The sequence below is a fragment of the Rhizobium sullae genome (assembly GCF_900169785.1).
Taxonomy (GTDB): domain Bacteria; phylum Pseudomonadota; class Alphaproteobacteria; order Rhizobiales; family Rhizobiaceae; genus Rhizobium; species Rhizobium sullae.
The window spans coordinates 1-114193 of the sequence record NZ_FWER01000005.1 but is presented as its reverse complement, the minus strand read 5'-3'; the positions used below and the strand labels follow the sequence as shown (position 1 = coordinate 114193).

General features: G+C 59.6%; 105 protein-coding genes and 13 pseudogenes (1 of these 118 cut by a window edge). 46 read left to right on the top strand and 72 right to left on the bottom strand.

Annotated elements, in window-relative coordinates; translation table 11 throughout:
* From BN1800_RS07000 to pdxR, 8 genes and pseudogenes are all read right to left on the bottom strand, one after another.
* Positions 1 to 403, bottom strand: partial view of a dihydroxyacetone kinase subunit DhaK gene (locus BN1800_RS07000; protein ID WP_086995894.1) — the 5' portion only. Its footprint begins 593 nt before the window's first position; the window shows 403 of its 996 coding nt (coding positions 1–403); the start codon lies at positions 401 to 403; the stop codon falls past the left edge of the window.
* 22 nt (positions 404 to 425) lie between these two features.
* Positions 426 to 549, bottom strand: a pseudogene (locus BN1800_RS43840) (D-threitol dehydrogenase); the annotation flags it as partial.
* A 4-nt stretch (positions 550 to 553) separates the two neighbouring features.
* A pseudogene (locus BN1800_RS40180) lies at positions 554 to 679 on the bottom strand (D-threitol dehydrogenase); the annotation flags it as partial.
* A gap of 57 nt (positions 680 to 736) precedes the next feature.
* A pseudogene (locus BN1800_RS43835) lies at positions 737 to 823 on the bottom strand (substrate-binding domain-containing protein); the annotation flags it as partial.
* Between the two features lie 905 nt (positions 824 to 1728).
* A pseudogene (locus BN1800_RS43830) lies at positions 1729 to 1842 on the bottom strand (ABC transporter ATP-binding protein); the annotation flags it as partial.
* A 39-nt stretch (positions 1843 to 1881) separates the two neighbouring features.
* A pseudogene (locus tag BN1800_RS06985) lies at positions 1882 to 3230 on the bottom strand (DUF7986 domain-containing protein).
* Between the two features lie 121 nt (positions 3231 to 3351).
* Complete coding sequence (locus BN1800_RS43825) at positions 3352 to 3558, bottom strand: LysR family transcriptional regulator (RefSeq protein ID WP_086995888.1); 207 nt, start codon at positions 3556 to 3558, stop codon at positions 3352 to 3354.
* A 126-nt stretch (positions 3559 to 3684) separates the two neighbouring features.
* Entirely contained in the window at positions 3685 to 5142 is a 1458-nt protein-coding gene (gene pdxR / locus BN1800_RS06975; protein WP_086995885.1) for a MocR-like pyridoxine biosynthesis transcription factor PdxR, read from the bottom strand.
* A 74-nt stretch (positions 5143 to 5216) separates the two neighbouring features.
* Here pdxR and BN1800_RS06970 point away from each other — a divergent pair, with 74 nt between their 5' ends.
* The 4 genes from BN1800_RS06970 (at position 5217) to BN1800_RS06955 (ending at position 7350) form a co-directional block, all read left to right on the top strand.
* The gene (locus BN1800_RS06970) at positions 5217 to 5840 is read left to right on the top strand and encodes an FMN-binding negative transcriptional regulator (RefSeq protein WP_027509047.1); all 624 of its coding nucleotides are present in this window, start codon (positions 5217 to 5219) and stop codon (positions 5838 to 5840) included.
* A gap of 30 nt (positions 5841 to 5870) precedes the next feature.
* Positions 5871 to 6566 carry a B3/B4 domain-containing protein gene (locus tag BN1800_RS06965; RefSeq protein WP_027509046.1) on the top strand — a complete coding sequence of 232 codons (696 nt, stop codon included), beginning with the start codon at positions 5871 to 5873 and terminating at the stop codon, positions 6564 to 6566.
* Between the two features lie 146 nt (positions 6567 to 6712).
* A complete protein-coding gene (locus BN1800_RS06960; protein WP_027509045.1) occupies positions 6713 to 6961 on the top strand; it encodes a type II toxin-antitoxin system VapB family antitoxin in 249 nt (82 codons plus the stop codon).
* Positions 6958 to 7350 (top strand): type II toxin-antitoxin system VapC family toxin, encoded by a 393-nt coding sequence (locus tag BN1800_RS06955; RefSeq protein WP_086995882.1) that lies wholly within the window; start codon positions 6958 to 6960, stop codon positions 7348 to 7350. The genes BN1800_RS06960 and BN1800_RS06955 overlap by 4 nt, the downstream gene beginning before the upstream one ends.
* 277 nt (positions 7351 to 7627) lie before the next feature.
* Here BN1800_RS06955 and BN1800_RS06950 read toward each other — a convergent pair whose 3' ends face one another.
* The 4 genes from BN1800_RS06950 to BN1800_RS06935 form a co-directional block, all read right to left on the bottom strand.
* On the bottom strand, positions 7628 to 8317 hold the full coding sequence (locus BN1800_RS06950; RefSeq protein ID WP_027509043.1) for a formylglycine-generating enzyme family protein: 690 nt from the start codon (positions 8315 to 8317) through the stop codon (positions 7628 to 7630).
* Positions 8318 to 8346: 29 nt separating this feature from the next.
* On the bottom strand, positions 8347 to 9384 hold the full coding sequence (locus BN1800_RS06945) for an aldo/keto reductase (protein ID WP_086995879.1): 1038 nt from the start codon (positions 9382 to 9384) through the stop codon (positions 8347 to 8349).
* Positions 9385 to 9516: 132 nt separating this feature from the next.
* A complete protein-coding gene (locus BN1800_RS06940; protein ID WP_179213757.1) occupies positions 9517 to 10224 on the bottom strand; it encodes a helix-turn-helix transcriptional regulator in 708 nt (235 codons plus the stop codon).
* A 211-nt stretch (positions 10225 to 10435) separates the two neighbouring features.
* Complete coding sequence (locus BN1800_RS06935) at positions 10436 to 11314, bottom strand: LysR family transcriptional regulator (RefSeq protein ID WP_086995873.1); 879 nt, start codon at positions 11312 to 11314, stop codon at positions 10436 to 10438.
* Positions 11315 to 11415: 101 nt separating this feature from the next.
* Between BN1800_RS06935 and BN1800_RS06930 the strand changes: the two genes are divergently transcribed.
* Positions 11416 to 12873 carry an LVIVD repeat-containing protein gene (locus BN1800_RS06930; protein WP_244564457.1) on the top strand — a complete coding sequence of 486 codons (1458 nt, stop codon included), beginning with the start codon at positions 11416 to 11418 and terminating at the stop codon, positions 12871 to 12873.
* 229 nt (positions 12874 to 13102) lie between these two features.
* Here the strand turns inward: BN1800_RS06930 and BN1800_RS06925 are convergent, their stop codons facing one another.
* The gene (locus BN1800_RS06925) at positions 13103 to 14014 is read right to left on the bottom strand and encodes a LysR family transcriptional regulator (RefSeq protein WP_027509039.1); all 912 of its coding nucleotides are present in this window, start codon (positions 14012 to 14014) and stop codon (positions 13103 to 13105) included.
* 218 nt (positions 14015 to 14232) lie between these two features.
* Between BN1800_RS06925 and BN1800_RS06920 the strand changes: the two genes are divergently transcribed.
* Positions 14233 to 15420, top strand: a complete 1188-nt coding sequence (locus BN1800_RS06920) for a beta-propeller fold lactonase family protein (RefSeq protein WP_179213756.1) — start codon at positions 14233 to 14235, stop codon at positions 15418 to 15420.
* A 375-nt stretch (positions 15421 to 15795) separates the two neighbouring features.
* Positions 15796 to 17007, top strand: coding sequence for an ROK family transcriptional regulator (locus tag BN1800_RS06915; protein WP_244564456.1), 1212 nt, complete (start codon positions 15796 to 15798; stop codon positions 17005 to 17007).
* Positions 17008 to 17088: 81 nt separating this feature from the next.
* Here BN1800_RS06915 and BN1800_RS06910 read toward each other — a convergent pair whose 3' ends face one another.
* Genes BN1800_RS06910 through BN1800_RS06900 form a run of 3 tightly spaced genes read right to left on the bottom strand, consistent with a single transcriptional unit; the run spans position 17089 to position 20095 of the window.
* The gene (locus BN1800_RS06910; protein ID WP_086995868.1) at positions 17089 to 17907 is read right to left on the bottom strand and encodes a carbohydrate ABC transporter permease; all 819 of its coding nucleotides are present in this window, start codon (positions 17905 to 17907) and stop codon (positions 17089 to 17091) included.
* Positions 17904 to 18857, bottom strand: a complete 954-nt coding sequence (locus BN1800_RS06905) for a carbohydrate ABC transporter permease (RefSeq protein ID WP_244564455.1) — start codon at positions 18855 to 18857, stop codon at positions 17904 to 17906. The genes BN1800_RS06910 and BN1800_RS06905 overlap by 4 nt, the downstream gene beginning before the upstream one ends.
* Positions 18854 to 20095: an ABC transporter substrate-binding protein gene (locus BN1800_RS06900; protein ID WP_086995865.1), complete on the bottom strand. Its 1242-nt coding sequence runs from the start codon at positions 20093 to 20095 to the stop codon at positions 18854 to 18856. Before BN1800_RS06900 ends, BN1800_RS06905 begins: the two co-directional genes overlap by 4 nt.
* Before the next feature lie 304 nt (positions 20096 to 20399).
* Here BN1800_RS06900 and BN1800_RS06895 point away from each other — a divergent pair, with 304 nt between their 5' ends.
* Complete coding sequence (locus tag BN1800_RS06895) at positions 20400 to 21539, top strand: ABC transporter ATP-binding protein (RefSeq protein WP_086995862.1); 1140 nt, start codon at positions 20400 to 20402, stop codon at positions 21537 to 21539.
* Entirely contained in the window at positions 21539 to 22300 is a 762-nt protein-coding gene (gene nagB, locus BN1800_RS06890; RefSeq protein ID WP_210191273.1) for a glucosamine-6-phosphate deaminase, read from the top strand. The genes BN1800_RS06895 and nagB overlap by 1 nt, the downstream gene beginning before the upstream one ends.
* A 61-nt stretch (positions 22301 to 22361) precedes the next feature.
* Here the strand turns inward: nagB and BN1800_RS06885 are convergent, their stop codons facing one another.
* The 7 genes from BN1800_RS06885 to BN1800_RS06855 form a co-directional block, all read right to left on the bottom strand.
* Complete coding sequence (locus tag BN1800_RS06885) at positions 22362 to 24110, bottom strand: amylo-alpha-1,6-glucosidase (protein WP_425298969.1); 1749 nt, start codon at positions 24108 to 24110, stop codon at positions 22362 to 22364.
* 64 nt (positions 24111 to 24174) lie between these two features.
* Positions 24175 to 25179 (bottom strand): ROK family protein, encoded by a 1005-nt coding sequence (locus tag BN1800_RS06880; protein WP_244564454.1) that lies wholly within the window; start codon positions 25177 to 25179, stop codon positions 24175 to 24177.
* A gap of 62 nt (positions 25180 to 25241) precedes the next feature.
* Complete coding sequence (locus BN1800_RS06875; RefSeq protein ID WP_179213755.1) at positions 25242 to 26120, bottom strand: DMT family transporter; 879 nt, start codon at positions 26118 to 26120, stop codon at positions 25242 to 25244.
* A gap of 674 nt (positions 26121 to 26794) precedes the next feature.
* Positions 26795 to 27583, bottom strand: a complete 789-nt coding sequence (locus tag BN1800_RS06870; RefSeq protein ID WP_027509030.1) for a transporter substrate-binding domain-containing protein — start codon at positions 27581 to 27583, stop codon at positions 26795 to 26797.
* A 94-nt stretch (positions 27584 to 27677) separates the two neighbouring features.
* Entirely contained in the window at positions 27678 to 28337 is a 660-nt protein-coding gene (locus BN1800_RS06865; protein ID WP_027509029.1) for an amino acid ABC transporter permease, read from the bottom strand.
* Positions 28338 to 28339: 2 nt separating this feature from the next.
* Positions 28340 to 29137 carry an amino acid ABC transporter ATP-binding protein gene (locus tag BN1800_RS06860; protein WP_027509028.1) on the bottom strand — a complete coding sequence of 266 codons (798 nt, stop codon included), beginning with the start codon at positions 29135 to 29137 and terminating at the stop codon, positions 28340 to 28342.
* The gene (locus tag BN1800_RS06855) at positions 29134 to 29757 is read right to left on the bottom strand and encodes a DUF1989 domain-containing protein (protein WP_027509027.1); all 624 of its coding nucleotides are present in this window, start codon (positions 29755 to 29757) and stop codon (positions 29134 to 29136) included. The genes BN1800_RS06860 and BN1800_RS06855 overlap by 4 nt, the downstream gene beginning before the upstream one ends.
* 374 nt (positions 29758 to 30131) lie before the next feature.
* Here BN1800_RS06855 and BN1800_RS06850 point away from each other — a divergent pair, with 374 nt between their 5' ends.
* Positions 30132 to 31310 carry a M24 family metallopeptidase gene (locus tag BN1800_RS06850; RefSeq protein WP_086995856.1) on the top strand — a complete coding sequence of 393 codons (1179 nt, stop codon included), beginning with the start codon at positions 30132 to 30134 and terminating at the stop codon, positions 31308 to 31310.
* A gap of 71 nt (positions 31311 to 31381) precedes the next feature.
* On the opposite strand, the gene BN1800_RS06845 is transcribed toward BN1800_RS06850, so the two are convergent.
* The 8 genes from BN1800_RS06845 to pxpB all read right to left on the bottom strand — a co-directional run bounded on the left by BN1800_RS06845 (position 31382) and on the right by pxpB (position 38300).
* Positions 31382 to 31795 carry a VOC family protein gene (locus BN1800_RS06845; RefSeq protein ID WP_086995853.1) on the bottom strand — a complete coding sequence of 138 codons (414 nt, stop codon included), beginning with the start codon at positions 31793 to 31795 and terminating at the stop codon, positions 31382 to 31384.
* 45 nt (positions 31796 to 31840) lie between these two features.
* Positions 31841 to 33007 carry a M24 family metallopeptidase gene (locus BN1800_RS06840; RefSeq protein ID WP_086995850.1) on the bottom strand — a complete coding sequence of 389 codons (1167 nt, stop codon included), beginning with the start codon at positions 33005 to 33007 and terminating at the stop codon, positions 31841 to 31843.
* 133 nt (positions 33008 to 33140) lie between these two features.
* Positions 33141 to 33773, bottom strand: coding sequence for a GntR family transcriptional regulator (locus BN1800_RS06835; protein ID WP_086995847.1), 633 nt, complete (start codon positions 33771 to 33773; stop codon positions 33141 to 33143).
* A gap of 10 nt (positions 33774 to 33783) precedes the next feature.
* Entirely contained in the window at positions 33784 to 35025 is a 1242-nt protein-coding gene (locus tag BN1800_RS06830) for a Zn-dependent hydrolase (protein WP_086995845.1), read from the bottom strand.
* Positions 35022 to 35969: a hydroxyacid dehydrogenase gene (locus tag BN1800_RS06825; RefSeq protein WP_086995842.1), complete on the bottom strand. Its 948-nt coding sequence runs from the start codon at positions 35967 to 35969 to the stop codon at positions 35022 to 35024. Before BN1800_RS06825 ends, BN1800_RS06830 begins: the two co-directional genes overlap by 4 nt.
* Positions 35966 to 36610, bottom strand: a complete 645-nt coding sequence (locus tag BN1800_RS06820) for a GntR family transcriptional regulator (RefSeq protein ID WP_086995839.1) — start codon at positions 36608 to 36610, stop codon at positions 35966 to 35968. Before BN1800_RS06820 ends, BN1800_RS06825 begins: the two co-directional genes overlap by 4 nt.
* Positions 36607 to 37578 carry a 5-oxoprolinase subunit C family protein gene (locus tag BN1800_RS06815; RefSeq protein WP_086995836.1) on the bottom strand — a complete coding sequence of 324 codons (972 nt, stop codon included), beginning with the start codon at positions 37576 to 37578 and terminating at the stop codon, positions 36607 to 36609. Before BN1800_RS06815 ends, BN1800_RS06820 begins: the two co-directional genes overlap by 4 nt.
* The gene (gene pxpB, locus BN1800_RS06810) at positions 37575 to 38300 is read right to left on the bottom strand and encodes a 5-oxoprolinase subunit PxpB (protein ID WP_086995833.1); all 726 of its coding nucleotides are present in this window, start codon (positions 38298 to 38300) and stop codon (positions 37575 to 37577) included. Before pxpB ends, BN1800_RS06815 begins: the two co-directional genes overlap by 4 nt.
* Before the next feature lie 185 nt (positions 38301 to 38485).
* Here pxpB and BN1800_RS06805 point away from each other — a divergent pair, with 185 nt between their 5' ends.
* Together BN1800_RS06805 and BN1800_RS06800 are read left to right on the top strand one after the other, a co-directional pair.
* The gene (locus tag BN1800_RS06805) at positions 38486 to 39259 is read left to right on the top strand and encodes a LamB/YcsF family protein (protein ID WP_086995830.1); all 774 of its coding nucleotides are present in this window, start codon (positions 38486 to 38488) and stop codon (positions 39257 to 39259) included.
* Between the two features lie 11 nt (positions 39260 to 39270).
* Positions 39271 to 40125: a D-amino-acid transaminase gene (locus BN1800_RS06800; protein WP_086995827.1), complete on the top strand. Its 855-nt coding sequence runs from the start codon at positions 39271 to 39273 to the stop codon at positions 40123 to 40125.
* Positions 40126 to 40488: 363 nt separating this feature from the next.
* On the opposite strand, the gene BN1800_RS06795 is transcribed toward BN1800_RS06800, so the two are convergent.
* The 10 genes and pseudogenes from BN1800_RS06795 to BN1800_RS06750 all read right to left on the bottom strand — a co-directional run bounded on the left by BN1800_RS06795 (position 40489) and on the right by BN1800_RS06750 (position 49643).
* Positions 40489 to 41271: an ABC transporter permease gene (locus tag BN1800_RS06795; RefSeq protein WP_086995824.1), complete on the bottom strand. Its 783-nt coding sequence runs from the start codon at positions 41269 to 41271 to the stop codon at positions 40489 to 40491.
* Between the two features lie 3 nt (positions 41272 to 41274).
* Positions 41275 to 42450: an ABC transporter permease gene (locus tag BN1800_RS06790; protein WP_086995821.1), complete on the bottom strand. Its 1176-nt coding sequence runs from the start codon at positions 42448 to 42450 to the stop codon at positions 41275 to 41277.
* The gene (locus BN1800_RS06785; RefSeq protein WP_086995818.1) at positions 42447 to 43514 is read right to left on the bottom strand and encodes an ABC transporter ATP-binding protein; all 1068 of its coding nucleotides are present in this window, start codon (positions 43512 to 43514) and stop codon (positions 42447 to 42449) included. The genes BN1800_RS06790 and BN1800_RS06785 overlap by 4 nt, the downstream gene beginning before the upstream one ends.
* 125 nt (positions 43515 to 43639) lie before the next feature.
* A complete protein-coding gene (locus BN1800_RS06780) occupies positions 43640 to 44650 on the bottom strand; it encodes an ABC transporter substrate-binding protein (protein WP_244564459.1) in 1011 nt (336 codons plus the stop codon).
* Between the two features lie 102 nt (positions 44651 to 44752).
* Positions 44753 to 46138, bottom strand: coding sequence for an aspartate aminotransferase family protein (locus BN1800_RS06775; protein ID WP_086995811.1), 1386 nt, complete (start codon positions 46136 to 46138; stop codon positions 44753 to 44755).
* Between the two features lie 91 nt (positions 46139 to 46229).
* Positions 46230 to 46575, bottom strand: a pseudogene (locus tag BN1800_RS06770) (FAD-dependent oxidoreductase); the annotation flags it as partial.
* Positions 46568 to 47302, bottom strand: coding sequence for an SDR family NAD(P)-dependent oxidoreductase (locus BN1800_RS06765; protein WP_086995809.1), 735 nt, complete (start codon positions 47300 to 47302; stop codon positions 46568 to 46570). The gene BN1800_RS06765 and the pseudogene BN1800_RS06770, both read right to left, overlap by 8 nt.
* Before the next feature lie 113 nt (positions 47303 to 47415).
* Positions 47416 to 48078 carry a GntR family transcriptional regulator gene (locus tag BN1800_RS06760; protein ID WP_086995806.1) on the bottom strand — a complete coding sequence of 221 codons (663 nt, stop codon included), beginning with the start codon at positions 48076 to 48078 and terminating at the stop codon, positions 47416 to 47418.
* Between the two features lie 121 nt (positions 48079 to 48199).
* Positions 48200 to 48741 (bottom strand): annotated as a pseudogene (locus BN1800_RS06755) (AMP-binding protein); the annotation flags it as partial.
* Positions 48741 to 49643 carry a LysR family transcriptional regulator gene (locus BN1800_RS06750; protein ID WP_086995803.1) on the bottom strand — a complete coding sequence of 301 codons (903 nt, stop codon included), beginning with the start codon at positions 49641 to 49643 and terminating at the stop codon, positions 48741 to 48743. The pseudogene BN1800_RS06755 and the gene BN1800_RS06750, both read right to left, overlap by 1 nt.
* A gap of 109 nt (positions 49644 to 49752) precedes the next feature.
* Between BN1800_RS06750 and BN1800_RS06745 the strand changes: the two genes are divergently transcribed.
* From BN1800_RS06745 to rsgA, 6 genes are all read left to right on the top strand, one after another.
* Positions 49753 to 50835: a 4-oxalomesaconate tautomerase gene (locus BN1800_RS06745; protein ID WP_086995800.1), complete on the top strand. Its 1083-nt coding sequence runs from the start codon at positions 49753 to 49755 to the stop codon at positions 50833 to 50835.
* A 47-nt stretch (positions 50836 to 50882) separates the two neighbouring features.
* On the top strand, positions 50883 to 51884 hold the full coding sequence (locus BN1800_RS06740) for an ABC transporter substrate-binding protein (protein ID WP_086995797.1): 1002 nt from the start codon (positions 50883 to 50885) through the stop codon (positions 51882 to 51884).
* 15 nt (positions 51885 to 51899) lie between these two features.
* A complete protein-coding gene (locus BN1800_RS06735) occupies positions 51900 to 52730 on the top strand; it encodes an ABC transporter ATP-binding protein (protein ID WP_027509009.1) in 831 nt (276 codons plus the stop codon).
* The gene (locus BN1800_RS06730) at positions 52714 to 53490 is read left to right on the top strand and encodes an ABC transporter permease (RefSeq protein WP_086995794.1); all 777 of its coding nucleotides are present in this window, start codon (positions 52714 to 52716) and stop codon (positions 53488 to 53490) included. Before BN1800_RS06735 ends, BN1800_RS06730 begins: the two co-directional genes overlap by 17 nt.
* Positions 53491 to 53825: 335 nt before the next feature.
* Positions 53826 to 54002 carry a hypothetical protein gene (locus tag BN1800_RS41300; protein ID WP_164902139.1) on the top strand — a complete coding sequence of 59 codons (177 nt, stop codon included), beginning with the start codon at positions 53826 to 53828 and terminating at the stop codon, positions 54000 to 54002.
* 35 nt (positions 54003 to 54037) lie between these two features.
* Positions 54038 to 55090 carry a ribosome small subunit-dependent GTPase A gene (rsgA, locus tag BN1800_RS06725; RefSeq protein WP_086995792.1) on the top strand — a complete coding sequence of 351 codons (1053 nt, stop codon included), beginning with the start codon at positions 54038 to 54040 and terminating at the stop codon, positions 55088 to 55090.
* 86 nt (positions 55091 to 55176) lie between these two features.
* Here the strand turns inward: rsgA and BN1800_RS42250 are convergent, their stop codons facing one another.
* Entirely contained in the window at positions 55177 to 55425 is a 249-nt protein-coding gene (locus BN1800_RS42250; RefSeq protein ID WP_086995789.1) for a hypothetical protein, read from the bottom strand.
* A 599-nt stretch (positions 55426 to 56024) separates the two neighbouring features.
* Here BN1800_RS42250 and BN1800_RS06710 point away from each other — a divergent pair.
* A complete protein-coding gene (locus BN1800_RS06710; RefSeq protein ID WP_086995784.1) occupies positions 56025 to 56213 on the top strand; it encodes a bacteriocin in 189 nt (62 codons plus the stop codon).
* 187 nt (positions 56214 to 56400) lie between these two features.
* Here the strand turns inward: BN1800_RS06710 and BN1800_RS06705 are convergent, their stop codons facing one another.
* The 3 genes from BN1800_RS06705 to BN1800_RS06695 form a co-directional block, all read right to left on the bottom strand.
* Positions 56401 to 58521 carry a peptidase domain-containing ABC transporter gene (locus BN1800_RS06705; protein ID WP_086995780.1) on the bottom strand — a complete coding sequence of 707 codons (2121 nt, stop codon included), beginning with the start codon at positions 58519 to 58521 and terminating at the stop codon, positions 56401 to 56403.
* Positions 58518 to 59762, bottom strand: a complete 1245-nt coding sequence (locus BN1800_RS06700; RefSeq protein ID WP_086995776.1) for a beta-barrel domain-containing protein — start codon at positions 59760 to 59762, stop codon at positions 58518 to 58520. The genes BN1800_RS06705 and BN1800_RS06700 overlap by 4 nt, the downstream gene beginning before the upstream one ends.
* Before the next feature lie 146 nt (positions 59763 to 59908).
* Positions 59909 to 61075: a helix-turn-helix transcriptional regulator gene (locus tag BN1800_RS06695; protein WP_086995773.1), complete on the bottom strand. Its 1167-nt coding sequence runs from the start codon at positions 61073 to 61075 to the stop codon at positions 59909 to 59911.
* Positions 61076 to 61297: 222 nt separating this feature from the next.
* Between BN1800_RS06695 and BN1800_RS06690 the strand changes: the two genes are divergently transcribed.
* The 5 genes from BN1800_RS06690 (at position 61298) to BN1800_RS41295 (ending at position 65881) form a co-directional block, all read left to right on the top strand.
* On the top strand, positions 61298 to 62035 hold the full coding sequence (locus tag BN1800_RS06690; RefSeq protein ID WP_086995770.1) for a response regulator: 738 nt from the start codon (positions 61298 to 61300) through the stop codon (positions 62033 to 62035).
* Entirely contained in the window at positions 62032 to 64053 is a 2022-nt protein-coding gene (locus BN1800_RS06685; RefSeq protein ID WP_244564452.1) for a PAS domain S-box protein, read from the top strand. Before BN1800_RS06690 ends, BN1800_RS06685 begins: the two co-directional genes overlap by 4 nt.
* A gap of 102 nt (positions 64054 to 64155) precedes the next feature.
* On the top strand, positions 64156 to 64593 hold the full coding sequence (locus BN1800_RS06680; protein WP_086995768.1) for a globin family protein: 438 nt from the start codon (positions 64156 to 64158) through the stop codon (positions 64591 to 64593).
* A 61-nt stretch (positions 64594 to 64654) separates the two neighbouring features.
* Positions 64655 to 65512 carry an ADYC domain-containing protein gene (locus BN1800_RS06675; RefSeq protein ID WP_086995765.1) on the top strand — a complete coding sequence of 286 codons (858 nt, stop codon included), beginning with the start codon at positions 64655 to 64657 and terminating at the stop codon, positions 65510 to 65512.
* A 96-nt stretch (positions 65513 to 65608) separates the two neighbouring features.
* Positions 65609 to 65881 carry a hypothetical protein gene (locus BN1800_RS41295; protein WP_086995762.1) on the top strand — a complete coding sequence of 91 codons (273 nt, stop codon included), beginning with the start codon at positions 65609 to 65611 and terminating at the stop codon, positions 65879 to 65881.
* A 214-nt stretch (positions 65882 to 66095) separates the two neighbouring features.
* Here BN1800_RS41295 and BN1800_RS06665 read toward each other — a convergent pair whose 3' ends face one another.
* Entirely contained in the window at positions 66096 to 66713 is a 618-nt protein-coding gene (locus tag BN1800_RS06665) for an RES family NAD+ phosphorylase (RefSeq protein WP_086995759.1), read from the bottom strand.
* On the bottom strand, positions 66714 to 67382 hold the full coding sequence (locus BN1800_RS06660; protein WP_086995756.1) for an XRE family transcriptional regulator: 669 nt from the start codon (positions 67380 to 67382) through the stop codon (positions 66714 to 66716).
* A gap of 623 nt (positions 67383 to 68005) precedes the next feature.
* Here BN1800_RS06660 and BN1800_RS42245 point away from each other — a divergent pair.
* Positions 68006 to 68698 (top strand): annotated as a pseudogene (locus BN1800_RS42245) (LLM class flavin-dependent oxidoreductase); the annotation flags it as partial.
* On the opposite strand, the pseudogene BN1800_RS43390 reads toward BN1800_RS42245, so the two are convergent.
* From BN1800_RS43390 to BN1800_RS06625, 6 genes and pseudogenes are all read right to left on the bottom strand, one after another.
* Positions 68657 to 68755, bottom strand: a pseudogene (locus BN1800_RS43390) (NAD(P)-dependent oxidoreductase); the annotation flags it as partial. The pseudogenes BN1800_RS42245 and BN1800_RS43390 overlap by 42 nt on opposite strands.
* 99 nt (positions 68756 to 68854) lie before the next feature.
* Positions 68855 to 70087: an amidohydrolase family protein gene (locus BN1800_RS06645; protein WP_086995755.1), complete on the bottom strand. Its 1233-nt coding sequence runs from the start codon at positions 70085 to 70087 to the stop codon at positions 68855 to 68857.
* A gap of 9 nt (positions 70088 to 70096) precedes the next feature.
* Positions 70097 to 71446, bottom strand: coding sequence for an 8-oxoguanine deaminase (locus BN1800_RS06640; RefSeq protein WP_086995752.1), 1350 nt, complete (start codon positions 71444 to 71446; stop codon positions 70097 to 70099).
* Positions 71447 to 71483: 37 nt separating this feature from the next.
* Positions 71484 to 72680, bottom strand: a complete 1197-nt coding sequence (locus BN1800_RS06635) for an amidohydrolase (RefSeq protein ID WP_027509004.1) — start codon at positions 72678 to 72680, stop codon at positions 71484 to 71486.
* 18 nt (positions 72681 to 72698) lie between these two features.
* Entirely contained in the window at positions 72699 to 73736 is a 1038-nt protein-coding gene (locus BN1800_RS06630; protein WP_086995750.1) for a questin oxidase family protein, read from the bottom strand.
* Positions 73733 to 75184: an FAD-dependent oxidoreductase gene (locus tag BN1800_RS06625; RefSeq protein ID WP_086995748.1), complete on the bottom strand. Its 1452-nt coding sequence runs from the start codon at positions 75182 to 75184 to the stop codon at positions 73733 to 73735. The genes BN1800_RS06630 and BN1800_RS06625 overlap by 4 nt, the downstream gene beginning before the upstream one ends.
* Positions 75185 to 75403: 219 nt before the next feature.
* On the opposite strand from BN1800_RS06625, the gene BN1800_RS06620 reads away from it, so the two are divergent.
* The 3 genes from BN1800_RS06620 to BN1800_RS06610 all read left to right on the top strand — a co-directional run bounded on the left by BN1800_RS06620 (position 75404) and on the right by BN1800_RS06610 (position 78599).
* Positions 75404 to 76690: an ABC transporter substrate-binding protein gene (locus tag BN1800_RS06620; RefSeq protein ID WP_086995746.1), complete on the top strand. Its 1287-nt coding sequence runs from the start codon at positions 75404 to 75406 to the stop codon at positions 76688 to 76690.
* Positions 76691 to 76842: 152 nt separating this feature from the next.
* Entirely contained in the window at positions 76843 to 77784 is a 942-nt protein-coding gene (locus BN1800_RS06615) for a carbohydrate ABC transporter permease (RefSeq protein WP_086995744.1), read from the top strand.
* On the top strand, positions 77781 to 78599 hold the full coding sequence (locus BN1800_RS06610; RefSeq protein WP_027508999.1) for a carbohydrate ABC transporter permease: 819 nt from the start codon (positions 77781 to 77783) through the stop codon (positions 78597 to 78599). The genes BN1800_RS06615 and BN1800_RS06610 overlap by 4 nt, the downstream gene beginning before the upstream one ends.
* A gap of 12 nt (positions 78600 to 78611) precedes the next feature.
* Here the strand turns inward: BN1800_RS06610 and BN1800_RS06605 are convergent, their stop codons facing one another.
* Together BN1800_RS06605 and BN1800_RS06600 are read right to left on the bottom strand one after the other, a co-directional pair.
* Complete coding sequence (locus tag BN1800_RS06605) at positions 78612 to 79760, bottom strand: ABC transporter ATP-binding protein (RefSeq protein WP_086995741.1); 1149 nt, start codon at positions 79758 to 79760, stop codon at positions 78612 to 78614.
* 46 nt (positions 79761 to 79806) lie between these two features.
* On the bottom strand, positions 79807 to 80592 hold the full coding sequence (locus BN1800_RS06600) for an SDR family NAD(P)-dependent oxidoreductase (protein ID WP_086995738.1): 786 nt from the start codon (positions 80590 to 80592) through the stop codon (positions 79807 to 79809).
* A gap of 164 nt (positions 80593 to 80756) precedes the next feature.
* Here BN1800_RS06600 and BN1800_RS06595 point away from each other — a divergent pair, with 164 nt between their 5' ends.
* From BN1800_RS06595 to BN1800_RS06570, 6 genes are all read left to right on the top strand, one after another.
* Complete coding sequence (locus tag BN1800_RS06595) at positions 80757 to 81608, top strand: DeoR/GlpR family DNA-binding transcription regulator (protein ID WP_027508996.1); 852 nt, start codon at positions 80757 to 80759, stop codon at positions 81606 to 81608.
* Positions 81609 to 81676: 68 nt separating this feature from the next.
* Positions 81677 to 82477: a BtpA/SgcQ family protein gene (locus BN1800_RS06590; RefSeq protein ID WP_086995735.1), complete on the top strand. Its 801-nt coding sequence runs from the start codon at positions 81677 to 81679 to the stop codon at positions 82475 to 82477.
* A 15-nt stretch (positions 82478 to 82492) separates the two neighbouring features.
* The gene (locus BN1800_RS06585) at positions 82493 to 83974 is read left to right on the top strand and encodes an FGGY-family carbohydrate kinase (RefSeq protein WP_086995732.1); all 1482 of its coding nucleotides are present in this window, start codon (positions 82493 to 82495) and stop codon (positions 83972 to 83974) included.
* Between the two features lie 73 nt (positions 83975 to 84047).
* Positions 84048 to 85607 (top strand): gamma-glutamyltransferase family protein, encoded by a 1560-nt coding sequence (locus BN1800_RS06580; protein WP_086995729.1) that lies wholly within the window; start codon positions 84048 to 84050, stop codon positions 85605 to 85607.
* 255 nt (positions 85608 to 85862) lie between these two features.
* Positions 85863 to 86072: a Rossmann-fold NAD(P)-binding domain-containing protein gene (locus BN1800_RS06575; RefSeq protein WP_179213754.1), complete on the top strand. Its 210-nt coding sequence runs from the start codon at positions 85863 to 85865 to the stop codon at positions 86070 to 86072.
* A 31-nt stretch (positions 86073 to 86103) separates the two neighbouring features.
* A complete protein-coding gene (locus BN1800_RS06570) occupies positions 86104 to 86316 on the top strand; it encodes a hypothetical protein (protein WP_086995725.1) in 213 nt (70 codons plus the stop codon).
* A gap of 283 nt (positions 86317 to 86599) precedes the next feature.
* Here BN1800_RS06570 and BN1800_RS06565 read toward each other — a convergent pair whose 3' ends face one another.
* Positions 86600 to 87604, bottom strand: a complete 1005-nt coding sequence (locus tag BN1800_RS06565) for a PQQ-dependent sugar dehydrogenase (RefSeq protein ID WP_027508990.1) — start codon at positions 87602 to 87604, stop codon at positions 86600 to 86602.
* Between the two features lie 92 nt (positions 87605 to 87696).
* Positions 87697 to 88002 (bottom strand): annotated as a pseudogene (locus BN1800_RS06560) (Gfo/Idh/MocA family oxidoreductase); the annotation flags it as partial.
* 112 nt (positions 88003 to 88114) lie between these two features.
* Here BN1800_RS06560 and BN1800_RS06555 point away from each other — a divergent pair.
* Positions 88115 to 88369 (top strand): hypothetical protein, encoded by a 255-nt coding sequence (locus BN1800_RS06555; RefSeq protein ID WP_027508987.1) that lies wholly within the window; start codon positions 88115 to 88117, stop codon positions 88367 to 88369.
* A 119-nt stretch (positions 88370 to 88488) separates the two neighbouring features.
* Here the strand turns inward: BN1800_RS06555 and BN1800_RS41290 are convergent, their stop codons facing one another.
* The 5 genes and pseudogenes from BN1800_RS41290 to BN1800_RS06525 form a co-directional block, all read right to left on the bottom strand.
* Positions 88489 to 88683: a hypothetical protein gene (locus tag BN1800_RS41290; RefSeq protein ID WP_086995722.1), complete on the bottom strand. Its 195-nt coding sequence runs from the start codon at positions 88681 to 88683 to the stop codon at positions 88489 to 88491.
* Between the two features lie 66 nt (positions 88684 to 88749).
* A complete protein-coding gene (locus BN1800_RS06545) occupies positions 88750 to 89133 on the bottom strand; it encodes a type II toxin-antitoxin system VapC family toxin (protein WP_086995718.1) in 384 nt (127 codons plus the stop codon).
* A complete protein-coding gene (locus tag BN1800_RS06540; RefSeq protein ID WP_086995715.1) occupies positions 89130 to 89387 on the bottom strand; it encodes a type II toxin-antitoxin system Phd/YefM family antitoxin in 258 nt (85 codons plus the stop codon). The genes BN1800_RS06545 and BN1800_RS06540 overlap by 4 nt, the downstream gene beginning before the upstream one ends.
* A gap of 802 nt (positions 89388 to 90189) precedes the next feature.
* Positions 90190 to 90420, bottom strand: a complete 231-nt coding sequence (locus tag BN1800_RS42235) for a hypothetical protein (protein ID WP_244564451.1) — start codon at positions 90418 to 90420, stop codon at positions 90190 to 90192.
* Positions 90421 to 91096: 676 nt separating this feature from the next.
* Positions 91097 to 92148, bottom strand: a pseudogene (locus BN1800_RS06525) (acetoacetate--CoA ligase); the annotation flags it as partial.
* 4 nt (positions 92149 to 92152) lie between these two features.
* Between BN1800_RS06525 and BN1800_RS42230 the strand changes: the two are divergent.
* A pseudogene (locus BN1800_RS42230) lies at positions 92153 to 92309 on the top strand (Ku protein); the annotation flags it as partial.
* 22 nt (positions 92310 to 92331) lie between these two features.
* Here the strand turns inward: BN1800_RS42230 and BN1800_RS06515 are convergent.
* From BN1800_RS06515 to BN1800_RS06500, 4 genes are all read right to left on the bottom strand, one after another.
* A complete protein-coding gene (locus BN1800_RS06515; RefSeq protein WP_027508977.1) occupies positions 92332 to 93531 on the bottom strand; it encodes a mandelate racemase/muconate lactonizing enzyme family protein in 1200 nt (399 codons plus the stop codon).
* Positions 93532 to 93548: 17 nt separating this feature from the next.
* Positions 93549 to 94910: a mandelate racemase/muconate lactonizing enzyme family protein gene (locus tag BN1800_RS06510; RefSeq protein WP_086995706.1), complete on the bottom strand. Its 1362-nt coding sequence runs from the start codon at positions 94908 to 94910 to the stop codon at positions 93549 to 93551.
* 64 nt (positions 94911 to 94974) lie between these two features.
* The gene (locus BN1800_RS06505; protein ID WP_086995703.1) at positions 94975 to 96141 is read right to left on the bottom strand and encodes a mandelate racemase/muconate lactonizing enzyme family protein; all 1167 of its coding nucleotides are present in this window, start codon (positions 96139 to 96141) and stop codon (positions 94975 to 94977) included.
* Between the two features lie 50 nt (positions 96142 to 96191).
* Positions 96192 to 96902 (bottom strand): GntR family transcriptional regulator, encoded by a 711-nt coding sequence (locus BN1800_RS06500; RefSeq protein ID WP_027508974.1) that lies wholly within the window; start codon positions 96900 to 96902, stop codon positions 96192 to 96194.
* 208 nt (positions 96903 to 97110) lie between these two features.
* Here BN1800_RS06500 and BN1800_RS06495 point away from each other — a divergent pair, with 208 nt between their 5' ends.
* From BN1800_RS06495 to BN1800_RS06470, 6 genes are all read left to right on the top strand, one after another.
* Positions 97111 to 98589 (top strand): ABC transporter substrate-binding protein, encoded by a 1479-nt coding sequence (locus tag BN1800_RS06495; protein WP_086995700.1) that lies wholly within the window; start codon positions 97111 to 97113, stop codon positions 98587 to 98589.
* Between the two features lie 74 nt (positions 98590 to 98663).
* Complete coding sequence (locus BN1800_RS06490; RefSeq protein ID WP_027508972.1) at positions 98664 to 99620, top strand: carbohydrate ABC transporter permease; 957 nt, start codon at positions 98664 to 98666, stop codon at positions 99618 to 99620.
* Entirely contained in the window at positions 99617 to 100507 is an 891-nt protein-coding gene (locus BN1800_RS06485; protein WP_086995697.1) for a carbohydrate ABC transporter permease, read from the top strand. Before BN1800_RS06490 ends, BN1800_RS06485 begins: the two co-directional genes overlap by 4 nt.
* Positions 100508 to 100517: 10 nt before the next feature.
* On the top strand, positions 100518 to 101615 hold the full coding sequence (locus BN1800_RS06480) for an ABC transporter ATP-binding protein (RefSeq protein WP_086995694.1): 1098 nt from the start codon (positions 100518 to 100520) through the stop codon (positions 101613 to 101615).
* Positions 101616 to 101648: 33 nt separating this feature from the next.
* Positions 101649 to 102812: a mandelate racemase/muconate lactonizing enzyme family protein gene (locus BN1800_RS06475; protein WP_086995691.1), complete on the top strand. Its 1164-nt coding sequence runs from the start codon at positions 101649 to 101651 to the stop codon at positions 102810 to 102812.
* A gap of 21 nt (positions 102813 to 102833) precedes the next feature.
* Complete coding sequence (locus tag BN1800_RS06470) at positions 102834 to 103580, top strand: ribonuclease activity regulator RraA (RefSeq protein ID WP_086995688.1); 747 nt, start codon at positions 102834 to 102836, stop codon at positions 103578 to 103580.
* A 784-nt stretch (positions 103581 to 104364) separates the two neighbouring features.
* On the opposite strand, the gene BN1800_RS06465 is transcribed toward BN1800_RS06470, so the two are convergent.
* The 3 genes from BN1800_RS06465 to BN1800_RS06455 are packed head-to-tail and all read right to left on the bottom strand — an operon-like array spanning position 104365 to position 106370.
* On the bottom strand, positions 104365 to 105207 hold the full coding sequence (locus BN1800_RS06465; protein WP_086995685.1) for a type 1 glutamine amidotransferase domain-containing protein: 843 nt from the start codon (positions 105205 to 105207) through the stop codon (positions 104365 to 104367).
* 54 nt (positions 105208 to 105261) lie between these two features.
* Positions 105262 to 105564 (bottom strand): putative quinol monooxygenase, encoded by a 303-nt coding sequence (locus BN1800_RS06460; protein ID WP_086995682.1) that lies wholly within the window; start codon positions 105562 to 105564, stop codon positions 105262 to 105264.
* A 14-nt stretch (positions 105565 to 105578) separates the two neighbouring features.
* Positions 105579 to 106370, bottom strand: a complete 792-nt coding sequence (locus BN1800_RS06455; protein WP_086995679.1) for an SDR family NAD(P)-dependent oxidoreductase — start codon at positions 106368 to 106370, stop codon at positions 105579 to 105581.
* A gap of 97 nt (positions 106371 to 106467) precedes the next feature.
* On the opposite strand from BN1800_RS06455, the gene BN1800_RS06450 reads away from it, so the two are divergent.
* On the top strand, positions 106468 to 107388 hold the full coding sequence (locus tag BN1800_RS06450; protein WP_027508964.1) for a LysR family transcriptional regulator: 921 nt from the start codon (positions 106468 to 106470) through the stop codon (positions 107386 to 107388).
* Between the two features lie 61 nt (positions 107389 to 107449).
* On the opposite strand, the gene BN1800_RS06445 is transcribed toward BN1800_RS06450, so the two are convergent.
* Entirely contained in the window at positions 107450 to 108007 is a 558-nt protein-coding gene (locus BN1800_RS06445) for a TetR/AcrR family transcriptional regulator (protein WP_280173943.1), read from the bottom strand.
* 170 nt (positions 108008 to 108177) lie between these two features.
* Between BN1800_RS06445 and BN1800_RS06440 the strand changes: the two genes are divergently transcribed.
* Positions 108178 to 109212 (top strand): aldo/keto reductase, encoded by a 1035-nt coding sequence (locus BN1800_RS06440; RefSeq protein ID WP_086995676.1) that lies wholly within the window; start codon positions 108178 to 108180, stop codon positions 109210 to 109212.
* 328 nt (positions 109213 to 109540) lie between these two features.
* Here the strand turns inward: BN1800_RS06440 and BN1800_RS06435 are convergent, their stop codons facing one another.
* Complete coding sequence (locus BN1800_RS06435; RefSeq protein ID WP_086995673.1) at positions 109541 to 111322, bottom strand: peroxidase family protein; 1782 nt, start codon at positions 111320 to 111322, stop codon at positions 109541 to 109543.
* Positions 111323 to 112149: 827 nt separating this feature from the next.
* Here BN1800_RS06435 and BN1800_RS06430 point away from each other — a divergent pair.
* Positions 112150 to 113505, top strand: a complete 1356-nt coding sequence (locus BN1800_RS06430) for a S8 family peptidase (protein ID WP_086995670.1) — start codon at positions 112150 to 112152, stop codon at positions 113503 to 113505.
* Positions 113502 to 113732 (top strand): hypothetical protein, encoded by a 231-nt coding sequence (locus tag BN1800_RS06425; protein WP_027508959.1) that lies wholly within the window; start codon positions 113502 to 113504, stop codon positions 113730 to 113732. Before BN1800_RS06430 ends, BN1800_RS06425 begins: the two co-directional genes overlap by 4 nt.
* 159 nt (positions 113733 to 113891) lie before the next feature.
* Here BN1800_RS06425 and BN1800_RS06420 read toward each other — a convergent pair.
* A pseudogene (locus tag BN1800_RS06420) lies at positions 113892 to 114193 on the bottom strand (hypothetical protein); the annotation flags it as partial.

The window sequence follows — 114193 nt, the reverse complement described above, 5'->3', positions numbered from 1 at the left end:
TGGCGACGACGGTCGTGATGGTGATGCCTTCCTTCGCCGCAAGCTTGATTGCCATTTTGACGTTCATGTTGTCGCCGGCATAGTTACCGTAGAGGCAGACGACGCCATTGCCGCCATTCACTTCCCGCGCCGCGTCAAGGAAACTCTTGGCGGTCGGCGACGAAAACAATTCACCCACCGCGACGGCATCCAGCATGTTGCGGCCGGTATAACCGATAAACGCTGGCTCGTGGCCCGATCCGCCGCCGGTGATGACGCCGACCTTGCCGCTGACCGGCGCATGGCGGGAGACGATAACGCGCGGATTGCTACTTGCGAGCCTGACGATATCGGCATGCGCCTTGACGAAGCCCTTAACCGTATCCTCGACGACTTCGTCAGGATTATTGATGAACCGCTGCATTGTAACTCCTGTTCTCCGCTCGTCAGACAATCGTGTAGCCGCCGTCGATCAAAAGGTCCGCGCCGTTGAAACACGGCGGCGGCGGCTATTTCTTCCGGGAAGGCGAAACGGCCGGTTGGGATGCGCTGCTTCAGCGCCTCACCACGCGCCGACGACAGCACCCTTCGCCGCCAACGCCGAGGCGATGGCGCTGCCGATTCCGGACGCGCCGCCGGTGACCAGGGCGACCTTACAACTCAGCGAAAAGTTCAGATCAACCTGTATTGGATCAGTCATGGTTCTTTTCCCGACCTGTCGGAATGAGGGGTGAAAACCCACCCCTGGATGGAATTGCTTGCGCGTGGACAGAAGCGGGTCGACGTTCCCGGCCGTCACCAGCGTCCATGGTACATTGTAATTCTTGTCCTTGCCGTCGTTCCACCCTTATATTTTCGGGTGTCTCTCGGCCGCGTGCTGGAAAGATGGCAATCGCCGCGGACGGTATCTGTTTCACAATATCGAACAGCGCGGCTATTCAGGCAGCTTCTCAAATCTCGAACGACCTCTCAAAAGCTGGCGCCGCGCCACGGTCCTCTGCATGAAGCCACGAGGCCTCCTGAGATCAAACACGCGAGAAAGGTGGTGAGGCTGCTGCCAATCATGAGGAAGTTGCACAGGCCACGTCGCGATGGTTCGGCAAAGCCAAAATGTGGGGAAGGCTCGGTTGCGCGGCATCGCGCGGTTTTCCTGCAGGTGAGCAGAGCAGTTTTCCGGTGGAAAAGAGAGGCTTCGAACGACAAAGCTTGGCCGTAGACGCAGCTTGAAGCCTTAGTTCGTGCATCTTGAAGATGCGACCTATGAGGCGTAATTTCCGACGTCGCCCGCTCTAGGGCGCTGCTCATCATTTCTTGAGCCCCGTACCCTTGCGGGGCTTCTTTTCCCAGCGCGTCATCACCAGGCATCGTCCGGGAGAACACGCGAACTTGTTTCGCGCGCCACGAAAACGCGCTCGCTGTCGTTGCGACCGTGAAAAAGCTCTAAAACTCTCACGGACATCATAATGGTCGCTCAACCACTTGCTACTTAGAAGCATGGCCGGTGAGATCCTCGACTGTATCAGAGTGTCGATATCGTCCGTTGCCTTCGATTTCGACGTCCATCGGGCTGATAAAATTGGGGACCTCACCGAGCCATGCGCCTAAACTCCATTGCGTTTATTAGAATTCAGTAAATGGCGCCTTGAAATAATTTTCTTCCTCGCCGGCATCGAAGCTTGCGGCTTGTATCACAACGTGCCCCAACACTGTCGGCCGACGAGCCTCACTCTACCGTCACTGAAATGTCCTGCGGCGGCGCCGTGCGATCTCCGAGCGCATATGGACGCGCAATTCAGTGTCGAGATTCGACAGCGGTTCGTCGAACAGGAAAACATCCGGATTACCTGCAGTGGCGCGGCCGATAGTCTCGGTGCAGTATTAGGACACAGACCGACGGTAGGGTTACTGGCGCAGATCGATGACGCCGAGTTCGTGCCACATCCACTCGAAACTGTATGTCGCCATGGGGTCTGCGGAGTTTGGCCGTTTTGCGGATTGATTTTCGAGATATTTCAGCCACTCGGCAACCTGCTGGCGACCGGATGCTGATTTTGCGGCCTGGCGCGGCGTCTTGTTGCCGAGCATGCCGACCGGCTGGTCGAGGGTTTCACGATACTGGCGGTCCATGAACTGATGGACGATCTGCTCTGCGATTTCGGGCGGAATGTCGGATCTCGCTTCTGTCTGATCGGGAGAAGAACGTTCGGCCATCATCTGCTCAGCGGTGCGGATTTCCGTGAGCGGAGTGAGCACGAGATCGCCGAGGATCTTCTGGATCAGGGCCGTTCCTTTTTCCGCACGCTCAGTTGAGTTGGTCGCCAGATGCGGAAGCGACTCTTGAGCTCAACATTTCCCAGCACGCGCAAGCCGCTGTCCATGGTGGTGTCGAGAGAAAGCCCGGCGTTCTTCTTGTTCTTGCTTTGCGGTGGGTCCTCTAACCAGTTCCAGAACTTTGCGCTCTCCTGCGACATGCCGGGAATGCTGTTCACGCGAGGAGCAATGTCCTTCTGGGTTGTGCCGGATGCTAGCGGAAATCTCACATCGTGGAAGACGAGATCGTCCCCGTCGGCATTCTGGAGCCGCGGCATGTCCATTGTCCGCTCAAGCGTGTCGATCAGCCATGAGTGGGTGAACATGGGGGCTGCGGCCTGCAGGTCTTCATCCTTGATGGCCGGCAGTTTCTTTGCGTTTTTTTTGCCGAACACCTGCCGCAGGCCATCGAGCAGTGCGTCGGTAGCTTGCGGCGTGAACGGCAAAAGTCCGCCGGCAAAGACATCTTTTCCCATGACGGAGACAATGCGGGCAGCAATCCTGTCCCACTGCTTCAGCGTTTTCGTGGCCGTTCCCTCGCTGACGGCGAGCGGCTCGCCACCCCGAATGAGGTCACGCGCCATGAGAGACTTGCCCGGAACGACCTCACTGACCTCGTACAAGCTCATGACGGAGGTTCGCAGCGCCGTCATATAGGCTTTTGCCTGGGCATTTTCCTTCCAGCCGCGGCGTTTGAGATATTCATCGACGATGTTACCGCCCTCGACTTCAAAATCCTGAGTGAGGAAATCCTCGAAGGCGCAACCCGAGAGTGTCATGGACCAAACTTCACCGAGGATTTCGGCAATGTCCTCGAAGTCTATGCCGCTGGCATCGAGGACCGGCCCGAAATGGTCGTAAAACACCTCGTCGAAGCATTCACTCCATTCGTCCCGGGCGAGGAATTTCATGAGCCCCTTGAGGTCAGGGCTGGTTGGCATAGAAAAATCTCCAGGTTCTTGCGATGCTCGGCCGCGATGCGTGAAACGGTCGGCACGCTGATATCGTAGAGTCTCGCCGTTTCGGTGCCGCTCTTTTGACCGATGCGAACTTCGGCTTCCCCTAGTTCGCCAAGAGTTCTTGCCCGGCGTTAGTAGGTGGCAGCCCGCGAGAGGTTCTGCTGAGAAATTGCGTCCCGAAATGAGCCTCAAGCCCCGCGATTTGTTTGTTCGCGGCAGGCGGTCCGATACCAAGTTCACGACCGACATGGGTGAAGCTGCCATGATCTACGACCCGGACGAACAACTGCAGTGACGAAAATCGATCCACGGAACCATTCCCTATTGGCGTATCGTTGGTACGACCTCTTCAGAACCTCAAGTGACTTTGACCGGCAGCCTTTGCCAGAAAACGGCTGTACAGCCGCAGCACCATGTCCGCTCGGGCTCAAACCGGTCATGCCGACCATAACTTGGATCGGTAGACTCGTGCTAGGTTATCTATCCCCTTTGCAATCAGCGCAACAGCGATTGACGCGTATCCGAATATGAAGCCCGCGCGTTGATCAGTTGGAGCCTCGAACAAGCGCGAGATTGGATAGATGCCGACACCATCCTTCCTGGCACGGGCGGCGAAACTCTCTTCATCGCTTGCCGCCATGCGGTTGAACCACACGACGACATGAAGACCCGCCGACGTTCCTACGATATCAACCTCGCCGCCAAACGCGTCCGCCATTGCTTTTAAGAAAACGGCACGTCTTTCCGCGTTCAGTCGCCTCATCTTCCGAACATGGCTCTCATATGCTCCCGATTCGATCATTGCGGCGAGCGCCTCTTGCTCGAAGCTCGAGCTGTGGCGATCCGTGATCTGCTTGCAACGTACGAAGGGGTCGACAAGCTTGCCAGGCAGCACTATGTAACCAAGTCGAAGTGTCGGCGACAGGGTCTTGGATACGGTGCCGACATAGATGACCCGACCCTGACCGGTAATCGACAGCGGGGGGATCGGACGTACGTCATAGCGATACTCGCCGTCGTAATCGTCCTCGATGATGTAAGTGTTCCCGGCGTTCGCCCATTCAATAAGGGCCTGGCGACGATGAGAGGGTAGGACGCCACCCAACGGAAACTGATGACTGGGCGTCACAAATGCCAGGGCGACACCCTTCGGATCGGGAAGCTGAGTGGTATCCATTCCGTCCCTGTCGCAATATACTGGAATGGACTTTGCCCCTGTAGCAAGCATCACGTTCCGGGCCATCGCGTAGCAAGGCTCCTCGAGGACAACTAAGCCTCCAGGATCGACAAGTACCCGCGCACACAGGTCCAACGCCTGCTGGGAACCGCTGACGATGATCATCTGCGAGACATCGCATTCAATGCCACGGGCTCGCCAGAGATAACCTTGCAAGGCATGGCGAAGTGCCAGATTCCCGGCTGGGTGCTCATAGCCAAGCCGTTCTTTGTGAGCCAGAACTGCGGAGTTCAAGGCACGCCGCCAGGCAAGCTTGGGAAAGTCAGATGAAGCGATGTCTCCGTACCGAAAGTCGTATTGCAAGGCTTCCTGTTCGGCGCTGATGTTCTTCGGCAACGCCATTACGCGCGAGGCATACTCAGACACCTGAGGCGCGGTTTCCCGCCCCTGCGGTGCTTCTCCAGTATCGGCAGGTCGCCCACTAGAGGTGACCGTCGGCCGCGTACCCTGCCGCACCTGAATGTATCCCTCAGAGATCAACTGGTCGTAGGCAGCCGTTACGGTGGTCCTGGAGACACCGAGTTGGTCCGCAAGCGCGCGGCTCGAAGGCAATCTGTCGCCCGGCGCGTAAACGCCAGACATGACTTGGTCACGCAAGGAAAGGTAGATGCGGCGGGTCGCGCCGGTTTTTCTTGAGCCTTTTCGAGACTGGACCAACAAAACATTCCCTAACTGGCGGTGTATTTTGGGCCACCTGATGTGAATAATGCGCTCACGTCAAGGAGATGCTTATGTACACCCCGCCAGCCTTTGCCGTGGAAGACGCGGCCGAACTCTATGCAATGATGCGGCAATGTCGCCTCGCCGATTTCGTAACGGCTACACCCGATGGCCCGATGGCCACACCCTTACCGATGTTCCTCGATGAGACTGAGGCAGAAAAGGGCGTCCTCTATGCGCATCTCGCTCGACCGAACCCGCAGTGGCAGGCCAATGTCATTGGACATGGACTTGCAGTCTTCATGGGACCCGACGCCTATGTGACCCCCTCTTGGTATGCCTCAAAAGCCGAGCACGGGAAGGTCGTCCCGACGTGGAACTACACAGCAATCCATGCGAGTGGGCCGGTGGAGTTCTTCACGGAGGCCGATCGACTGCTTGAGGTCGTGTCGCGCCTTACGGGCATTCACGAGGCGTCACGCCCGCTGCCGTGGGCCGTCACGGATGCCCCCGAAGCCTACATCAAGGCTCAGCTACGCGGCATTGTCGGCATTCGCATGCCGATCGTTTCGCTGCAGGGGAAGCGGAAGATGAGCCAAAATCGGCCTGAGGCTGATCGAAAAGGGGTAAAGCAAGGGCTCGGCGATAGCCCCAGCCATACCGCCCAGATCGTTTCGGACATGATCCCGGTCTAAGGTGAGCAATTGGGTTTGAGTGGAAGTCTGATGTTAGCAATAGATGGTGAGTCACCCGTGATCGACGAACGGATCAAGGAAATCGCGCCTGGATTTAGGGCGATGAGCATTCATGTCGACGCGACAAACGCTGGGCAAGGGAGCCTCTCACCAAAACTTCTGACAGATGCCTGCAATTATGTATTGCAGGGCGGCCCGACCTGGGCTGAGGCCCATTTGGCGAGTTGGGCCGACGCCTATGTCCGATTTGGATCAAAGCCTAAACGGACGCCATGTTCGGCGCAGGCGCTGAGAAGGCGGGTGTTAAAAGACGGATCAATCCCTTCTATCAATCCCATCGTCGATCTCTACAACGCTGTCAGTCTCAAATATGCCATTCCCGTTGGCGGCGAGAATTACGATGCCTATCTCGGACGTCCGCTTTTGACTGTGGCCGACGGAAGCGAGACATTCGAAACGGTCATGAACGGCGAAGCGGTGATCGAAAATCCCCTCCCTGGAGAGGTCATCTGGCGAGACGACGCAGGCGCAACATGTCGGCGATGGAACTGGCGGCAGGGCACCCGCACTCGACTGGATGCTGCGGCTGGACGAATGTGGTTTGTATTGGAAAGCCTTGAGACGATGCCAGACGATGCTCTTGCAGAAGCGTCGGACATGCTCGTCGATGGGCTAGAGACGTTGATGCCCGGTTGCTCGGTGTTCGCTCAGAGAATTGCTGTCTGAAGATGACTTGTCCGCTACGGCGCGAAGGAGACTGGACTGTTTTCAGCTTCGGCCCACCGGACGTTATTTTGCAGGCTTGAAATCGGCGCGGTTTTTATGTAGAAAGCTAGAAATAATGCTGTTTTTCTAGACAAAGGTTGGCGCTGATGAGCCTCAGCATCAAGGATCCGGAAGCCCATCGCTTGGCACAGGCAATCTCCCACGCCACGGGAGAAAGCATGACTCGTGTCGTGACTGAGGCGTTGCGCGAGCGCCTTGCGACAATCGAACGCCGAAAGGGCCGAGCGAGCGTCGAGGAACTTCTGGCGATTGCTGACCGCGCCGCCGCGCACGTGAAACACCCCTATGTCGATCACGCTGATCTTCTCTATGACGAACACGGCATTCCGAAATGATTGTCGATACCTCAGCACTGGTCGCAATCCTTTACCGCGAGCCCGAAGCTGCAAGCTTTGTAAAATCTGTCCACGACGCCGAAACCGCCAGGATGAGCGTCGCGAATTATGTTGAGTTGTCCATGGTGGTGGAAAGCCAGCTCGGGCCTGACGGTATGCGCCAGGCTGAAGCTTTCTTCCGGCGTGCCGGCATTATCGTCGAGCCCGTCACCGTCGAGCATGGAGAACTGGCACGACAGGCTTTTCTCGATTTCGGCAAAGGCCGCCACAAAGCCGGTCTCAATTTCGGCGACTGCTTTGCCTATGCTTTGGCCAAGGCATCTGGCGAACCGCTGCTGTTCAAGGGCGACGACTTTTCTCAAACCGATATCCAGGCGGCCTGGTCATAGCCGACGATGCGCGGTTAACCGGACACAGCCCCACATCGTTCCTGCTCCGAGCGAACCCCCTCCCTGCCAGCGCATCTGCTGGATCTGACGGAGCGCGCCCACGCTTATGTCGAAGCCACCAGTTCCGCCAACACCCGCCGCGCTTACACCCATGGTGTTGGATTTCATTGGTGGCCGAGCCTGAGAATGCCGTAGCCGGTCGTCGCCCTCACCGTGCACTCAAGGCAGCGAAGGCCGAGCGCGAGACCCCGCCATGACTGGTTTGAAACAGCCAGAATCACGAGGGCGACGGATACGCACAACGAAATCCGACATAGACTGCGTAAAAGTCGAACCGCTTCCACTGCATGGCGTCAGCTGTCGTCTGTTCACTGCCATACCACCACGAGCCGCCCGCCGTGAGCGCCTCTCCGCCGCGCCGATCCGCAATCCACTCCCAGACATTGCCTCCCATATCGTAGAGACCGTTGACGCCCGGGGGCGTCGATCCGACGCTCGCATGGCGAGGCCAGGGATCGCCATCTCGCGTGTTCATCCCGTCGGCTGTCTCGCCGGAAGGAAAGCGGTAGACACGCCCAGCTTCGAAGCCGGCTGATGATGCCCGCGTTTCGGTGTAGGCGGCACGACGCCACTCCTGTGCGGTTGGCAGTCGCCCGTTGCGCCAGCGGCAAAATGCGGACGCCTCGTCCCAGCTCACATGTACGGCCGGCTCGTCAAGGGACGCTGGTTCAACGCCGAACGGGCGATAGACGGTCCAACCGGCGCGACGCTCCCAGCCAGAACCCCACTCGAAGCCGCCGCCCGATTTCTCGGCGGCGGTCTTAAGACCGGTCGCTTCCGCGAATTCACGAAACTGCCCGATGGTGACCTCGCTGGCATCGATCACGAAATCTCCGATCGCGAGACGCCCTCCGACTTCGGCGCCCGCTGCAGACGCAAAACCGACAGTGAGTCCGATGAAAAGCAAGGCCTTCTTTCCGCACCCAATTCCCACGCTCAGCTCCTCCTGAACGGCCAGGTGACAACCCCACCATAGTTCTTGCCCGGATAGGGCGGCTGGCGCAGCGTATTGGCGAAGCCCTTGATACTTTCCATCTGCCGGAACATCCTCGCCCGCATGGCTTCATCCGGGAGATTGCCGTAGAGAGCGCCCACGTTGTCGGTCAGGTGGTCGGGATTGCTCGTCGCAGGTATCACATTCGTGACGGCCGGGTGGGCGATTATGAATTTCAGGAAGAACTGCGCCCAGCTCTTTGCGCCGAACTCTGCGGCGAATTCGGGAAGCGGCCTGCCCTCGACGCAGGTGAAGAGCCGCGCCTTCTCGAACGGGATGTTGACTTGGACGGCAACGCCATTGTCCGCGCAAGCTGGCAGGATGCGCGCCTCCGCCTGGCGCGAGAAAATCGTGTAGTTGACCTGAACGAAGTCGAGATCACCACTGCGGATCAGCCGCTCCATGGTATCGTAATATTCGGGGCTCCACTGCGTAACGCCGATATATCGGACGCGCCCCTCGCTCTTCCATCGCCGAAGCGTATGCAGGACTTGATCGACATTTTCCAGACTGTGAACCTGCTGGACGTCCATCCTGCTGCGCCACAGCCGCTCCATCGAACGGCGGAACTGTGCTTCCGAATGGCTTTCATCGGAAAGCCATTCTCCGGTCGTCCACGTCTTGTTGGTGATGAAGAGATCGTCGGCGATACCAAGTTCGGTCGCGAAGTCGCCGACGCTCACCTCCGACATGCCATACAGCGGCGACGTATCGACCACCCGTCCGCCAGCCTCATGAAAGCGGCGCATAATCTCACGGATGTGCGCGCGGGGTTCGCCCGGGAGCACGTCGAACGTCTCGAATGTGCCGAGGCCGACGACCGGAATCTCCTCCCGGGTCTTCGGGATCGCCCGCCGGATGATGGACCGATCGGCTGTCGCCTGGGCAAATGCGTGGCCGCCACCAATGGACCCGACTGCCATCGCGCCGATCGCCGCGCCCGCAGCCTGCAAGATTGTCCGCCTGTGAACTCGTCGCATCTCAGTCTCCGTGCCTTGTTTACCAGACTCGAGGATTAGAGTTTTCGCAGCGGAAGGTCGCTCACGATCCTGATCGGGAGCGCGGAAAACTGATATTTTTTGGAAAATGTCGCCAGACCGTTCAAACACATTTCAGTGAGATCGATATTCTGACGGAAGGCATCCCACTACTCTGCGAAATACCCGCGCGAAGTGCGTTGGACTTGAGAATCCGACCGAAAACGCGAGTTCTGCAATATTGGTCGGGTGTCGCGCGAGCATTTGAACAGCCCTCTGCACCCGCAACTCGTTTACGAATTGAAGAGGAGTTCGTCCGGTTGATGCGCGGAAGGCGCGATGAAAGTGACCGTCCGACAGGTCAATCAACCTCGCTAATGTCGCGACGCGGATTTCTCCAGGCAGCTGAGCCTCAATGTAGTCGGCGATGCGGCGGAGCATCCGTGGTGGCAGCTTCAGGGGGCGCTGCGCAGCCGGCCGGTTTCCCGGTCCGTAGCGGATCTTCAGATGCTGGGCGAGCGCCATCAACATCCCATCGAGGTATGCGGGATCAAGATGACCATCCTGGTCTTGGTGCCAAGCGAGTTCGCTCAGCAAAGCGGCCAAAAACCGGTCATCCCTAGTGCTGAACGCGCGAATTTTGGCGCCGTCAGTCAAGTCTCGGAACCGGCCGGGCGAGATCGCGACACCTGCCCAGCGCCATGACACGGCTTCAAGCCTGAGGCGACGCTGGGAATTTGCCGGCAAGACGGAGACGGAGCCGGGCGTATCGATGCCATCGTAGCGGTATCCGCAATCGGTCACGTAGCGGTGGCGAGCGGCACCGCCTTCCAAGGTGCCCATAACAAGGTGGCTGGTCGAAAGGATCGAGCCCTCTACAAGATCAGTATAGCCCCGACGCGCCACATCGAATTGTCCATCCGAAAAGGCAAAGGTGCTGTGTTCGCTGGCGCGAGAACTGAGATTCTGAAGGTAGTTGGCATGTCCGGCGACACTCATTGCGCCCTCCCTCTATGACTTCCCCTGATAACGCATCATTGCGGCCTTGTTTCCTTCACAACGTCTCGCGCACGATTTCGAGGAAAGCCTTCAGCACCGGCGAGGGCTGTTCACGCCGGTAGATGATCGACGTGTCGATAGACAAGCTTCGGCCCTGAATAGGGCGATAGACGACGCCGCTCCGGCGCAGGTTTTGCAGGCAGGCGGGTAGCAGCGAGACGCCCAGCCCGACCGATACAAGTCCGATGATCGTCTGCTTGGGCGTTGCTTCGCGCACGATCCTCGGGCTGAAGCCGGATGAACGGCACAGCCCGATGATCTCGTCATAGAGGGACGGATTGATGCTGCGTGGGAATTGAATCAGCGCTTCGGAGGCCAGGTCGGCTAGCGGGACCTCTGCTTCGGAGGCCAGCCGATGCGTTTCCGGCAGGGCCACGATCAGCGGTTCGACCAGTATGCTTTCGACCTTCAATGCCTTGTGAACGACGGGAGGATGAATAAAACCTATATCGAGCTGGCGTTCGACCACGGCCCTGACCTGATTGGGAATGCGCAGATCGGTCAGGCTCAACTCGACCTCAGGATAGTGCTCGGTGAAGCGCCGAACGACAGAAGGCACCACGCTGTAGATAGCCGCGTCGATGAACCCGACGGCCAGATGGCCGGTTTCACCGCGATCGGCTTTGCGTGCAAGCTCCACCGCTTGCTCTGTCTGATGAAGCACGGCCCTCGCTTCATCAAGGAACACGCGCCCCGCCGGAGTCAGCTCGACCTTACGTTTGGTGCGCTCCAGCAGGCGCACACCCATGAACTGTTCCAGTTGCTGGATCTGCTTTGTCAGAGGCGGCTGCGAGATATGCAGGCGCGCCGCAGCACGCCCGAAATGCAGCTCTTCCGCAACAGCCACGAAGGACTGCATCAGCTTGTAGTCCATCCTTTAATTCCCAAATCGAATTACTGATTGCTCAAACGATATTGGACGCAAAATATCGAGCATGCAAAATCAGCAAAGTTGCAAGACCGGGAGACATGCTTTTGAACGATTCCGAGATTTCACGCCGCCAGATGCTGAAGGCGCCCCTAATTGCAACGATTGCCGCGGCGTCTCAATCAAGTCTTGCCTGCGAGGCGCTTGCCCAGCCCATTCCTGCTGCCTCGCCAGCGCCCGTTGGCGCATTTGCCCACAATGTCGAAGCGGTGGGCTATACCGATTTGGAACATCGTCCAGCCTTCAAGATGGCGATCAGGCATGTTGGCGGACGCTGGTATCTTTACACCGGCCACTTCTGGCACTCGGGCTGGAGCATCGTCGATGTGACCGATCCGGCGAAGCCCGAGGTCGTCAAGTTCATGCCTTATCCCAATACGAATACTTGGACTCTGCAGATGGACTTGTCCGGCGACACAATGGTGACCGCTCTTGAGAGACCCTTTGCAAATTTCGGGGGTGACCCCGCCGCGCCTTTCGATGAAGGCGTTCTGATCTGGGATATCGCTGATCCCATCAATCCGAAACAACTCGGTCACTACCAGACCGGCAGTAGTGGCACGCATCGCAATCTCTATCCCGGCGGGCGTTATGTCCACCTTGCTGCTGGCATGCCTGGGTACAAGGGCAACATCTACGTCATGCTCGATATTTCGGATCGCGCGAATCCCCGCGAAGCCGGACGCTGGTGGGTTCCAGGCCAGCACGAGGCGGGAGGCGAGGCAATCGGATCGACGGACTCCGTCGCTGAATCCGGTGAGGCGACTGACCGCTATCGGTTGCAGCTTCGAGCGCAATGCATGTGCGGCGCTTTCTGTGCGAGTGCGGGCGAAGACGTGTCGCTGCACGGCCCTCCCTATGTCGTGGGAGATCATGCCTATTTGCCTTATGGCGCGGCGGGCATTGTCGTGCTTGACATCAGAAACGTCTCGCAGCCGAGGCGGATCGGCGGTCTGAGCTTCAGCCCGCCCTTCCACTCGCGCTTCGGCGTGCACGGCGTGCTGCCGATCCAAGAACGTGGCATCGCTTTCGCCAACTCGGAGAACGTCACCTACGGACGCGGCCCGATGCACCACGCGTCGATCATCGATATCTCCGATCCGAAGGAACCATTCCTGCTGTCGCTTCTGCCCGAGCCCATACCGCCCGAAGGAGCTTCCTATACCGACTTCACGACTCGTGGCGGCTGGCGCGGGCCGCACAACATCAATCATCACCAGCATCACCCCGACGTGCAGAAACAGGGCGATCTCTTTTACATCGCACATTTCAATGCGGGGCTGAGGGTCTACGACGTCTCAAATACTCGGCTTCCTCGCGAGGTCGGCTACTTCATTCCGCCGGAGCCAAACCGACGCTACGGCCCCATGCCGGAAGATAAGCTGGTTGTTCAGACCGAGGACGTGGTCGTGGATCGGCGCGGCTTCATTTATATAAGTGACAAGAACCAGGGGCTCTGGATACTCCGCTATACCGGCCCGCAGCCGGGAACGGATCGAACGTGATTGTTACATTCACCCTGGAAAGACTGTTCGGGTACCGCCTTCGCAAACCTGAGACGCGGCCCTGGCGGCCCTCCAAAACGCGCAGACACAGCTGGTGGCCGACTGTGAATAGGCATTGTGCAATAACCCCGTCACCTCAGCAAAAACAATTATCTAACCTGCCGATCGGCACCGGGACCGCGATGCCGATTCACAAACTGGAAGCCACCGTGACAATCCTAAGGCGCCATTAGGAGGGATTCAAAGTCGCGCTTACGCCAGCGACTAAGCGCCGGAGCCAAGCTTGACCGGGGTCACTATCATTTCGCCTATGCCAAAGCATGGTTTCCGTGTAACCGCTATATTCGAGAGGCACAGGAAAGGACCTTACATCCGGCCAGTCCGCCAAATCGAGCACGCCGGATGACAGGGTGCAAATCATGTCCGTACGAGAAATGATGGCTGGCACCGCCAGAGCGTAGGGCAAGCTCATCGCGACCGTCCGCTTGAGGCCACGGTCGTCCAGCATCCGATCGATGTAACCTTTCAAGTCACCCACGTGGGTGACCAGCAAGTGCGGATATTTCAAGAACAACTCCAGGGTCAGTTCATCACGGACTTCGGGATGGTTCACTGAAACAATCGAAAGCCACTTCACATGAAAAAGAGGAGCGCGTTTGATGCTCGTCGGCGCGTCGGGCAAGATAGTAATGGCAAGATCAACAGATCCCTTCTCAAGGCTATCAACGACGTCCTGCCGATGAAGATTTCGAATGATGATCGCAATCCTCGGCGCGATTGATCGCAGAGACGCCATCAAACTCGGCATCAAAGTCGCTGCAAGGTGATCTGTCGTCGCAATCCTGAAAACCCGACCAGACCGTGTTGGCGAGAATTGCCCGAAGCCGCCCAACGCTTCTTCAATCTGGCGCAGCGCCGAGCGGATGGGATCGGCAAGGTCCAGCGCCTTTTCTGTTGGGCGCACTCCATCTGCATGCCGGATAAAAAGATCATCAGCGAAAAGCTGCCGCAAATGAGCCAACCGTTTGCTCATTGCCGGCTGGCTCAGGCCGATGCGGTGCGCCGCGGCACTGACGCTCCCCTCGCCCAGCAGGGCGTCAAAAGCGACAAGCAGATTCAAGTCGATTGCAGCCAAGTTCATGACGCCATCCTACATCGATATATAGCTGCGAGGAATATACAGATTCCCAATATCGATTGGACGATTGAGCCGAAAACTGGAAGACAAAGCCAGTCGTATCATCAGGAGCCACAATCATGCGAATATGCTCAGGCCTCTTGGCTTTAACGATATTGCTGTCGCATTCCGAGGCTTCCAGCAGCGAAGCCGAGGCTGTTTACGTGTTGTCAGATACAGATATGGTCCCGACTGTCTACGAAACCGGCGAACTCGGTCCTCCAGACATGAACAGCAAGGACACGCTGTCTGTTATCACGTCGCCATTGAGCCCGGTGCCTTCGGTAACAGGGATGGAAATCTCGAACTCGACCTATGGGCCGCCAGGAGCTCTCGATCTCTCGCCGGACGGCGGCTTCGCTTTTGTTGCGGAGACATACCTCCAGCGGCCCACAGGAGCGACCCGTCTCGATGAACTGCCACCAGGCAATACGATCCGCTCCCTAAATCTCAACAGTGACCGCGCAGTTGTCGACAGCGTAAAAATCGGGAGCCGGCCGCAGGCGATCGAGGTGAGCCCATTGGGGGATCTTATCGCCGCGGTTACGGTCGAAAACAATCGCGAGCTTGCCTTTGTTTCGGTCGATGGCGGTCGTTTCGGCAAGGTTGCGAGCTTCGACCTTGGCCTGGAGCCACCAACCGGCTTCATCCCGCTGAAGTCGACCTGGGTGCAGTGGCATCCAAGCGGCCGCTATGTCGCGGTGAATTTGGTGGACCGCAATCAGGTCGCCTTCTATGAGGTAATTCGCGATCAGTCTGGTCACGTCGCAAACATCCATCCGTGGGGCAATCGTGTCCAGACAAACAAATTCCCGTTCGTCGGCCGTTTTTCACCGGACGGGCGCTATTACATCACCTCTGACCTTCAGTGGGGAATTGATACAGATGGCTTTTACGGGGTACAGGAGGGGATTCTGACATCCATCAGGCTCGCGGATGTCGGCTCTTCCGGTGACGCTGCGCGGCACAGGGTTCCCCACATTGCTCTTGGCGGCTGGGGATCGGAGACGATGGCCTTCAGCCCCGACGGCCGCTTCTTGGTCACGTCCAATCTCCGAGGAACTGGAAAGCCGGACGGTTCGCGTGACTGGACGGAGCGGGCCTCCCTCAGCCTCTACGAATTGAATGCCGAAACCGGCCGATTGACGCTTCACGGTGAGTGGCCGATCTCGTCCGTGCTTCCACAGGGCCTCGCCTTCGATCGCAGCGGGCGGAATGTTTTCGTCGGTGTCAACCGATACAGAAACGAAAGTTCTCCGCTCGGAGCAGTCGAGATCTGGCGGATTGTCACCGAAGGTCGTCCATCGCTCGTCGCAACAAAGGGCCGCATCCGGCTGCCACCGGGCGTACACACGATCGTCTCGCGCTGATCCCCGGTGGTTCATTGGTATCGGTTGAAGGCCCTCTTTCGATCACAGAGGGCGCACATAAATGGCGAACCTTTAGACTATAGCTCGGCATCGTTAGCCTCGGGCGCTGCGACTACCCGTTGGACGAATGCGTGGCTTGCCCCCCAGCTTCGCTTTCTATGTCGGATCGAGCGACAGGTAGGGATGCCGGCGCTCTTCCGGTATCCGACGTGAATGCGAACCGGCCAAAGCTACCGCATTGTTTCTCCGCTATCTTTCCGTATTATTCGTCAGTCTAACGAACGATTTGCACGGTCACCCTGCATGCGATATTTTGGCTGCCAAGATTAGGGTCTGACGCGTCAAATTTGAGTCAGACCCAAGATTACGTGCCGAATGAAAGTGAGAACAATGAACGTCTGGACCAATGCCCCTCCCATGCTTCGCCAGATTTCAGTTCGCGCTGCTATGGAAATCCTCTTGCACGAGGGACCAACCTCACGCGCCGAACTTGCGAAGAAGACCGGGCTTTCGAAGCAGACCATGTCCGAGGTCATACGCACGCTCGAGGAATCCGGTTGGGTGCGCGTCAAAGGTGTCGTCTCAGGAAAGGTCGGACGAAGTGCCGTCACCTACGAGGTGGCTCCGGATGCGGGGTATGTGATTGGCATCGATCTTGGCTCCACGACCGTCCGTGTCGGCGTGGTCGATATTGCCGGAAGGATCCTGCAGGAGATCGAAGCCCCGGTGGATGGCCACACCGGAAAAGCCCTTGTTCTCCATTTGAACAAGCTTGTCGAAGCAAGCCTGAAGAAAGCAAAAGCTCCCCGCAACAAGGTACTGCTCGCCGCAGTAGCGACGCCGGGTGTCGTCGATCCGGAGAGGGGCACGCTGTCGCTTGCCCCCAACATGGCAGATTTCGGCGGCCTGGACGTTGCAAAAACCTTGAGGGAGATTCTGCGCTGCGATGTCATTATCGAAAACGACATCAATGCAGCGGTCATTGGCGAGAGCTGGAAGGGTAGCAGTATAGGGCTCGATTCCTTGGCCTTCATCTCGCTCGGCACCGGGATCGGCCTTGGAACGCTGGTGAACGGGAAGCTGATGAGGGGCGCAAAAGGCGCCGCCGGCGAAATCTCCTACCTCCCCTTCGGTGCGGATCCGTATGAACCGGAAAGCCTTGAACGGGGTGCACTGGAATGCGCAATCAGCGCACGCGGCATTGTCGAACGCCATCGCCCATATGAAAGCAACCTGACGGCTCGCGATGTACTCGAGCAGGCAGAGGATGGCGATGTCCAGGCTCTTACGACCGTCGAGGAAACGGCACGGCTGGCGGCCCTTCTGGTCGTCTCCGTCGATGCCATGCTCGACCCGCAGAAGATCATTCTGGGTGGCAATGTCGGGCGGCACCCCTTGATGGTGCGTCTCATCCAAGAGGCGCTGCCTGCTTGCACCAAGCGTATGATTTCCGTCGAGGCCAGCGCGCTCGGCTCGCGCGCCACGTTGATGGGTGCGGTCGCCATCGCACTCAACCAGTTGCACAACGCCCTGTTTTCGCCGCAGGACCTGCCCAGCGAAATGCGCCTGCCGACACTCACGACATAAACATGCGGCCATTCTGAACGCGCCACAAAGCCCGCGGAGGATCTCTCATCCGCGGGCTTTGTTGCTGAGGTCGGGAGGACCTTATTCCTTGGTTGCGCCGGCCATAATGCCCCCCATCATTAGGCGTTGCAGCGCGGTGAAGACCACGAGCACCGGCAGCACGGACAGCACGGACATGGAGAGCAGCTTCGGCCAATCGATACCGAAACGTCCGATCGAATTGGCGATCGCGAGTTGGACGGTCCACTGATCTTGATCGGTGATGATGAGGAACGGCCAGAGATAGTCGTTCCAGCGCCAGACCAGGTTGAACGCCAGCAGGGTTCCGATCGCCGGCAACGACAGCGGAACGACGATGCGCCACAAAATACGCCATTCCGGCGTCTTGTCCAAACGCGCTGCTTCGAGCAGGCTGTCTGGGATGTTGACGATATACTGCCGCATCAGAAACACGCCGGTCGGCGTGGCGGCCGGCGCGATGATGACGCCTGCCAGTGTTTCCAAGAGCCCGAGATCACGCAAGACCAGGAAGACGGGGATCATGATGATCTGTAGAGGTACCATCAGCGAGGACATGATCAACAGGAAGAAGATCGTGTCGCCTTTGAACCTGAACTTCGCCAGCGCATAGCCGGCCATTACGCTGATCGTGACGGACAGGAAGGCCGACAGGACCGAAACGATGGCCGAGTTCTTGAAGAAAAGCAGGAACTTGGCGCGCGAGATCGTGTTCACGAAATTTTCCAGCGTCGGATTCGCCGGCCACAAGGTCGGAGGCCACTGGAAGATCTCGGCCTGCGGCTTAAGCGCCGACAGGAGGAGCCAGACAGGCGGCAGAAGAAAGACCACAAGAACGAGAGCGACAAGCGCCAGGCGCGTAGGCGAATAGACGTTCGTCATGCTTTGCTCCTTGCGAGACGCAATTGAACGATAGCAAGAACCATCAGGACAACGAAGAGGACCGCTGACTGTGCGGCCGCGATGCCCGCCTGCATCGGGAGCTGGAAGGCGGTGTCGTAAATCGTCTGGATGAGGTAGACGGTCGCCTTGCCGGGGCCACCACCGGTCAGCGAGACGACAAGTTCGTAGACCTTAAAGGCCTCGATCGATGACAGCACCACGACGACAGCCATGGTCGGCCGCAGAAGCGGCAACGTGATGTGGGTGAACTGGCGCCATTTTCTGGTGCCATCGATAGATGCTGCCTCATAATAATCCGGCGAGATGGCCGTCAGACCCGAAAGGAAGATCATCATGTTGACGCCCGCCTGCCACCAGACCCAGGCGACCACGACGGCGATCTGCGCCAGGGTGTCCTGCTCGAGCCACGGAACGGGCGCGATGCTTGCCAGCGACAGGACATAGTTCACAAGACCGTTGTTCAAGCCGAACAGCCAGCGCCATGTGATGCCGATGATCAGCAAACTGATCATCGACGGGAAGAAGACCACGGTGCGGGCAAACGCGAAGAGCTTGGTCTGCGGCTGCAGCAACACGGCTAGTGCCAGCGATAGCACGACGTTGAGCGGCACAGCCACCACAACAAAGATGACCGTTTTCAGCAACGAGATTCGAAAATCGGCGTTGTCGATCAGGCTGACGAAGTTGTCCAGGCCGACATATTGCGGCAGGGTCTGCGGCGCCTGAGGCAGGACCACCACGCCTCGCTTAAACAGGGACATATAGAGCCCCTGAACAAGCGGATAGAGCGTGAATGCGACGATCAGCCCCATCGTCGGCAACATCAGGAAATAGGGCCAGACCTTGCGTCTAATGTCGCCAAGCCGACGGGACGACGGCGGCCTTGCGGCCGCCATCGTCCGTGTGATTGGGCCGACGAGCTCGGTCACTGCGCCGCTTCGACCGCAGCGTCCGCGGCTTTCTTGATCTCAGCCACGGCTTGCGCAGAGGTGATCTGACCGGCGACAGCTTGGGTTACCGCCGACTTGATCGGGCCCCAGACCGCCTGCATCTCCGGCCAGGCCTGATCGGTCGCGGCGAAGGCTGGACTGGCGTCGAGCTCGCCTTGCATGATCTTGACCGCCTGGGAGGCCTTCGCATTTCCGTAGTCGACGGCATCCGCTTTCAGATTGGTAGGGATGACGCCCATCAGCTTGGCATACTCGGCCTGTGTTTTCGGGCTCGTCATCCACTTGATGAACTCGACGGACTCTTTCAGGTTCGGGCTTGTGTTAAAGGCAACGAGATAGTCGCCGCCATAAATTGAGGAGCGGACGGTTCCATAAGGGGTCGGGCCAGCTTGCCAATCGAAGTTTGCGTTGGCTGCAAGCGCCGGAATCTGCCAACTGCCCGACATGTAGGCGACGGCCTGGCCCCCTAAGAAAATCTCCTTGGGACTGTCGGAGCTCGCGCCGCTCCAGAGACCGGGCGGCATGGCATCCTTGGTTATCGCAATGAAATCATCCAGCGACTTCTGCCACTTGGCTTCATCCATCACGACCTTGACGGGCGCTTGTTCGGAGAAAATGTGGTTGCCGTACTGGAATTGATGGACAATCCAGCGGCTGGCCGAGACATCCCACACCAGTGGATAGCGCGTGCCGGACTTTTCAGCGACTTCCTTGACCTTGGGAATGAATTCTTCCCAGGTCCAGCTCCTGTCCTGCGCGGGAATTTCGACGCCTGCCTTCTTGAAGGCATCGACGTTGTAGAAAATGCCGGTCGAGCTGACGTTAAGCGGAGCCGCGATCACCTTTCCTTCAAAACGAGCGCCATCGGCCCAGCCTTTAACGAAATCATTGATCCAATCGGGACCGATTTCCTGATTTAGATCCGCCAGAAAAGGCCGAATGACCGGTTCCATCGAGGAGGTCAGCGAAACATCCGGCATGATGCCGGAGGCAGCGAACTGCTGGAACTTCTGAATCATGCCGCTATAGGGCGTGATCTGTAGATCGAATGTGGTTTCAGGATGCCCCGCCGTATATTTGTCCAGCACGCTGCGGATAATGGCCTCTTGCGCATCGTCCTCAACATACCACAGCAGTTTAAGTTCAGCAGCCGATGCTGCCGACATCGTGATGGACGTGACCAAGGCTGCACTGCTCATCAACTTGAAGATATTCATCGCGTTCCCCTTTCCGGCGCTTTCCGGATGTCGTGTTCCACTGAAGGTTCGAGGCTGATTGCCTCGGAGTATCCAATGCGGACCGAATTTGTTCGTTACCAAGACGAATTAAATACGGGCCGCCGATCCTGTCAAGCCTTCTTTTGGCGGCGCGCAGGAGTCGTCCTGCGCCGGAGTCCCAATCGAAGCATGGAGCATTAAAGTTATGTTCGGCACCTTGACGAACTATGGAGAGATGCGCAGAGTGGCCGCGGGTGCTGCTGAAGACCAACAGGCAGCAGTTCGACTTATAAGGGAACGAGCAATGGCAGGTTTGACGCTTCAGAACGTGGTGAAGCAGTACGGCACCCACCCCATTCTTCATGGAATCGACCTTGCCGTCAAAAACGGTGAATTCGTGGTTCTGGTCGGCCCGTCAGGCTGCGGCAAATCAACCTTGCTTCGTATCATTGCCGGCCTGGAGCCAACGACTAACGGACAGATCCTGATCGGCAACGAGGATGTCACCGGCCTCCAGCCTGGCGACAGAGGCATTGCGATGGTCTTCCAGTCCTATGCGCTATACCCACATATGACCGTCCGCAAGAACCTCTCCTTCGGTCTTGAGAACCTCTCACTCAGCAAGCAGCAGATCGACAGCAAGGTTTCAGAGGCCGCCCGCATGCTGGCGATCGATCCATTGCTCGAGCGTCATCCCAAGCAACTGTCTGGCGGTCAGCGCCAGCGTGTCGCGATCGGCCGTGCCATCGTTCGAGACCCGAAGATCTTTCTCTTCGACGAACCACTCTCCAATCTCGATGCCGCACTTCGCGTCCAGACCCGCGGTGAGATCAGCCGGTTGCACAAGCGGCTTGGCGCGACAATGGTCTATGTCACGCATGACCAGATCGAAGCCATGACCATGGCGGACCGGATTGCCGTCCTAAACGGCGGCAACCTCGAACAGTTCGGCGCCCCGCTCGAATTGTTCGAGTTCCCGGCCAACAGGTTCGTTGCCGGCTTCATTGGCTCGCCGCAAATGAACTTCTACAATGGGAGCATCCGTGCTGTCGAAGCCGAAAAGGTCACTGTCTTCGTCGACGGCCTCGGGCTCATCCAGGCTCCGGTCTCAGGCGCGAGTGCGGTGGTCGGCGACAAAGTCGCGCTCGGCATCCGACCCAACCACTTCCATCTTCTGCCACAGGCCTCCGATGCCCACCAGATGGTGCGCTTCCGCGTCAGCTATGCCGAAAGCGTCGGCACCGAGACCTATGTCTACGGACAGATCGAGGGCAATGACACGGCAACCGTCGCGCACTTGCCCGATCACGTGCCTGTCGCCGCGAAAGACGTCATCGAGTTCGGCGTCGAGCCGGCCTGCTTCCATCTGTTCCACGGTGAAAGCGGTCTCTCCTTTGCCAAGCGCCGCGCCGATGGCAGCATCATTGCGCCGCGTAAAAAGTAATGTCTGACCTCATCATGCTCGTGTCCTCCTCCCAACGCCTGACATACTCCACAGAGGCCGCGGTGGGCCAGGCTGTCGGCGATCTGATTGTGGAAATCATCGGACGTAAACCCGCCGCTGTTCTCGGGCTGGCAACGGGCGCGACCATGGAGCCTGTTTACGCCAACCTGGTGGCTGCGTTCAAACGCGGTGATGTCAGCTTTGCCGGTGTCACGAGTTTTAATCTGGATGAGTACGTGGGGATTCCGACGAGTCATCCGCGTTCATATCGCAGCACGATGAATGCGCTGTTTTTCGATCACGTCGACATCGACAAGAACCGGACATTCCTGCCCGAGGCGTCCGTGGACAAGCCGGATGAAGCAGGCGAGCGCTATGAACGCATGATCGCGAAGGCCGGCGGCATCGACCTGCAATTGCTCGGCATCGGACGAAATGGTCATATCGGCTTGAATGAACCGGGATCGGCCAAGGACAGCCGTACGCGGCTGGTCGAGCTGCATGAGGATACGCTTCGGGCGAATGCCCGTTTCTTCTCCGATCGGCCCGTGCCCTCCTCGGCCATTACAATGGGTATCGGCACCATTCTTTCGGCAAAGCAGATCGTCTTGACGGCGACGGGCGTAGCGAAAGCCGATGCGGTCCGTCGCGCGACCAGCGGCGGCTTTCAGGCCGATTGCCCGGCGTCCGCCTTGCAGGAGCACGACAAGGTCAGCTGGTTTTTCGACCGGGCCGCGGCGGGCCTGCGGATGGCGGCCTAGACGAGCGCTTTGAAAATTCAATCCAGGCTGGAAAGGCCGGCCGTACGCCGGCCTTTCCGCTTTATTCCAACTTGCCCGCGGCTATGGCCGCCTCGATCTGCGGCTTGTATTCCAAGATGGCCGCAGCTGACATACCGGTCCAGCCCTGAAGCAGCGAGCCACGTCCAAATGGCGGCGCGAAATATTCGACGGAACCTATCCAGCCATTCTCGAGGCTCGTCCGCCACCAGCGCAGCATGGGATAGTCCCATCCATCGAGCCCGTACTTGAGCCGCTGCTCGGCGTAGAGGCCCGACAGATAGGGCCAGTCCGAGCCATTGTGATAGCGATAGGCAAACGCGGACTTGGCGCGGGTATCAGCCGAGCGTTTGAATGGTGGCCAGGTGCACATGACGCCCCAATCGCCGTAGGGCTGCTTGGGATTGTTACGGGTCTCGAGCAAAGCGGAAACATGAGCGAGGACTGTTTTGGCCCGATCTTCGGAAACGGCATCGAAACGCAACAGCGTCAGGCTGTCGAGCGTCAGGTGATCCTCGAGGAAATCTTGCTTGGTGCCGTAATCCGCGTACCAGCCAGCTGGCGTCAGCAAGACGTTATCGAGCGACGCCCTTGCCTTGACCGCCGTCTGCCTGGCTTCGTCGGCAAGCTTGCCATCAACGGCTACACCGTATTTTGCGATGACATCCAGCGCTCCCACCCAAAGACCAAGGTCATAGGCCACATAGCCGTGACGATAGACATTGTCGGCCCAGTCACGGTCATGGCGCGGCTTCTGCGGCAGTCCGTTCCTTGCCTTGTCGAAACCGAGGTAGCGGCGGAAAATCGCCTCGACCGTCTTCCAGTGCTTGACCAGCGCTGCATCGTCACCGGTAGTGCGGATGTAGTCACCGATGGTCAGGATGAAGAACAGCGGGCTGTCGAAATGATCGCTCCACCAGTCCGTCGGACGCAGGTGCTCCATCTTGTATTCCGGGGCGGTGGTGCGGAACTTTTCCCATTCTAGTCCCTGTTCCGGTCCAGTCAGGATGACGCCGCTCGGTGCCTCGCCATCCGGCTGGATGCCCGTTGCGAGAAGGTCGATCTGGTCGCGCACTGCCTCTGGATCGAGAAACAACAGCGCCTGCAAAGTCCAGTAACCGTCGCGATAATAGGTGCGTGTCGGGGCACTATATGCCTGCCCGGCAGCGAGCCCAAGGAAGGAGCCGTCTTGGCCGCGTCGAATGCTCGACAGGCACGCATGGGCGCTCTGGATTGCCATGCTGCGCATCAACGCAGGCGCTGCCGGCAAAAGATCGCAGCGCTCTATATAGGCATTCGCCTCGGCAATGATCGCCTCTGCCGGAAGTGCCATGCCGCGCTCGGCCTCGGCAACGCTTGCGCCTGCAGCAATCACAACGACACCCGCGCCGCGATCTTCGACGATGGTCACGCCCCAGGGCGTTGTCGCAACGCGACGGGCACCTTTTCGGGTAACTTTCTGCGGCTGGGTAAGCGTACCCCACCAGGCGCAGCGCCGCGCAGGGCGTATCGCCTTGATCGCAGCGCCGGTGATGACGAGCACCGGCGCAGATTGAGCAACGTGGAGGCTTTGACCCTTTGTTGTTATGCGGTTGGGCGCGTAGACGAATGGTCCAGTCCAAGGCTCGAGGAAGACGTTGGCCATCCTTCCACAACCCCAAAGGGACACTTCAAGACGACCGTCAGGGAAGAGGTCTCCCTGAAGGCGCGGCGCCATAAAGGCATACTGCAAGGGCAAAGTGCTCTCAACCAGACCATCAGGACGGGCATTCGCCATCGGCATCGTCTGCATTTCGCTCTCCTATGACACAGCCTCCGCTGCAGTTGTCCGTCACACATGCGGTGCCCCGCAGGGATCAGCTTGCGAGATGGGAACGTTGTTCAGGTCCTTTGGCGAGATGTCTGGCGGCCAGCATGACTGCGCCGACCATGCCGGCCCTTGGACCGAAGTGACTGTGTTCAATGCGACATGCAAAGGGCAGCAGTGGTGTCAGATGTACCTTCAGAAGCTCAAAGAACTCGGCTTGGCTACCAATGCCGCCGCCGACAACTGTAATGGCCGGATCCAGCAGCGCGTGGATGGCGGCCAGGCCAACGGATGCCGATCGGGCGATTTCGTCAAGCGCAACGAGCGCTTGGTTGTCTCCACCGCGTGCTGCGGCAAAGAGATCCGAAACCGTGTCTCCGTTGCTGGTAAAGCGATCCCTTATGCCACGGCTTCCCACAGCGTCTTCGTAAAGGCCGTTTTGGGAGAAAGGAGCGATCATGTGCGGAGCTTCGCCGACCGGCAGATATCCGATCTCCCCCGCCCGGCCGAATTCACCACGCCACAAGTCGCCGTTGAGCACCAATCCCATTCCGACGCCGGTTCCAAATGAAATAAAGACGAGCGACCTCTCACCCCGGCCCGCCCCTGCGGAAGCTTCGGCATAGGCGGCCAGGTTAACATCATTCTCAACGACAACCTCGCATGCAATACGCGATGCCATGAGATCGCGAAGGGACCGATCCGCAGGAAGTGCCAGATTTGGCGACAGTGAACCTAGGCCCGTTGCCGGATTCACCGCGCCCGGGATGCCAATCACAACGCTATCCAGATCGTTGATGCTGCTTCCGATGTCAGCGACCAGATTATGGATCAGGAGAGCCATCTGATCGAGAACCGGCGCACCTTCACCGTGCAGCGTCGCCTCTTCGCGTGTCGCCAGAATGCGACCGTCAGCGTCTGCAATGCCGGCGAGGATCTTGGTGCCGCCAAGATCGACGCCGACGATCCGCCCTACCAGACGAGGTTCACTCGATCCTTTTGGATTTACTGATATCAGCATTTCGACAGTAACAGGCATCGCCGAACTAGGCACTGATTCGATTCCTCATTTGTTCGGTACGTTGACGAATTTACTATGGAGAAGAGCGCCCTGAGTCAAGCGGCGCCGAGAGCGATTTGAGAAAGACGCTCGCGGTTTTCCGCCTGCGCAATTTTTCGTTCTCGGTACCAGATGAAGAGCCCCGAGCCGACGAGCACCAGCGTCCCCAGCAAAGTCCACATTGTCGGTACATCGCCGAAGATCGCAAAGCCGAGAACGAGCACGGCGAGAAACTGAAAGTACTGCAATGGCGCCAGAAACGATGCCTGCGCGTACCGATGAGCCTGAATGTGGAAATAGTGGCTGATGGCACCAAAGAACCCTGTTCCGACGAGCGGCAGCCAATCGGCGTAGTCCGCTGGCCAGACCCAGATGAACGGCATAAGGGGCGTCAAGATAATCGCGGGAAGGGCGGCCATGATGAGCAGCATGCTACCCGCAGATTCCGTCGCAGCCAGCCGGCGCGTGATGATGCTATAGCTCGCACCGATCAAAACAGACAAAATGATGAACCCGAAGGCCGGGTTGAATTCACCAATCCCAGGCCTCGTGATGATCAAAACGCCGATGAAACTGATGAAGATGGCGCTCCAACGATAGCGCCCCACAACCTCTCCTAGAAATAGAACGGAGAGAAGCGTGACAAAGATCGGTCCCATGAACTGGATCGACAATGTCTGGGCGATCTGGAGATAGCTCAACGCAAGAAAATTCAGTCCTGTGCATGCAATCTGAACCGCAGCACGGGCGACTTGAAGTTTCGGCGCGGTGGTCCGCCATGCTGTCGGCGCACGCCACGGATTAAGCAGGATAGCGACCAGAACGAAGTGGATTGTAAAGCGGAACCAGACGACTTCGATTGCCGGGACAACTGTGCCACCGAGCTTGGCTGTACTGTCGAGGCATGCAAATAGCGTCACTGCAATTAGCATCATGACTGCGGCTTTCGCTTTGTCATCGCCGGCCGTCTCAGCAGTCGTTCGTCGGGCCTGCGCTACTGCATTCAATCCAGAAGGCCCGGCGCCCATGCTAAAATTCCTACATCCGTCCAAGAGTGCTGGTCACGCAGTGTTCGTCAGCGTGACGAACTATTATCCATTACGACCATTCTTGTCCATTCCGCAAGTGGAAAGCTCCGATGCATCGCCGATCTTTCGCGCAACGAAGGGCATTCGGTTCCTCGACGTTAGCTTGTCATCGCGCGGGCTGGGATTCGCAACGGCTACGGGGCCGCTTCACCAATGCGCACTAAAAACACGGATGCACTGCCGGTCATCCGGCAGTTGCTCTCCAACAAACGTGGCTTTCATTTGAACGGGCGACGAGGAGGAACGACCATGCATAAGCTGCTTGTGATCATCGGTGGAGTTGTCCTGTTGGGTGTCTTTGCATTGTATGGAAAGCTGTGGGGCGGCCGCATCTCATAAGCCCGGAGCTTTTGATCGATCCCGCGAAGGTCAATACAAGTCCTCGCCCAAATCCCGGCTTAGACTTGCGCCCTTGCGACGGAAGACAGAGATCAAGCCGATTTTCAGCGGCTTGATGAGCGAAACATGCAGGCTCACCGTGGCAGGCGTGGCATCCCACGGCGATAGAATTGCGCCTCTGATTATTGAATGCTTTTGATCGGGTCTTTCGGCGCGGGATTGAAGCCCACCAGATCCGTCGTGAGCTTGGCGTAGGTACCATCTGCAACCATGTCGGCGAGCGCCTTGTTGACCGCCTTGACGAGTTCAGGCTTGCCCTTTTTGACGGCGAAACCCTTCTGGACATGGCTGACAAAATCCGGAAGGACCTCAAGTGGCATGTTTGCTGACTTGATCATGTAGCCGGCGCCGATCGCATCGGTGATTTCAGCGTCGATGTTGCCGTTGATCAGATCCTGGATGCCGTCGGTCTCAGCCTTGTATCCCTTGACGGTAGCACCCTTGTCTTCTGCGATCTTGGCGAACGTGGAAGACGCCAGAGCGCCGACGGTCTTGCCCTTCAGGTCAGCCGGCGTCCTGATTGCGGAGCCCTTCGCAACAACAACGACGCCGCCGGATTCGAGCCACCCGTTGGCAAAGACGACCTGCTTCTGGCGCTCGGCCGTGATGTCCATCGCATCGCTGGTGATGTCGTATTGATCGGCCTGAAGTCCGATCAACAAGGATTCCCACTTGATGATGACAGGCGTGTATTCGAGGTCGAGGCGTTGGCAGATTTCCTTCATCACGCGGATCTCAAGTCCATCCAGGGTGCCGTCAGCAGCGCGCATGCTGAAGGGTGGAAAAGTACCTTCGGTGGCTACGAGTAACTTGCCGGGCTGGAGCAACTCGAGTTCGGCGGCCGAGGCGGCAACGTGGCTGGAAAAGGCGGCGGCTGCGGTCAAGGCAAGGGCGATTATCTGATGTTTCATTTCTGTTCCCTTTTTAATTCTTCGAGGCCCCTCGCCGGCTGGCAGAGAGGGGTTAGGTTCTTCGGGCACGATGCTCGAGGAATAGGTCAATGGTTCAGTTATGCACTGCATAGCGGCGCTCGAGCCAAGCGGCGAGCTGCGTGAGAATAGTCGTCAACAGCAGATAAATCACCGCAACTGCAATGTAGAAGTCGAACGGGCGAAAAGTCATCGCAATCAGTGTCTGGGCATAGAGCGTCAACTCGATGACGGTGATCGTCGACAGGAGCGAGGTATTCTTCAGCGTCGAGATCGCCTCGTTGGTTAGCGACGGAAGAACGATGCGAAACACCTGCGGCAGGATAATGCTGCGCATTGTCGCGGCCTGGCTGAAGCCGATCGCGAGGGCGGATTCCGTCTGGCCCCGAGGGATAGCCGAGAGCCCGCTGCGGATGATTTCCGCAACATAGGCGCCGCTGTTGATGCCGAGTGCGAGAACCCCGGCCGTAAAAGGCGAAAGCCTGATCCCTATCTGAGGAAAACCGAAATAGACGATGAAGATCTGGATGATCGTCGGCGTGCCGCGAATGAACCAGATGTAAAACGCGGTGACGGAGCGAACAGCGCGCCATCTCGAGGTTTGCCCGAGCGCGGCCAGCAGACCGGAAATCCAGCTGACGATGATGGTCAGGACCGTGAGCCAGAAAACCGTCCAGGACGCCATCAGGAACCCGAAACCGTAGAGCCTGACATCCGCCAGAGAATTAGATAGCATGATCAAGCTCCTTCCGCTGCTGCACTGCCGTAAGCCAGGCCATCATGCAGAATGCGATGAAGGAATTGCCGCAGCCGGTCGCTTTGAGGATTTCGCAGGATATCGGGCGCTCCCCATTCGGCAATCACGCCCTTGTCAAAGAACAGCACGCGCGAGGAAACGTCGCGTGCGAAGGCAATCTCGTGCGTGACCAGCAGCATGGTCATTCCTTCCGAGGCAAGCGAAGCCATCAGCACCAGCACTTCGTGCACCAGTTCCGGATCAAGCGCCGAGGTGACTTCGTCGAACAACATAAGCCGCGGCTTCATGGCGAGCGCCCTGACGATCGCAACGCGCTGTTGCTGACCGCCGGAAAGCCGAGACGGATAGCTGTGCCGCTTGTCATAGAGGCCGATGCGCGACAAAAGCGCCTCCGCCTCTTCGATTGCCCGCGCTTTTTGAAGCTTCAACAGTGCCATGGGCGCATGGATGACGTTTTCCAGCACCGTCATGTGCGGCCACAGATTGTAGCTCTGGAAAACCATGCCGACCCGCTGCCTGAGCGATTGCATTTGCGCAGGCGTGGGAAGAAAGCGGGACTCCGTGCGAAAATCGAAGGATAGCTCTTCGAATTTCAGGAAACCCTCCTGCGGCATTTCGAGACCGTTGATGGAGCGCAGGAACGTGCTCTTTCCGGAGCCGCTGGCACCGATGATCGACACGACTTCACCGGCCTGTACGTCAAGTGAGACACCCTTGAGGACCTCATTTTCGCCGAAGCTCTTTTTGATGTCCTTGAGCGCAAGAAGCGGTCCGGTCATTGTAAAGCCTCCGGATATTCACCGGCAATCCGGATTGCTATGTTCCGGGGCGTGCGATCGTCGCCGTTTATGACCGTGATATCCTGAGGGCAGGCCGAGAGTACTAGAAGCAGATCCATTTCAGCCCGTAGCGCGACATAGTCTCCTGCCTTCGACGCGGGCGCATGCCGCTCAAGGCTGCCGTCGGCGTGCACCGGGACGTTCATAAAAAGATTGAGCGAGGCAGGAGTGAAAGGAAGCTGTCTCTCCTTGGCGGCAAGCGCTTCATGAAAGTTGTCGGAGCAACTGCGATGATAGCCATCGCAGCCGAGTTGTTCGTAGATTTCCGCATTGCAGGGGCAGAGCAGTGTGTCGTGACAGAGCAGCGCGCTATCGTCGAGCAATGTCATCATGGGCCGCCGCCGATTGCTGACGACCTTCATACCCTTCTCCAGGTAGATGCTGCTGTTGACCGAGCGGGTGTGATCCATGGAGCTGAACTCCAATGGATCGGTCTCGGACAAGGCCCAGGCGTCCACAACCTGGTTGCCGTGCAGATTGGCAATCACGGCAACCTGCCCAGCCTGCATGCGATATGCGCGCCCATGGCTCGCCGGCACCATTTCAGAAATCACGGTCATTATTCACTTACCCAACGATGCTCAGGTCACGATGCGCAACGGCCTGCGGAAGCGATCTACAACGTCATTCGGCCGCGTACAGAAAAGCTTATTCAGTATACCACTGGAATTCAACTATAAAATTCAGATATTTATGATGATCTTATAGGCATAATGCACAATTGAAGGACTCCGAATGATGCAATTTTCATCAGACATAATTTATGAGCAGATTGGGTTGATCGAGCAATTGACGTCAGAACACAGTCGGTGTACCGAAATCATTTAACTGCCGCGGCGTGATCGCGCGCTTCAATCCATTGCCGCTGCGACAACGCACGTTTACTTCGAAAGAGGTGTCGCTCCCGTTCTGATTGACGTTCTCAGGAGACCTGATGACTCCCTATTTCCCACAGGAAGAATATGAAAACCGTTGGGATCGTGTTCTTAAGGAAATGCAGTTGCGCGGCTTCGAAACCGCCGTCGTCTTCGGCCGCGGTGGTGGCACCACGGATAATTGCGGCGATATTCTTTATCTCTCCAATCATTATGCCATCAGCGGCGGCATGGACTCGCTGATATGGTCGGCGCGCTCGTTCTCCGGCGTTATCCTTCAGCAGGGGACAGAGCCACAACTCCATATCGACGAACCCGAGGTGCGCACCGATCTCGTGTCCATCTCGGACGCACATTGTTCGAACCATCCCTTCCGTAGCGTGGCGAAAGCACTCACAGAGAGGGGCATTACCGCGCGCGTGGCACTGGTGGGCACACAGTTTATCCCGATGAAATTCTATCAGCAGCTTCTTGAGGACGCGCCGAACATTCAATGGATCCCTGCCGATGATCTCGTCCGTTCGGCACGGCGGATCAAAAGTCCTCGTGAGCAGGACTGTTACCGCATTGGCGGCGAGACTGCCACGGCCGGTCTGAACCGTTTGATGGAGGGTTTGATCAGCGGCCTTTCAGAGCAGGAAGCCGCGGGCGAGGCTGCCCGCGAAGTGGTGCGGCGCGGTGGTCGTGTGCAGATGATCGGAACGAACCATGGCGAAACGCTCGGCTTCGACCAGCGGTTTCCGCTGACGGGCTATAGCGCCGATACGCCCAAACCCGGCGATATCGTCACCGGCACCCTCCATGGCGCCTTGCACCAGGGTTACTATCTTGATCCGGGCCGGACGGGCGTTCGCGGCAGGCCAAATGCAGATCAACGAAGGTTGATCGATGCGGTCGCGGACCTCGTACACCGCCTCTCGGAAATGATGCGCCCTGGGGTCAGGCTTCTTGATGTCGCTGCAGAAGGTGACCGGCTGACGGCGGCCTTCGGCGGATCGATCTCGCCGATCATGAAGAACTTCCCTTTTTACGGACACGGAATCGGCCTGGGGTTCGAGCAGCCGCGCATTTCCACCGTGATGTCTCTGCCGGAAGATGTCGTCGACGAAAACATGGTGTTCGGTGTCGAGGCCTTCCTGTCGCACGATGGCGTCGGCGCGGCCTTTTACGAGGACATCATCATCATCGGCAAGGATAGCAACGAGTTACTGACGCCCTCGCCCACCCATTGGTGGTAAGCGGGAGGCTTATCTCTTCGCAAAATCCACGGTGATGAGAAAACCGGCGACCTTTGGCGCCGGGTTTCTTTCTAGTGCGCGAAAACGCCGTCGACATCCTTGAAGCCCTTGACCTCGATCGGATTGCCGCTCGGGTCGAAGAAGAACATCGTGCGCTGCTCGCCCGGTTCGCCCTCAAAGCGCACGACCGGCGGGATGTCGAAGGCAATGCCGGCGTCCTGCAGGCGCTTCGACAGGGCGAACCAGTCGTCCAGCGGCAAGACGACGCCGAGATGCGGCATCATCACCATGTGGTCGCCAACCTTGCCTGTGCGGGTAACCTCAAACGGCTTGCCGAGATGCAGCGAGATCTGGTGGCCAAAGAAATCGAAATCGACCCATGTGTCGGTTGACCGGCCTTCTTCACACCCCAGGACGCCGCCGTAAAACTGGCGGCATTGGTCGAGATCGGTCACGTGATAGGCGAGATGGAAAAGCGAACGCATGATGGCTCCTTGCGATGTTGGAATGCTGAAGTTGTAGAACCGGTTTTAGCGGATGGTGAGATCACGCTGCAAATTAGACAGAGGCTCGGCGCCGTTCTCTGTCACGATGACGGTTTCGGAGGCGCCAACGGTCCACACACCGTAGCTGCGCAGGGTCGCCGGCAGATGGAAGACCATGCCGGGCTCGATGATCCGGTCGACGCCGGAAAACAAACTAAGGATGCCGCCCTCCCCCCAGTCCGGCGCAAAGGCGACCCCCATCGAATAGCCGATCCGCTTGCGGAAGGCGGCCGTGTAGCCTGCCGCGTCGATAACCCGCTGTGCTGCCTCGTGTGGCGCTGCGCAGGACGCCCCCGGCTTTATCTCGGACAGTGCTGCATCGAGCGCGGTCAGCGAGCAATCCATCATTCGTCGCGCCTCAACGGGTGGCTGACCGATCCAGACGGTTCGCATCAGCGCAGCATGATAGCGGGCATGACTGCCTGCCAATTCGAGAAACACGGGATCGCCCTCTTCAAGTCGTCGTCGTCGCCACGTCATGTGCGGCAAGCCGCTGCGCGGGCCGGAAGAGATCAGCGGCTCCATTGCCATCACCTCGGATCCCGCCCGCGTGGCAGCATCGAGCATGGCAGCGGCGATGGCATTTTCGTCCGTGCCGGCGCCACTGGCCGAAATTCCCGCGGCAAGACCGGCTTGCGCGTAAGTCGCGGCCAACCGGATGGCTGCCAATTCTGCGGGTGACTTAACCGTTCTGAGCGGCACCAGAATGCCGGAGCCATCCGGCATGGTCTCGACGCCGATTTCGGCGGCAATCTTTTGTGCCAGCATCGGCGACAAGAACCAGCCGGCAAGCTCGATGGCCGATCGCCTTATGCCCCGTTCCCGCAGAAGCTGGACCAGCAGGGAGGCCGGCTCTTCTCCATCCTGATAGACGGCAATATCGTCCAGCCAGGTGTTGGCGATAGATCCGACCAATTCCAGTTGGCGAACCAAAAGCGTCGGCTCGCCCTCCTCGGGCATGATCAGAGCCTGAAAGGCGAAATAGCCCGCCGTCTGGCGGCCCGTCAGCCAGTAGATGTTTTCCGGGGTCGTGACAATCAGCGCGTCGTATCCGGCGGCGTTGATTGCGGCCCGGGCGCGGGCCTGTCGGGCCCTGAACTCGTTTTTCGGGAAAGAGGCTTCGCAACCTCGGAATTCGGCAAGCTCAGGCATGTAATCTTACTCGGCTCAGGAAATGGCGTCTCTCTATCGAGACAGGCAGGCGGATTTTGGAAATCCAATATGGTGAGTGATGCAGTCGGCAGCCTTCCCTTCGAAAATCGTATCGCATCGGCGAATGCTGGCGCTAAGGCCGGGCAAGCCATCGCAGAAACCGACTACGCACGCTATCAAAATGGGCCTCCATGGCCCCTGCCGCTGCCGCTGGATCACGCGCCTCGATGGCGTCGATCACTGCGATATGCTCGGCGGCCTGCTCGGCAAAGCGGTCGTGAGTGCGGGTGATCGTACAGCGCCGGGCGATGCTGCGCATTTCCCTGAGCATGGCGGGGAGAAGATGCAGATCGGCCGCCTCGGCGACGGCTTCGTGGAACGCGTCGTCATCCGTCCAGAAATGATCGAAGGCCACGTCCTTTCCCTCAACATAGGCCTGCATGATCTTGCGCGATTGCTCGAGCGCCGGCGTCATCGGACGCTTGGCGGCGCGAGCGGCAGCTGCACCTTCGACAAGACGGCGGATCTGGACGATTTCCAGCAATTGCTCGACGGTGACGGGCAGGACCATCAATGTGCCGTTGGTCAGCCGTGAGATGACACCCTCTTTTTGAAGCCTCGAAATCGCCGCACGAAGCGGCGTGCGGGAAATGCCGGATTCGATCGCCAAAGTCCGTTCGGTCAGCAGATCCCCGGCTTTGATGGCCCCTTCGAGAATGCGCTGCTTGATGTCCTTGTAGGCTTGCTGGGCCAGGGTTTCGCTCATGTTTCCACTCTCACGATTTCGACCAGGCATGATGCAGAACCTTGACGGCCTGTATCAGGTCCGCGGGGTTCATGGCCTCATCCGGATTATGGCTGCCATTCCAATTGCGCAGAAACACCATGACCGAGTCCCAGCCAGCCTGGGCGAAGGCGGCGGCGTCATGGCCGCCACCGGATAACATCGTCCGAGGCTTGAGACCGAGTGCGACAGCGGCGGCGGTGATGGTCTGACCGAGGTCTGGAGACAACCGGGTCGGCTGGCTTCGCGATTGCGCACCGGTGACGACGCGCACCCCTCGCGCCTTTTCTATCCTGGCAATCTCGTCATGCAAAATCCGGCCGACCCGTTCCATGATTGCAGGATCGTCGCTGCGGATGTCGATGCAGAAATCAACCCGGCCCGGGACCTTGGCAAAGGCATGTTCGGCCGTTGCCGCATCGACGCGGCCAAAGGTCACCGCAAGGTCATGCCCCTCTTCCAGGACAGTGCCCCAAGCCTTGTCCATCGCCACAATGAGATCTGCAAGCGCAAATACGGCATCCGATCTCGAAGCGCGTGGTGCACCGCCGGAATGCGCCCAGACACCCTCGATGCGGGCGTCCCGGTAGCGCAGGCCGCCACGCACGCCCTCAACTATCCCGAAGGCTTCGCCTGCGTCGTCAAGGACCGGCCCCTGTTCGATGTGCAGTTCGAGGAAGCGAGCGGGCAGGAGCCCCGAGTTACTGATAACCGCGTCCGGATCGCCGCCTTGTTCGCGCATGTGATCGGCGAGCGTGCGGCCGGTGTCTGTGCGCTTGGCCTGCATCTCCGACGCCGTCAGGCGACCAAGCGCCGATCGCGAACCGATGTAGGAGACGGGAAACCAGACGCTTTCCTCGGCTCGGATTACTGTAACGACGAGATCGGTCGGCGGCGTTTTGCCACTCTTTACGAACGCCGTGGCGAGCGCCATGGCCCCAACAACACCGGCCGTGCCGTCATAGGCGCCGCCCATCGGAACTGTATCCAGATGCGAGCCGACGTAGAGCGCAGGCGCCTTTCGATCCCGGCCCGGCAGCCGCGCATAGAGATTCATAGCCGCGTCACGTGTTACTTCAAGGCCAAGGGCCTCTGCTTCTTCGGCTATCACGCGATGGGAATCAGTTTCCAAGGTGCTGTAGGACGGCCGGGTATATCCCGGCCCGGGCGCGGAAATGGAGTTGATCTTATCCAGCAGCCGGTCAACTGTCTCCCGGATCAGCGTATCCGTCATGCCGGCATTCCTACGGGAACGTTAAGGGCAGTCGCCGGGCGTCCGCCAGAGAGAGCGGTCAAGACGTTGCGGGCCGAACCCACGGCAACACGGCGTAGTGCCTCCTCGGTCGCGCCGCCAAGATGCGGAGTGAAGATCACCCGCCCGCCCGCCGCCAGCGGACCAAGCGGTGCTTCATGGGTATAGACATCGAGACCCGCCGCAAAAACACGGCCGGCGTCGATGGCCGCGACCAGTGCTTCTTCGTTGACAAGGCCGGCACGCGCAGTATTGACGAGGATTGCTCCCGGCTTGATGACCGACAGCGCCGTTTCGCCGATCAAATGGCGCGTCTCCGGACGAAGCGGTGTATGCAGCGACACGAGGTCCGCTTGGGAGAGGCCGGTTTCGAGGCTGGTCACTCTTTCGAAGCCCTGAAGGTCGGTAACACGCGGCGAGTACACCAGAACACGCATGTCGAGTGCTGCCTTGAGCATATGGCCGAGCCCTGCGCCCGTTGCGCCGAAGCCGACAATCAGTGCTGTCTTGCCCGAAAGCTCGAAGAACGTCTCACGCTCGCGAAAGCCATGCGCGCCGGTTCGTTCGCTGCGATCGGCGGCGGGAACGCGCCGGGCGGCCGCTAGCGCCAGAGCCAGCGCCAGTTCGGAGACCGATCGGGCATTGGCACCCGGTGTGTTGCAGACGAGAACACCCTTGCGCGTTGCCGCATCCTTGTCGACCGCATCATGACCGGCACCATGGACAACGACGACGCGCAGGCCGTTGCTGGCCTGAATGGCTGCAGCGGACAAACCGGCATCCCGCGTGATGACTGCATCGCAACCCGGAATCATCCGCGCGACCGTCTGCATGTCAGATTTCGGGCACAGCACCGGCTCGACGCCGGCCTGGCGCAGCAGCTCCAGCCCTTCGGCATGAATCGGCTGAACGATCAGGCATTTCATTCCCCGGTCCTTTCAAGGGATAGTGCGAGCCTTTCGAGAATGGCGTCGCGGGCGTGGTTGATGTGCTCCGCCATCAGGAGGCCTGCCCGGTCACCATCGCCAGCCCGCAGGGCATCGAGCATTTCCAGGTGCTCTTCGCAGCTCTTCAAAAAACGGTGCGGCAAATTGCTGTGGTCGAACATGCAGGTGCGACGGCGCAGGTCGGCTATGGTGCTGACCATCATCTCGTTGCGGGTGGACAGCGCAAACGTCCGATGCAGGTCATCGTCGACCCGGCGCTGTTCGTCTTCCTCGCCCGGACCATGTTGCAGCAGATGGCGAACCCGCGCATCCAGTTCGTCGAGTACGGAAACGGCAACCGAGGTTGCCTGTCTGGCGCAGTGGGATTCCAATACCCGACGCAGGAAGAAGATTTCCTCGACTTCGGCGGCGGTCAGCGTTCGCACCTTCAGAAAGCGGCCATCCTGAACAGCCAAGCCCTCCGCTTCGATCCGCTTGATTGCCTCACGCACCGGGGTGCGCGACATGTCCAATGTGTCGCCCAGCTTTGCTTCCTGCAGCGCATCGCCAGGCATCAAGGTGCCGGACAGGATCATCTCGATGATCTTCCCATAGGCCTGTTGAGCAAGCGGCTGGTTCATTGCAATATCTCTCCCGGTCGATCGTTGCTGGCCGGCTTGGCTACCAGATTTGCGAGGACGCTGCGCAGGGCCCGCCGTTCGGCGATCAACAATTCCTCGGCCTGCCCCTGCGAAATGCGAGCAAAGCGGATTGTGCGGCCGGTTGCCACCTGGGCCAGCCTCGGCAGATCGACAGAGGCTACCGTGGCGATCTTCGGATAACCGCCCGCCGTCTGCCGTTCCGCCATCAGCACAAGCAACTTGTTGGAAGACGGCACCTGGATGGAGCCCGGGCATGTCCCGTCGGAGACGATATCGTGCCCTCCGGCTGCCCGGATCGGCGGCCCGTCCAGCACCTGCGCCATGCGATCCCGGGTGGGGGACACGATGAAGGGCGTCTCCAGAAATGTCTGCCTGACGTCTTCGGCAAAATAATCGTCCTGCGGTCCGCAAACCACCCGTATGGGACGCCCGCTGCGGCGCCAGGGTTGCCCCAAGGCAAGATTGATTGAACCAACGGCGTCACCGATCGGCAACCGGTCGCCAGCCTGTAACCGGCGCCCGTGGTGGCCGCCAAGCCCGCTGCGAAGATGGGTGGAGCGCGAGCCGAGGACCGGCGCCACGTCGATGCCTCCGGATATCGCCAGATAGCCCCAGAGGCACTCCCGCAAGGCGCCGATCGTCAGCGTCACACCCGGCAGAAGATCGTAGCTTTCCCAGGGATGTGCCCTCATGCCATCGAGCCTGATATCGACGTCACCGCCGGTCACCGCGAAACGCACAGGACGTGAGACAGTAAAACTGCCGCCGACGCCGGCAAACTCCAGCCCGGCGCACATCGGATCATTGCCGACCAAGGCATTGGCGATACGGAAGGACGGGGCATCCATCGGGCCCGAACCGGATACGCCTGCATGTTGCAAGCCCTTTCGACCGAGGTCCTGGACCGTTGTCATCGGCCCTATCTGCCTGATGTCGATGAAGCTCATTGCGGCACCGCCTCGCCCGTCATCCGTCCCGCAGCGATCGCTCGATCAAGCGTCTCGGCCTCGTCCTCGCTGACAGGCCGAAATGTGACGCGATCGCCGGCTTTGAGCAGAAATGGCTCGGCTCTTGCCGAATCGAAAAGCCGCAGTGGCGTCCGGCCGAGAAACCGCCAGCCGCTCGGCCCCGGAACGGAATTGATGCTCGCCTGCTTGCCTCCGATGCCGATCGCGCCTGCCTCTATCCTTTGCCGGGGCGTTGCAAGACGTGGCGTATGCAGGATTTCCGGCAGCCCACCGAGATAGGCAAAGCCGGGCGCAAAACCGATCATGAAGACCCGATATTCAGCCGACGAATGAAGTTCGATCAGCTGGGAAACCGTCAAATCCTTCATGTCGGCGAGTTCCTGCAGGTCCATACCCATTGTCCCGCCATAGACGACAGGCACGTGGAAACGCCGCATGTGGCTATCGCCGACGACAAGGGCATCCAACCGCTGACGCAACGTCATCGCGAGACTGTGCCCACGAACCGTTTCAGGATCATAAAACACCATCAACGAGCGGTAGGTCGGCACGAGCTCCTCGACACCATTCACCGGCGCATCCGCTAGATTTTGTGCGAGCGCTATGACTCGCTCGCTCACTGCCTCGTCAATGGTGTCGCACAACTCAACAGACAAGGCGCTGTCGCCGCACGCAAGAATGCGCGGAAACATCTTGAACATCGTATGCAGTTCCCCTTCGTCCGTTGCTGACAGGTGCGATTCTCGCTTATCGCGCGCTATTGCTATTTCAGTATACCAACTGTATGTCAACAAAAACTGCTTTAAATGCAACGCGCCAAACTTAAATTGCGCAGGGAAACCATAATTGCTGCAACGCAGGTCCACCCTGCAAGGAGTTCTATCGCATGGCAACCATCGACCTCAATTGTGACATGGGAGAAAGCTTCGGCGCCTACAAGATGGGCGATGACGAATCGATGCTAGAGCTTATTTCCACCGCCAACATTGCCTGCGGATTTCACGCGGGAGACCCCGTGGTTATGCGCGACACGATCCTGGCCGCCAAGGCCAGAGGCGTGGCGATCGGTGCCCACCCGTCCTTTATGGATCTTTACGGCTTCGGCCGCCGCCGCATTGCCGGCGAACGTCCTGAAGATCTGGAAGCGCAGATCATCTATCAGATCGCGGCCATGCAGGGCATGGCGACAGCCCTGTCCTGGCCGATAACCCATGTCAAAACCCATGGCTCCCTCGGCAACATGGCGGCGATTGACGCCGAACTCGCCGCCGTCTGCGTTCGCGCCATCAAGGCAGTCGATCCAACGCTCGTGTTCATTACCCTTCCCTATTCGGAAACGATGAAGGCAGCAGAAGTCGCCGGTCTTCGCGTCGCCTGCGAAATCTATGCCGACCGGACCTATGACGATGCCGGCATGCTGACCTCCAGGCAGATGGAAGGATCGGTCATTCACGATCCGCAGCAGAGCGTCGACCAGGTTGTGTCGATGGTCCGGGATGGCGTTATTCCCACCGTGGGCGGGAGAAGGTTGCCCGTAGAAGCGGCGACGATCTGTGTTCACGGCGATAATCCCCATGCTGTAGCGATGGTCCGCGCCTTGCGCACATCACTCGCCGCCCATGGCGTCAATATCGCTCCCTTTGCAAAACCCGCGATCTGAACGAGGACGTAATGAGCCGCATTGTTTATTTGAATGGCACCTGGCTTCCCGAAGCCGATGCGAAAGTGTCCGTTTTCGATCGTGGCTTTCTGTTTGCTGACGCCATCTACGAAGTCACAGCCGTCATCGGCGGCAAGCTGATTGACTACCATGGCCATAGCGCCCGTCTTCAGCGGTCCCTTTCAGAGCTCGGCATTCCCTGCCCGCTCTCCGAACCGTCGCTGCTGGACGCCCATCGGGAGATCGTCCATCGCAACGGGCTGGATGAGGGGCTGATCTACCTACAGATCAGCCGTGGTGCCGCGGATCGCGATTTTGCCTATCCCACCAAGGCGGAGCCGACGCTGGTACTCTTCACCCAGGCAAAGCCGATACTGAACAATCCGCGGAGCGAGACTGGCATCTCGATCGCCACCGTTCCGGACTGGCGCTGGGAGCGACGCGACATCAAAACCGTGCAACTGCTCTATCCATCCATGGCGAAGATGGAGGCGATGCGGCGCGGTGCCGACGACGCGTGGCTCGTTGAGGATGGGCTTGTCACCGAGGGCAGTGCTGCAACAGCCCACATCGTGAAAGCCGACGGAACGCTCGTGACACGTGGCCTGTCGAATGCGCTGCTACACGGGATCACCCGCGCGAGCATCATGGATCTCGCTCGCGGCGCTGGAATGGCCGTTGAAGAAAGGGCATTTTCTGTGGAAGAAGCTCAGGTGGCGGCGGAAGCCTTCATCACGTCTGCAACCAACTTCTCCACCTCGGTGATCAAGATTGATGAAGTCACCATCGGTGACGGCAAGCCTGGCCCCGTCTCAAGAAGGCTTCGCGCGCTTTACACGGAGAGTCGCTTGGCTTCAGCAATTTGACAATAAGGATTTGAGAGGATCGCTTTTGGTATCTCAGCAGTAGGCGTGGCAGCATGGAGTCCGCGCCGGGCTGAAATGACGGATGCTGGTAGAGACAGATTAACAGATTAAGAGACCTGCTCGCTCAGGCCAGCCGAACTCAGCTGTCCGCGCCGATCAGGGTGCGAATAAGGTAGGCCTAGGAGTATGCCGGTACAACAATTCATGATTGCCGGTGGGCGTGAAGAAATGCATCGTGGAGGCCGCCACCGCGCCAGTAGCGGCGTCGACGATGCATTCCAATGACGGTGCCAATCAGGATGTTGCCGGCAAGTCCGGCTGCACCGGAGCAGCGACCTCAGGCGCTTGCTAGAGTGGAAAGCCTCACGCCTCACACATTTTTCGGCCTTTGGCGATAACAATGCCAATCAAACCTATCACTACAGTGCCTGCTATAAGAATCAGGGCCGCCGCTGCTATAGCTGGACTGATATTTTCACGTATCGTCGAAAACATCTGTCGAGCCAGCGTTCTTTGATTTGGCCCGGCCACAAATAGAGTCAGAACCACTTCATCGAGCGATGTGGCGAATGCGAGAACAGCGCCTGAAATGATGCCCGGCATGGCAAGCGGAAATGTGATACGCCGCAATGCGGTGGCTGGAGAGGCGCCGAGGCTTTGGGCAGCCAGTTCCACACGCTTGTCGATTCCGGTGAGAGCAGCGCTAACACTTACGACCACGAACGGAATGGCGACAACCGTGTGAGCGACGATCACGCCGATATAGCTGTTGGCGATGCCGAGCCGGACGAATAGCACCTGCATTCCGACGCCTAGAACGACGGCCGGAACTACCATCGGCAGCAGGAAGAGTGTTTTCAATGCTCCCGAGAGGAAGAGCATTCGATGGCGCAAGCCAAGAGAGGCGGCCGTACCCAGCGTAAGTGAAACGGCTGTGGTTCCGAAACCGACAATGAGACTGTTGATGATCGACCGACTCCAGGCGTCTGCAGTGACGAGTTCACCGAACCATCGCATTGACCATGCTGGTATAGGATAGGTCAAAAAAACGCTTGACGTAAAGGCTAGGGGCAGGATCGCGACGAGTGGTGCGATTAAGAACGCAATGACGGCGATACTAAAGAGAATTTTGAAGGACGTGGTCACGACTCAAGCTCTCCTTGGATCTTCGGCTGCAAGGCGCGCATAGACGGTGTACAGGGCAATGGTGGCTACCAGAAGAACCAGGCCCAAGGCGCCCGCCATGCTCCAATTGGCCGAACCGGTTGCATAGAAGGCGATCACGGAACTGATCATCTGGTCGCCCGGCCCCCCGATGAGAGCCGGCGTGATATAGTAGCCGATGGCCGACATGAAGACGAGCAACGCACCGGAAGCAACGCCCCGCAGACTCAGCGGCAAAAGCACATGTAGGAATGCCTTGATAGGATGCGCTCCCAGCGATGCGGCGGCGGGCATCAGGTTTCTCGGGATAGCTATCAGCACGCTGTAAATCGGCAGAACCATGAAAGGAAGTAGAACATGCGTCATTGCGATGATGACGCCCGTGCGGTTGAAGATCAGGGGCAGCGGGCTGTTAATGAGACCCAGCGCTTCCAGGACCTCGTTGATCAAGCCTTTTTCTTGGAGGATGATAAACCAAGCTGCCGTCCGCACCATAAGAGACGTCCACAGCGGTAAGAGTACCGCCGCGAGAAGGATCTGGCGCTTCCATCCGTCGCACGCAGCAATCAGCATCGCATATGGAAAGCCGATCACGGTGCAGGCGAGCGTTACTAAGGCTGCGATCCAGAAGGTGCGCAACATGATTGTCCGATTGGCGGAAGCCTCTGGCGGCATTTCGACGATGCTCCCCGACGAGTCCCGGGTGAGATCGACCGCTGCCAGGAGATGACGGTCTGTCGTCGGTGATAGTGCGCCCGTGATCGCCCGCCAGAACTCTGGATTTTGCCAGCGTGGATCGATCTGCTCAAGACTTGGCAGAGGGTCGTTGCTGTTAATGGCCGACAGGGTTTTGGACATCAAAGTGCGAAAGCCAGACTGAGCGCTGTTTAGCCGTCGCACCATGTCGCCTATGGCCTGCGTATCGGTAGCCTGCTTCAGGTCCTTGACCAAGGCCGCCTTCAATTCGGGTGTCGGCGCCGACCGTCCATCCCAAGAGTTTGCAGCTTTCGCCGTCTCTGGCAAAATGCGTAACACCGCCGTGTCGGAGACCGCCTGGGACATCATCGTCATTAGTGGCCAGATGAAAAACACCGCGCTGAACAGGAGGAGCGGAGCAAGGAGAAGCGTTGCCCGCAGATTCTTTATTGCCCTGCCGGTCATGATGCGATGGTCCAGCAATCCGAAGACTGGAACTCGGCAACGACACTGGCACCGACGGGCCATTCGTGGGATTTGCGGCCAAGGCGTGCGACAACACTGTTGCCATTCCCGTCCAAATGCACCCTCAGATGATCGCCTTGATAGACGCTATCGGTGACGTTAGCCGCAAAGCTGTTCATTCCCGTCTTTGTCTCTTTTAATTCGATCCGTTCTGGCCGGATCGAGACGAGCACCTGTTGACCCGCGCGCATCACATCCCCAAGCGTTGCGCTCATCTGGCCACCGTTCTGAAGGCGAATTAGCCCTTGCGATCCGTCAACGCTCTCGATGGTACCCTGGAGCAAGTTCGTTTCGCCAATGAACTCCGCGACAAACCGCGTTCTCGGGTGGTCGTAGATCTCGCGGGGCGTGCCGATCTGCTCAATCTTGCCCTTGTTGAATACGGCGATCCGATCAGACATGGTCAGCGCTTCTGACTGATCGTGCGTTACAAAGACAATGGTCAGTTCGAGGCGATTATGCAGGGCGCGGATGTCGAGTTGCATCTGTTCACGTAAATTCTTGTCAAGCGCACCGAGCGGCTCGTCCATCAGCACGACACGGGGCTCGAACACCAATGCCCGAGCTAGGGCCACCCGCTGCTGCTGCCCGCCGGAAAGTTGTGCAGGCCAGCGGTCACGCATGGCGGAGAGTTGAACCATGTCTAGCGCTCTCGTGACCCGCTCGGCGATCTCAACTTTGCCCACCGAGCGCATCTGCAAGGGAAAGGCAACGTTTTCGGCAACACTCATGTGGGGAAAGAGCGCATAATTCTGAAATACTACACCCATGTCGCGGCGATGGGTGGGCACACTATTGACGGGCTCGCCATCAACCAAGATGGTGCCTTGGGTCGGTGTCTCGAAACCCGCCAGCATCATCAGAAGCGTTGTCTTACCCGAGCCGGAAGGGCCGAGAAGGCTGACGAATTCGCCTCTGGCAATATCGAGGTCGAGATTGTCGATGACACAAAGCGGACCATAGGATTTGCTGATTTGATCAAAACGTATGCGCAGGTCACTCACAGGCGCTCTCCGTGTAGTTTTGACCGGCTCATATCGAGATGAAAGAATGGCCGGCCGACGTCGAAGAAATGCGGCGGCGCGCACTCAAGATAGTCCTGCTGCGCGCGCCGTCCGGGAGGAACTTTTTACTGTGCTAGCCAAGCGTTGAAGCGCTGCGTCAGAGCTTCGGCATTGTCGATCCAGAAATCGGTGTTCAGTGGCAGTGAGTCCGTCATATTGTTGACATCTGTCGGCACGTCCGAGGCATATTCCGCTGAAACATTGCTGGCGGCTTCGACGTTCGACAGTCCATAGGCGATGTAACCGGGCAACATGACCTGATTTGCGGCCTCGCTTGCAAACGCGATGAAATCTTGGCCGAGTACCTTGTTTTCTGCATCTTTCAAGACGACCCAGCTGTCGATTGCATAGATGCTTCCCGGCCAGACGACCTTGAAGTTCTTGTTCTCCGTGCGGTTGATACCAGTGATGCGGCCGTTATAAGCTGACGCCATGACGACTTCACCCGAAGCAAGCAATTGCAGGGGTTGTGCGCCTGATTCCCACCAGACGATGTTCGGGCGCAATTCGTCGAGCTTCTTGAACGCTCGATCGACACCTTCCGGAGTGGCAAGAACGTCGTAGACTTCGTCCTTCTTCACGCCGTCGGCGAGCAGCGCAAATTCGAGCGTATATTTTGCCCCTTTTCGCAGCGACCGCTTACCAGGGAATTTCTTCATGTCCCAGAAATCGACCCAGGATTTCGGACCATCCTTTAGCCTTGCACCGTCGTAGGCGATCGCCGTTGACCAGACGATTGCGCCAACACCGCAGTCGCTGACGGCATCCGGCAGAAACTTGTCCTTGCCGCCAAGCTTGTCCCAGTCAATCTTCTCGAAAAGTCCGTCGGCGCAGCCAAGAGCAAGTTCTTCGGCCTCAACCTGAACGACGTCCCAATTGGGTGCGCCGGCCTTAACCTTAGCCTGGAGCACACCAATGCCCCCATCCCAGGCTTCCTCGAGCAGTGGCTTGCCGATTTTTTCGGAAAACGGCTTAAAGTAGATTTCACGTTGTGCGTCCTGATAGCTTCCACCCCAGGACGCCACGGTCAGATCGCGAGCCCAAGCCGCCGGAACGGCCAATCCGAAAGAGGCCATGACAAGATTGGAAACGAGCGCGGTCTTGATAGAAAGATTCATTTCATTCCCTCTTTTGTTGGCTGGAACCCCGCTCCTTTGCACGGGGGCAGGCGCAGGAAATCAGTCCTTTACGGAGCCGGCGGGAAGGGATGCGAGCGTTGCATCGAGTGCCTGCCGGAAACGGCCAAGAAGATCGTCGACTTGGTTTTCGGAGATGATGAGAGGCGGGCAGAAAGCCAGGGCATCGCCCATGATGCGGCTGATCACGCCAGCCTCCTGAAAATTGTTGTTGGCGATTGCTCCGAGTTGACCGGGCAATTCAAGACCCGTCTTGAGAGATTTGTCGGTGACGAGCTCAACGGCGGCCATCAAGCCGACGCCCCTGACTTCGCCTACGAGTGGATGAGTCTCCAACCTGTGCAAGCCATTACGCAACCGTTCGCCCATCGCGGCGGCGTGTGCCACGAGGTTTTCCTCCTCGATGATCCGAATGGTTTCCAGCGCCACGGCCGCAGCCACGGGATGCCCTCCCCCGGTGTAACCGTGACCGAGCGTACCGATCCTGTTGCTTTCGTCAGCAATAGGGTCGAATACCCGGTCATTGATCAAAAGCGCAGATGCAGGGAGGTAGGACGAAGACAATTGCTTCGACAGCACCATCGTATCCGGTTTCAGATCATAGGTCTGGGTGCCGAACATATTGCCAGTGCGCCCGAAGCCGCAGATGACTTCATCAGCCACGAACAGAATATCGTATTTTTGCAGAAGGGCCTGAATCTTGTCCCAGTAGGTGCGCGGCGGCACGACGACCCCGCCTGCGCCAATGACCGGTTCTCCGAAAAAGGCGGCGATCGTTTCCGGACCCTCGCTCAGGATTGTCTCCTCGAGTTCTTCGGCAAGGCGCGTGGAAAAACTTTCCTCGGTTTCGCCAGCCTCCGCTTCACGCCAATAGTGCGGACAGGTGAGCCTGCTTACGCCGGACACGATCAGGTCAAAGGAGCGATGGTTGCCGGGTAGGCTCGTCAGGCAGGAACCGGCGACGGTAACGCCGTGATAGGCGCGGTTACGTACGACGATCTTCTTGCGCTGATGTTCGCCGAGTGCGTTGGCGCGATACCAGATGAGCTTCAGGGCCGTGTCGATCGCTTCCGATCCGGAGTTCGTGAAGAACGCCTTGCTCATTGGAACTGGCGCCATGCTGACGAGCTTTTCGGCGAGATCGACGACAGGCCCGTGCGATTTATGTGTGAAGGTGTGGTAGAAGGGCAGCTTCTCCATTTGCCGCGCCGCCGCCTGGACCAGCCGTTTTTCACTGAAGCCAAGGGCCGTGCTCCAGAGGCCGGCCATCGCTTCGATGTAACGGTTGCCGGCAGAATCTATAACGTAAATGTTTTCGCCACGTTCAATGACGAGGGGGCCGATCTCCGAGTGTTTCTTGGCGTTGGTGTAGCCATGAAGATGGTATGCGATGTCGCGAGCTTCTGCCGAATTGGGTGCTGCTGTCATTATGTGCTTCCTAACCGCTCACGCGAATAAGACCTAATGTATGATGCATCATGTTTAATGCGTCATGGTGAGTCAATCCTTTTGGCTCCTCCAAGCCGATCATGCGCTGGATCTCCATCTCGCTCGTGGCAACCAGCAGCTTGCCGCAGTTTTCGAACGGGATGCCGTGGTCGTCGCAGAAGCGCTTGGTTGCCTCGGCCCCTTGCCGACAAAGGCGCGCTTTGAGGGAACCGGCTGGTAGTAGAGCCGGCATGGATCACGCCACTGTTGTGACCGGTCTGATGCCGAGCCAATCCGGTCTCCTTTTCGAGCAGGAGAATACGCGCACCAGCGGTGCGTTCCTGAAGCGCCATTGCGGTGGCAAGACCGACGATCCCACCGCCGACAATGCAAAAATCGTATACCAAAGCCGCCCGTTTCCTCGACAGGTCAGACATGCTGTCCGCCGTTGATGTGGATCTCGGCACCATTGATGTATGAGGAGGCGTCACTACACAGGAAGTGTATCGTCTCGGCTACTTCGCGGGGCGTTCCGAGCCGACCCATCGGGACTTCTTGCTCCACCAAAGCGTCGGTGCCCGGCGACAGGATTGAGGTTTCGATTTCACCCGGAGCAATTGCGTTTGCACGGACGCCTCGTGGGCCGAACTCATGTGCGAGTTCGCGTGTCAAGGAAGCGAGGCCGGCCTTTGACGCGGCGTAGGCAACGCCGGCAAACGGATGAACACGCGAGCCAGCGATTGAAGTCACATTGACGATGTGGCCCTTGGCCGCCTCAAGCTCCGGCAGGAGCGCTCGTGCGAGCAATGCGGTGGAAATCAGATTGACGTTCAACACTTTCGTCCAGGTATCCGCGTCGGTTCCGATGATGCCAAGCCGCGAGCCGCCAGGGCCTTTGGGCGAAATGCCGGCGTTGTTAACAAGTGCGTCAAGCTTCCCATCAGGAAGGCGCTCCCTAACAGCCGCGACCAAGGGGCCGATCTGAGCGAGATCTGCAAGATCAGCCTGAATGTGACTCTCCCTTGCTGTCGGCCAGGCGCATTCTTCTGAAAATGGCTGCCGCGACACTGTGAGGATGCGCCAGCCTTTCTCCTGAAATAACTTTACGGTTGCGTGGCCAATCCCGCGGCTTGCGCCTGTCAACAGCATGTATCCGGTTGCCATAAGACCCTCATTCATCTAGATGTATGATGCATCATAAATGAGAACACGTTTGGCGCAAGATGTATTTTTGGCTACGCTCAAATATTATCGTATCGACATCCACGCGGACATCATTAAGCAGCAGCCACACTCACACGCGCAAGGATAACTCGTCCACCCTTCTCAATGTCGTCCATGATTGCCCGCGCCGCGCCCTCGGGGTCGCCTCTCTTGAGAGCCTCGACTATGGGGTAGTGGAAGTCGATCATCGAGCGGCCTCCCTCAAGATAAGCATCAGCGATCAGAGGACCCATCTGAAGCCAAAGGCGGCGGAGGATTCCGTTCAACACATGTAAGTCTGCAATTTTTGAAAGTTGGAAATGAAAGGCCTGATTGAGTTCTGTCCCTTTCAACCGATCGCCATCAACAAGCGCCTTTTCGTTTTCCGCCAGGATTGCCGTCAGGGTCTCAATGTCTGCCTTCGATGCAACACGGGCGGCACTCTCGGCTGCGAGAGCTTCGAGCCGCAAACGAATTGCGCGTATTTCGAGATACTGCGGCTTGCTAAGTATGGGAATACGTATGTCCCGGGGGGATTGAAAAACGATTGCATCGTCGTGAGCCAGCCGCAGGATTGCGTCACGTACAGGCGTTACACTCGTGCCCAACTGTTCTGCTATCTCGCGGATTTTCAGCCTGTCACCCGGCTGAAACCGGCCTTTGATCAACGCGTCGCATAGTGTTGCATAGACAGTGTTGCTCAGATTCTCATGTTCCAAAATCGGTAACTCGGACACGTATCAGACCTCGTGCTAAAGACAGTTAGATGCAGATAACTCGTTATGAACGTCTTTGATGCATCAAGCAACGTCGTGTGATCAGGCGGTTAGGGGAAACGGTTCATGCAGTTTCAAAGTCCAACCGATGACTTTCGCGCGGCTTCACTCTGCCTTGGCGAGGGCATCGAGATACTTGGCAGAGGTGCCGAAGATGGAAAAACTGCTCCTCTTCGGCATAGTCCCACTAGACCTTTGCATCAGGCGCAAAGGGAGAGCCATCGTACAGGCAGAGCGTGGCGTCGCTCGCAAGCCCGGAAACCAGCCAGTTCCACATCATCCAGCCGCACATCGTGCAGTAGAAGAGCCTGTCCCCACTCACGAGATCCCAATGGAGCCGGTGTTCCTTCAGATGCTGCAGAAGCGTTCCCCCGGCCGAGTGGACGGTGCATTTCGGCACGCCCGTGGCCCCGAGGAAAACCGGATGACCAGCGGATGGGAGAACGGCAACCTCGAACTCGGGTTCGCGGGCGTCATGGGCGGACATGAATGCCTCGAGGGCGCGCCCATTCGCCGGCCTTGCGACAAGGCCTACCGCCCGCCGCAATCCACGACGGCGACCGGTACGCCGAGCTGTGGCTCCAGCAACGTCACCTTCTCGCCGACATCAACGCGTTTGCGGCTCAGTTTCCTTCGGCCCACGTCCCAATCAACATGGTCATGAAGCGCTCGGCTGCCGGCGAAAGCGTCCCACCGCGACGGCGCACAATGCCGATCGTTCGCGAGATTTGAGGATTGCAAATAGGTCTCGTGACGAGGAACGGGTGCTCTTCCTGTGGTGTAGCGAGTTTCGGAAGAACCGAAATTCCAAGCCCGGCCTCCACCAGACCAAGCGATGTCGAAAGATGCGTGACTTCATAGGACCAGCGCAGTTTCAGGTTCGATTTCGCCAATGCTGCATCAAGAAGGGTGCGATTGCCGCTGGACCGGTGAACCGTGATCAGTTGATAGGGCGCCAGATCATCCCACTCGAGTTCGCTCTTCGTCGCCAGCGGATGATCCTTGCGTGCTGCCAGCACGAACGGATCCTCGATGAGCCGGTCAAAGACAAGGTCGGGATCTGAGAAGCCCATAATATTGATGCCGAACTCGACTTCGCCGCGGGCGACCGCCTGCAGCCCGTCCGTGGCAGGCAGGTCGAGGATGCGAAACCGAATATGGGGATACTCGGCGCTGAACTGCTTGATGACCGTCGGCAGGAAATAGAAGGCTGCCGTCGGCAGGCAAGCGATGGTCACCAGACCGCTGCGCTGGGACCCGACATCGCGCACCGCAAACAGCGACGTGTCGAACTCCTCGAGCATTCGTCGCACCAAGGGGATCAGCTCCGCCCCGAGGGCAGTTGTCGAGACATGCCGCGTCGTGCGCTCGAGCAACGGCGCCCCGATTGCCAGCTCCAGCTTCTGAATTCGTCGGCTGAGTGCCGGCTGGGAAAGATTGAGAGCTTCGGCAGCTCGGTGGAAATTCTCCAGTTCGACGACCGATAGAAACGCGCGCAAATCCAATATCTCACAATTAATGCTCACAGCGCATCATTCCCTCTGATATTCGCATTTCACATATCAATCATTTTGCCGCTTACTGCAACAAAGAAGCTGATTGATATTTAAATCACATCAGTATGCGGACACAACCATGAACGACCTGATTTCCATCCCCTGCGTTCTGATGCGAGGCGGCACCTCCAAGGGACCGTTTTTTCTCGCATCCGACCTTCCGTCGGATTCGCGTCAACGCGATCAGATCCTGCTTTCGGTTATGGGATCCGGTCACCCGTTGCAGATCGATGGGATCGGCGGTGGCAATCCGGTCACCAGCAAGGTCGCCATCGTTGGCCCAGCAACAGTGTCCGATGCCGATGTGGATTATCTGTTCGCCCAGGTCCGCATCGATCAGCAATTCGTCGATACCTCGCCCAACTGCGGAAATATGCTGGCGGCCGTCGGGCCGTTCGCGGTTGAGGCCGGCCTGGTCAAGGCGGCGACGGGGGTAACCCGCGTGCGCATTCACAACGTTAATACCGGCAAATTGATTGAAGCCGAGGTTCCGACCCCTGATGGCCGCGTTGCCTACATGGGAGATGCCTCGATCGACGGCGTGCCCGGCAATGCCGCGCCAATCGCGCTGACCTTCATGGATGCCGCCGGGGCACGCACAGGCATGCTTTTTCCCACCGGCAACCCGCGCGACAGGATTGACGGCATCGATGTCACCTGCATCGACTGCGCTATGCCGATGATGTTGCTGGAAGCCACCGCCCTCGGCGTGACGGGCACCGAACCTGCGGCCGAGCTCAACGCCAACGGTTCTTTGCTGGAACGGCTCGAAACTCTGAGGCTCGAGGCCGGCCGGCGCATGGGTATGGGTGACGTTAGCAATCAGGTCACGCCAAAGCCGGTTCTGATCTCCAGGCCCGACAAGGGCGGCGATCTCGGCGTGCGCTATTTCATGCCGCATCAGTGCCATCCATCTCTTGCAACGACCGGTGCGGTTGGGATTGCCACGGCCTGTATCAGCGACGGAACAGTCGCCTCGCGGCTGATCGGGGACCGCAAGCCGCCGGTCGTTCTCGTTCTGGAACATCCAAGCGGTCGTTTGGAAGTGAAACTGGATACCCGCGACGGCAAGACAGTTGCCGGAATCCTGCGGACGGCCCGGCGCCTCTTCGAGGGCCGGGTCTTTGCAAAACCTATCGCGCAAATGGTTTGCGCGGCATAATCGAAAGTGGTTGCCGGGAGGGCGCCACGCATCAGGGAGGAATACACATGCGTAAACTTTTGATCGCCCTTGCGGCAACGGTCGCTTTCGCCGGTTCGGCTTTTGCGGAACCCGTCCGCATCAGCGTCGGGTCCTACAACCTCAACAACCTGCCCTTCCCGGTCGCAGCCGGCCTAGGTCTCTACGAGAAGGAAGGTCTTGAGGTGACCGTCGAAAACTTTGCATCTGGCGGTTCCAAGACGCTGCAGGCGCTTGTCGCCGGCTCGACCGATATCGCCGTCGGCTTCTACGATCATACGATCCAGATGCAGTCGCAGAACAAGGCCGTCGTGGGCTTTGTCCAGCTTGCGCGCAATTCGGGCCTGGTTCTGGCTGGCGGTAAGGGCACAACCTTCGATCCGGCTAAACCCGAGACAATCAAGGGCGCGAAAATCGGTATCACCGCACCGGGTTCATCCTCGGACTTCTTCGTCCGCTACTATTTGCAGCGCAACAATCTTTCGGCCGAGGACATCTCGTTGATCGGCGTTGGCTCAGGCGCGGCCGCAGTCGCGGCGCTCGAGCAAGGGAAAGTTGATCTGTTGGTCAACTACGATCCGGCAGCAACCTTTATCGAAGCCAAGGGTGTCGGCAAGATCTTGATCGACGCCCGCAGTGACGAGGGTGCCAAGGAAATTTACGGTGGAATCTACCCGACCTCCGTCCTTTATGCGACGCAGGCCTACATCGATGAGAACCCGGAAACCATCCAGAAGGTCACGAACGCGACCGTTAAGGCACTGGCGTGGATGAACGCACATAGCGCTGAAGAGATCGTCGAAAAACTGCCGAAAGAATTCATCTCCGGCGACCGGGATACCTATGTGAAGGCCGTCCAGAATGCCAAACCGATTTTCTCAGTGGACGGCAAATTCAGCGAGACCGACACGCAGACGCCGTTGGCCGTTCTCAAGAGCTTCAACGAAAAGGTTGCTGCTGCAACAATCGATCTTTCCAAAACCTACACGAACGCTTTCGTGGACAAGGTGACGGATAAGACCACCAACTGATCCTAGGAGGAGGCCATGTCTTTGGCTGTCGTAACACCTATGCCTATCCCGACGGGACAGCAAAACGCAAAGTCGATGGTATCGATCGACGCCGTGACAATGTCGTTTGGTTCCTATGTCGCGGTGCAGGACGTCAACCTGGCGGTTGACGATGGTGAGTTTCTCACCATCGTCGGCCCGACGGGTTGCGGCAAGAGCACCATTTTGAACGCGATCGCAGGGCTTCTGAAACCCACGAGCGGAACGGTGACGATCGACGGTACGCCGGTAAAGGGCGTCCAGAACGACATCGGCTATCTCTTCCAGCAGGACGCGCTACTCCCGTGGAAAACATCCATTGAGAATGTCGAACTCGGCCTGATGTTCAGGGGTGTTGCAGCCGCCGAGCGCCGCGAGCGTTCCATGAGCTGGCTTGCCAAGGTCGGGCTCAAAGGCTTCGAACATCGCTATCCGCACCAACTGTCCGGCGGCCAGCGCAAACGTGTCCAGATGGCGCAAGCGCTCATTGCCGGTCCGAAGGTGATCCTAATGGACGAACCGTTCTCGGCCCTCGACATCCACACGCGGCATCTCATGCAGAACGAACTGCTGCGGCTTTGGCAGGAAGAACGCCGCGCCGTCGTGATGATCACACACGACCTCGAAGAGGCCATAGCCCTTGGAGACCGCGTCGCCATTCTGGCCGCCGGGCCCCGTTCGCGGGTCATCGAAAGTTTCCCGGTGGATCTCGAGCGGCCACGGGATGTGGCTGAGATCAAGCTCGATCCACGCTTTATGGATCTGTATCGCAATATCTGGGCTTCCCTGCGCGGTGAAGTGGAGAAAAGCTATGAACGTCGTGACTGAACGCATTATCCAGCTCGGCATGCTGGTTTTTATCCTCGGCGGCTGGCAGCTCGGCGTGACCGCCGGCTTCATCGATGTCTTCTTTTTCCCGGCGCCTCTCGATATCTTCAACCAGATCATCAGCTGGGTCGTTGATCCGAGCTTTTACAAGCATGTCTCGATAACCCTGACGGAAACGGTGCTCGGCTACATCATCGGCACAGGTCTGGGCGTCGCAGCCGGTGTATGGCTCGGTCTCAGCCGCAGTGCGGCGCGGATTCTCGATCCCTTCATCAAGGGCCTGAACGCTATTCCACGCGTCGTGCTTGCGCCAATTTTCGTGCTTTGGCTTGGACTCGGGCTCTGGTCGAAGGTGGCGCTTGCCGTAACACTGGTGTTCTTCATCACCTTCTTCAACGCCATGCAGGGTGTCCGCGAAGTCAACCCGGTGGTTCTCGCAAACGCAAGGATCCTCGGGGCCAAGCGGTCCGATCTGCTGCGGCACGTCTACTTCCCGGCAGCGGCAAGCTGGATTCTGTCCTCGCTGCGCACGTCTGTCGGCTTCGCGGTGGTCGGCGCCATCATCGGCGAATATCTCGGCTCCTCCGCGGGTCTCGGCTACCTGATCGCCCAAGCGGAGGGCAACTTCGATGCGGTCGGCGTGTTCGCCGGCATCATCATCCTTGCGATGTTCGTTCTCATCATCGATCGAGTTCTGGATGTTCTGGAGGGACGGCTCATCAAGTGGAGGCCGAACGCCGCAGAAGAAAGAGCGGCGTAACTATCCGGCTCAGGTTCCATGTGAGTTGGAATGGGGGTACTGGCGTCGGCACCCCCATTCTTTTCAGATTTGAGTTCGAACGCGTAACCAACACCTGATGTCAATCAACGTGCTAAAATCGCGGGCGTTTCCGAGCGGCCATTGTTTTAGTACGCAATGGATTGGGCCAGCACCCCCAGACTCTCGGTCTACATATAAAATCATGATGGTCGCCTTGAACGGGATCGAACCGACGTTGGCTAATCGTGAAGCACCTGATAGATCAGAGACCGCCGAGCGTGAGGTCGTGGCACCATCTTCAAAGAGAACCCTCGGACCGGACTGGAGAGCTTTTGATGGGCTGGAAAACACCGAAGATCGAATACGTGAATGGCTATAAGATCGTTGAAGTTGAAGGGCCCACCTTCAAAGTCTACGATGGCGACCGTCAGCTCGGGGACGATTTCCCCTACCCCGGCGAAGCTGCTGCCTACGCAACCTCGTTGCCAAAACGGGATCATCCACGCAGCTAGGCGAGAAGCCGCGGAAGATCATTGAAAAACCCTTTATGGCAGCCTTACCGAATGTGGAACAAGATTTGACCAGCTGCCAACTTTCTTCACCGCTGGAACTGCTTGGGTGGTCTGAATTCTTCGCGAACCAGGTCCAGCCCAGCGAAGCGGACTTGGTCCCCAGACGCATTGCTTCAGTTCACCGGGCACGCATCGAGGCGGTCGACGTCACCGGGCCGGTCGGACTGGAAGTTCCATCCAATACCAATACTGGTGACTACGCGGTGGGCGACTGGGTTCTTGCCGATGCACTGACTGGCATGCTTATCAGACGTCTCGACCGAAAAAGCGTCTTTCAACGACGCCCGGAAGGCGGACGTGGCCAGCAACTTGTTGCCGCCAACGTCGACACCCTGTTGATCGTGACCTCGTGCAACGCCGATTTTAATCTTGCTCGGCTGGAACGTTACCTGATCATGGCCAACCAGGCCGGGAGCAACCCGGTGATTGTGCTGACGAAGGCTGACACCGCGGAAGATGCAGGCATGTTCCAGGCGCAAGCCGAGGCTTTGCAGCGCGATCTGCCTGTCATTGCCTTGAATGGGCGCTCCGCGGACGCCGTTTTCCTGTTGAGGCCCTGGTGCGGCGTCGGCCAGACGGTTGCGCTGGTGGGATCGTCTGGTGTCGGAAAATCAACGCTGGTGAACACCATGACTGGGCCTGAATCTGACACAAAGCAAAAAACAGGCACCATCCGCGAATATGACGCGCAGGGCCGACACACAACCACGGCTCGATCCCTGCATGCAATTTCAGGCGGCGGCTGGGTCATCGATACACCGGGAATAAGAACGCTTTACGTGAGTGATGTTGCCGACGGTATAGACACCCTCTTTGCTGAAATAACCGAATTGGCGCCGCTTTGCCGCTTTCGCGATTGCACCCATGCCCATGAACCTGGATGCGCGGTCCAGGCAGCTGTCGCAAGCGGTGCCCTGGTCGCCGATCGCCTCGAACGCTGGCGGAACCTGCTTGCCGAAAACCGCGACCGAACACCGGTCGTAAGCGGACCCCGCGGCAACAAGATCGTTCGCAAGAAGAAATATTGAAAGTGTTGAACGTTTGCGACGGTGCTCATCGGCGTCAGCCACGATCCGCCACCTGAATCGGCTGGGCTGTGGGATAGCGTGAGCGCTCAATGATTGGGATTGCGGTCAAGAAGAAGACCCTGCAAGCGGCCGCTCCCGCTTGTGAGGGATATGTCTTTGAACAACCGCGATATGAGGCGCGGTTGCAATCCTTGCCTCTCATCGATGAGGAGGAATGACATCCTCTTTATCTCGATTGTGATCACGCCCGCATTGTCATGGCGGCGGTAATTCCCGGACTCCATCGCATGGAATCCATTTTCTACCGCCCAGGCGGCTATCATATCCGCGTTCATCAAGGTCCTGCTTCAGGAGGTGCGGACGTGCTTTCTCTAGCTGTCCCGCTCGCGCAAATTGCTTCGCAGTCCTAAGGTACCGCAACTGAAACGCTCTAATCCAGCCAAATCCGTCCAAGATTACAGTTCCCGCTCAGGTGTTGCGAGAAAGACTCGAAGCAAGTTGTAAATCGGTACGACCCAGCCGACGCCCCCGTTTGGTGCAGTTGAAGAGATGTGAACCTCCGGCCACGTCAAAGCGCAAGCTTGGATAGATAATTGAGGGACCATTGCCCTCATCAAAACGTAATGAGTCACCACCAAGCCGAGACCCATGATAGCGAGGCGTCGAGATATCAACCCGGCAATCGACATTTCGAAGGCGCCGAAGACCGCTGATTTCGCATCGTTAATCTGCCGAAGATGTTGGCTCGAGTGGATTGTCCTTGCCCCCGGAGACAATGAAACGAAGCGGAGCTCGTTCATTGGCCCACCTGAAACAAAAGAAATGTTTGTCCGGATGAGCGGAAATCATCCGGAAACAGGCCGTCTCTAGTGTTCTGGATGTCGGCAACAAGATCGGCAACACCATCAAGGCCGCGAGGCGGCAGGAGAACATCATGAAGACCCAGAAGCAGACCCAGGCCATCGGCCGCACACTCAGCATCGACGAACTCGCCCAGGTCAGCGGCGGCCACAACCCGCCCGGCGACCTCGTTGCGCGCACTGCGACCCGCCAAACCGGCATCCCGCCCTTCATTCTCATCGGTATTTCGGTCCCGCCGGATCCGTACGTCGTCGGTCATTGATCGATCGGCCCGGATCAACCAGGCTGATGATTTTGCCAAACCGGGCATCCGAAAGGATGTCCGGTTTTTTTGCTTTTGGGGGTATCATTTGACCGCACAGGAAAATGGCGAGGTCTCCGGAAAGACCTCGCCACCAAGGGAAACAGATACATACCAAAATCGCTTACAGACCTGCAGGCGTCCTAGACTAGATGACGACCAATGCCGCGTGGTGGCCGCTGTCGCGGGTGATCCGCCCGGCTTCGAACACCACGACGCGGTCGGCTGCGGCGATCGTTTCTGGACGATGGGCGATCATGATCCGGGTGATGCGCAGCCGGGCGAGTGACGCCGCCACTTCCCGCTCTTTGGCAAGGTCGAGGTTGCTGGTGCCTTCATCAAGGAAGAGGATGACCGGTCGGCGGTAGAGCGCCCGCGCCAGCAGCAGCCGCTGGCGCTGCCCACCCGAAAGACCGCTGCCAACTTCGCCGATCATGGTGTTGTAGTTCATCGGCATGGCGAGGATTTCCGCCTCTATTCCCGCCGTCGCCGCGCATTCGCGCATCAGAGCAACGTCGAGGACCGGTGCGAAAAAGCTGATATTCTCGGCAATCGAGCCGGTCAGCAACTGGTCGTCCTGCATCACCACGCCGATCTGCGCGCGAAAGGCGGCCAGACCGAGCTGATCGAGCGGCCGCCCGTCGACGCGCACCTCGCCGGCGGAGGGTCTGAGCAGGCCCAGCATGACCTTCATCAGGGTCGTCTTGCCACCACCGGAGGTTCCGGTGATCGCAACCAGTTCGCCGGGCGCGACCTTGAAGTTCAGCCCGTCCAGAACGGCAGTCTCGCCCTCGCCATAGCGGTAGCTGACGCCGCACAGTTCCAGCCCGCCTTCGAGGACCGGAACGAGCAAGCCATGATTGTCGAGCCCCGGCTCCGGCGGCGCCAGTGCGATATCGGCAATCCGGTCGAGATGCAGGTCGAGCATGCTCCAGGCGATCAGAGTCTCCAGCAGCTTGCCGGCGGTGTCCAGAAACTGCTGCTTATAGGCAACGAAGGCGAACAGCATGCCGAGGCTGAGATCGCCGGACATGACCAGCCGCGCCCCGGCATAAACGACCAGGATTTTTTCCAGGCCGTTGATCGCATCGTGGCCAATCCGCAGCGAAAGACCTTGCCGCAAAAGGGCGAGCTGACGGTTTGCGAGGCGCACGCATCGCACCTGCCAGCGTGCTTCGCGCTCCGTCTCGGCGCCGGCCAGCTTAATTGCCTGCATGGCGCGCAAAGTCTCAATGAAACAGCTCTGCTCGGCCGCCGCATCCCGGATCGCTTCCTCCTGCCGCTGGCGCAGGCTCCCGAGACCGCCTAGCCGAAGCGCGACCAGCAGCGCGAGCGCGCCGAGCACGATCGCGGCGAGTGCCGGGGAATAGAGGAGGATGACCGCAAGGGTGATCAGCGCCATAAACCCATCGACCAAAGCGGCGACGAGCCCTTGTGAAATCAGTTCGGTGATCGGTTTCGTGGCGCCGAAACGCGAATTCATGTCGCCGATGCCACGTTTTTCGAACCAGTCGAGCGGCAGGCGCAACAGGTGATGAAACAGCGTCGCGACGACCTGGAAATTGACCGCCCCCGAAATCGCCGCCAGCAGGCGGCCACGCAGTAGATCCGCGCCCAGCTTAATGGCGGTGAACAACCCGAAACCGAGTGCAAGTGCAGTCAAAAGCCCCTGATCGCCCTGAACGATAGCTTCGTCGACGGCAAGCTGCATATAGAACGGGCTGGCAATGACGAAGGCCTGGAGGATGAGGCTGAGGAGAAACGCCTGGATTGCGGCGGGCCAGAGCGGCGTGAGGTCGCCGCAGAGCGCTCGCACCGAAAGCCGTTTGCGTGTATCCAGTTTTCGAAACCCGGCGCCGGGCCTCAATTCCACGGCGACGCCGGTAAAATGGTTGGCCAGTTCCTCCATCGTCAGCCGCAGGATACCGCGGGCTGGATCGTGGATCACCACCCTGCTCCCTCCGCCCCAGCTCCTTTGAACGGATTTCAACACCACGAAATGGTTCATGTCCCAATGCAGCACGGCGGGAAGCTGCAAGCCGGCGATCTCGTCGGGCTCCAGCCGCACGCCGCGCCCCTCGAGATCGAGGCGGGCGGCAATGTCCAGCAGCGATTTCAGGTTCGCTCCCTTGATTGAGACGGCGAAACGGTGCCGCAGGGCCGGCATGTCGACCATGTGCCCATGGCTCGCGGCCACCATGGCAAGACACGCAAGGCCGCATTCCATCGCCTCGGCCTGGAGCAGCAGCGGCAGACGATGGCGGCTCATGGATAGGTCCTCCCGATAATGGTTCTCAGCGGCTCCAGTATCCAGTCCAGCACGGAGCGCCGCTCCAGAATGATTTCCGCCCTCAGCGTCATGTCCGGCCGCAACATCTGTTCGAGGCCGCCCTCTGCTACATGTTGCTTGTCGAGGCGAACGGTGACGAGATAGGCGGGGGCCTGCGGTCGCACCGGGCCGGCGATCTCCTCCGGTGCGAGCATGGTTTCCGAAATGCGTTCGACCACCCCCACCTGGGCGCCAAAACGCTGGAATGGAAAGGCGTCATAGGTCAGCCGCACGGACTGCGCAGGGCGCAGGAAGCCGATCGCCTGCGGAGATACGAAGAGTTCGGCGTGCATTGTGACCTCGGTCGGAACCAGCGACATCAGCGGCTTACCTGGATCGACCTGCTGGCCGACGACTGCCTGCAACGCCGTTACCCGTCCCTTAACCGGTGCGCGCACGATAGCCCCGTCCCTTGCCGCCGCCTCGGCCTTTTGCTGCTGCAGCGCCGCGATCGTGCCATCGAGGCGGGCGATCCGGTCCCGGCTGTCGGCGGGCAGCTGCGCTCGAAGCAAGGCGACCTGCCGCTCCTCATGGAGGATGGAATCGAGCCGCTGCTGCACCGTCGTCAGCTCCTGCCGGCGGGTGAGCAAGGCGTCTTCGCGTGCCCGAAGATCGGTGTCGGTGATCAGGCTGCGTTGGCGTAGGCTGTCGCCCGACTGGAATTGATCGCTGGCAACGCGCACGCGTTGCTCCAGAAGCGCGCGCTGGGAATGGAGGCTCTCCCGTTCCGCCTCCAGAGAGGCTAGGCGGCTATCGAAACCCCTCCGTTCATGATCGACGCGTATGCTCTCGCCGGCTATCTGTTCCAGAAGCAGGGACTCCTGCCGGTCCAGCAACCCGCTGAGACTACCCTGCAGGCTCCCGCCATCCTGCAGCGAGGCAGTATAGCTTAGGCTGAACAGCGGAGTGCCGGCCTCGACGAGAGCGCCATCGGCGACAAACAGCGCCCGCAGTGTTGCTTGCTGCGGCGGCATCACCCGTACGGTTCCGGCATCCGGAACGACGAACCCGATCGCAGGCTGTCGCCGGGAATAGGGCATTGCCCCGACGAAGACCGTAGCAAGCAGTACCGATCCGGCCAGGAAGACAGTCAGCAAAGCCAGCGCCGGCGACCGCAGGTCGAGCAGGCCGGGAATGGCCTGGTTGTCGGGTTGGATAGTCCGAAAGAGCGTCGCGGTCATGCAGCCACCATGAAGAGTGTGGGATCGTGGATCCGGCGGCTATTAGGGATGTCGCGTTTCAGTCGGACTTCGCGTTGAGGCGGAGCAATGTTTCGATTGTTTCGGCGAACCGTTTCGGTCCACAGTCGCGGCGTCGCAGGCAGGCGTCACTGGATCTCCATGGATTTCGCCGATGGCGCCTGCGGCATGACGGGCGAAGCGATCGTCGAGACCAGCTTGACGAGCTCGGCTTGACGGGAGGTATCGGTCTTGGCGAAGATCCGCCCGAGATGGGTTTTCAACGTGTTCTCGCTGATGCCGAGTGCCGCTGCGCACTGTGATGTGGAGAGCCCCTGTCCGATCCGCAGGACGACGCGTGCCTCCGCGGGCGTCAGGTCGAAGAGGGTGATCAGCACATCCTCCTGTGGCGGCGAGGCGGAGATCGTCGTCGATATGAATATGGCAGCGCAGGCGGGGCGGAAGACGGCGCGTGCCGTGCCTTCGCTCAAGGGCAGCACATAGGCGACCGCCGGCGGCTGCCCCGGAGCGGAAATCGGCAGGCCAATCCCGCGGGAACCCAATGAGGCATCTGCCCTCGCGGCGGCCGCAACCGCCTCGAGCAATGCCCTGGAAACCACAGGCGTCTGGGCCTGAAGCATGCCGTTTCGCGATCGCAGCGGCACTCCGTGAGTGAGCATCTGGGCGGCATGTGCGTTGGCATGCAGGACGGCACCGACTCCGTCAACCAGAATGACGGGGACCGCGAGGCTGTCGAGAGCACCGCGGTAGAGGCCCGCCGTCACCCGTGTCTGATCGAGAAGGTCACCGATCAGCGAGGCGCGCCGCAGATGCGGTGAAAGCAAAGCCAGGAATCGCTGCTGCTCGTCGCTGATCGGCGGCCGGTCCGCCCATGTCGTGCTGCTGAACAACCCAATCCGGTCGGCCGTGTGGACGAATTTCGTCGTACAGCCTTCGCGCAATCCCTGTGGTCGTGCCCATTCCAGGAAAAATGTCGATTGCGCCAGTTCCGCCTCGCTGATGACGGCCAGTGTCCGCAAGGGCATATCGATATCGCCCATCACCGCTTCCACAAGCCCCGGTATCTCACTGAGCTCGTAGTCCTGCAGCGCGCGCATCCGTTCGGCGTCCCAAGGGGACCGCGCCGCAAACCTGCCGCGGCTGTCGGAGATACTGGTCAATGCGATCGTCGTATAGGCGGCGTCGATCGTGGTGGTGATGCGGGTCATCACGCCGGTCCAACCTTCCGGGCTCAGAGCACAATCATAGATATCGCCGATGATCGAAGAGAGTGTTTCATCGCTCAGTCTGCTCATGCCCGCCCTCTGGATCCCCTCACCTCTCCCGCTGATACAATGTCAGGAATACCAGGACACATGCAACCGAAAGCTGGAGAGGTGACACCTAATCGGAAGGTGAAGCCACTGCATCATACTTATGGGTGACGACACGGTGAGTGAGCCCGCACTAGATCTGCATGATCGCGACGCAGGGGCGCGCGTCCTTTCACAGTACACAATTCGATTTGGAGAGCGTCGATGAATAGCCAGCCGCGCCTGATCTTTGTCGACGACGAGGCGGACCTGCGCGACATGGTGGCTGATTACATGCAGCGGGAGAACTGGTCGGTGCGCACCGCCGCGTGCGGCAAGTCGCTCGACATGCTTCTGGCGCGCGAGGATGCCGACCTGATCGTGCTCGACATCAACATGCCGGGCGAAGGCGGGCTGTCGCTGCTGAGGCGCATCCGCGACAGGAGCACCACGCCCGTCGTCATGCTGACCGCCGCCAGCAATATCGCGGACAAGATCGCCGGGCTGGACATGGGCGCCGACGATTACATGACCAAGCCCTTCGACCTGCGAGAGTTGAAGACACGGATCAAGGCCGTGCTTCGCCGCCGGCCGCCCGTTTCCGCTGCCATGCCGGGGGACGATCGCGGAACGCAAACCATCCGGCACATCCAGCCCTTCGGAAAGCTCTTCGTTGATCTCAATGCCCGCAGCCTCATCCATGCGGACGGCATGAGCGAACCCGTCACCGCGATGGAATTCGACCTGCTCCAGGTCTTCCTGCAGAACCCGGATCGGGTGCTGACGCGCGACAGGCTACTCGACCTCGCTCACAACCGCGACAACGACCCCTTCGATCGCAGCATCGACGTTCGCATCGCCCGTATACGCAAGAAGATCGAACACAATCCTGCAAAGCCACAGGCCCTCAAGACCGTGCGCGGCGCCGGTTACATCTTCACGCCGCCAAAGCGGACGGAATGATGGACGAGCCGCTGCCGATTTCCGAGGAACGCCCTGCCCGCGGTGGAACCACCTCGGATCACCTTCCGATCGGCGAAAAGCAGTTCGTCGATGCGTTGCTCGGCGGCATTGTCGACTGCGCCACGGTCATCGATCCGGCTGGGCGCTATCTTTATGCCAACCGGCATTTTCTCGATTTCGTCAAAAGGCCGCCATCCGAAATCATCGGCAACACGGTCGCGCAGGTGCTGGGAGATGCCGTCCACGGCGCCTACCAAGCGGCATTGCACTCCCCTCCGGCCGCAGGGACCGTCGGCACCGACGGATGGCTGGACTTCGGGCCGCTCGGCAGGCGTTACATCAAGCAGACGATCACCTGCTATCCGCATGGGAACGTCGCCGTCGCGGGTTATGTCGTCCTGTGGCGCGACCTGACGGACCTGAAAACGCAGCAGACCGAAGTGGTCCGGCGCATCGAGGCCCAAACGCAGGCAGACGCCTATCACACAGCGATCGTCAACAATGCACTCGATGCGATCGTCGTCATCGACGAAACCGGCGCCGTCGTCGACTTCAATCCGGCCGCCGTCTCGATCTTCGGTTATGGCCGCGACGAAGCGATGGGCCGCCAGATCGCTGAGTTGATCATCCCGCAGGCACTGCGAACGGCTCATGATCGGGGGCTGGCGAGTTATCTGCAAAGCGGCATGAGCCGCATTTTAGGGCGACGGCTGGAGCTCGAGGCACTACGGGCCAACGGCGAGCAGATCCCGGTCGAATTGACGATCACGGAGGTGAGGCTTGGCGAAAGGCGGCTGTTTGCCGCCCACCTGCGCGATCTGGGCGCCGCCCGTCATGCGCAGGCGCAGATAGAGAGCCAGCGCGAAGCTTTGCACCAGAAGGACAAGCTGGCAGCGCTTGGCTCATTGCTTGCAGGCGTTGCGCACGAATTGAACAACCCGCTGTCGATCGTCATCGGCCAGACGATGATGCTGCGCGAAAAGCTGATCGGCTCGCCCATCGCCGAGGAACTGGCGCAACGCAGCGTCAAGATTGAGATCGCCGCCCATCGGTGCGCCCGCATCGTCCGCAGCTTTCTTGACATGGCCCGCCAGCGCAAGCACCAGCGCAAGTCCGTGCAGATCGCCGGCATCGTCGATACCGCGCTGGAGCTTTTAAGCTATAATCTAAAAAGCTCCGGGGTCACGGTGGAAACGGATCTGCCGCCCGGCCTGCCGTCGCTCTGGATCGATGGTGACCAGATCCACCAGGTCATCGTCAACCTCATCGTCAATGCCTGCCAGGCACTTGAAGAAAAGACCGATGGGTCGCGCCGGATCCGTATAGAGACCAGCCATGACCCTGCCGGAGAGACAGTTTCGCTGAAGGTGTCAGACAATGGCGCCGGCATTCCGGCCAGTATCCGCTCCCGCATCTTCGATCCTTATTTCACCACCAAGCCACAGGGCACTGGAACCGGCATCGGTCTAGCCGTTTCGCGTGGGCTGATCGAATCGCATGGCGGCACGCTCGACCTCGATGCCGCAGCAAACCTCGGTGGCGCCGGTTTCCTCATCGTTCTACCGATCGACCGCGCAGAGACGGAGGCTGTCGGCGAGGCCGAACCCTCGCTCAGTGTCGAACCGGGGATTGCCAAGCGGAACGTCCTCATTGTCGACGACGAAATCGAGATCGCCGAACTTCTGGCAGACATGGTCGACAAACTCGGCTTCGTCGGAACGGTCGCCACCAGCGGCGACCAAGCGAAGATCCGCGTCGAGCAAGCCGACCGGCCAATCGAGGTCATCCTGTGCGACATCCGCATGCCGGGTGGCGATGGGCCGGCTTTTTTCGACTGGCTGTGCGAACACCATCCCGCGCTGACCGAGCGTATTGGCTTCATCACCGGCGATACGCTCGGCCCCGCCGCCGGCCGGTTTCTGGCGCGATCCGGATGCCCCGTGCTCGAAAAACCGTTCATGCCGGGCGATATCGAGCGAATTCTCAAGTCGCTGGTCCGGGCCGACCCACCGGCGTGAAGCCTAAGAAACAATTGAAACACGCGGGGAAAAGCCGCGAACTACGACAGAAACAGTGCCAGGCTAAATCTGCTCTCCAGAAACCAAGCTGGAGTTGAAGTCATGCAGGAAACCGAAATCGTCATGCTAGAACAGAGTTTCGCCGAAGTCGCTGCCGTCAGGGAGCAGGCGGCCGAACTGTTCTACGAGCGGCTGTTCGTTCACGACCCCTCGCTTCGGACGATGTTTGCCAATACCGACATGAAGGAACAGGGCCGCAAGCTGATGATGGCACTTTCCCTGGTCGTCGGTTCGCTCCGCAAGCTCGAGACGGTGGTCCCTTCCCTCGAAGCTCTCGCCGTAAAGCACGTCGGATACGGCGTGCGCGACGAACATTACGCAACCGTCGGCAAGGCGCTGATCGAGACCCTTTCCCTGTTCTTCGCTCACCGTTTCACGCTCGAATACCGCAGACTCTGGACATCCGCCTACGAGACCGTCGCCGGCGTAATGATGGCGGCCGCCAAAGCCAGCCCAGCCCCCCTGCGGCGTTCGTCCTGAACGTTGCGGATAAAGTCACGGCCGGAATCCACCCCAAACGACATGGCTTCAGGATGCGGCAATGACGCTCGGAGCCAACCAGCTTATCAAACTCGCGCTCGGCGCCATCTGCTGCTGCACGATATTCTCACACGCGTTGATTGCAGCAGCTACCGATGCGCGGTCGCTGGAGCGGATCGAGAGTACGGACGTGGTCGGGACCGCGTTCCGGCTCACCTTTTCGAGCGGCCGGGTCCTCCAGGGCAAGGAACTCATCGGTGCGACGCTGTCGGTTCTGTTGCCGGGAGACCCGGTCGCCCATCGCGTCCGCTTCGACGACATCCTGGTCGACAGCCGCGATCCCGACAATGAAGTCCTGCTGCACAAGGTCACCGTCGTCGACTGCGGAGGCGCAAAAGAACTCTGCGATCCTGACCCTGATGGAAACCGCTGGATGTTTCCGCTCAAGGGCCAATGGGATCCCGAGGGGCGGATGATTTCGCAATCCGGCTTCACGCTCACCTGCTTGGCCGGAGCGCAAGGCAAATGTGTCCGCTTCGGTTATAAGCCCTGGAAAACGCTGCCGAACGGCACCGATCTTGCGGAATACCACCGCGCCTGCGTGAAGATGGTCCGGGCCGACTATTGCGGCGACAGGGCCACCACCCGAACCGGCATGAGGATCGATCTCTACGACGATCTCGGCATAGAGCGGGAGGCCGAAAGCGCCGGGGCGGACGAGCTCAATTTCGAAGCCGCCTGGAGTGCTGATGGCGCAGTCTGCGTCGCCCATACCCGCGTCCCCGAAAACATGACGGTCGAGGGCGTGCGGAACTCCTGTCCGCGGTTAAACCAGCGCCTCGGCCCTGCGTCCTGCAATGCTACGAACGCCAAGGCCGGACTTTTTGGCAAGGCATTGATCTTCAACCGCTCCCGTTAGCGGCAACACCCTTTCCCGCCTCGAAAATCGAAAGCCGGAAAATATCGAACCGCTGGATGGTCCACGGTTCGCCTTCAAAACACCAGGAAAACGATCATGAACATGCGCAAGCTTCTCCTCGTCGCCATTCTCGCCGCTTCGGCCGTTCCGGCATCCGCAGCCATCTCCAGCAACGCGCTGTCGAACAATGCACTTTCCAACAATGCCTTGTCGAATAACGCACTTTCGAACAACGCCCTTACCAACAACGCTGTCGCTGCCAGCACCCTTTCAGGAGCTGGGGTGGCAATTCCTCCTGCGACTGGCGCTGGAAGCGTCAATGACGTCATCGGTATTGAACTGCCGAACGGTCAAATGATCGCGAAGTAACTCAGCGGGGCGAATTATTCGCCCCGCCCTCCCTCGTTCCCGGTGAATTACTTAAAGGCTCGCCATCAGTCCGAAATGGCAACGGCCAGTAGCCTCGCCTTGATGGGATGTGAGCCTGCCACCCTTCATATGTGCTCGATCTATTACATTTAATATCAATCGCTTAGTGCACACGTTGTCCAGCCAAAAGAAGTAATCTGGTCGCATACATGCCTCAGGAAACCTCAACCAGACTCACACGGAGATCGTTAATCACCGTGGCGAGACCTGGCGCTCCGATTAGTGGCACCACGCGCTCGACCGTCAGCTTCGGGATGGCCCGGTCAAAGATTGCGAGATTCGTATGTCCGTTCAGCCGGGATGGGTAGATGATGCCGTCCGGCACGGATTGGTGTTGGTGAAAAGCAAGCGACCATGCCCGCGCGAGGTTTTGGCGAGAGGACTTTGCAACATCGGTCGGCACACCCATCCTGATCGCGTGATCCTCGCGTAGATCGACAAGGCTGAGATCCGCATTCGTCTCGATTTCAGCGTAACGGCGCGCGTAGATTTCTTTCTCCTCGATCGGAAGGTCGCCGATGAGACCGTCGCGTCGGTCACGTAGGACCGCCTCCAAGAAACAAACCTTGAGCGTCTCACCCAAATAGAGAACGCCGAACCGCCTTGCCATGTCCCGCCGGCGGGGATCGCTAAACCGGCTCGGCGTCTTTCCATATCCCAATGGGTCGGGAAAGGCGTTCGCATAGATCCGTCCAAATCGACGACCGGCGGGAACGGTCTCGATATCGACCGGAGAGCTGTTAAAACCCGCGGGCGGCTTGATGCCGGTCATTCAGCGAAAATCACCGCGGGCGATGCCCTCGGCCGCTGCAATCACGTCCTCGTCACGCCCACGCTTCAGAGCGTCCAGCCCGGTCCGACCATCGAGAGAGCCATGCGGCGTGATTAGGAAGCGATATACCGCCCATGCACCGCCCAGGATCTCTTGCAGCTTCGGAAGCGCTGCATAAGGCCGACCGTAACGATCGAGTTGCCACGCCGGAAAACGGAAGCCCCGCTTCGCGCCGTCGAGACCTAGAACCTGCCCGTGTTGACGCTTCGTGTTGACGGTAACACGCGAAACGCCGAGCAAATCCGCGAACGCTTCCGCACCCAACATGTCGTCCTCGGCGACAATCTGAGCAACGCGGCGTTGGCCGCGTCCCCTCGCGGCCGCCAACGCGGCCTGCAGCTCGTCATCTGGCTCGCGCACCTCCTCGACGGGAAATGCGTCCTGAGGCAGCGGCTCTTCCTCAACGATCGAAATGGTCTGTGCTCCAGCCAACGTGTCCACGACGACGCGGAAGCTGACCTGATGGCCGGCCTTTCGGCTCAGTTGAACCGCTTTGGCATATTGCCTGATAAGGGCCTTCTCGAAATCAGCCTTTCGTGGCAGTTTCATCGAGAACGCTATAGAGGAATCGTTTCGAGGTTCATCGGTTATAGTTTTCGTCACGGGCATGGGTGTTAGCCTCCTGAACCGCAAATATGGGCAACACCAGACAGTTCGTCAAGTTCGTTAAGTTCGTTAAGATCCTCGCGAGCTTCTCTGGTTTGGTCGGCTCGAAGCTGTGAGTTCTCAAGCTTCAAAGCGCCTAGGACACACATGTTCGATTCGCCCACGAACCGCCTAAGGTGCGGACAAATTTCGAGCCGACAACGAAATGCCGCGCGAGAGCGCGCCGACGAGACCGGAGACAAACTTTTATGACCACTGTCTGCGAAATAAGCTGTTTTCCGCTCTGTGCGACGACGACTACGAGTTTCTCGGCGCTCCCGGCCCGCGGCTGCAATCGAGCTTCGAACATTGTCGGGATATCGTTCTTCAGGCAGAAAGCGGCGCTTTGACACTATTCTGCTTCCGTCCGGCTATGCGCTGGGCATCGACACGACGGCCTTTGCGTCGGCGATCGCGGCCCTGACTCGCCGGATCAAGCTATTGATGGCCGTTCGCGTCGGTGAAAGCTGGCCCGGCAGATCGCAACCATCGACCGCATCGCCAATGGCCGGCTATCGGTCAACATAATCTCCAGCGAGATGCCGGGAGAAACCCTTGCAAGTGGGCCGCGCTAAGCCCGCACCGTTGAGGCCATGTCAATCCTGCGCACGCTGCTTGATGGAAAGCCGCTCGATCATGACGGAACCTTCTGGAAGCTGAAGGTCGATCCGCCGAGAATCGCTTCGATGTCGGGACAGTGCCCGCAATTCTATTTCGGCGGCCTGTCGGAGGATGCGCGCGAAGCTGCCGCTGAAGGTGCGGACATCTATCTGATGTGGCCGGACCGGCTGGAAGCCGTCCGTGACATTGTCGCCGATCTTCGCCACCGAGCCCAGAAGCGTAGCCGCACGCTCCGCTTCGGCTACCGCGTTCATGTCGTCGTCCGAGAAACCGAAGCTGAGGCACGCCTTGCTGCCGACCGGTTGCTGTCGAAACTCGATGACACCGCCGGTGCGGCCATTTGGGCCAAATCACTCGACAGCCAGTCCGTCGGCGTCAGGCGCCAAGCCGAGCTGCGCGAGCAGGCCGGCAATGAGGGCTATGTCGAAGACAACCTCTGGACCGGCATCGGCCGCGCCCGCTCCGGTTGCGGCGCCGCGATCGCCGGGGATCCCGATCAGGTTCCGGCAAAACTGCATGGCCCGACGGCGGGTCTCTTCCGTCCGGGTGCCCTGTTGCGGCGAAAGCACGACGTTGTCGAGATCGAGAAGCGCGGCGGGCACAGCCGGCTTTTTGTCGAGCACGTCGAGCGCTGCGCCGCCGAGTTGCTTCGACACTAACATTTCGACCACCGCGTCCTGATCCACCATGTTGCCACGTGCCATGTTGACGAGCACGTCTTTGGGGCCAAGCTCTCTCCAGAGCTTCGCGCGAGATGATCCCGGTCGTTGATGCGTTGCCGGGCGCGATCACCTAGCGCGAAGCGTGTGCGGTGCCTAGCCTTGGTCCAGGAAAAGCTGCGGCCGCGGGCGAAGGAAGCTCCGACGACCATTTTTCCAGCCGGCGCTCGCCGGGGCGATTGTCGCGACGGCATCGGCAGCCGAGGGGGCGTCGAAGAGGACGATATCTGCCGCGCTGCCGATCGCAATGTCGTAACCCTTTCTTCCCAGGAGGGTGGCAGCCTGCGTCGTGATCATGGCGAAGACACCGTCGAGGCCATCGGCGGTGCCGATCTGGGCAACGTTGGCGTAGAGATTGGCCATGCGCATCAGGTTGACGTCGCCGAAGGGCGTGAATGGGTTCAGGATATTGTTGGTGGAGATGGTCGTCACGACGCCGAGCGCTGCCAGGCGGTGAGCAGGCGTCACGCCGCGCGGGACGAGATGGGTCGAATTACGGCCGGTCAGGAAGAGATCGGTGGCCGGCAGGACGGTCAATGCGATGCCGGCTTCGGCAAGCTGGCGGCCGATCGACTCCAGCTCCGCCGGCGGCAGAGCCGAGAGCTTGGTGACATGGCCGACCGAGACGCGCCCCTGGTATCGGCGCGCGACAGTTTCGGCGATGACAACAGGGAGATTGGAGCACGCGGGGTCGAGATCGAAATCGAGGTGGAAATCGACGGCGACGTCGTGGCGCATGGCGAGGTCGAAGATGCGGCGGATGTGTTCGACGGGCTCCGGATCGGTGTAGGGGCAGCCCCCCACCATATCGGCACCCGCCTTCAGCGCCTGTTCCAGCATCTCCTCGGTGCCGAGGTCGTTCGTCAGGCCCTCCTGGGCAAAGGCGCAGATTTCGATGTCGATGAGGCTGGTATAGTCGGCCTTCAGACGCTTGATCGCCTCGAAGGAGCGGAAGCCGGCGCGCGGGTCGATCTCGACGAAGGTGCGCAGGCGGGTGGTGCCGTTGAGGATTGCCTTTCCGACGACCGCGGCAGCACGAGCATAGACATCTTCCTCGGTGAAGGCGGCCTTGGCTCGGGCGGTTTCGCTGACGGCCTCCGCGAGCGTGCCGGTGCAGAGATTGCAGCGGCTGATGATAGCGGCCTTGTCGAGGTGAATATGGGTTTCGATGAGGCCTGCGCAGGCGAATTTTCCCCCGCCATCATGCTGCGGCGCATCGCAGACGAAACGAGGCGAGATCGCCGCGATGCGGCCCGCCTCGAAGGCGATATCGGTCGGCTCGGTCAAGCCGGCGATTTTGACATTGCGGATGACGAAATCGATCGCCATGGGACCTCCTCAGACCGACAGAAGGAAATTGCGGGCGACGCGGTTGTGATCGGCGATCAGCGCCTCGATATCGACGTTCGCGGGTATACGGTCGGTAACGCGCCATTCGCCTGCGATCATGACGCGGTCGGCCGTGGTGGCGCCGCAGAGCACCAGGGCTGCCAGCGGATCGCCGGCACCGGAGAAACGCAATTCGTCGAGCTTGTAGAAGGAAAGGTCCGCCTGGCGACCGGGCGCGATGATCCCGATGTCGTCGCGGCCGAGCAGCCTTGCCGAACCCGCGGTGCCCCAGCGCAGCGCGTCGAGATGGGTGACCGCTTCGGCGCCGTAGGTCAGCCGGTTCAGCATCAAGGCATGGCGCACGCTTTCCATCAGGTTGGAATTGTCGTTGGAAGCTGAGCCGTCGACGCCAAGGCCGACAGGCACCCCGGCGGCTTCCAGCTCGCAGGTGCGGCACATGCCTGATGCAAGCACCATGTTGGAGGTCGGGCAATGGCAGACGCCAACGCCGTGCTGGCCAAGCTCGGCGATCTCTGCATCATCGAAATGAATGCCGTGGGCGAGCCAGGTGCGGGCGCTCAGCCAATTGCAGCGATCGAGATATTCCACCGGCGTGCAGGCGAATTTGCTGCGGCAGAATTCTGCTTCCGCCCTGGTCTCGACCAGATGGGTGTGAAGCCGGCAATCGTAGCGTTCCGCCAGTGCCGCCGTTTCGCGCATCAGTTCCTGCGTGACGTCGAAGGGCGCGCAGGGCGCGAGCGCCACCTGCGTCATCGCCCCTTCGGAGCGGCCGTGATAACGCCTGAGCACACGCTCGCTGTCGGCGAGGATCACGTCGTCGTCCTGCACGACATTGGCCGGCGAAATGACGCCTTGCTGGTCTTTGATGTTGAGACTGCCCCGCGTCAGCGTGATGCGCATGCCAAGGCGAGCCGCCTCCTCGGCCTCGACATCCATCGCGTCTTCTAGACCGGCAGCATAGAGATAGTGGTGGTCGGAGGTGGTGGTGCAGCCGGAGAGGAGGAGTTCGGTCAGCGCGAGGCGGACCGCAAGACGGAAGGCTTCGGGCGTCATGTGTCTTGCCCAGATCGGATAGAGCGCGCGGATCCATGGCCACAGCGACTTGTTGATGGCAGCCGGATGCGCGCGCGTTAGCGTCTGGAACATATGGTGATGGGTGTTGACGAGACCGGGGATGACGACATGCCGGCCGGCGTCGAAGCGTGCATCGACCGGGTTCTGAGGCTGCCGTCCAGTCGCGACCAGCTCGACTATGCGGCCATTCTCGATAACGATGCCGCCCTCGGCGCCCTCGGCCATGATGGCGAGCGGCGATTGGATCCAAAGTCGGCCCTTCATCTACGGTGCTCCCATGCGCCATGCATTGACGGAAAAATCAGACGACCAGCCGGCCCCCGCGGGCGATGATGGCGCCGCCGCGGAAGACGGTGCGATCGAGGGGACGAACGGCGACGGCCTCTGCCAGCGACGCGGAAGGCAGGATGATAAAATCGGCAGGCGAACCGGCTTGGAGCGGCCCGACGGGGCGGCCGAGGATTTCGGCCGGCGCCTGCGTCGCCAGGCGGAAGGCCGCAGCCAGATCCTCATCCGAACGGAAATCCTGGCGATCGCAGAGGATGCCGACGCGCTCCAGCATGTCGCCATTGCCGAAAGGCGACCAGGCGTCGCGGATATTGTCGTTGGCGCAGAAGAGCCGGACGCCGGCGGCGGCAAGCCGCTTGACCGGCGGCATGGGCACGGCTCCCGGCGCGCTGGTCATGATCGCCACGCCTGATCCGGCGAGGGCCGCGGCAGTGCGGCCGAAATCGGCATCCTCCAACTCCCCGAGGCAGAAGGCATGGCTGACGACAACCTTGCCTTCAAGGCCGAGTGCTGCCGTGCGATCGGCGATCTGGCGAAGTTCGAAGGCGCCAAGTGCGCCGCCATCGTGCAGATGAATATCGAGCCCGACGCCGTATTTGGCTGCGACCGCGAAGATCGCATCGAGATGGCCGGTCACATCGTTGTCGATGCCGGCGGGATCGAGGCCGCCGACAAGATCGGCGCCGGCGGCGATCGCCGCATCGAGCAGCGCCGCGGTGCCGGGATCGCGCAGCACGCCGGATTGCGGGAAGGCAACGGTCTGGATGTCGACGAGATGACCATGGCTCTGCTTCAGCGAGAGCACCGCCTCGAGGCCTCTCAGGCCGACCTCGGTATCGATGTCGACGTGGCTGCGAACGGAGAGAGTGCCATAGGCGGCGAGCCTTTCCAGCAGGGCGCCGCCGCGGGCTTCGACCGACAGCGCCACAGTGCGCCGCAGGGTTTTCTCTGCCTCGATGCGCTTGGCGACCGTATCACCCGGAATATGCGGGATGAAAGGCAAGCCGATCAGCGTTTTGTCGAGATGAATATGACCGTCGACGAAGGGAAGGCAAAGCAGGCCGCCGGCAGCATCGAAACGCGGCACTGCGGGGCCGATGCCGGCCGCCGCATTCGGACCGATCGCGGCGATCCTTTCATTGTCCAGAATGAGCGAGACGACCTCGCCGGCTTCGGTCCTGGCGTTTTCGATTACGAGGCTCGGCGTCATCAACCCTTCCATCATCCGCTATGCAATCAGCCCGACCCTGCGCGCCGCGACGACGCGATAGAGCGGATCCTGCCAAACCTCTTCCTCCTGCAAGGCGGAAAAAACGAGGCTGATATCGTGTTCGTCGTCCGAAGCAATAGCGGCGCGTTTGATCTCTGCCCAGGCGGGCGCCTGTCGACTGCGCATTTCTTCCAGCGCCTCGGCGGTGGGGAGTGCCGGAAAACCGATCTTCGGCACCAGCGAGGCGATCACCTGCCAGAAGGCGCGGTAGAAAGGCTCGGCGTTTTCGAGGTGCGGCGAGACGAGGCGCAGCCAGTGCATGCCGGTGACAGAATGGAGTGCGGAGAAATCCATGGTTCCGGCAAAGAGGGCAAGCGAGGTCGCGGCCATGCGGCGCGGCGTATCGGGGCTGAAAGCCAGGCGATCGATAATGGGGCGGAAGCCCGGAAGTGCGGCGACGGCGCGGATATTATGCCAGAGCAGATCGGTTTCCGGCTCGTAGCTGAGAATGCCTTCGATATTGCCGACATCCGCAAGTATCCGTCCCGGGTCGTCCGTATCCGGAGCGGCGCCGGTCGCGGGTGGCAGCGGCAGATAGCAGGCCGCCCAATAACCGAGCGCGGTGCCGACCTCCTGGTCATCCTTCTTGAGCACACTATAGGCAAGGCGCATCAGCGGATGCGTGGCGCTGCCGGCAAGGCCGTTCACCATGGCGGGCAGATAGGTGCGGATAACGGTATCGATGCCGAGCCGGCGGGTTTCGGCGATGAAGAAGGCACGGTAATCCGTCTCACGCGTGCGATCGCCGAGCGCCTCGGTCCAGGCTGCTTTGATAATCGGGGCAACCGGTGGCGGCACGGGCGGGAGTGCATGGCTCTCGCGATACTGCTCGTACCATTGTTCCAACCGTTCCGGCGAGGCGCCGAGGCGATCGAGCGCGATCAGCACCATCGGAACGTGGTTGGCCAGCAGATAGGGAAATTCGACGCTATCCTCGCGGGCCCGCAAAAGGATGGTCTCCAATCCCGAAAATTGAAGGGCAGCAGCCTGTCTCATGCCAAAACCTCCCTTGGTGTCGTGACGTCCTCGTCTATGCCGGGATCGAAATGCGGTTCGTCATAGGCGGCCAATGCTGCAAGATACCGGTTGGAATCCTCGATGAACAGCGCTTTCACCAGCGCGCCGACGATGCGCGGCACGCCGTATTTGAGCCCGGTGACGCCGTTGCTGATCGGGCCGAGGCTCGCCAGCGCGCCGGCATTGAACATATGGATGCGCGAGACCCAACCCGCTTCGGCATGTCTGGGCGCAAGTTCGAAACCGGGGCCGAGATAGGGATAGCCGGCAAGCATGGCGTTCTCCTCTCCCTGCGGCGGCTCGAACCGGTTCTTCCAAAACGCTGCGGTCTCGGCAAGGCCGGCAAGCTCGGGCCTGAGTGCGAAATTAATCTCATAACCGGTGCCGAGCAGAAGGTGATCGGCATAGTGAATACTGTTTGCGGTCGTCAGCCTGATCCTGCCGCCGTCCATTGCGAGCTCGCGGACGCCACCGCCGAGCTGCATGGTGAAACCGGGGTGGCTGCGGGCCCGGTCATATTGCTCCTGCGTCGGCGGCACCTTGAAATTGAAGTAGAGGTGGGCGAACCGCCAGCGCTCCAGATCCGGCAAGTCGGCGAAATGGCCGAGGAAGCCGGGAAAGTTTGTCCAGGCGAGAACCTCCGTGCGCGGCAGATCGGCGCTTCGCGCAAACATCGTCACTTCCCGAGCTCCGGTTTCGAGCGCCGCCACCGCCCAGTCGAAGCTCGACGTGCCGCCGCCAAGGACCGCGACATCCCTGCCCTTGAGGAAATCGATCGGTATTGGCTCGTTGCTATGCGTCCAGGCGGATTTCGGCAGCGTCTTGACCATCGCAGGTATGCGCGGGCCGCCGCAACCGTCGATGCCGGTCGCCATCACCAGGCGGCGGCAGGCGATCGTGCGATTGGTACCGTCAGCCTTCATCAGCGTTAGAGCAAGTCCGCCCTCCCCCTGATCGATCGAGGAAAGTGTCGTGCCGTTTTCGACGTCGATGCCGACCGTCTTTCTAAACCAGATGAGATACGCCATCCAATCGTGGCGGCCGATCTTGTCGAGCGCTTCCCAGGCGTCGGCGCCATTCAGCGCCTCATACCAGGAGCGCAGCGTCAGGCTCGGGATGCCGAGGTCCGGGCCTGACAGATATTTCGGCGAACGCAATGTCTGCATGCGAGCGCAGGTGATCCAGGGGCCTTCGCGGCCCTCCTCGCTCTGATCGATCACATGGACGGACCTGATGCCGCGCCGCTTCAGGGCGAAGGCGATCGAAAGGCCGGAGAGGCCGGCGCCACAAATCACGACGGAATGCAGGTCGTCGTGGTCTTCATCGTCGAGCTCCGGCCAGTCGGCGCAGAGCGCTTCTATGCGCGCCATCTCATCATGGGCGCGACGTTCCAGCTCTCTCAAACGCTCGTCCGGAGTGGTCTTCATGAATGTGCAGCTCGTGCGCGTTGGACAGGACAGTATAGACGCGCAGGGAATGATCAACTCCCCGCTATTTTTTATGCAACGCGCACAAAATATGGACATTTATGCGCGAATATGTTCTATTTTGTGATTTTTAGTGTTTACGATTTTTTGTCAAGTGCGCTTGAGTGCGATTTTGTTTGATGTATAGTGCCCCAAGCCAATCAAAAAAGGGGAGCAAACATGAAATCGCTCAGCAGTTTCACACGAAAATTGGCGATCGCGGGCCTCGTCTCGGTCGCATTTGCGGGCTCCGCCGTCGGCGCCGACAAGAAATATGAGGGCATCACGCTCACGCTTGCCTCGCAGAACGACCAGTTCGCCGCCGTTCTGGCTGCCATCGCCCCCAAATTCACCGAGGAGACGGGCGCCACCGTCAAGGTCGATATTCTCGACTACGGCTCGCTGCTGACCAAGACGACGACCGATTTCGTCGGCGGCACCGGTGGCTACGACTTGGTGACGATGGATATCGTCTGGGCGGGCCAATATGCCGAAAACAAATACACCGTCGACCTCACCGAGTGGATGAAACGCGACGCCGCCGAACTGAAGCTCGACGACATCTATCCGACGCTTCTCAACGCGCTTGGCCACTGGGGCGACAAGCAGGTCGCCTTTCCCTTTGCCGGTTATGCCAACGTGCTCGCCTATCGCAAGGATCTCTTCGACGCCGCCGGCCTGAAGGCGCCGACGACGATGGAGGAAATGGTCGAGGCCGCCTACAAGCTGACCGACCCCAGCAAGAACATCTACGGCTTCGTCGCCAACGGCCAGAAAGGCCCGGCGGTCGCCCAGGATTGGATGCAGTACAATACCGAGATGGGCGGTTCGATCCTCGGTCCCGACGGCAAGCCGGCACTGAATTCCGAAGCCAATATCAAGAGCCTGACCGTCTACAAGGACCTCTTCATGAAGGCAGCACCTCCCGGCGCCGTTAATTATGACTGGGGCGGACGCGAGGAAAGCTTCCGCCAGGGCATTGCCGCGACCATGCAGACATGGTCGGTCGGTGCGCCCGGCTACTATGATCCGTCGATTTCCAAGATCGTCGACAAGGTGGCGATCACGACGGCGCCACGCGGCGCCGGTCTGCCGAAGGTCTATGGCATCGGCGGCTGGGGCATGGCGATCAACGCGGGCATCAAGGACACGCAGAAGGAAGCCGCCTGGGCCTTCATCAAGTGGCTGGTCAGCCCGCCGGTGCACAAGGAGTTCAACATGATGGGCGCCGGCAGCTTCCTGCGCAAGAGCGAGATGACCGATCCTGATCTGCTGAAGAAGTTCCCCTTCCTGCCTGTCATCGCCGAAACCTTTGAGCATGGTGACGGCGAATATCGTCCGCGCATCCCGCAATATCCGGAGATTCAGGACCTGCTCGGCACCGCCGTCAACGACGTGCTCGTCGGCAATGCCGATCCTCAGAAGGCGCTCGACGCCGCTCAGGAAGCCGCGGCAAAGCTCTTCTGAGAACAAAACGGTTCCTCCCCGGGGCCGCGGCCTATGTCGCGGCCCTGCCGTTTCCAGACCATTGATCCGATGCGCCTCAGGCTTCATGATCGGGTGAGCCCCGGGCTCGATCCCGGTAGCGCGCATCGAACCAGGAACCTGATGGACACGACGTGACCCTATCCCTCACTTCCGCGCTGAGGCCCTTCCCGGCCTTGAGCGTTTCCTATGTGGAGCGCAGGCGGCTGTTCTTCATCTTGATGACACTGCCGGCCGTCATCTATGTGCTCGTCATTGGCGTCTGGCCGCTGGCGCAGGGCATCTGGTTCAGCCTTTACGAATATAATTTGCTGAAGCCGGCGCGGACGCATTTCGTCGGCCTCGGCAACTATATCGACCTTCTTTCCGACACGGTGACACGCGGGGCCTTCGTCAACACCGTCATCTTCACGGTCGGCGCTGTGACTGTCGAACTACTGCTCGGCTTTGCCATTGCGCTGGCGCTCTGGCGCGACGACCGCTTCAACCGGATCTGCCTGGCGCTGATCCTGATCCCGGTGACGATCACGCCGCTGGTGGTCGGACTGATCTTCCGGGCGCTGCTGCTCGCCGATTACGGACTCGTCGGCTATTATCTCGCCGAGTTCGGGCTTTCCGATCCGCGTGGGCTTTTTGCCAATCCGAGTTCGGCGCTGGCGACCCTTATCTTCGTCGACATCTGGGAATGGACGCCGCTGGTGGCACTGATCCTGCTTGCGGGCCTGAAAGCGCTGCCGGGCGATATTCTCGAGGCATCCGAAGTGGATGGGGCAACGGCGCTGCAGCGGCTGAGGATCATCGTCATTCCACTGATGCTGCCTTCGATCCTGCTGGCGCTGACGCTGCGCACCATCGATGCCTTCCGCATCTTCGACAGCGTCTACGTGACGACGGGCGGCGGGCCGGGCAACGCCACCAACACGCTGATGCTGCATGCGGTGAAGCAGGGGCTGGAATTCTTCAATATCGGCCGCGCCTCGGCAATCTCCAACCTGACACTGATCTGCATCGCCGTGATTGCGGCAGGCTTCATCCTGTTGATCCGCAATGCGGACAGAAAGGCGAACGGGCGATGAGCACACGCACCCTCAGCCGCATCGGCGAGCGCAGCTTCATCCTTGTCATGCTCGCCTTTTTCCTGCTGCCCTTCCTGTGGCTGGCATCAACCGCTTACAAGCCGTCGCGCGACATCTTCTCGATCCCGCCGAAACTGACCTTCCCACCGACCTTCGAGCAGTTCGCTACGGTCTTCCGCCTGTTCGACGTCTGGAGCCTCGTGTCGTCGAGCCTGCTGATCGCCGGCGGTTCCGTCATCCTGTCACTGCTTCTCGGCGTGCCGGCGGGCTATGCGCTGGCGCGCTCGACCAGCCGCTATGCCATTGCCGTTGCCTATTTCTTCATGGCGATCCGCATGGTGCCGGCGGTGGCGGCGCTGATCCCCTTCTATCTGATGATGCGCGATATCGGGCTGCTCGGCAGCTGGGTTGCCGTCGTCCTCATTAACGCGATGCTGAATTCGGCCTTCGTCACCTGGATGATGTTTTCCTATTTCCGCAGTCTGCCGAAGGAGCTGGAAGAGGCGGCGTTGACGGATGGCTGCACGCTGTTTGGCTCCTTCTGGCGCGTGGCGCTGCCGGCGGTCCGCTCGGGCGTCGTCGCCTCCACACTGTTCTGCCTGATGTTTTCCTGGAACGACTTCCTCTATCCGATGTTTCTCACCCGGCTCGATTCCAAGCCGATCTCGGTGGCGCTGCTTTCAGCCTACGGAACGAAGGACATCACCTGGGGCACACTCGGCGCACTGGCGCATTTTTCGACGATCCCGATCGTGCTGATCGTGCTCTTCCTCAACCGCTATTTCGTGCAGGGCCTGACGAAAGGCATTCACTAAAAGGCGATGCGCTCAGCCACGAATGGCCGCTTCGGTCGCGGCATCGAAGACGTGGACGCGGGCGGGGTCGGCGGCGAGCGACAGGCGCTCGCCGATCTTGACGCGGCTGGTGCCGTCAATGATGACGCGCAGGCGCGGGGCGGACAGCGCCACGTCGTCCTCTTCGGCCGAAAGCGACTTCAGCCGGTCGGCGGCCTCGACATCGACATGAACGAGCAGGTTGGCGCCGAGATCCTCGACGAAGGCAACGGTTCCAGTGAGGCCGCCTGCATCGACCGGCTGGAACGCTTCCGGTCGGATGCCGAGCACGACGGCGCGACCGACGGCGGAGGCGATGCGTGGCCGCTCGGCGAGCACCTCGCCCGAGAAAAGGATGGAGGCCTGGCCGAAGCGGGCCTCGGGGCCGTTCTCCGTCGCGAAGAGATCGGCCGCCAGCAGGTTCATCGCCGGCGAGCCCATGAAGCTTGCGACGAACAGATTGGCCGGCTGATCATAGAGGCTGCGCGGCGTGCCGAGCTGCTGCAGGACGCCGCTCTTCATGACGGCAACGCGATCGCCCATGGTCATGGCTTCGACCTGATCGTGGGTGACATAGACCGTGGTAATGCCCGACATCCTCTGCATGCGGGCGATTTCGGCGCGCATCTGGCCGCGCAGGCGAGCATCGAGGTTGGAAAGCGGTTCGTCCATCAGGAAAGCCTGAGGGCTGCGGGCGAGCGCCCGGCCCATGGCCACGCGCTGGCGCTGGCCGCCGGAGAGCTGGGCGGGCTTGCGGGCGAGATAGTCCTCGAGTTCCAGAAGCTTTGCCGTCTCCTGCACCTTGCGGGCGATGTCGGCCTTGTCGAGGCCACGGACACGAAGGCCGAAGCCAATATTCTCGGCGACGGTCAGATGCGGGTAGAGCGCGTAGGACTGGAAGACCATGGCGATATCGCGGTCGCGCGGGGCGAGGTCGTTGACGACGGCGCCGTTGATCGTCAGGCGGCCGTCGGTGACCTCCTCGAGGCCGGCGATCATCCGCAGTGCCGTCGACTTGCCGCAGCCGGAAGGGCCGACCAGCACCAAGAATTCGCCGTCGCGGATGGTCATGTTCAGGTTGCGGATCGCCGCATAGCCATCGCCGTAGCTCTTGCTGATCTGGTCGAAGACGATTTCAGCCATGCTCTTTCCTTGCCGAAGGGGAGACCTGCCGTGGAACCTGGATGGGTCAGGTGGTGTAGACGCCGCCGGTGACGTTGACGCCCTGTCCGGTCATGAAGCGGGCCGAATTCGAGCAGAGGAAAACGACGACATCGGCCACGTCTTCAGGTGTTTCCAGCCGGCCGAGCGGCGTCTGGGCGATATAATCCGCAACGACGCGTTCCGGCGTGACGCCACGAAGGCTCGCCTCCCAGGCGATCTCGCGCTCCTGCATGCCGGTCTTGACGAAACCGGGGCAGACTGCATTGACACGGATGCCCGAAGCCGCGAGCTCGCGGCCGAGCGCCTGCGTCCAGCCGAGCACGGCAAACTTGCTGGCGGAATAATGGGCCAGCAGCGGTGCGCCGATCTTTCCGGCGAGCGAGGCGGTGTTGACAATGACGCCGGTTCCGGTGCTCGTGAAGCGGCGAGCAGCAATCTGGTTGGTCAGGAAGATGCCGCGAATGTTGACGTCGAAATTATAGTCCCACTCCTCGTCGGTCAGTTCCAGCGCATGCTGCATCGTGGAGACACCAGCATTGGCGCAGAGGATCTCGTAACCGCCCGTCCTCTCGACCACCTCGGAAAAGGTCGCCTCGACGGAGGCGCGCTTGCGAACATCGATCGCATAGGCAGTGGCGCCGTTGCCGATCTCGGCCGCCGTCTGTTCGGCGGCCGCCAGGTTGATGTCGCAGATCGCCACCTGGATCGACTGGCGGGAGAGCGCGGTCGCGATCGCGCGCCCTATCCCAGTCGCCCCGCCGGTTACGATCGCACGCATGCCGGATAGTTCTGGAAAGCTCGGAGACTGCATGTTCGCCCTCATCGACTGGAAACATCACCGATCATATAACAACAAAATCATACACAACAAGAAAAATTTATGTTTGAATTTGTTCGATTCATTCGATACATAAGGAGCAACAATCAGACAATCGTAGCCACGAGTTGCGACGGCGGGAGGATGAGAACAGTATCATGGACGCGGAACAGCAGATGGTTGCCGCAGCGGAAAAACCGAAGGTTCTGGCCCAGGTGCGGCATGCGCGCATCCTAGAGACACTGGCGCGCAAAGGAGCGGTCTCCGTCAGCGATGTCGCCTCCCAGCTTGCCGTTTCCGAAATGACCGTCCGCCGCGACCTGATCGAACTCGAAAAGGACGGCAGGCTGGTGCGCACGCACGGCGGCGCGGTGCGCAGCGGCAAGGCCTTCGAGCCGATCGCCAGCGAAACGGTCGATCGCGAGGAACCGACCTTCGAATCCCGGCTGACGCGCAATGCCGCCTCGAAGCGGACGATCGCGATGGCGGCGGCAGGCGTTGCTGCCGGCGCGCGCACCCTGGCGCTCGACGTTGGTACCACCACCTATCTGCTGTCCGGCCTGCTGCTCAACCAGCCGCATACGAAGATCTTCACCAACAGCGTGCGCAACGCCATGCAGCTCGGCACCGGCTTCGGCGAGGTCTATCTGCCCGGCGGACGCATGCGCGGCGAGGAAATGGCGATCAGCAGCCAGTCGGCCGTCTCGCAGTTCGAGGAGCTCTGGTTCGATATCGCCTTCGTCGGCGTGTCCGGGATCACGGCGCAGGGAATCTATGACTATTCCTTCGAGGACACCGACATGAAGCGGGTCTATCTGCGTCGCGCGACGCAGAAGGTGGTGCTTTGCGATTCCACTAAGTTCAAGCGCATGTCGCTGGTGCATATCGCGCCGCTGCAGCAATTCGACATGCTGATCACCGATGCCATGCCGCCCGCCGACCTTGCCGATGCGCTCGCCGCCGCTGGCGTCGAAGTGCGCATCGCGCCCGAGGAGCAGCCGCTGCTTTGATTTGCCCTTTCCCGCATCCGTCCCCCAGCGGATGACCGTCCACTCGATTTCGCTTCAGGGAGTTTCGTATGGTCTTCGACTTTTTTGGCGTCAAGAAGAAGGCGGTCATCGCCATGGCGCATATCGGCGCCCTGCCCGGCTCGCCCGCCTATGACGCCGCCGGCGGGCTGAACAAGCTCGTCGACCACGTGCTTTCCGATGTCGAGAAGTTGCAGGCGGGCGGTGTCGACGCCATCATGTTCGGCAACGAGAACGACCGGCCCTACGTGTTCCAGGCCCCGCCGGAAGGGCTGGCGGCGATGACCGCGATCGTCGAGCGGGTGAAGCCGCAACTGACCGTGCCATTCGGCGTCAACTATCTCTGGGATCCCTCGGCAAGCGTTGCGATCGGCGCAGTGACGGGCGCGAGCTTCGTTCGCGAGATCTTCACCGGCGTCTTCGCATCAGACATGGGCATCTGGCAGCCGGATTGCGCCAAGGCGGCACGGATGCGACATAGCCTCGGCCGCGACGACATGAAGATGCTCTTCAACATCAACGCGGAATTTGCCCATTCGCTGGACCAGCGACCGATTGAACTCAGGGCGAAAAGCGCCGTGTTCTCATCGCTTGCCGATGCCATCCTGGTATCGGGACCACTGACCGGACAGGCCGTCGATCAATCGGACCTCAGGCGCGTTTGCGAGACGGTCAAGGATGTCCCCGTCTTTGCCAATACCGGCGTCAACAAGGACAATGTGCGCGACATATTGAGCGTTGCCAGCGGCGTCATCATCGGCACGCATTTCAAGGTGGACGGCAATACGTGGAACCCGGTCGACGGCGACCGGGTAAAGCGCTTCATGGAGATCGTCGAGAGGCTGCGCTAAGTGAAGGGAGCCGCTATGTCCATCACGCTCGGTCTCGATATCGGCACCACCTCCACCATCGGCATCTTGATCGAACTGCCGAACCGCGTGCTCGGCCTCACCTCACGACCGTCGACGCTTCATTCGCCGCAGCATGGCTGGGCCGAGGAAGACCCGGCGGAATGGTGGTCGAATGTCTGCGAGATCACCAGGGAACTGATTGCAACGAGCGGGATCGAGGCAAGGGAAATATCGGCCGTCGGCGTGACCGGCATGCTGCCGGCCGTCGTGCTGCTCGATGACGCCGGCCGGGTGCTGAGGCCCAGCATCCAGCAGAGCGACGGGCGCTGCGGCGAAGAGGTCGAGGAACTTAAGGCCGAGTGGGATGAGGCGGATTTTCTGCGCAAAGCGGGAAACGGCGTCAATCAGCAGTTGGTGACAGCGAAGCTTCGCTGGATCGCCCGGCATGAGCCCGCTGTTTTCGAGCGCATTGCCACAGTCATGGGGTCCTATGATTTCATCAACTGGAAACTGACCGGCGAAAAGGCGATCGAACAGAACTGGGCGCTGGAAGCGGGCTTCGTCGATATCAATACCGGCAAGCTCGACGACGAACTGATCGGGCTTGCCAGAGTTCGGCGAAGCGCCATTCCTGGGAAAGCGGTGTCGCATGCGGTACTTGGCCATGTGACCGACGACGCCGCCAAGGCGACGGGGCTTGCACCCGGAACGCCTGTCATCGGCGGGGCAGCCGACATGATCGCCTCGGCCTTCGGCGCGGGTATCAACAAGGCGGGCGACGTGCTGCTGAAATTCGGGGGTGCCGTCGACATCCTGACGGCGACGGATGCCGTGCTGCCCGATCCTCGCATGTTTCTCGATTATCACCTGGTGCCGGGGCTTTACATGCCGAACGGCTGCATGTCGACCGGCGGCTCGGGGCTCAACTGGTTCATCAGCACCTTCGCCGGACGCGAAGAGGTCGCGGCAAAGGCAGAGGGAATATCCGCACACCGCTATCTCGACCGGCTGGCCGCGCAATGCGCGCCCGGTGCGGACGGGCTGACGATCCTGCCTTACTTCCTCGGCGAGAAGACGCCGATCCACGATGCCGGCGCGCGCGGCTTGATCGACGGGCTGACGCTGTCGCATCATATCGGCCATCTCTGGCGGGCGATGCTGGAAGCCTATGCCTATGCGTTGCGCCATCATATCGACGTGCTGAACGATATCGGTCATCCGACGACGCGTTTCATCGTTTCAGACGGGGGTTCGCAGAGCCGGATCTGGATGCAGATCGTTTCCGACGTGCTGCAGCACCCGCTACAGGGTCTCACCGGCCATCCCGGCTCCTGTCTCGGTGTCGCCTGGGCGGCGGCAATCGGTGCCGGACTGACCGAGGATTGGTCCGGCGTGACCGCCTTTGTCGGCCAAGGTGAAAGGATCGTGCCCAACCCCGACAATGCGGCGGTTTATGATCGGGCCTATCGGACCTATCGTGCGCTGTATAGGCGATAGACCGAGTGGGGATTTGATCGCGATGACACTGACAGATCGGGATTCTAAAAAGCAGGCGGCCGGACGCGGTGGTATGGTAACAAGCCCGCATGCGCTGGCGAGCGAGGCAGGCGCGGCGATCCTGCGGGCCGGGGGCAATGCGCTGGAGGCTGCGATCGCCATCGGCAGCACGATTGCCGTCGTCTATCCGCATTTCTGCGGACTTGGCGGCGACTCCGTCTGGATCGTCGCCGACCGTGGCGGGCGGAAGACATGTTTTCTTGGCATCGGCCAGGCGGCGCAGAAATTGCCGGATCTCGGCGGCAGCATTCCGCTGCGCGGGCCGCTTTCGGCGCTGACCTCGGCCTGCGCCGTCGATGCGTGGCGGCACGCGCATGAGTATTCCGCGCAGCACTGGGGCGGAAAGATCGGTTTTCCTGCCTTGCTTGCCGATGCGATCCGCCACGCTGAACAGGGCTTTCCGGTCACGCGCTCGCAGAGCTTCTGGCTTGCCTTCCGGCGAGAGGAGGCGGCCGGCTGGCCGGGTTTTGCCGCGCTCTTCATGCCGGATGGTGCGGCGCTGGAGACAGGCAGTCTGTTTCGGCAGAAGAATCTGGCGCGGTCGCTTTCGCTAATTGCTGCCGACGGGCCGCGCTCCTTCTACGACGGCGAACTCGGGACGAGCATTGCGGCAGGGCTGCAGGCGGCGGGTTCTCCGCTGAGTGCCGACGATCTCAAGGCGACCCGAACACGCGAAGTGGCGCCGATCAGCCTCTCCTATCGCGGTTTCGAACTGCTTGCGCCGCCCCCACCAACACAGGGTCTGTCGACACTGGGGATCATGGGCATTCTTGCTCATTTCGATCTCGCCGTCCATACGCCCGGCAGCGCTGACCATCTGCACCTCTGCGTGGAAGCCGTCAAACACGCCTTTTTCGACCGCGGCGGTATCGCCGATCCCGATGTCGCGCCGCAGCCGGTGGAGGAATGGCTGAGCGCACAGCATCTCGCGCAGGTGGCGGCCTCCATCGATCCCGTGCGGGCACTCGAATGGCCAGCACTCTTTCGCAGCGGCGACACCGTGTTCTTCGCCGCAACCGACGCAGAGGGCGGCAGCGTCAGCGTCTTGCAGAGCACCTATTTCGACTGGGGCAGCGGCGTGGTGGTCGGCGATACGGGTATTCTCTGGCAGAACCGCGGGGCTGCCTTTTCGTCCGATCCCAAGCATGTCAATGCCATCGCACCCTGCAAACGGCCTTTCTATACTTTGAATCCCGGCCTCGGCCTGCGCAACGGCAAGCCTGCGCTGCTCTACGGCACGCAGGGCGCCGACGGTCAGCCGCAGACGCTGGCAATGCTGCTGACCCGGCTGATCGACTTCGACGAGGAACCAGCAGCAGCGCTGGCCGGTCCACGCTTTCTCCTCGGCAAGACCTTTTCCGACAGCCGTGACAGCCTCAAGCTGGAAAGCGATGCCGGCGAAGCAGTGCTTGCCGAACTGGCCGCACGAGGCCACGCACTGTCACCGATCGAGGCGCAGAGCCCGCTTGCAGGGCAGGCAGGTGTGATCGTTATCGACGAGGACGGCATGGCGACCGGCGCACATGATCCACGTGGCGACGGACTGGCGATCGGGATCTTTTCCGGGGCATGAGTATGGGGTTACGCGCCGGCGAGACGCCTTCAAACGCACGGAAGCGGAAAAAGCTAATAATTGATCAGACGGACCGCTGAAGACTCTTCCGGAGCATCGTACTCCTCGCAGATCGGCGACGTTCTCCGCATTGGGCATTACTCCGCTACGGATTCGAAAGTCGCCGAGGGTCCCAGTGGAGGGCCTTGGCGCTTTAGGGTTATAATCGGCGATGGCCGTGACCTCTGCCTTGGCGTCGAATTACATTTGAAGTTCATGCGGAGCTTCGCGGCCCGCGAAGCAGAATCACCGCGCGCAATGGCCGTCATGGCGCCAGGCTGGATACGCACCGACCTTGGGGGGGGGCCGGATGTACCACTCACAATCGATGACGGCATCCCCAGCCTCGTGCGCGTGCTGCTCGCCAAACGCGAAAGACCAGGCCTGGAATACCTCAACCAGCACGGCGAGACTGTTCCTTGGTGAATCTAGCCGACGTTGGTGAGAGGAAATGACCATGAAGTTGATTGGCATTGAAGAACATTTCATCGTTGAAGAGGTTCCCCAGGCATGGACCTTCGCCGGACTCGACGATACCGACCCCAGCGTGGCCTATCATCCTGACGATATCGAGCGAAGGCTGCTCGATATCGCCGATGAACGCATCGCGCTTATACCCGCTGAACCCGTCGCAAGAAGATGGCGCAAGATAAGCTCCTGCGACGGCTGAACGGGCGAACCGCCGCCGGCGATCGGAAGCGAGCGTCCGGTAGCCAGGAGCGGCGCCGAAGGTGATGCGTGGCTGACCAATCAGTTCCTCACCGTGGCCACATCCCGTCTCCGTGCTGCCGTGATTTTCGCTGCCGCCCTTCAATCGAGCGGCGCCCGCGCCGGGATGGGCTTGCTGGGATCCTGTTCGTTGATGAAGCATCGCGCTGCATCTCAGCTGACTGGTTCGACCTGGTGGCCAATGGCCCACAAGGCCGCGCTTGGCGGGAACGCGCCAATGGACATCACCGCCTGAGGACGTAAATCGCGCCTCCGGCGTCGTCGGATACGAGGACGGAACCATCCGGCGCCTCCTTGACGTCTACCGGCCGGCCGACGCCTCTGGCGAAAGTCGTCGCCGAGACTGGGCGCGCCCCTTGGAAGCGCACCCGCACAACCTGACGGCCGACCGGAACCGACCTGTCCCAACTGCCGTGCTCGGCAACCAGGGCGTCGCCACCGAGGCTGCGGAAGAAATGGATTCCCAAGGTCGCGACATGCGCCTGAAAGTTGAACACGGGCGAAATCTGCCGCGCGGGCGGCGACGCGTCCTGGAACCCTTTGAGCCGGATTTGGCCTCCGAAGAAGGGAAAGCCGTAAAAGCCGCCGGGCTGCAACTCGTTCAGCTCGTCAGGTGGGATATCGTCGCCCATTCGGTCGGCGCCGTTGTCCGTAAAGAACATCGTGCCGCCGCGCCAGTCGAAGCCGACCGAATTGCGCACGCCCCAGGCGACTCGTCGAAGGTCGGACCCGTCCTGGTCCATGCTGACGATCGTGCCTTGCAGCCCGCGTGGCAAGCAAATGTTGCAAGGCGATCCGAACGAGACATAGAGCCGGGAGTCGGGGCCGACAGCGATATAGCGAAAACTGTGGGCTCCCGAATTCGGCAAGTCTCGACGAATGTCGCGCCTGCCGCTCAGGGCGCCCCCGCGCCCGATGTTGAACGCGGTTACGCTGTTCCTCGAAGCAACGAACAAACGACCACGGGAACATGCGACCCCGTTTGGAGCGGAGAATCCCGAAGCGACCGGCCGGGCGCGACCGCCGGACAATGGCACGGCATAGACCGAGGAACCTTTGGTCCCGACGAACAATGTGTCGCCGCAAACCGCCATTTCGCGCGCTGCGGGAACACGTGCGAGAAGTTCGGCGCGCGCCGGGCCGAGGGCCATGCCGGAGGCGACCGCGGCAAGCGCGAGCAATCCGATTCTAGCGAAGAGAAATCCGGCTTTAGTGGAAAAGACGTTCATCGGCGCCCTCCGAATACAAGCTGAATTTGTTGGAGGGAATTGGAGCGGGTTATTCTCGTTTCAAGCCGGAGCCCAGGCCTCGCGGCGAAGTGATTCATGCCGAGAGGCCACTCGGAAAACACCGACTTCCCGGCCTCGAGCGCCGCGGTCACAATTTGAAGGTGTTCCGGCACCCGAACGGTTACAACCACGAGGTCGACGTCCGGATGATTCAGGAGCTCCTCCGTCGACGACACCGCGTGGTCGAAGCCGAATTTCTCGGCGGACGCCTTGACGGTTTCGATCCGGCTATGACTCAGGGCAGAAAGGCGGTACTGCGGCAGCGCCCGGAGCGCTGGCACGTGCGCGGTCGAGGCCCACCAATGCCTCCAAGGCCGCCATAATCCATATGTCCTGATGGTGGAAGACGTTTTGTCCGTGGGTTCGAAAAGCCGCGCGTTATACCGGGGCCTCTTCGCATCTTTATGATCGCTCGTGCGTTCTTCAGTCTTCAAAAGAAAGGAAAAGCCCATGCACTTCCCACGACCACGAACCGAGGAACCGTCGCTGCGCTTCGAAGAGGCCAAGTCCGCCGCTCGCAATGCGCTTGAAGAAGTCATTGACGCCGCCAACGAAGCCGGATGGGGAACTGACGAGATTACGGTGGCGATGTTCGAAGCCGCGCGTTTTCTGAAGGAAGCCAACGAAAAGGATCCTGATCCGGCCGCGGGCACCGTTCGCGACGCGGCAAAGGAGCAGATCGGCCGCGACGAACGCTACGATTGATCCGGAGTGGAAGCACTCTTTCAGGCGAAATCGTCGATCTGTTAATTCAAGGCGCTTGAGCTGAAACAGGCACGTTAATTGAGTGAACCTCTCTCGCGTCCGCAATTGCGGCGCACTCATCAGGAAAAATCGTTGCGGCCGGCGGTAACCTGACCCACGACGAAACGTTCGCAATCGAGGAAGGCTTCGATGATCAACCGGCGTCCGAGCTGGTATTGGCTAAAGGGCGAGCAAGTCTTTCTGCTGAAGCGAAGCTCCTCGGAGACGTCTGGCGGATAGCTTGGGATCGTAATGTCCACGACGATGGTGTGCAAGTGGACTTGCCGTCGTTATCACCCATCCCTCCGGCACTTTGCTTGCTTCTTCTGTCGTTTCCTCCTTCACAGAACTCTCTCAATGTCGGTCTTCGAAAAATCGTCGCCGACACAGAGCAGGCGGCAAGCATGTTCCTTCGCCACCTCATAGGCGAAGCAATCTCCAAAATTCAGCGCTGCCGGATGGACACCCTTTCCCCAGCGTTCGTAAGCGCTTGCTACGCGCCGCGCTGACGCCGGGGTCACATTCACGATTTCGAAGCCAAGCCCGTGAATCATCCGCGCCATTTCCTCACCGACATTTCGCCTGGCGGAAACGATCAAGGACTCCGCCACCGTACCTGCAGAGATTATAAGATCGTCTTCGGCTTCAAGCGCTCGAACACAGGCATACGCTTCTAACTCACCGAGCACGATCGCCATCAGCGCCGACGTATCTACTGCGATCATTCTGGAAGTCCATCAGCACCGTAGAGGAAATCCTGGCTACGCGCAGCATCCGGTCCGGGCGTCACTTTTTCGGCCGCCGCGGACCGCACCGATTCGAGTAGCGCTCGGCGAGATTTCGGGTCCTGCGCGACCCTGACGGGCACTAGGCGCACGGCCGCGTGACCATGGCGGGTTAAGATGATCTCATCTCCCGCCTCCGCGCGACGAACCAGTTCCGTCAACTGCCCCTTCGCATCTGTCACCGATACCCGCATCGCCCGCCTCCCATTCCGGACCGTTAACGGGTCCAACATCGCAGACTAATCTAGACCATTTGCTGGTCCAAATCAACAACAATCGGAGACTGCGCTGGCGCAAGAAAATTGTTGCGCTTCAATTCATGGCCACCTGGGTAGACGAGCGAGGCCCGAGGCCGGGTCTTCGGCCGAGCTTACACCGATATGTGCTCTACACCCTCATCAAGTCCGCAGTCCGGAGGGCGGATAATAACAGGTTCAGCGCTCGAACCGCGCCAGCATCCTCTTCAGTTGTGCGTTTTGGAGCTGACGTTTGCGCGCCAGTTGGTCCCGCAGCAGCCTGATCTCCTCATCAAGGCTGATTGCATCGTCAGAAACGGCGGGAGCGCCTGGAGAGGGTGGCGGGACGGCTTCGCCCCTTGCCGCTGTCTCGCCCCGCCTTGCTGCGCTTTCACATTGCATCTTCGGAAATCAACAGCGTGTTTGGACGAAGCCGTCTGGCTCCAAGCTGCTGATTGGTCTTTGAACGGATCCGACCCAAAGATCTGCTCTATAAGATCCGCGACCGAAAAATAGTAATGGCGGGTGCTGTCAGCGCGGCCGGCCAAAAAAAGCGATCCTAATGGGTTACCTTCAGCCACTAGATGTTTTTTAGACGGCCTGCCAGCACTTTGACGGTCCGGGTCAAACAAACCATGTCACAACCATTCCGACGACAGCAAGGCGGTTTGCATTTGACACTCGTTCGCACGCCCATACCCGGGCCGATCACAGCAGTGGTCGGAAAGGCGCTTTAGCAGGTCGTTGTTAGATAAGGTCTTCACTTTTCTCCAATGAGACCCTTGATTTCCGCCAGCTTCTTCATGCAGCCCTGCTCATCACCGGCCTGGGCCATTTTGCGGGCTTCCGCCAGGATCTTGCTTGGCTTGTCGGCACTTTCACCAGTCCGTTTCCCGGTTACCTGTTCCTGGTGGGGCGAAATCGCTTTCGTCTGGGTACCGGTTGATCCTGTTATTTCAGTTCCGACGCCCTGCTTCTGTTTGCCGGCCATAACTTCTTCCTGGTGCTTCGTAACGGGAACACCGGACTTGCTGCCGCTTGCACCCGTTTCCGCGGAAACTATAGCTTGCTCGAGTTTCGCGAGTTCTTGACTGCAGTCCGCGAATGCCGGCGCAGCCAGGAGAAGGGGGGCGGCGGTAGCGGCTATGAGACGTATCAACATTTTGCTCCTCGCTCGCTGTTTAGGGACGCGACGCATCCGATACACGTGTGGAGCAAACGAAGCTGTGGGCGAAGAGTTCCTTGCAGATCGCCGAGTTCCTCTTAAATTCAGCTCGCCTCTAATTTCTAATAATTACGGGGACTTCCTGGCGTTCGTTCACGGATGGTTTTCGAGGCAGGGTCTTTGATTCCGCTGGCTATGCGGCAGCAACTTTGCGGCGCACAGATTTTGGGCGTGCGCATTGGAGCATGCGGTTGAGGATGGCGTGCCAACACGCAAAAATGCTGATATCGTCTAAAATCTCAATTGAGGGACATCCTGAATGGCTGGCAGAGCAAAAGCGATCCAGTGGATACTGGACTGGCTGGAACTCGGTGACGTCGAGCAATCCGATGCCAATATCGGCGACCCCATTGACATCGCGACGAAAGCTGGCACTGCGCTCGTAGCGCTTTTGGCGCTACCCAGCAGCCAGCTTGTGACGCTGATCGTGCCGGAAATGAATTCAAACGCTCTGATTGTCTTCCAAGTGCTGATCGGCCTCGTCACACTCGGCGTCATAAAGCTCCAGCGCTTCCGGATTGCCGAGAGCTTCCTTGTTTTTCACTGGCCTGCCATGCACAACCTCGCGGACAGCGAGTTCGACGATCTTGCCGGAGGTGCGCGGAATATCGACGACCTGGATCACCTTGGCCGGCACGTGACGCGGTGAGGCGCCGGTGCGGATCTTCGACTTGATCTTCTTCTCGAGATCGGCGTCCAGCGTCAGGCCTGATCCAAGGCGAACGAAAAGAATCACCCGAACGTCGTCGTCCCAGTCCTGGCCAATGCAAATGGCTTCGGGGACTTCGTCGAGCTGTTCGACCTGGTTGTAGATTTCGGGCGTGCCGATGCGCACGCCGCCGGGTTGAGGGTCGCGTCCGAGCGGCCATGGATGATCCGGCCGCCATGTCCCGTCCATTCGGCGAAGTCGCCGTGGTACCAGACATTGTCGAAACGCTCGAAACAGGCGGCGCGGTATTTGGCGCCGTTATCGTCGTTCCAAAAGCCAACGGGCAGGGAGGGAAAAGCGCCCGTGCAGACCAGCCGCCCTTCTCGCCGCGCACCGGCCCGCCCTCGTCATCCCACACATCGACGGCGAGGGCGAGGCCGGGCCCCTGAATCTCGCCGCGCCAGACCGGCGTTACAGGATTGCCGAGCACGAAACAGGAAACGATATCGGTGCCGCCGGAAATCGAGGCGAGCTGCACATCCTCCTTGATGCCTCATAGACGAAGGTGAAGCCCTCGGAAGACAAGGGCGAGCCGGTGGAAGTGATGAGACGAAGCTTAGAGAGATCATGGGTCCTCAGCGGTGCAATGCCACCTTTGCGCATCGCGTCGATACATTTGGCTGACGTGCCGAAGATGGCGAAGCGCTCCTCAGCGGCGTAGTGCCACAAAACGTTGCCTGAGCGGGCGAAGGGCGAGCCGTCGAACAAGCATACGTCGCGCCAGTTGCCAGTCCTGATGCCTACCAGTTCCGCATCATCCAGCCGCAGGTGGTGAAATAGAAGAGGGCTATCGAGAACGGCCAGTATATCGTGCTGGAGCCGGAAGAGGTCGCCGGCCGCCCCACCCGATAGCGACAAGACCTTGAAGATCGAGGCCTTCATTTCCTGTTTACAGATCGATATCACCTATTTCGACAAGCCCTATTACCTGGCGCCCGACAAGATAGACACGGCAGGTGGAGGGAGGTTCAGTCGAAAAAGCCCGCATCCTCTTCGCTGAGATATCTCCTGGCCCCTTCAGCGTCGATATCGAGGCCCAGCCCCGGCGCTTCCAGTAGGTCTACCATGCTGTCCTTCACGATCTGCGGCGGCAAGCCGATTACCAGGTCCTCCCACCAGGGGTCGGAGGCGGTCGGATATTCGAAGGCGATGTAATTTGCCGGCAACGTGGCGCAGACATTGATCAACGCGCCGAGGCCCAGCAGGCCGTTAGCGGTGCCGTGCGGTGCCATCAGGATCGAGTGCATGTAGGCGTGCTCGGCGACCCATTTGAGCTCGGCAATGCCGCCAACATCGGCTGGATCGGGGCCGATGACGCGTACCGCCTGCGTCTCGATCAGTTCCTTGAAATTGTGCCGCAGGTAGATCTGCTCACCAGTGTGGATTGGCGTCGAGGTGGAGGTTGTCAGTTCCCGATAGGCCTGCGGATTGACCCACGGCACGTAGTCGCCAGTCAGCATGTCCTCGAGCCACATCAAATTGTACTTCTCGACAGCGCGAGCGAACTTAATCGCATCGGGCAGCATCCAGCCCGGGCCGCAGTCGAGCGCCAGGCTGACTTTATCGCCCAGCACTTCCTTCATCGCGATCACGCAGTCGAGCATGTGATTGAAACCGCGCTCGCTGATCACGCCCTGATCCATGGCACCGTGATAGCCGGCCTTCTTCTGCGTCACGCCGTAGTGGAAGCCCTCGATAGTGTCCTTCATGTTGGAGTGGAACGAGATTCCTTGCTTGACCATGAAGAAGTTCTGCGGCTGCTCCATCATCCATTTGACGTCAGCGGCGTAATCCTCCGGCCGGTCGCCCGTGCGTTTCTGGCGAATCTCACCATTGTAGACGCGCACCTTGTCCCGCACCTTGCCGCCCAGCAGTTTATAGGCAGGCACGCCCGCGGCCTTGCCAGCAATATCCCACAGCGCATGCTCAATAGCGCTCACCGCCGCGCCGTACGGCTTGAAAGAGCCGCGTTGGCGGATCTTCAACATTACTCTCTCGACATCGGTCGGGTCCTCGCCGACCAGCGCCTCGCGGAAATGCAGCACCCAGGGCTTGAGGTAGGACTTGGTGAATTCGACTTCGCCCAAGCCATAGAGGCCCTCGTCCGTAACGATGCGGACGATCGGGTGTTTGCCGATAACGGCGCAGCGGAGATCGGTGATCTTCATCTTTGTTCCTTTTCGCCTCAGCTCCAGGTGCGATCCCAGGAATACTCATCGTCCCAGTGATCCGTAGGCTGCCAGATGCCGGCGACGCCCGGCTGCAGATGCATCGAGATCACCTCGTCGACGACGTCGTCGATCCCAAGGCCCGGCTTGTCCGAAACAGTGATGAAGCCGTCCTTTACTAGCGGCTTGGGAAGGCCCGTGACGATATCGTCCCACCAGTCGACATCGGCAGAATGGTATTCAAGCGCCATGAAATTCTCGGTCGCTGTCGCAACATGCGCCGCCGCCATTGCGGCGATCGGACTTTCCGCCATGTGGATAGCCATCGCGACACCGCGGTCTTGCGCCATGTCGCCGATCTTCTTGGTCTCGAGGATGCCTCCGCTGGTGAGCAGGTCAGGGTGGATAACGGAGACGCCGCCGCTGTTAAGCAGGGGCTCGAAGCCCTCCTTGAGGTAGATGTCCTCGCCAGTGCAGATCGGCACCGTCGTTGCGTCCTGCAGTTGCCGGTACTGCTGCGTATACTGCCATGGGATCACATCCTCGAGCCAGGCTGGCACGTATTTTTCAATTCGCCTTGCGAGGCGAATGCCGTTCTGCATCGAGATATGGCCGATATGGTCGATCGCGAGCGGCACATCCATGCCGATGACTTCACGAACCTCGGCGATGTACTGCTCAAGCAGGTCGAGGCCCTTGTCGGAAAAGTGAAGGCCGGTAAACGGATGCTGGACATTATGCAAATCATACGAAGCGTTGCGGGCACGCCGCTCTTCAATCGTCTTCAGCGGTCCGCGATAAGGACGGTTGTGGTATCCTTCGAGTGAGCCAGCAGGAAACACGACCGCGCCGGGGACGTCCGCGATCTGCATCAGTCCGAGATCCATCTTCAGGAAGGTGAAACCGAGCTCCATGCGCTGCTTGAGGCGCCTCCCCGTCTCGGTGCCGCTCGGCACGGTGGCGTCGGTATCGCAGTAGACGCGCACTTTCTCGCGGAAGCGGCCACCGAGCATCTGGTAGATGGGGACGCCATAGGCCTTGCCGGCAAGATCCCACAATGCGATTTCAACCGCCGAGACGCCGCCGCCTTGGCGGCCGTGTCCGCCGAACTGTTTGATCCTACGAAACAGCCGATCGATGTCGCAAGGGTTCTCGCCAAGCAACCGGCTCTTCAGCATCAGCGCATAGGTGGCGCTGGCACCGTCGCGCACCTCGCCAAGCCCAACGACGCCCTGATTGGTGTAAATCTTGAGTAACACCGAGGTGAACGGCGCGCCGTCAATTTCGGCGACCCGCATGTCGGTGATGCGAAGGTCAGACGGCCTGGAACGCGTATTCACCCGATTGAGCGCCTCGTCGGCTCCATCTGCCTCTAGCATGATTTGATCCTCGTTCTGATCGGTGGGACTCCTCGCCACACGCAGGCGCGGCGTAGAGCGTTGTCTAGTCCAGTTCTATCTCGTGGTTTTGAAGGTAGTCGCGGTTCATTTCGATGCCGAGGCCAGGCTTTGACGCAAGCTTGAGGCTGCCGTTCGAGACATCCAGTGGCCTGTCGATGAGCTCATCATATTTGCCCAGGTTCCACTCCGACGTTTCAAGCTTGTAAAAGTTGGGAACGGTCATCATCACCTGCGCTCCCGCAACCACGTTGATCGGCCCTGCGGCGTCATGCGGGGAGACCGGGATGTAGTAAGCCTCGCATAGGGCAGAGATCTTCTTGAGTTCGGTGATGCCGCCGGTCCAAGTGACATCCGGCATGATGTAATCAGCTAGCCTGTTTTCGAGCACCGGCACGAAATCCCATTTCGTATGGCCGCGCTCGCCCCAAGAGATGGCGGCGCTGACCTTCTCACGGACCTGTCTGAGAGCGTTGAGGCTCTCCGGCGGACAGGGCTCCTCGAACCAGTCGATCTGACCAGCTTCCTCGAGGCTCCGACAAAGGCGAATGGCGGTTGGAACGTCGAACCGGCCATGCGCATCGATGAGGATGTCGACATCAGAGCCCGCCGTTTCGCGGATCAGAGCCGTGAGTTCGGCAGCTTCGCGCTCATCTTTGCGCGTCATGCTGCCATCGAGATAGCCGTCCCGCTGTTCGCGCGACTGTTCATCATCAAAGCGGCCCTGGTGGGGGAAAGGATCGAACTTGAGTGCAGTGTGACCGGAATCGACGATGTCTCGGATTTCCCTGACCACAGCCTCCTTACTGGTAAACTTGGCCTGGTTGGGGTGGGTGTAGAGCGCAATGTCATCCCGTACCGCTCCACCCAACAGCTCGTATATTGGCTTACCTAGGACTTTGCCTCGGATATCCCAAAGGGCTATGTCGATAGCACTGACGCATTCGACTGCAGCGCCGCGGCTGCCCATGTAGGTGAAGCTTCGGAATATCTTGTGCCACAGATATTCGATACGCGCCGGGTCCTCGCCTTTCAGAGCGGCACCAATCTGCCGCAGGATCGTGCAGAGGGCGCGATTGGCGAGCCTTGTCGTCGTGGTGATCTCTCCCCAGCCGCTCACCCCCTCGTCGGTCGTCACTTCGACAAAGAGATATTCTCCCCAGTAAGAAGCATCAGACCTGATTAGCCACGGGCGAACGCTGGTGATTTTCATCTCAACTGCCTTTTCTGAAGTGCTCGGGATAACAAGGTTTCAGGCGCGTCTTATCCCGCGCGAGCGGCGTTGCGCGCACGCATATGTTCAAGGATGTGCCGGCCGGAGCCCTCCACATGGCGAGCGATGAGTTCGGCCGCCTCGTTCGCATTTCCCGCCTTCACATGCGCGATGAGCTCGCGATGCTCGCTAAGGATTGCGGCACGCCGGGCGAGCGTGAAGTCAAAACGTCGGCTCACTGCTCGCAGCACTTCGCGATGCTTCCACCAAAGCTCGGCTGCATGGCGGTTGTAGTGCTTCTGGTACATCACAGTATGAAAGGCAGTGTCCAGCTCGCTGTGCCTGAAGGTGTCAGCGAAGTTGTTCTCTTCAATCAGGCCCTGAATGCGTTCGAGTTCAGCTATGTCCTCGACGGTGGCCATGCTTACGAACCATCGCGTCAGTGCCGGCTCGATCAAGACTCCTATCTCGTAGATATCCCGAACAAAATCCTGATCTATGGGCCGGACGCGCGCTCCGCGGTTGGGAACGAAGGTGACAAAGCCCTCCCCGCGCAACAGTTGCAGAGCCTCGCGCACAGGGTTGGTCGAGGTGCCGTGGCGCCGGGCGAGATCGGTGACCACGAGCCGTTCGTTGGCAGCGAGCCGCCCCTCGATGATGTCTTCCCGGATCAGTTGGTAGAGCGAGGCGCCCTGGCTGGATGCCCCGTCAGCGTCGATGCCCTCGGGTGGCTTCGCCCTAAAGTCGCTCGTATCGGTCAAAACTATCCCCAATTAATACACATCTTCCTCGCATATCACGCAAATCTCGCCCAAACAATGTACGATTTCCCCGATTGACAGGTGTTCGGCGATCTGAAAACGTATGATGTGCTCGAAGGAATACATTGACTGGGAGGTCCTGAGCCGTCGAGCAAAGACCGCTCGCCTTGGTGCAGAGCGGCATGGGAGAGAAACCTGGAGGATACCTATGACGAGGATTTCACTCGGAGGTGCCGTCCTGCGCGGCACTGTCTCCACTGCTTTGACGGTATCATTGATGTCTGCGTCTGCGCTGGGGGCGCCGGTCGACCTGAGCAAGTGGTCGCCGCAATATGTCCGCTCCATTGCCGGTACGCAGGAATTTGACACGGCGGCTGATTGCGGCAAGGTCACCCCGCTTGACTACAAGGGCCGACTGACTTTCTGGTATCAGGGTGTGTTCGAGGGCGACCCCGACCTACTGCGCCAGTATTACAAGGATTTCTTCGCGACGTTCCGCAAGACCTACCCAAACATCCAGCTCGAGGAACAAGCCCTCACCTATAACGACCTCTTGGACAAGTTCCGGACCGCGCTCCTTGGCAATGCCGCGCCGATGGCGGTCCGCCTTCAAATTCTGGGTGGCACCGAGTTTGCTTCAAAGGGCTATCTGCAGCCTCTGAAACCGGAGGATGTAGGATATTCGACCGAGGACTTCTGGCCCGGCGCCATGAAGGCTGTAACCTGGGACGATGTGACCTACGGCATTCCAACCAACAACGAGACGATGGCGTTCATCTGGAACGCCGACATCTTCAAGCGTGCAGGCCTTGATCCGGACAAGGCCCCAGCAACTTGGGATGACGTCGTCAAGTATTCCAAGCAGATCCACGACAAGCTCGGCATTGCCGGTTACGGCCTCGTGGCTCGCAAGAATGCAGGTAACACGCCCTACCGCTTCATGCCGCAGCTTTGGGCCTATGGCGGCGGTGTCTTCGACGAGGCTACCGCCGAGCCGACTTATAAGACGGTCGAGCTCGATAGCCCGCAAAGCAAGGCGGCATTGCAGGCCTCCTACGACATGTATGTACGCGACAAGTCGGTTCCGGTTTCGGCGCTTACCAATCAGCAGGCCGACAACCAGCCCCTCTTCCTGGGTGGCCAGCTCGGCATGATGATCTCCCATCCTTCGGATTACGACGTCATGCTCGACCTGCAGAAGAAGGCAACCGACACCGACAAGCAGAAGGCGCAGACCGTAATCGACAATATGCGCTACGGCCTGATCCCGACTGGCCCCGACGGCAAACGTGCCGTGGTGTTTGGCGGCTCGAACATTCATATCCTGAAGCCGGAATATGTGGAGGGCGGCAAGGTAGACGAGCCGGCGGCGAAGGCCATCATCTGCATGTGGACGAGCCCCGAATGGTCATTGAAGACGGCCTATGCAGGCTCAAACCCGGGAAACCTCAACGGCTTCAAGACCAAATGGATGAAGGAACGTCTGGACAGCATCAAGTTCCTTGATGTCACGACCTCGATGCTGCCATACGGCATCCCGTTCCCGGCATTGCCACAGTCCCCGGAGATCATGAACATCATAGTCCCTGACATGCTGCAGAATGCTCTGACTGGGGCCATGACCGTCGACCAGGCAGCCGACGACGCGGCCAAGAAGGTCAAAGACCTGATGGACGGTGGGCTCTAGTTCAAGTCCGACGATCTGACCGGCTGCGCATCGATTGCAGCCGGTTTCGTTCCCATGGATGAGGGCTCTGCACAGTGACGATCTTGACTGGAAAGGCCGAGGCTCCCCGAAGACTGCTTGTCAGGTCCGGTGTGCTGCGAAAGACCTGGGATCATCGCGCCGACTACGCGTATGTGCTTCCTGCGATCGCAGTGATGCTGATCGTGATAGCCTACCCTATCTACTACACGATCGAGCTGTCGTTCTTTAATACACCGCCTGGCCTGCAGCTTCGGGACAAGATTTTCGTCGGGCTCGACAACTACACCGCCATCCTCAAAAGTCCGGTGTTCTGGACCGTCACCTCGAACACTCTTATCTGGACGATTGGATCGACGTTCGTCTCGTTTGTCCTGGGATTCGCCAGCGCTCTGGCGCTCCATCGTGACTTTGCCGGCCGCGCCATCCTGCGCGCCGTCCTGATCATTCCATGGGTCATCAGCGCGGTTGCCGCATCCTATATCTGGAAATGGATCTACCATTCGGACGTTGGGATCATTGGCGCGGTGCTGGTCAGCCTGGGATTGACCGACCGGCCGCCGAACTTCATCGACAGCGTGAGCACGGTGCTTCCCTCGCTGATCGTCGTCAATATCTGGCGAGAATTTCCGTTTGCCATGATCATGATGATGGCTGGGCTGCAGACGGTCCCCGACCAGTTGCTGCGCGCCGCAAAGGTCGACGGAGCGAATGCATGGCAGCGGTTCTGGCACGTCACCTTTCCACATGTGAGGAATGTCTCGACGGTGACGATCCTTTTGCTGGCAGTTGCCAACTTCAATTCGTTCATCATCCCCTGGATCATGACCGGCGGCGGGCCGTCGAACGCTTCTCATATCTGGATCACCCACATTTACGAACTCGCCTTTGGTCGCCAACGCTGGGGAGTGGCATCGGCCTACTCGGTGCTGCTGTTCTTGATCCTGATGTCGTTTGGCTACTTCTACGTCCGGGCGCTGAGCGGTAACGAGCGGAAGGACGGAAGCGAATGAGCACGATTGCCGAGACTACTCATCGAGGTCAGGCGCGTCGCCGTGTGCGCATCGATGGATGGCGGTGGGGCGGACGCATCTTCCTGCTCTTCATGCTGCTTTACACCACATTACCGATGATCTGGATGCTGATCACATCGATCAAGTCAGGCTTCGCTGCGTTGCAGTTCCCGCCGCAATGGTGGCCGGACCAACCCACCCTCGCCAGCTACCAGAAGCTGCTCGATCCGCAAAACAGCGTCGGCCAGGACTTCCTGCGCTTCTTCTGGAACAGCCTTTTTGTCTCCACCGCCACGACCGTCCTTTCGGTGATCGTGGCAGTTCCCGCGGCCTATGCGTTTTCACGCTTCACATTCCCGGGCCGGAACTTTCTGTTCTTCGCCGTCTTGCTTCGGAACATGTTCCCGGCGGTGATCTTTCTCGTGCCGCTCTTCATCCTGATGCGCGCGATCGGGCTGGTGAACACGCATGGGTCGCTCATTCTCACCTACCTCACATTCGGCCTGCCGTTGGCAATCTGGCTCCTCAAGGGCTTCTACGACAACATCCCGGTGCAACTCGAGCAGGCCGCGCGCATCGACGGGGCGACAAGATTCCAGGCCTTTTTCCTGATCGTGATGCCGCTCTCGGCGCCAGGAATCATCGCCACGGCGATCTATTCTTTCATCGGCGCGTGGAACGAGTACATCTACGCCTACACGTTCCTCTCCAAGAACGACCAGTTGACACTGCCGGTCGGCATCCAGCGCTTCTTCTCGGAAAATACAACGGACTTTCCGGGCCTGATGGCGGCCAGCTTTATGATGAGCGTGCCCGTCGTGGTCCTGTTCCTCGTCCTTCAGCGATACTTCGTACGCGCCCTTACAGAAGGCGCAGTCAAACACTAGGGAGTTGCCGGTGGCCCACGTGGTCCTCAAAGATCTTGTCAAGACCTATGGCAGCTTCAAAGCTGTCAACGATGTTTCGCTGACGGTCAATGACGGCGAATTCGTTGCGCTCGTCGGCCCTTCAGGCTGCGGCAAAACAACCACGCTCAATCTTGTAGCAGGGCTCATCCCCATCACATCTGGCGACATCGTCATCGGCGACCGGGTGGTCAACGACCTCGACCCCAAGGACCGGGACATCGCAATGGTGTTCCAGAACTACGCGCTCTATCCGCAGAAATCTGTCTATAAAAATCTGGCTTTCCCGCTGCAGATGCGCAAACTGCCAAGTGACGAGATCGACAAGAAGGTCAAGGAAGCAGCGCGCGTGCTCGACATGACGCAGCTGCTCGAGCGCAAGCCACGCGAACTTTCGGGCGGTCAACAGCAGCGTGTGGCCCTGGGCCGTGCCCTCGTTCGCGATCCGGCGGTATTCCTGATGGATGAACCACTCTCCAACCTCGACGCAAAGCTGCGCGTGCAGATGCGGTCGGAAATCAAGCGTTTCCACCAGGACCTCAAGGCGACGATCATCTACGTGACGCACGACCAGCTCGAAGCCGTGACCATGGCCGACAGGATGGCGGTGATGAACGGCGGCTACCTGCAGCAATACGATTCACCGGCGCAGGTCTTTGCCCACCCGGTGAACATGTTCGTCGCCAGCTTCGTCGGCAGCCCGGCAATGAGCCTTGTTCCGCTGGAGGCATCAACGGAAAGCGGCAACACTGTGTTGACCAGCGCGGAGGGCTGGCGCCTCGAGCTTTCGCCAAACAACGCGCAGAAGGTCGCGAGGGCAACCACCAAGAAAGTCGTGCTCGGCGCACGTCACTCGACGATCAAGCTGCACAAGAGTGCGGTGCCAGGCAGCATTCCTGCCAAGGCCTACACGGTGGAGCCGACCGGAGACGTCACCTTCGTTCAGGCGTTTCTGTCTGGCGCCATCGTCAACGTCAGCGTGCCGCCGACCATTGCCGTCGCGCCCGACGAACAGATTTGGCTCGAGTTCGATCAGGAGCGGATGCATCTGTTCGACGGCGAAACAGAAATGGCCCTCAAGGCCCACTGAGACAGAGCCGATGCGTGTGAAACGAGGGCGTGGATGATTACGAAGCTTAAAATCACGGCGATCAAGCCCTATCCAGTATGGGTAGGAACGCGCAACCAGATGCTGGTCAAGGTCGAGACCGACAACGGCATCTTCGGCTGGGGCGAGAGCGGCTTGAGCGGTCGCGAGAAGGCGGTGGCCGGCGCGATCGAGCACTATCGCGAGTTTCTCATCGGCCGCGATCCGATGCAGATTGGTCGGATCTGGCAAGAAGTTTATCGCAGCCAATACTTCGAAGGCGGGCGCGTTCTGCAGGCGGCGATTTCCGCCATCGACATTGCCCTTCACGACATCAAGGGCAAGGCGCTGGGGGTGCCGGCCTACGAACTGTTGGGCGGCAAGCAGCGCGACCGAATTCCTACCTTCGCCTCGACGGGTGACGAGGCCGAGGGCGAGGCTGCCATCGAACGCGCCCGCGAACTACGCGAACAAGGGTGGCGGGCGATCCGCTTCTTTCCCATCGGGCAAAACAGCAAGGACATCTTTGAGCCGCGGGAGTCGATCGGTGCGACCGCGACTATGCTGAACAAGGCGCGCGAGGCGCTGGGCGACGAGGTCGTCCTCGGGATCGACTATCATCATCGGCTGTCGGTGGCAGAGGCGGCGAGCTTCTGTAACAAGCTCGGCCGTGGCGTGCTTGATTTCCTCGAGGAGCCGATACGAGACGAGACACCCGAGGCCTACGAATCCCTGCGCACTATGACCGACATCCCGTTCGCCATCGGCGAGGAATTTGCCAGCAAGTGGCAATTCCTGCCCTACATCGAGCGCGGCATCCATCAGTTCAACCGGCTCGATGTTTGCAATGTTGGCGGGCTCACCGAAGCGATGAAGGTCGCCGGCTGGAGCGAGGTGCACTATGTGGACCTGATGCCGCACAATCCCCTTGGCCCAGTCTGCACGGCCGCGACCATCCATCTCGCCGCCGCGGTACCGAATTTCGCTTGGCTCGAGACCAGGGCGCCCGAAGCAAAACTGGGCTTCGATAATTCCGACTTCTTCCCCGTGCAACCACGGCTCGACGGGCCCGACTATCCGGTCAGCGATCTGCCAGGACTCGGCGTCGAGGTCAACGAAGAGGCGGTCGAGGCGGAGAGCTTTCGTTTCTGGGAAGCGCCTCACCTGAAGCGCCGCGACGGTTCTGTCACAAACTGGTAGTTTCATCCACCGGAGCCTAGAATGATGCATACGCCCGACATTACGCGACCGCCCAAAGAGCTGATCGACGCGCTGAAGGAAATCGGCGCCGCGACGGTTTCCGGCACGCTTGGCCACATGGGCTTCCGCAATCCGCACATGGTCGGTCCCGTGCCGCAGAATCGCGGGAAGTCGATCGTCGGGCCGGCCCTGACGCTTCAATTCATGCCGCAGCGGCCGGACCTCTTCACCGAGGGAGAATATGCAGATCCGGAGACGCAGTTGCACCGCCATGTGCTTTATCACGTGCAGGAGGGCGATGTGGTCGTGGTCGACGCGCGCGGCGACATGAGCTCGGGCGTCTTCGGCGATATGATGTCGACGTATTTCAAAGGCAGAGGCGGCGCTGGCATCGTGATCGATGGGTGCATGCGCGATCGGCCTAATGTCGAGAAGCTAGATCTTTCTCTATGGCTGCGCGGCTGGACGCCCAACTATCATGTGCAGACTGGCATCTATCCCAACGCCGTCAACGTTCCGATTGCCTGCGGCGGTGTCACGGTAATCCCCGGAGACATCATCGTCGCCGACGATGACGGGGTGGTGGTGCTTCCAGTCGCAATGGCCCCAAAGGTAATCGAAGAATCGCAAAAGCATCACGATTGGGAGGAGTTCTCGCGAGTGAAGCTTATGGGGGGCGGGTCGCTGCAGCGCTACTATCCGCTGCATGACGATGCCCGCCGAGAGTACGAAGAGTGGCGCAAAACAAACCGCTCGGGAACAACTTAGCCAATGGTTTACCCTAGGCGGGCGGTGAACTTTCTGGGATATCGCCGGCGTCTACGCAAAAAGCACGGAGTCGAATTTCGCCGTCGGCGCCCGCTTTTCGATCTGGCAGCCGGGATCCAGCCGCCGAGGTTGGCCGAATGTCCCTTCTATGAAGGGTTTCGAATGCCGGCAGCTTTGGGCCGAACGTTCCATGACGGCGTCGGGTCGTCGGAAATAGTGGACGTTCAGATCGGGAGGGGCTGAAAACTTCGGGCCACGTTCCGCTGGTTATCCAGTTTGCTTTCGGCATAGGCCTCGGTGCCGTCCCGGGGCGCGTCTGCCAGCAGATTGTCAGTCCTGGTCGTCGAGGCCAACCCAACAATCGAACGGTACCCTCAGTCCTTGCCGCCTTGATGGGAATCCAACTGAAGACCCATTACCTAAAACGGAAGTTATCTATGCATGTTAGGCGTAACAGATCGGCTGCGTCCTCGTGAAGGAAGTCGAACCTGCGTTACACGCAACTGTTCCGAATTTTGCGCGGTGCCTGCATCTGAATCAGACGTCACCTGATTTTAGATCAGGCGCAATTCGACTTTAAATCAGACGCGCCCTCAGTTCAACGAATCCGCGCCATGATTGGACTTTTGGACCATCGAGACTAGCAACCGCTCCTCGTCTGTTTCATCAGCATAACGTTCAGTGTCCGTTCGACCTCAGCATGTCCGGGGAACAGTTCTTGTTCCGGCCTGACCCCGAAATGATGACGCCCATAGGGGCATCATCACAAAACTTTCGGTGAACGCTACTTCAGTCGGCTCAGCAATTCCTGGGCCACCGCCGGAGCAGACGCAGGGTTCTGACCCGTGATCAGCTCGCGATCCACCACGACGTGCCCGGCGAACGGTGCCTCGGCCTGACTGAATTGCCCCCCTGCTTGGGTGAGCGCGTCCTGTGGATAGAACTTCATCTCGCCGCCGCCCAGCAACCCCTTCGCCATTTCCTCTTCCCGGTTGCTGAAAACGGTCAGCCTGTAGCCGGCATAGATCCAGTCGGTTTGCGCGTTGGCCGTTCCCGCCGTCTCGAACTTCGTGACGAAGCCCTTCGCATCTGCCAGCGTAGACAGCAACGCGATCGGGCCATGGCAGGCGAGCGCGGTCGTCTTGCCGCTTTCATGGAAATAGGTGAGCAGGTTGCCGAGTTCGGAACTCACTAGAAGATCCTGCATGGGTGCGTGACCGCCCGGGACGTAGACCGCGTCGAAATGGCCGTAACCGACCTGCTCGACCCGTGCAAGGCTGATGACTGGCGACTTCTCGCTCGACAAGAGGCCCAGGTCCGAAAGCAGTGTTTCGCTGGCTTTCATCGCGGCCTCGTCACCGCCAAAATACATCTTGTCGATGGACGTCATGTCGACGGATGGAGCGGTCCCTTTCGGGGTGGCGAAGGTAATGTCGTGGCCGGCGTCGAGCAGCGCCTTCACCGGCTGCATCAGTTCATTAAGATAGAAGCCGGTCTCGAATACCTTTCCGTCCTTCAGGTCGAGGCGGTCGGAATCGGACAAGACGATCAGCACGTTTCCGGCATGGGCACAGATGGTGCTGGTACCAAGCACAAGTGTGATGGTGAGGCTGCGCAGAAGTTTCATGGTTTATCTCCGAATGTACGAAAATCCGATTGGGAATGAAAAGGCAGCCGCTTATCAGCCGGCGACCTTGGTCAGCCGGTGCAGGGTGAAGTCGGCGAAATATTCGCCCACGCCGCTCGCCTGAAAGCGCTGCATGGCAGCGCCCTGCATATGGGCGCGCCATTGGACCTCGCTTGCCCAAGTTTCGACGAAGATGCGGACGCGTCCTTCATCGAGCGACTGGTGCAGTTCGTAACGAAGGCAGCCGTCTTCAGCCAGAGTCTCTGCGACCAGCTTTTCCTGGGCGGCACCGAGGGCTGCTTGCTTGCCGGGTTTAGCCGTGGTGATGGCGACAATTGTCAGAGGTGTGTTTGACATGGGTAAGACCTTACTCAGGCGATGGTGTTGACGAGGCCGCCTTCGGCTCGAAGGGCAGCGCCGTTGGTCGCGGATGAGCGGGGGCTGGCGAGATAGGTGACCAGGTTTGCCACCTCCTCCGCTTCCACCATGCGCTGGAGGATCGAAGCCGAGCGGGCTGTGGCGAAGAATTCGGCCTCGACCTCTTTGATCGGCGCGGACGGGTCGCTTGCCTGACTGCGCAGGAAAGCCTCAATGCCTTCCGAGCGGGTCGGTCCTGGCAGCACGGAATTGACTGTGACATTGGTCCCGCGGGTCAGTTGCGCCAATCCGCGCGAAACCGAGAGTTGCGCGGTCTTGGTCGTCGCGTAGTGGATCATGTCCTGCGGAATGGCGAGGCCCGACTCACTGGAAATGAAAATAATGCGGCCCCAGTTGCGCTCCAGCATGCCGGGGAGATAGGTCCGTGACAGGCGCACGCCGCTCAAGACATTGACGTCGAACAGATGGCTCCAATCGGCATCGCTGATGTCGCCGAATGCCTTGCTCTCGTAGATGCCGAGATTGTTGACGAGTATATCGACCGAAGCCTCAGCCCTTGCGATGATCGCGGCACCCTCGGCGCTGGCGGCGTCTGCCAGAACGCCAGCGATGTCCGATCCGCCGGATTCCTTAACGGCAGCGAGCGCGCTATCGAGCTTGGCACGGTCGCGTCCTGTGATGACAACGCGTGCACCTTCGGCGGCGAGAGTGCGGGCGATTTCGAGGCCAATGCCGGCTGTGGCTCCGGTAACTAGGGCAGTCTTGCCGGTGAGTCGCAGGTCCATGTCGTGTCTCCAGATTGTTGCTGCGGACAATTTATGATCTAAGAACCACAGGAACTATTGCGTGTAGGAGACATGCACCTGTGAATGAGGATCATCAATGCCGCGTATCCTGATGGAACGCTCGGGCGAGATGGAAGTGTTTGCCCGCGTTGTCCAGGATGGGGGATTCTCCGCCGCCGCGCGCAACCTTGACCTCACGCCATCGGCAGTCAGCAAATTGATCGCCCGCCTTGAAGCACGGCTTGGCACACGCCTTCTGGTGCGAACTACTCGCGCTCTTACGCTAACGGAAGAAGGCGAGGCCTATCACCATGCAGCCCTTCGGATTCTGCAGGAACTGAACGATGCGGATCAGGAAGCCGCTGGAGGTGCCGTCCGTGGGCGGTTGCGGGTCAACACAACGATACCGTTCGGCACGATGTTCATCGTGCCGGCAATGCCGGATTTCATTGCGCATAATCCCAATCTGATCGTCGATCTCAGCTTCACTGACGGCATTGTCGATCTGGTGGCGGAAAAGACCGATGTCGCCATCCGCATGGGCAACCTGCCCGACAGCGGGCTGATCGCCCGCAAGCTGGGGCAGAGCCGGCGCGTGGTCTGTGCTGCACCTTCCTATCTGGAACGCAGAGGACGGCCAGAAACACCTGCCGACCTGGAACATCACGACTGCCTGACCTTCAACTTCCGACGTGCAAGGCCGTCGTGGCCGTTTCACTGCGAAGGCCGGGAGGTCGCACAACCGGTCAAAGGCAGCATCGTGGTGAACAACGGCGAAACGATGAAACAGATGGTGCTGGCCGGCGTCGGCATCGCCCGGCTTGGTTTGTTTCATGTCGCGGATGAGATCGCGGCGGGACGACTTATCCCACTGCTCGAAGATCAGAATCCAGGCGACCTGGAACTGGTTCATGCCGTCTATGTGGGCGGCGGCCCACTGCCTCACCGCGTCCGCGCCTTTATCGAGCACATGGTGATAACATTGGCAGAAACGCCACTGCTGAAAGGGACTTCCTAAGCAGAGATCCTCTGGACGGGCACCTGGTGGAAGCGGGCTTTGTAGGTATTCCCCTGTGATGCTAACTCTTTGGATTTGGTCGGTGGCGTAGACCGTCCGTGAGCAGTGACACCATTCGCCTCGCCTGCTCTGTGTCACCGTCACTCGCCGGTGTGGCGAGACGCAGTCCGGCGTTCAGCAGGTCGCTTGCGTTTACGTCGTTCCTGATCGCTCCTGAGGCTGCGGCAGCATCGAGCAGCCGTCGAAGCACTGGTGTGAACTGGCCAAGAACAAACTCCGGAAGTGCCTGGTAGGCGGGGTCGCCTGAATGTAGCGCTGGACCCAGGGCTTTTTTCGTGGAGATGAAATCAACAAGACGCGTCATCCATTTAGCGAGTGCCTCCGCTGGCTCAAGCTCTTCTGCGTAAGCCGCCGCAGCGTCCGCCTGAGCAAGAACGTCGCGTTTGATCAATGCCTTGATGAGGTCAGAGCGCTCGGGGAAATGGCGATAGAGCGTGCCAACACCAACCCCTGCCCTGTCTGCGATAGTTCGCATCGGCGCATCAACGCCCAACTCGCTGAAGACAGCCATTGCAGCTTGAAGCAGTGCGTCGAAATTGCGCCTCGCATCGGCCCGCACTGCCAGACGGGTCGCGCTGCTAGACTCGTTCTTTTGTTCGTCTGACTTCACCGGGCGACTATACCTATTGCAAAACGGAACAGTGTTCCGTATAAACGGACGAATGTTCCGATTACCCTCTGTATCGCGCCTGCTGGAACGTTGCAACCGTAAGCACAAGGAAAATGAACATGCTCTATCGCACTCTCGGCCGTACTGGCATCAAGGTCAGCTCCTATTGTCTAGGCGCGATGATGTTCGGGAAGATGGCCAACAACGACCACGATGAGTGCGCCCGCATGATCCACAGAGCACTTGATGCGGGCATAAACTTCATCGATACCGCCGACCGATACAGTGACGGCGACTCTGAAGTGATCGTCGGGAAAGCCCTGAAGGGAAGGCGCGACGATGTTGTTCTCGCCACCAAGGTTTTCGGCCCGATGGGCGACGACCCGAACCGGCGTGGTGGTTCGCGGCGCTGGGTGACGCAAGCAGTGGAGGACTCGCTGCGCCGACTTCAGACTGACTATATTGACCTTTACCAGCTCCATCGCCCCGTCCCTGACACCGACATCGAGGAAACGCTTTCGGTGTTAACTGACCTGATGCGTGCGGGTAAGGTTCGCGCCATCGGAGCGTCAACCTTCCCGGCGTCGGACATTGTCGAGGCGCAATGGGTGGCCGAGCGCCGAGGGCTTGCACGATTCCGCACGGAGCAGCCGCCCTACTCTATCCTTAATCGTTCAATCGAGCGTGAGGTGCTGCCAACCTGCCAGCGTTACGGGATGGGCGTCATGGCATGGAGCCCGCTCGCCAAAGGAATGCTCACAGGTAAGTATCGGAAAGGTGAGCCAACGCCGGACACCCTGCGAGCAAAGTTCTTCCAGAAGGCAATGACTGACCAACAGACCCTCGACAAGGTCGAACAGCTCATAGCGCTTGCCGATGGAGCAGGCATCTTGCTGATGCATATGGCCCTCGCCTTCGTCGTTTCGCATCCGGCTCTATCGTCAGCGATCATTGGACCGCGTACTCCCGAGCAGCTTGAAGGCCTTCTTGCTGGTGTTGAGGTATCCCTTGACGATGAAATTCTTGACCGGATCGATGAAATTGTACCACCGGGAGAAGACGTGGGCTTGCTGGAGGGGTCGGCGTACATCCCGCCGTCACTCGAACAGGTGGCGCTCCGTCGACGCCCCCTCCCCGAACGAGCGGCTAGGTGAGACCACGCAGCTTTGAAAATAGTTGTAGGATGACGCGATAGCGGTTGGGTGTCGGCAGATCTCAGCATTCGAACGGTTCGGCAGCGTTTCCACAAGCGATGACGCTGTTTTTGGTCGCGATTGTTTGCTTTCCGCCTGCAAGGACGTCCATTTATGCTTGCGGGACACCTGGATCCTATAGGAGGCGTGACCGTTGTTATCGCAGGATTTCGATGCGCGTAAGACCCTCATCGCCGGCAAACGCAAGAAGCAGCACCAACGATCTTGAGGCTGCACGCATGTCGCTTTGCCCCGCCGCAGTGCGGCGAGGCAGCACTCTTACGCGCCACTACTGCATGACGGCCGCGAACCGCATCCACTTGGCGATCGAGTCGATCGGCGAGTTGTCCGGCATCTTAAGGGGGCTCTGATCGGGCGTGAACCCGCGCGAAAGGGCCGAGTCCGGATCCGCAAGCAGCACGCCCACGAAGGTCAACGCCACGAGACAGCTCCCAACTTCACCCAATCGATTTCCACCGGCAGCCTCGGCTTCAGCAAGAATGTAGAACCATAACGGTGCGCGCTCGTGGAAGCGCGATGTGGTTCCGGCGAGGAAGTTCTGCAGATCGGGCTTCGTGGCGAACAGCGCTGAGACATCCTGGATCGGCGATGACTCCACTGCACCAATTTGCTTGAGATGCTTGTGCAGAGCCTGGCCCGTCGGGAGCCTGAGATTGTAGCCTCTACGAAGGTTCCTCCTTGCCAGGTTCTTGAACAACTCTTTGAGTTGTTGATCGGCCTGGTCTTCCCCTTCCTTGAACATCGTGTGCAATGGCGGGGCGAGTTCGGTATCGATCTTCCTGGCGAAACGGGCCGGTTCTCCGTCGCTCCCATCATGGGGATCGACGCCCGTAAAGCGTGTCCAGTCGATGATCCAGTTCTTGGGCAGCTTCTTCTCGGTATCCAGCCTGCCGCCGCCTCCAGTGAATTCGAAAAGCAACTGCAAGGTCGCACGCGGTAGAAAACCTGTGCCCGGCCGCCCAAAGATCTTGTTGTAGTCGTAGAACGCTCTGACCATGGAATGACCGAACCGATAAGCTGCCGCCGAGAACTCCAATGGCAGAGCATTTCCAAGGCGAGTATTCTGCCTTCGGGCATCAAACTCGGCTCTGAACTTGAAGAAATGAGACGCCCGATCCTTGACGACGCGGTCCACCACAACCGGATCGCAAACGCCCTTGAGGTATCCTTCGACAATCAACCATTGGTAATGAAGTCTCGTCAGAGCCTGCGCAGAGCTGAAATCGGCGATCCAACCCGTGTCGTGCGACGCAAGATAGTCGATGGCCTTGTTATGGAACCGAAGAAAACTCAGATGGAACTGCGCGACGACGAGATTTTCGTCGTTGCGATTATCCCCGATTATCGCGCGCTGGGGCAACGTATCGGAGAATTTCTCAAACGCCTCAGGAGTCATCGCGGCCTTAGCCAGACGTAGAGCCGCTTCCCGGACAGACGACTGGACCTGGCCATAGCGAGGCAGGTCTCGATGTTGGTCGAGGCTGTCGGGCAAGGGCCCCGGTTCGATCGCTGTTCCGACACGCATTTTGTCCTTCAGCGTGGGGTGGCGAAGACCAGAAATCACTTTGACAACGTCTGCACCTACCCCCTCGCCGACGGCAGATCCGCCGTAGACACTATCGAGATCGAAGCGGGGCGAGCGGGCATTCCTGAACTGGCTCTCCACCGTCGACGAGGCGACAGGCGGGTGTGCGTTGACCATGCTCGAAATCGCCCCTTCACGATCGGTTCGGGCCGTCAGCTCATGATCCAGGAATTGTCCCCAATAGGTGAAAACCGGCGGGAGCGTGGAATCTTCCGTCGGATCCTCGCTCGTCGGCGTGGCGACGACGTCGATCAACATTTCGCCGAGCTCATCGAGCTCTCCAATCGTCTCCGCCGTGTTTGGCAAGTAGTTCTCGGGCGCATCTAGTGGCGGTACGAAATAGCCGAAGTCAGCCTCTTCATCGACCGCGACGTCACCCGTCGCTGGCGGCGCGGCCCGAAGGCTCGGCCTTGGAACGGCGCGCTTTTTCTCTGTACCCCCGTGCGATTGAAAAACGATTGCCATTGGCCAACACCCTCCGTTTTCCAGCCCGCGGGATAATTCGTACAGCTAGAAGGCGAAGTCAATTAATCATATAGGGTTATTTCTCGCCTTAAAGTTGGTAAACTAGCCGTAAACTCAGTCAGTGTGTGTGTCCGGATTCAGGGCAACTCGCCTTGCAGCCTCGTATACCCGGTTGATTCATTCGCCGTCTCACGGCGTCGAACTTGATCTAAGGCTGCTACACGATGTTCTCCAAAAGGAGCACATCCCTTGCCATGTTTCCAAAGCAGCGAGAACAGTTCCTGCCCCCGCCGGAGCCTCGTTGTAAGGGTGCCATTTCCGGCATCGCTGGCGATTTTTCGCGGGCATGATTCGGTTTTCTGAAAATGAAACTTCCATTATCGCACTGAGTATCGATCATCGGACTGAGTTTCCTCCGGCACAAAATAACGAGGAAATCCAACGGGGATGAGATGCAAAAGTATACTTCACCTGAAAGGCAATGAAATGCGGGCGAACCGCTCGCTGGAACTTTTACTTGCTAACTCAACAATAAGATGTATATTTGCCGCCGAGATTTCGTCTAGGGGAACTACATCCCGAAATCGATCTACAAGGTACAACTATTTCTTCTTTGCCGAATGCTCCAATTTTCGGTCGGCGAAGCTTTGCGGTCTCGCGGCAGTCAGCGGAAAAAACCACCTAATCAATCCGCTTCGATCTAACTGCAGAGCCATCCACTGCCCCGAACTCGAGTGTCGGCTTGACTAACGGATTGCCGCTTCCAGCTTGCGGGTTTTGTCATTGCGTATCGTCTTTGAAACCGTGAAAGAAGGGGGAATTGTACTATGGCTAAATCAACGCGAGGCCGGGTTAACGCACAAGGCGACGGCACATCGGGTCTTGGCATGGTGGTGCGATTTACACCCAAAACAAAGAGCGAGGGTGTACAGCAACTTGAAAAAGGCGGATTCCGTGTCGCGTCGTCCAAGGACTTTCGAAGCGCCGCCGCGGTGCCAAATGATTTCGATGGCGCTGATGTTCAGTACTTCGAGCGTTTCGGGATCGCGATTGTGCGCCGGGACGGCGAGAAGCTGAAGCCCATGCTGCAAAATGCCATGCAGCAGAAGGTCGTAAGTGCGGTTCGGCCAGAGCGATCCTATCGTGCCCTCGGCGGCCCACTGTCGAAGCGACTGGACCTCGCACAGGTAACCGTGGGCGGCTTTGCAACTCCTTTGGACAGTGACTACCTGCTTGGGTATCGTGACGCTGTCAACGAGCTGGTCGATCGGTTGCTGGGCAGAAAGGGGGCAGAGGGAGTTATGGCCCGGGCTGCCTTTGACGAGACGAGCAACACTTGGGGACTGCAGGCTGTCAAGGTTATCGAAAGTGACCTAAGCGGGGCCGGCATCAAGGTGGCAGTGCTGGATACCGGATTTGACGAAACTCATCAGGATTTTGTCGGCCGTTTGATCACTAAGAAGCTCTTTGCAACGCGTAGTTCCGAAAGAGACGTGCACGGTCACGGAACCCATTGCATCGGTACGGCATGCGGTCCATTGCGACCGGCCACCGGCCCGCGCTACGGTATCGCCTACGAAGCGGAAATTTACGCTGGAAAGGTGCTAGGCGACGACGGCTTCGGTACTGACCGGTCGATTATTGCGGGCATGGAATGGGCGCTGGATGAAGGTTGCCACGTTATTTCGATGTCGCTAGGAGCTGCGACGCAAGTTGGAGATTCGCCGAGCGACGATTACGAGCAAATTGGGCGGGTATGTTTAGACGCGGGTGCTTTAGTCGTTGCCGCCGCTGGGAACGAAAGTTCACGTCCTCAGCATATTGCGCCCGTCGGTTCTCCGGCGAACGCGTCCACGATCCTCGGGGTTGGTGCCGTGGATCGCTTCTTTGCGCCAGCGTCGTTCTCGTGTGGCGGATTGAATCCTGGCCAGGAAGTAGACATTGCCGCTCCTGGCGTCGACATACTTTCGAGCTTGCCTGATGACAACTATGATCGGTGGAATGGCACCAGCATGGCGACCCCACATGTTGCTGGCGTTGCGGCTCTGATTGCTCAGTCTGATCCGACGTTTCGCGGATGGGCGCTGTGGGCGCGCTTGATTCAGCTTACGAAGCCACTATCTTCCCCTGCCAGGGATGTTGGTAAGGGTCTGCTCCAGGCAAAAGGAAGCGGTGAGGTATGACGACCGATAAAATTGGAGTTACCATTCGAATCGACAAAAGCGAGGCCCGCAGTCTGGGCGAGGTCGTCGATGACTTGAAGTCGCAAGGCCTCGAACAGGTGCAAAGCCACGAGCGCTTCATGATTGTCAACGGGAGTGTCAATCCTGACGCACTCGATGCGCTTCGCGCGGTAAAGGGAGTCGCTTCGGTTCGGAAAGACGTCGTATACAAAGCTCAAGCGAGCTGATTATTCGCGGATGGCATGGCCTTTTGCGCAGGCGGCGCGCCTTTCTTGCCCTTTGGATTCTTCGTCTTCGTTTCCGACAAGCTGAGAACCGCCTCCGGTGCTTCCGGCGCCGAGTCGAAGGCAACACAGTAGCCCGCGATTGAAGGCGATCTTTTCTGAGCGCAGTTTGTCGAACGCTCGATAAGGCACTGTCCAAAGTCGGCGATCCGCGTCCCAGCGCGCAAAGGGGATCTCTCGAATTTCGTTGACGACAGTGCGCGAGTATGGCGTCCTGACCTGAAAGGCCGAAGGCGCTGCTTCGAGATAGCGGCTTTCGATCGGATCGAATGCGAAAGCATCCCTGCCCTTTTCATCGGCAAAAGCGTCGGCCTCTGCTTCCATCTCAGCCAGCCAACGACCGATGCGCCTTTCGGCGGTGCGGCCGGGCACGAACCAAGCCTTCAGACTGTCGCTCCAGCGCG

Coding starts and splice junctions, on each gene's coding strand:
- BN1800_RS06970 (WP_027509047.1), top strand. CDS start 5,217: ATGTACACCCCGCCAGCCTTTGCCGTGGAAGACGCGGCCGAACTCTAT.
- BN1800_RS06965 (WP_027509046.1), top strand. CDS start 5,871: ATGTTAGCAATAGATGGTGAGTCACCCGTGATCGACGAACGGATCAAG.
- BN1800_RS06960 (WP_027509045.1), top strand. CDS start 6,713: ATGAGCCTCAGCATCAAGGATCCGGAAGCCCATCGCTTGGCACAGGCA.
- BN1800_RS06955 (WP_086995882.1), top strand. CDS start 6,958: ATGATTGTCGATACCTCAGCACTGGTCGCAATCCTTTACCGCGAGCCC.
- BN1800_RS06945 (WP_086995879.1), bottom strand. CDS start 9,384: ATGCGACGAGTTCACAGGCGGACAATCTTGCAGGCTGCGGGCGCGGCG.
- BN1800_RS06940 (WP_179213757.1), bottom strand. CDS start 10,224: ATGGGCACCTTGGAAGGCGGTGCCGCTCGCCACCGCTACGTGACCGAT.
- BN1800_RS06935 (WP_086995873.1), bottom strand. CDS start 11,314: ATGGACTACAAGCTGATGCAGTCCTTCGTGGCTGTTGCGGAAGAGCTG.
- BN1800_RS06925 (WP_027509039.1), bottom strand. CDS start 14,014: ATGAACTTGGCTGCAATCGACTTGAATCTGCTTGTCGCTTTTGACGCC.
- BN1800_RS06920 (WP_179213756.1), top strand. CDS start 14,233: ATGGTCCCGACTGTCTACGAAACCGGCGAACTCGGTCCTCCAGACATG.
- BN1800_RS06915 (WP_244564456.1), top strand. CDS start 15,796: ATGAAAGTGAGAACAATGAACGTCTGGACCAATGCCCCTCCCATGCTT.
- BN1800_RS06910 (WP_086995868.1), bottom strand. CDS start 17,907: ATGACGAACGTCTATTCGCCTACGCGCCTGGCGCTTGTCGCTCTCGTT.
- BN1800_RS06900 (WP_086995865.1), bottom strand. CDS start 20,095: ATGAATATCTTCAAGTTGATGAGCAGTGCAGCCTTGGTCACGTCCATC.
- BN1800_RS06895 (WP_086995862.1), top strand. CDS start 20,400: ATGGCAGGTTTGACGCTTCAGAACGTGGTGAAGCAGTACGGCACCCAC.
- nagB (WP_210191273.1), top strand. CDS start 21,539: ATGTCTGACCTCATCATGCTCGTGTCCTCCTCCCAACGCCTGACATAC.
- BN1800_RS06885 (WP_425298969.1), bottom strand. CDS start 24,110: ATGCAGACGATGCCGATGGCGAATGCCCGTCCTGATGGTCTGGTTGAG.
- BN1800_RS06875 (WP_179213755.1), bottom strand. CDS start 26,120: ATGATGCTAATTGCAGTGACGCTATTTGCATGCCTCGACAGTACAGCC.
- BN1800_RS06870 (WP_027509030.1), bottom strand. CDS start 27,583: ATGAAACATCAGATAATCGCCCTTGCCTTGACCGCAGCCGCCGCCTTT.
- BN1800_RS06865 (WP_027509029.1), bottom strand. CDS start 28,337: ATGCTATCTAATTCTCTGGCGGATGTCAGGCTCTACGGTTTCGGGTTC.
- BN1800_RS06860 (WP_027509028.1), bottom strand. CDS start 29,137: ATGACCGGACCGCTTCTTGCGCTCAAGGACATCAAAAAGAGCTTCGGC.
- BN1800_RS06855 (WP_027509027.1), bottom strand. CDS start 29,757: ATGACCGTGATTTCTGAAATGGTGCCGGCGAGCCATGGGCGCGCATAT.
- BN1800_RS06850 (WP_086995856.1), top strand. CDS start 30,132: ATGACTCCCTATTTCCCACAGGAAGAATATGAAAACCGTTGGGATCGT.
- BN1800_RS06845 (WP_086995853.1), bottom strand. CDS start 31,795: ATGCGTTCGCTTTTCCATCTCGCCTATCACGTGACCGATCTCGACCAA.
- BN1800_RS06840 (WP_086995850.1), bottom strand. CDS start 33,007: ATGCCTGAGCTTGCCGAATTCCGAGGTTGCGAAGCCTCTTTCCCGAAA.
- BN1800_RS06835 (WP_086995847.1), bottom strand. CDS start 33,773: ATGAGCGAAACCCTGGCCCAGCAAGCCTACAAGGACATCAAGCAGCGC.
- BN1800_RS06830 (WP_086995845.1), bottom strand. CDS start 35,025: ATGACGGATACGCTGATCCGGGAGACAGTTGACCGGCTGCTGGATAAG.
- BN1800_RS06825 (WP_086995842.1), bottom strand. CDS start 35,969: ATGAAATGCCTGATCGTTCAGCCGATTCATGCCGAAGGGCTGGAGCTG.
- BN1800_RS06820 (WP_086995839.1), bottom strand. CDS start 36,610: ATGAACCAGCCGCTTGCTCAACAGGCCTATGGGAAGATCATCGAGATG.
- BN1800_RS06815 (WP_086995836.1), bottom strand. CDS start 37,578: ATGAGCTTCATCGACATCAGGCAGATAGGGCCGATGACAACGGTCCAG.
- pxpB (WP_086995833.1), bottom strand. CDS start 38,300: ATGTTCAAGATGTTTCCGCGCATTCTTGCGTGCGGCGACAGCGCCTTG.
- BN1800_RS06805 (WP_086995830.1), top strand. CDS start 38,486: ATGGCAACCATCGACCTCAATTGTGACATGGGAGAAAGCTTCGGCGCC.
- BN1800_RS06800 (WP_086995827.1), top strand. CDS start 39,271: ATGAGCCGCATTGTTTATTTGAATGGCACCTGGCTTCCCGAAGCCGAT.
- BN1800_RS06790 (WP_086995821.1), bottom strand. CDS start 42,450: ATGACCGGCAGGGCAATAAAGAATCTGCGGGCAACGCTTCTCCTTGCT.
- BN1800_RS06780 (WP_244564459.1), bottom strand. CDS start 44,650: ATGGCCTCTTTCGGATTGGCCGTTCCGGCGGCTTGGGCTCGCGATCTG.
- BN1800_RS06775 (WP_086995811.1), bottom strand. CDS start 46,138: ATGACAGCAGCACCCAATTCGGCAGAAGCTCGCGACATCGCATACCAT.
- BN1800_RS06765 (WP_086995809.1), bottom strand. CDS start 47,302: ATGGCAACCGGATACATGCTGTTGACAGGCGCAAGCCGCGGGATTGGC.
- BN1800_RS06745 (WP_086995800.1), top strand. CDS start 49,753: ATGAACGACCTGATTTCCATCCCCTGCGTTCTGATGCGAGGCGGCACC.
- BN1800_RS06740 (WP_086995797.1), top strand. CDS start 50,883: ATGCGTAAACTTTTGATCGCCCTTGCGGCAACGGTCGCTTTCGCCGGT.
- BN1800_RS06735 (WP_027509009.1), top strand. CDS start 51,900: ATGTCTTTGGCTGTCGTAACACCTATGCCTATCCCGACGGGACAGCAA.
- BN1800_RS06730 (WP_086995794.1), top strand. CDS start 52,714: ATGAACGTCGTGACTGAACGCATTATCCAGCTCGGCATGCTGGTTTTT.
- BN1800_RS41300 (WP_164902139.1), top strand. CDS start 53,826: ATGGGCTGGAAAACACCGAAGATCGAATACGTGAATGGCTATAAGATC.
- rsgA (WP_086995792.1), top strand. CDS start 54,038: ATGGCAGCCTTACCGAATGTGGAACAAGATTTGACCAGCTGCCAACTT.
- BN1800_RS42250 (WP_086995789.1), bottom strand. CDS start 55,425: ATGAACGCGGATATGATAGCCGCCTGGGCGGTAGAAAATGGATTCCAT.
- BN1800_RS06710 (WP_086995784.1), top strand. CDS start 56,025: ATGAAGACCCAGAAGCAGACCCAGGCCATCGGCCGCACACTCAGCATC.
- BN1800_RS06705 (WP_086995780.1), bottom strand. CDS start 58,521: ATGAGCCGCCATCGTCTGCCGCTGCTGCTCCAGGCCGAGGCGATGGAA.
- BN1800_RS06700 (WP_086995776.1), bottom strand. CDS start 59,762: ATGACCGCGACGCTCTTTCGGACTATCCAACCCGACAACCAGGCCATT.
- BN1800_RS06695 (WP_086995773.1), bottom strand. CDS start 61,075: ATGAGCAGACTGAGCGATGAAACACTCTCTTCGATCATCGGCGATATC.
- BN1800_RS06690 (WP_086995770.1), top strand. CDS start 61,298: ATGAATAGCCAGCCGCGCCTGATCTTTGTCGACGACGAGGCGGACCTG.
- BN1800_RS06685 (WP_244564452.1), top strand. CDS start 62,032: ATGATGGACGAGCCGCTGCCGATTTCCGAGGAACGCCCTGCCCGCGGT.
- BN1800_RS06680 (WP_086995768.1), top strand. CDS start 64,156: ATGCAGGAAACCGAAATCGTCATGCTAGAACAGAGTTTCGCCGAAGTC.
- BN1800_RS06675 (WP_086995765.1), top strand. CDS start 64,655: ATGACGCTCGGAGCCAACCAGCTTATCAAACTCGCGCTCGGCGCCATC.
- BN1800_RS41295 (WP_086995762.1), top strand. CDS start 65,609: ATGAACATGCGCAAGCTTCTCCTCGTCGCCATTCTCGCCGCTTCGGCC.
- BN1800_RS06665 (WP_086995759.1), bottom strand. CDS start 66,713: ATGACCGGCATCAAGCCGCCCGCGGGTTTTAACAGCTCTCCGGTCGAT.
- BN1800_RS06660 (WP_086995756.1), bottom strand. CDS start 67,382: ATGCCCGTGACGAAAACTATAACCGATGAACCTCGAAACGATTCCTCT.
- BN1800_RS06645 (WP_086995755.1), bottom strand. CDS start 70,087: ATGGCGATCGATTTCGTCATCCGCAATGTCAAAATCGCCGGCTTGACC.
- BN1800_RS06640 (WP_086995752.1), bottom strand. CDS start 71,446: ATGAAGGGCCGACTTTGGATCCAATCGCCGCTCGCCATCATGGCCGAG.
- BN1800_RS06635 (WP_027509004.1), bottom strand. CDS start 72,680: ATGACGCCGAGCCTCGTAATCGAAAACGCCAGGACCGAAGCCGGCGAG.
- BN1800_RS06630 (WP_086995750.1), bottom strand. CDS start 73,736: ATGAGACAGGCTGCTGCCCTTCAATTTTCGGGATTGGAGACCATCCTT.
- BN1800_RS06625 (WP_086995748.1), bottom strand. CDS start 75,184: ATGAAGACCACTCCGGACGAGCGTTTGAGAGAGCTGGAACGTCGCGCC.
- BN1800_RS06620 (WP_086995746.1), top strand. CDS start 75,404: ATGAAATCGCTCAGCAGTTTCACACGAAAATTGGCGATCGCGGGCCTC.
- BN1800_RS06610 (WP_027508999.1), top strand. CDS start 77,781: ATGAGCACACGCACCCTCAGCCGCATCGGCGAGCGCAGCTTCATCCTT.
- BN1800_RS06605 (WP_086995741.1), bottom strand. CDS start 79,760: ATGGCTGAAATCGTCTTCGACCAGATCAGCAAGAGCTACGGCGATGGC.
- BN1800_RS06600 (WP_086995738.1), bottom strand. CDS start 80,592: ATGCAGTCTCCGAGCTTTCCAGAACTATCCGGCATGCGTGCGATCGTA.
- BN1800_RS06595 (WP_027508996.1), top strand. CDS start 80,757: ATGGACGCGGAACAGCAGATGGTTGCCGCAGCGGAAAAACCGAAGGTT.
- BN1800_RS06590 (WP_086995735.1), top strand. CDS start 81,677: ATGGTCTTCGACTTTTTTGGCGTCAAGAAGAAGGCGGTCATCGCCATG.
- BN1800_RS06585 (WP_086995732.1), top strand. CDS start 82,493: ATGTCCATCACGCTCGGTCTCGATATCGGCACCACCTCCACCATCGGC.
- BN1800_RS06580 (WP_086995729.1), top strand. CDS start 84,048: ATGGTAACAAGCCCGCATGCGCTGGCGAGCGAGGCAGGCGCGGCGATC.
- BN1800_RS06575 (WP_179213754.1), top strand. CDS start 85,863: ATGCGGAGCTTCGCGGCCCGCGAAGCAGAATCACCGCGCGCAATGGCC.
- BN1800_RS06570 (WP_086995725.1), top strand. CDS start 86,104: ATGAAGTTGATTGGCATTGAAGAACATTTCATCGTTGAAGAGGTTCCC.
- BN1800_RS06565 (WP_027508990.1), bottom strand. CDS start 87,604: ATGAACGTCTTTTCCACTAAAGCCGGATTTCTCTTCGCTAGAATCGGA.
- BN1800_RS06555 (WP_027508987.1), top strand. CDS start 88,115: ATGCACTTCCCACGACCACGAACCGAGGAACCGTCGCTGCGCTTCGAA.
- BN1800_RS06545 (WP_086995718.1), bottom strand. CDS start 89,133: ATGATCGCAGTAGATACGTCGGCGCTGATGGCGATCGTGCTCGGTGAG.
- BN1800_RS06540 (WP_086995715.1), bottom strand. CDS start 89,387: ATGCGGGTATCGGTGACAGATGCGAAGGGGCAGTTGACGGAACTGGTT.
- BN1800_RS42235 (WP_244564451.1), bottom strand. CDS start 90,420: ATGGCCGGCAAACAGAAGCAGGGCGTCGGAACTGAAATAACAGGATCA.
- BN1800_RS06515 (WP_027508977.1), bottom strand. CDS start 93,531: ATGAAGATCACCGATCTCCGCTGCGCCGTTATCGGCAAACACCCGATC.
- BN1800_RS06510 (WP_086995706.1), bottom strand. CDS start 94,910: ATGCTAGAGGCAGATGGAGCCGACGAGGCGCTCAATCGGGTGAATACG.
- BN1800_RS06505 (WP_086995703.1), bottom strand. CDS start 96,141: ATGAAAATCACCAGCGTTCGCCCGTGGCTAATCAGGTCTGATGCTTCT.
- BN1800_RS06495 (WP_086995700.1), top strand. CDS start 97,111: ATGACGAGGATTTCACTCGGAGGTGCCGTCCTGCGCGGCACTGTCTCC.
- BN1800_RS06485 (WP_086995697.1), top strand. CDS start 99,617: ATGAGCACGATTGCCGAGACTACTCATCGAGGTCAGGCGCGTCGCCGT.
- BN1800_RS06475 (WP_086995691.1), top strand. CDS start 101,649: ATGATTACGAAGCTTAAAATCACGGCGATCAAGCCCTATCCAGTATGG.
- BN1800_RS06470 (WP_086995688.1), top strand. CDS start 102,834: ATGATGCATACGCCCGACATTACGCGACCGCCCAAAGAGCTGATCGAC.
- BN1800_RS06465 (WP_086995685.1), bottom strand. CDS start 105,207: ATGAAACTTCTGCGCAGCCTCACCATCACACTTGTGCTTGGTACCAGC.
- BN1800_RS06460 (WP_086995682.1), bottom strand. CDS start 105,564: ATGTCAAACACACCTCTGACAATTGTCGCCATCACCACGGCTAAACCC.
- BN1800_RS06455 (WP_086995679.1), bottom strand. CDS start 106,370: ATGGACCTGCGACTCACCGGCAAGACTGCCCTAGTTACCGGAGCCACA.
- BN1800_RS06450 (WP_027508964.1), top strand. CDS start 106,468: ATGCCGCGTATCCTGATGGAACGCTCGGGCGAGATGGAAGTGTTTGCC.
- BN1800_RS06440 (WP_086995676.1), top strand. CDS start 108,178: ATGCTCTATCGCACTCTCGGCCGTACTGGCATCAAGGTCAGCTCCTAT.
- BN1800_RS06435 (WP_086995673.1), bottom strand. CDS start 111,322: ATGGCAATCGTTTTTCAATCGCACGGGGGTACAGAGAAAAAGCGCGCC.
- BN1800_RS06430 (WP_086995670.1), top strand. CDS start 112,150: ATGGCTAAATCAACGCGAGGCCGGGTTAACGCACAAGGCGACGGCACA.
- BN1800_RS06425 (WP_027508959.1), top strand. CDS start 113,502: ATGACGACCGATAAAATTGGAGTTACCATTCGAATCGACAAAAGCGAG.